This window comes from Candidatus Chlamydia sanziniae (assembly GCF_001653975.1).
Taxonomy (GTDB): Bacteria; Chlamydiota; Chlamydiia; order Chlamydiales; family Chlamydiaceae; genus Chlamydia; species Chlamydia sanziniae.
Map to the genome: position 1 here is coordinate 576,715 of NZ_CP014639.1, position 115,343 is coordinate 692,057.

The following is a 115,343-nucleotide window of genomic DNA, read 5'->3' on the forward strand; positions in this document are numbered from 1 at the left end:
TTAGCTAACAAAATAATTTCATCTATCGGCAGACCATAGGTATCTTTAAGTTTAAAAGCATTCTCTCCAGAAATGCATCCCGAAGTAAGAGAACTTTTTAGCACTTGTTGCAGAAGGTTGTTCCCACGACATAGAGTTTTAAAGAAATTCTCCTCTTCAACAGTGATCACTTCTTGAATTTGGGATAAAGAATTATATAGTTCTGGATAAGCTTCCCCCATGGCATCTGCTAAAGAAGGGACGATTTCTGCTAAGAAAGGTGTATAGAACCCTAAGCGGCGGCCGTAATTTACAGATCGTCTTAAAATTTTTCTTAATACATAGCCACGTTCTGTATTTCCCGGGATTACACCATCAGCAATGGCAAAAGATAAAGAACGAATATGATCAGCAATAACTCGGAATGGAGCTCCTGTAGAGTCATTAGGAAAATAAGCTTTTTTAGAAAGTTTTTCGATACGTGCAATAAGTGCACGTAAGACATCTGCTTCAAAGACAGTATTTACTCCGGTAATCAGAGATACCAGGCGCTCTAAACCTGCTCCTGTATCCACATGTTTATTCGGAAGAGCGAGAAGCGATCCTTCTGCTGTGCGATTAAACTCCATGAAAACTAAATTCCAATATTCTAAAAAGCGCTCACCCGTAATATCTTCAAGGGGAGAAGTTGCCATACCAAAAGCAGGACCCCGATCAAAAAGTAACTCAGAACAGTAGCCGCAAGGGCCTATTTCTGCCATACTCCAAAAGTTATCCTCGCTTGTTAAACGAAAAATACGATCAGAAGGTAGATATCTCTCCCAAAGCGCAAAAGCTTCGTCATCTTTTTCATGTACAGTTGCGTAAATAAATTCAGGATCAAAGTTAAAAACTGACAGAGAAGCTTCCCATGCAAAAGCTATAGCTTCACTTTTAAAATAGTCTCCAAAAGAAAAGTTTCCTAACATTTCAAAGAAAGTTAGATGACGAGAAGTATGGCCAACATTTTCTAAATCATTGTGTTTGCCCCCAGCGCGAATACATTTTTGTGATGTCGTAGCTCGAGAGTGGCGAATCGGTTCTTTATTAAGAAAAATATTTTTGAACTGATTCATACCCGCATTAGTAAAAAGAATCGAAGGGTCATTGCGAGGAAATACCGGAGAAGAAGAGACAATAGTGTGATGCCGGTTAGCATAAAAATTTAAAAAATTTGAGCGAATAATATTGCTTAGCATGAACTGAGACTCTCAATAACAATAATTGTGGATGATAAATCACACACATTATAGGGGAGTTCATTATTTTAGTCTCTATTCCTTAGCTCTACGCGTATTATGAAACTGAAATGTTAGAGTACAATGGATTCAGAAAACAGAGGAGGAAATCTTAAGAATCATAAGATTGTTGATCTCATCGTGCTTCAAGTAGCTAAGATAAGAGTTACTTGCTTTTTGGCTAGGGATACCCTATAGTCAGCATTTCTGTACTCGGGATTTTTAAGGCCAAAACATGATCAGTAAAGAGTTAGATATTGGTATTTTAAAGAAAATAGCCGGAGCAATTAAACAACTTAGCATTGAATCAATACAAAAAGCTGGCTCAGGCCATCCGGGTCTTCCTTTGGGATGTGCTGAATTAGCAGCTTATTTGTATGGCTTAGTTCTTAGACACAATCCAAAAGATCCTTTATGGATCAATAGAGACCGCTTTGTTCTTTCCGCAGGACATGGCTCTGCTATGTTATATTCTTGTTTGCACCTTGCAGGCTTTGATGTTTCTTTAGAAGACCTTCAGCAGTTCCGTCAGCGTAATTCTCGAACCCCAGGTCACCCAGAATATCATGAAACTGTAGGTGTTGAAGCGACCACAGGCCCTTTAGGGCAAGGGCTTGGCAATGCCGTAGGCATAGCATTGTCAATGAAAATGCTGGAAGCAAGATTTAATCGACCTGAACATGAAATTTTTAATGGTAAAGTCTATTGCCTAGCAGGCGATGGCTGCATGATGGAAGGAGTTAGCCATGAAGCTTGCAGTTTCGCAGGTTCCTTAGGATTGGATAATCTTATAGTCATTTACGATTATAACAATGTACTGTTAGACGGATATCTAAGTGAAACTAGTGTTGACGATGTTAAAAAACGATTTGAAGCCTACGGTTGGGATGTCTATTCAATCGATGGATACGACTTTATCCAAATACATGAAACCTTTTCAAAAATAAAACATTCTCAGAAACGCCCTGGATTGATTATTGCTCATACTATAATTGGTCACGGCTCTCCAAGGGAAGGTACTAACAAAGCTCATGGATCTCCTTTAGGAGTCGAAGGAGTAGAACAAACAAAACAATACTGGCACCTATCCGAAGAGAAGTTTTTTGTCCCTCCTGCAGTGAAAGCTTTTTTTGCTCATAAGATACAAGAAGATCGTAAAGCACAAGAAGAATGGCAAGATAATGTACGTGTCTGGTCTAAACAGTTTCCTGAACTCCATGAAGCTTTACTTGCTTTAACCACTCATCAACTTCCTAGTAACCTTGAAACACTTTTACAAAACATCCCCATGCCAGAGTCCATCTCTGGGCGCGCCGCCTCACACAAGGTGATTCAAGTTTTGACCAAACATTTACCCTATTTAATTGGGGGATCTGCCGATCTTGCTAGCTCTGATTGTACATGGATAGAAAACGAACAAGTAATTCATAGGCACGATTTTTCTGGAAGAAATATCAAATATGGTGTTCGTGAATTTGGCATGGCTACAGTCATGAATGGATTCGCTTATAGCCAAATGTTTCAACCTTTCGGAGGAACTTTCTTCGTATTTTCTGATTACATGCGTAATGCCATTCGTATAGCTGCTCTTTCTAAGTTGCCAGTAATTTATCATTTCACTCACGATTCAATATTCGTTGGAGAAGATGGGCCTACACACCAACCTGTTGAACAGCTCATGTCTTTACGTGCCATTCCTGGACTTCATGTCATCCGCCCTGCAGATGCCCACGAAGTGAAAGGAGCATGGCAAGCCGCCTTAACATATTCAGGTCCTACAGCCCTCGTTTTCTCACGTCAAACTTTACCGACTCTTTTACATACAGATAAACCTTTTAAAGAGGGAGTAGGACGGGGAGCCTATACGATTTTAAAAGAATCAGGAACTCAACCGGATTATACTCTTTTCGCCACAGGTTCTGAAGTTTCTTTAGCACTTGCTGTAGCAAAAGAATTAGAACACCTAGATAAACATATCCGCGTCATTTCTTGTCCCTGTTGGGAACTTTTTGATATACAAGATGTAGATTATAAACAGAGTGTGATCGGTGGCAATCTAGGAATTCGTGTATCGATAGAAGCAGGATCTGCTTTGGGATGGTATAAATACATTGGATCTCAAGGCTTAGCTATTGCTATGGATAGATTTGGTTATTCCGCTGCTGCTGAAGATGTCGCTGAAGAATGTGGATTTACTGTTGAACAAATAGTACAACGTATCCTTTCTCAGTAGTCCTTATCAGATGCTCCGGAATCTTGGGCTATGGTATCGTCAGTTTCTCCAAGTTCCATATGAGGCATGCCTTTTTTATTCGAAGTAGGTTGATGGTCAATGACTTCTTGTAGTTTTGCTGTTACTTGAAGACCTGTTAAAATGTGATCTGTAGTATAAGTAGAAAAGATTAGATCACCACTTGTTTTTGTTTTGATGCCCTCCTTTCTTAGAGGAAGATCAGAAATCAAAAGCAGAGCACCGATGGGAAGATTTCTTCGGTATCCTGCAGCGAATAGTGTAGCACATTCCATTTCTGCAGATTGTGCTTTAGTTTCATAAAGTTTTTTTCTAAATTCCTTGTTAAACTCCCAAAAACGGATATTTGTTGTATGGGTAATGCCAATATGGTAAGTGACCTTTTTTTGCTCTAAGACTTCTGTTATAGTTTTCTGTACAATGAAATTCGCCAATGCGGGAACCTCAGGAGAAAAATATGCATCCGAAGTTCCATCCCCACGTATGCTAGCTATAGGAACAAAATAATCCCCCACTTGATAATGAGAACGCAATCCTCCACACATGCCTAACATTAAAGTAGCTTTCACATTGGGTAGAAAGGAACATAAATCAATTGTTAATGCTGCTCCCGGAGAACCGAGTTTGAAATCTAGAATAGACGTGTTTATTTGCGGTGCATGAGCTGCTGTAAACATCGAACCTTGAAAAATAGGCACTTGGTATATTTCAGCAAAAGTATGTATGTAATAAGAAAAATTGGTTAGCAGAAGATAAGGACAAAATTGGTGCACTTCTGAGCCAGAATAACGCTCAAGCATATCTTGAGCAATTTTCGATTCACTAATAGTATTAGTATCTGGCACAACATTTCCCTTGGTATTATTTCTTATGATATTCCTAACATTTTATGAATTTTAATTTACTATTTTTCATACTACATAAAAACATGGAAAAACAAAATTACCTTTTATCTAGAGATATTCTACTGGACAAAGAGGGAGCAACCTCGATAACATAAGTGAAAGCATTTTAAGGAATAAGTCTTTTCATGGTCCGCATAAATACTAGTGAATTCCGAGTAGGATTAAAGATAGAAATCGATAATCAGCCCTACATTATTTTGCAAAATGATTTTGTGAAACCGGGCAAAGGTCAAGCTTTTAATAGAATTAAAATAAAAAATTTCTTCACAGGAAGAGTTATCGAGAAGACTTTCAAATCTGGGGAATCTGTACAAAGTGCCGACATTCAAGAACGTAATCTACGCCTCCTTTATTCTGATCAAGAGAGCGCTACCTTCATGGATGATGAAACTTTTGAACAGGAGATCGTTTTCTGGCAAAAATTAGAAAATATAAAAAATTGGTTGTTAGAAGATACAATTTATACTTTAATTTTATATAATAATGAAGTAGTCGCTGTAGAACCCCCAATTTTTATAGAGTTGATTATAACTGAAACGTCACCAGGAGTCCGTGGAGATACAGCGTCGGGACGTGTATTGAAGCCTGCAGTCACTAATACTGGAGCAAAAATCATGGTTCCTATCTTTATTCATGAGGGAGAAGTTGTAAAAGTAGACACGCGAACAGGAAGTTACGAATCCCGAGTTTCGAAATAAACATAACTCTGCGTAAAGTTTTATTGTAGAAAAAAGTCTTTCTTTCTAAAGTCCACAATATGAAAGCAAAGAAAATAAAAGAACAGTCTGCTGAAGTCGCTTTACTTAAAAAACTACGTGATAAAGCTTTAGTAGTTGAGGAGCGAAAAAAACGTCAAACTTGGGTTGAAAAGCTTGTAGCTATGTCTGAACCTATTCGGGATGTCCATCCACAAGAGTTGCCCGAGACTCCCTACCTATTTCAAGCAATAGCAGAAAAAATTGTAGAAGAGGGTGTATAATTCTCTCTCTTTTTTGCGTGGCACGTTACCAAGTTTTAAAGTCTAAATCTAAAGCGATTTCCAAAGGAATATCTTGCTGTAGAAGATTTGTTAGCACCATAGTATAGATCCGAAAGTTATCAGGATAAAGGTCAATTATGTGAAAACGTGCATTGCTAGGCAGAGAGATAGATCCGCTGTTAAGAATATAAGCAGGGGAATTGTCTTTACAGCTGTAAACAGCTGCCCGATGTTCATGTCCATGTAGGTAAAGTTGCACTTGAGGATATTTTTGTAACATCTGTTGTAGTAAGTCATGGTTAATGAGATTATGCTGAGATTTGCTTGAGGATAGTAGGGGATAGTGGTTAGCAATAATAACATTTTCTTCTGGCATTAAATTCAAAAAAAAAGTTTCAAGAGCTGTTATTTGGGAAAGTTGAACCTTACCATTTGCTGAAAACCAGCCGTTGCGACAGGAACAATCGAGTAAGATGAGCCACCAATGGGGTGTCAATTTTTGAAAAAAAATTTTGTTTTCTTGCAACTCATGATTCGGAAAATATTGATAGAAAGGTTGATCTACAAAAGCTTGTGCCGTATAGACATCATGATTTCCTGGCAATACATGAACAGCAGTTATTTTAGTCAAACGATCTACAAAATGACGTGCTAACAAAAATTCTGCATCCATAGCAGTGAGAGAAAAATCCCCAGTAATACATACGCTATTCGCATCAAGATTTTTTACAACCTCAGGGAAACGCTCAGAAATTGTTGTGGCTTGGAAATTTGTACCCCTTAAAGCTTGACGTATTAATCCTTTGAGTCTTTTGTTAAAGCATAGTAGAAGATTTCGAGGAAAAACACAGAAATGTATATCTGAAATATGAATCAGACGGTAAGCATCAGAAGGTTTCGGAAGCATCATATAAGATTTCTATTCTAATATTTTAGTATAAATTGAATTTAAGTAAATATTTCTTCATCCCCCTACTCAATGCATCAAGAAACTTTGGGTACAATATAAAGTAGGTCCTTTATAAAGGATCAACTATGTTATTGGATACATTTTCTCCTTGCAATTTCTTATTTATAAATTTGAGGAAAGAAAACTGTAGCTTGCAAGTACCTCGAAGAAGAATTATGGGAGTTGGTTTTTGGTTTAACGATTATGATATTCCTTTCTTTCCTTCATGGATCGGGATTACATTTCACAAATAACCATTTTTGAAGAAAGGACGAGCAAAGCTGTATCGAGAGCATAGGATACAGCTGAGGATATCGTTGATAGAGAATCTAAGATACCCCGAGCAATTAGATCTTCGATTTCTCGGGAAAGCACGCTCACCCCTAAACTTGTTGTGGCCAAAGAAGAGAGTTTAGCTATAACAGTATTGCTATCTAGATCGGCATTGTTGGCTAATTGTTCCAAAGGAGCGCAACATGCTTTTTGTAAAATTCGCATAGCTTCATATTCTTCCTCTCCAAAAAGATTTTCTTCCTTGCCTAAATCTAAGGAAGCATAGAATAACGCAGCGCCTCCACCAGGGATATAACCCTGAGTCATTGCGGAACTCATGATCGTAAAGGCTAAGTTATACAAGGCTTTGTTGCTTTCTTTGGTAGAAAGGATAGTAACAGGACTTTGAAGACGATTTTTTCTTTGCGTGAGAGAGAGTTTTTCTCTAGGACATAAGGTAGAACGGATTTCTTCTTCTAATTGACGGATTTTTAAAGCGAGTACTTCAGGTACATGATGACCACGAATTAATGTTGTTTGTGTTTCCGAAATCTCAATCGATGCACAAGAACCTAAGATCGTATAATGTGGAGGTAAAGAGTGAGGATCGAAATCCTGCGAAAAAATATGTGTTCCGGTAAATAAGGCAATATCTTCTGCTACAGCTTGTTCTGTGGTAGAGAGATTAGGAATAGAAATCACAGTCACTTGTAATAATCCCTGTAATTTATTTGCAATTAGTGTGGCAAGCACATCTTCATGGATATCTTCACAGAAAATAAGCAAATGTTTGTCCTCTATAGCAGCCTCCTGCAGCAAAGGAAGGAGCGGATGAATAGTAGAGATTTTTTTATCAGTAATAAAAATCTTAGGGCAAGAAATCGTGATGACGCGGTTTGTAGAATGGGAAGTAAAGTATGCCGAAGCGTAACCAGCGTTGATTCTCAGACCTTGAGTGATTTGCATGTCAGTTTGATAGCTACATGTTAGAGAGATTAAGCCTTCAGGACCTGTTACTGAAAAAGCCGCGGCAAATTCATCAGCAATGATAGGGATATGTAGAGCTGAAAAAATAATGGCCCGTAATTTTTTAGCATCTTTGATAGGCCAAGAATGTTGTTGTAAGGAATCAAGGAGCTTTTTCTCCATATGTTTTAGCGACACAGAAAGTTTATGGATGGAAATCCCACGTTCTAAAGCAAGATAACTTTCTTGTAAAATTGCATGCAAAAGAATTAATCCTACGGTTGCTCCATCGAAATGCTTCGCATAAATTTTATCTGCCATGATTTTGGCAAAACCTACACCAATATTTTCATGAGGATCAGAAAATGTTATTTTTGAGAGGACGGTATAACCACGTTCCTCAAAAAAAGCAGCCTGGGAGTGTAGGGTTTTAGGTCCATAAAACTTTTTAACTAGTTGAAGGGCTTTATCTATACCCAGGAAAAGCTTTTTATCCGCATGATAACTAGACAATTTTTCCCATTCAGACATGTGAACCTCATACAAGAACTCAAAGCTTCACACTACCAAGTCGTTTTTTAGTTCACAATACCTTACAATAGGAAAGGTGGCACCCGGAATCGAACCGGGGATAGGGGCTTTGCAGGCCTCGGCCTTACCGCTTGGCTATGCCACCAGAACCTGAAGCGAAAATCCTTAGTCTAAGGGAAACGTGATTTTATAGTAAGCGAGAATTCATTCACCTTGATTTAGACCTCTTGCATTCTTGTATTCTATTTATTTATAGTACCCGCGAGTGCAGGTTCTGCTTTAGCCAGGTATTCCCAGGGGGCTAAACAGACACTCGCATTGGATTGATACTAGTTAAAAGACTATAAAAACAAAGGCAAAGTATGCAGCCGATATTCCTTAAAGAATGGATATCTCTGATGTTGTCTGAGGCCATGTGTCCAAAGTCTGGGAAAAAAATATCAGGCATTGCTATAGATAGCCGGCAAGTGCATCCCGGAGATTTATTTTTCGCACTTCCAGGTGCAATAACAGACGGACACCAGTTCTTGGCAGAAGCAGCAAAAGCCGGGGCAATAGCCGCTGTAGTGTCTAAAGAATATCAAGGGAAGGACTTTGGTCTCGAATTAGTTGTTGTTGAAGATCCAAAGAAAGCTCTCCAAGAAGCTGGCCGTAATCAATATAACCTATTTCAAGGGAGTATTATTGGAATCACTGGTTCTTTAGGAAAAACTACAACGAAAGAATTCTCTAAAACTCTCTTGGCTTCTTCATTTAAAGTCCATGCGAGTCCTAAGAGTTATAATTCTCAGTTAACCGTTCCTCTGAGTTTACTCATGGCTGATGGCGATGAGGATCTTATCATTTTGGAAATGGGAGTGTCGGAACCTGGCAATATGGAGAACCTTTTATCAATAGTACAACCAGATATTAGCGTAATTACTCAGGTAAATAGTCAGCACGCTCTCCATTTCCCAACAGGCATTGAAGGGATTCTACAAGAAAAAAGCCAGATCTTAGAAAAAAGTCAAATACAATTTCTACCCAAAGATTCCCCATGGTATCCTGATTTGCTTAAACGTTCTGTATCAGCAGAAAAATTCTCTTTTTCATTCCATGATACGTCAGCAGATTTCTATTATAAAACTATCCGAGCAAACACGATTGTTATTCAGACTCCAGAAGGAGATTACGATCTTCCTATTTCTTTCCCTTATAAACCCGCATATATTAACCTCCTAATTGCTGTTGCCTTTGCTTGGCTTTTTGATGTTTCGTTGGATAGCCTAATACACTCTTTACCTAATTTACAGCTCCCCCCCATGCGCTTTGAACAAAACATGAAAAATGGAGTGCAAGTTATCAATGATGTGTATAATGCTTGTCCAGAAGCTATGTTAGCAGCTCTTGATGCTCTTCCTACTCCTTATGAAGGGGGCAAAATTATTCTCGTTCTTGGCCACATGTCTGAATTAGGAATGTATTCAAAAGAAGGTCATTGTATTGTTGCTAAAAAAGCTCTAGCAAAAGCTCAAAAAATATTTTTTATTGGTGAGTACTGGGCACCAATCCAACCTATTGTACAGGATTATACTTGTGACGTAGACTTCTATCCATCAGCTCAAGATGTTAAAGATGTCTTAAAAAGTGTTATACAGCAAGGCGATGTCATTTTACTCAAAGGTGCCCGTGCCTTGGCCCTTGAGTCTTTATTGAGTTGTTTTTAGTTCCTAAGGCCAGAAATTATATGACCTGCATAATAGATCTTTTCCCCGAGGTTTCCCCAGTGTTCTTTTTAAGTATGGTAGCAATGACGGGATTGTTACTTACTTTAGTTCTTGGAGTCCCTGTGATTCGGTGGTTAAAAAAAAAAGATTACCGTGATCAAATATACAAAGAATATTGTGAAAAACTTGAATTACTCCATAAAAATAAAGCTCAGGTACCTACGGGAGGGGGCATTTTACTATTCACAGTTCTCATTATCTCCATACTTGTTTGGTTCCCATGGACACGACCTCTTACCTGGTTGTTTATTCTGTTAATAACCGGCTATGCAAGTCTTGGTTGGTGTGATGATAGAATCAAAAAGAAAAGACAAAAAGGTCACGGATTGAAAGCAAAACACAAATTTATTATACAATTATGTCTTGCTACTGTAACCCTTTTGGTGTTGCCTTATGTCTATGGAAGTACAAAACCTTTATTTATGCTTAAGGTCCCTTTCGTAGAAGGAATGGTTTCTGTGCATTCCTCCCTAGGGAAACTATGTTGTTTGGGATTGGCGTTTCTTGCTATTGTTGGAACAAGTAATGCTGTAAATCTCACTGATGGTCTCGATGGGTTGGCTGCAGGAACCTTATTTATAACTACCCTTGGTTTTGTCATTGTTGCTTTGAATAGCCCCGCCATTCCCATAGCTCGCGAAATTGCTTATATGTTCGCAGCCTTAGCAGGTGTATGTATGGGATTTTTATGGTACAACGGTCCTCCAGCACAGGTGTTTATGGGGGATACAGGTTCTTTACTCTTAGGTGGCATGCTGGGAAGTTGTGCTGTTATGCTACGTGCTGAACTGATTTTAATTATTATAGGAAGCATATTTGTCGCAGAAGCAGGATCTGTAATTCTTCAGGTAGTAAGCCATAAGTGTTGGAAAAAACGAATTTTTCTATGTTCTCCATTACATCATCATTATGAATATCAAGGCATGTCTGAATTCAAAATTGTCATGCGTTTCTGGATTGTAAGCTTGATGTGTACAGGTATAGGCATAGCTGCTGCTTTGGGGAGAGTCCTGTGAGTCAACGTGTTCTTGTTCTAGGAATGGGAATTACAGGACAATCTGCAGCTAAGTTCTTACATGAACAAGGACATTATATTCTGGGTGTAGACCGTTCCTTAGATGCCTTGAAAGCAAAAGAGTTTTTTCATGAAAGGTTCCTCGAAGAAGAACAAGATTTTCCAGAAGATATTGACTTAGTTGTCCGTTCGCCTGGCGTACAGCCTTCGCATCCTTGGGTGATAGAAGCTTTGCAGCGTCAGATTCCTACAGATACAGATATACAGATAGCCTTTAGAACTGCAGAATTTCAACGCTACCCCTCATTAGGAATCACGGGATCTAATGGCAAAACAACAACAGCGCTATTTCTTACTCATCTATTTCATGTATTAGGAATCCCCGCAATTGTCATGGGCAATATAGGCCTGTCTGTACTCAACCAAATGCTACAGCCAGGGATACGTGTTGTAGAAATCAGCTCTTTTCAACTTGCTACACAAAATCAATTGCTTCCCGTATTGTCTGGAGCGACATTGTTGAATTTTTCCCAAAATCACTTAGATTATCATAAAACACTAGATATGTATTTTGAAGCCAAAAGCCGTATACAAAAATGTTTAAATGATAAAGGATCTTTATGGATTGGAGAAGGACTCTCCATAGGAAAACCTTATCAAATGTATATGGAAGAGATCCAAGCAATTTTTGATAAAGGGAGTGCATTAAAACCACTATATTTGCATGATAGAAATAATTATTGTGCAGCCTATGCTTTGGCTAATGAAGTGTGCCATGTCTCTTTAGACAACTTTTTAAAAGCAATTCTGACATTTGAAAAACCACCGCATAGAATCGAATATCTTGGAGAGAAGGATGGTGTACACTATATCAATGATAGCAAAGCTACAACCGTAAGTTCGGTGGGAAAAGCACTCGTAGCTTTAGGGCAAAAGATTATCGTGATTTTAGGTGGCAAGAATAAAGGTGGGGATTTCAGTTCTTTAATTTCTGTGCTCACACACACAGCAAAGCATATCATAGTTATGGGAGAGTCTCAGGAAGAAATTGCTACAGCATTATGCAACACAGTTCCCTTAACTCGGACTAAAAATTTACAGGAAGCTGTGCATGTTGCTCAAATTATAGCCCAACCAGGAGATAATATTTTGTTATCCCCCGGATGTGCAAGCTTTGATCAATTTCAAAGTTTTGAAGAACGAGGAGCTCTCTTTAAACAGTTGATCAGAGGAAATGGAGGCAAACTATTATGAATCGCAGAAATATGGTGATAACAGCAGTTTTGGTGAATACTATACTGCTCGCAGCCTTATTTGTGACATCGAAGCGTGCTAGAGTCAAGGATTATGCTCAAGACTATCGAGAGTTTACTGCAAGTAAAGTGACTAAAATCATCTCCCCGGAAGAAAAAAATACAGACAAACTTAACCCTGTAGTCTCTCCATCTACCACTATTGTAAAGGAAGAACTCGCTGCTCAGTTTATAGAAAATAAACCAACAATTCTTACGCCCACGGCTATCCCCTCGAAGTGTGAAATTTCAGAAGCGGCGTCTCCACAGCAAATCAAAGAAACTTCTAAAGAAACTTACGCTACAGTTATTGTAAAAAAAGGGGATTTTCTAGAACGCATTGCGCGTGCAAACCATACTACAGTAGCAATATTGATGCAAATCAATGACTTAACATCTACTCAACTAAAGATTGGCCAGGTGATTAAAGTTCCGATACTAGATGCTTCAGAAATTGCTAAGAATCCCCAAACAAAGATTCTAAGCTCTGATGATTACTATATCGTTCAAGAAGGAGATAGCCCTTGGACGATAGCATTACGTAATCATATCCGTTTAGAAGAATTACTACAGTTGAATGACCTTGATGAGCAGAAAGCACGACGTCTTAAACCTGGAGATAAATTACGCATGCGTTAGTATACACTTCTTAGGTCTTTGGTATGAAATGGTTTGTTGTTTCTTGCTTATTGGGAATTTTTTCTTTGGGCTTGATCATGGTTTTCGACACCTCTTCTGCAGAGGTTTTAGATCGATCCTTAACATGTAGTACACATAAAGCCTTCGTTCGTCAGGTTACTTATCTTATCCTTGGTTTGGGAATTTCTTCACTAATCTATGTAATGGGATGGAAAGATTTTTTAAAAATAAGTCCCATATTGCTTCTAGGTGCAAGTGTTGCTTTGGTTTATGTCCTAATCCCAGGATTGGGAATCTGTCGTAACGGCGCTAGAAGATGGTTGGGGTTTGGACAACTTACACTGCAACCTTCGGAGTTTGTGAAATATCTTGTTCCCCTTGTCGCTATAGAATATCTTACTCTCTATCCTCAATATCGACAGCAGCTTCAATTATTTCTCAAATTCACCGCCATACTATTCGTCCCGATTATTCTCATTGCTTTAGAGCCTGACAACGGCTCAGCAGCTGTCATTGCCTCTTCCTTAGTTCCCGTATTTATCATGACTTCAGTACGTCTACGCTACTGGTTTTTACCTCTGATTTGTATCGCGATTTTGGGAGGATCTCTAGCCTATAGAATGCCTTACGTACGGCATCGTCTCAATGTCTATCTCCACCCTGAGTTAGACATCAAGGGGCGTGGGCATCAGGCATATCAAGCAAAGATTGCTGCGGGATCAGGAAAATTATTCGGAAAAGGACCCGGGGCAAGCCTGCAAAAACTTACTTATTTGCCCGAAGCACAAAATGATTATATTGCAGCCATTTATGCCGAAGAATTTGGATTTCTCGGCGTACTTCTCCTCATATTTTTGTATATGTGTTTTGTCTACGGAGGTTACGCAATTGCAATGAAAGCCTCTTCTATAGAAGGCGCGTCCTTGGCAATAGTCATTACTTTAATTATTAGTATGCAAGCATTCATGAATTTAGGAGTGGTTTCTGGACTCTTGCCAAGTAAAGGAGTCAACCTTCCCTTTTTTAGCCAGGGAGGATCCTCGCTTATTGCGAATATGTGCGGAGTCACGTTGTTATTAAAAGTACAATAAAGAAAATGCGCAAAATAGTCTTAGCAGTAGGAGGGTCAGGAGGACATATCGTCCCTGCTTTGGCAACTAGAGAAACCTTTTCTAATCAAGGTATCGAAACTCTCCTTCTTGGAAAAGGTCTAGAACAACATCCTTCATTGTATCAGCAGGAAATAAATTATAAAGAAATCCCCTCGGATTCTCCTTTGGTGATCAATCCTCTAAAGTTAATGCGCAGAACTCTTTCTATTTATTCTGGGTATCGAAAAGCACATAGAGAACTAAAATTATTCGAACCAGATTTTGTTATAGGCTTTGGGAGTTACCACTCGCTACCTGTATTGCTGGCAGCTTTGAAACAAAGAATTCCTCTGTTTTTACACGAGCAAAATTTAATCCCTGGGAAAGTTAACAAGTTATTTGCTCCTTTTGCTCGGGGAGTAGGAGTCAATTTTGCTCCTGTTACAGAATACTTTTATTGTCCTTCTCAAGAAGTCTTCCTGCCTAAACGCGGATTTTCTTTAACCAATCCTATGAGGGGGCATTGTCAAAAGCATTGTCCCAAAATATGCGTCGTAGGAGGATCTCAAGGAGCCCATACGTTAAATACCATTGTTCCCAAAGCTTTAGTACAGCTTATTCCCCAATATCCGCATATGTATGTTCATCACATTGTTGGCCCTAAAAGTAATGTAAATGCAGTGCAGGATATGTATAATCATGGAGGTGTGGTGTGTTGTGTGAAAAACTTCGAAAATCAAATGCTTGATGTACTGTTAACAGTAGATCTTGTGATAAGCAGAGCTGGAGCAACTATCCTCGATGAAATTCTATGGGCAAAAGTTCCTGCAATTTTAATTCCTTATCCTGGAGCTTATGGTCATCAAGAAATTAATGCTAAGTTTTTTGTAGATACCATAGGAGGGGGAACTATGATTTTAGAAAAAAAACTCACAGAGAAGCTGTTAGTAGAAAATATCATTTTTAATCTAAACTCTCGAACTAAAGAAAAACAACGAAAATCATTGAATAATTATTATGCCCAAAGATCAAGTAAATCTTTTTACGAATTTATCAGCGAGTGCTTATAAAAAAAATATGAATATGACCCTCCGTTATCACTTTATTGGTATAGGTGGCATAGGAATGAGTGCTTTAGCACATATTCTTCTTGATCGTGGATGTCATGTGTCAGGAAGCGATCTTCATTCTGGAAATGTTCTAGATACTCTTAAAAGTAAAGGGGCCCTATGCTTCGTAGGCCACCATGAAAGTCATGTACCTGATTATGGTGTGGTGATCTATAGTTCTAGCATCTCTATGGATAATATTGAATATCGCACAGCTGTAAGGAAAGAACTTCAAATTATGCACAGAGCACAGTTTCTGGCTCAGCTTATGGAAGGACATACGCAAATTTGTATATCTGGGAGTCATGGAAAAACATTAACCACATCCTTAATCACGGCAATTTTTGAAGAAGCAAAACAAGATCCATCGTATGCTATAGGGGGAATAAGAGAAGCTTCACAAAACGGCTATTCTGGATCTTCGAAGATCTTTATAGCAGAAGCTGATGAAAGTGATGGATCTTTAAAATATTACGTTCCTCATGCTGCGGTTATTACTAATATAGATAATGAGCATCTCAGCAATTACGGCGGAGATATAAACAACCTTGTAAACATGGTTCAGGATTTCGCTCACAAAGTGACTGACCATCAAAAAGTTTTCTATAATGGTGATTGTCCATGGTTAAAAGATAAAATTGTAGGAGTCTCTTATGGGTTTTCTCAGGAATGTCAGTTACGAATAGTTTCTTATAGTCAAAAGACATGGCAGTCGTGTTTTTCTTTTACTTTTTCAGGACAGACGTACGAAGATGTCGAACTTAATCTAGCAGGGAAGCATAATGTTGCCAATGCAGCAGCAGCATGTGGAATTGCCCTAGCTTTTGATATAGACATACGTATTGTTCGTAGAGCTTTAGCTAATTTTGTAGGTGTAAAGCGTCGTTTAGAAAGAAAAAATATTTCCGAGCGTTTCCTTTTTCTTGAAGATTATGCTCATCATCCTTCAGAAATCTCAAGTACCTTATGCGCAGTGCGAGATGCCGTAGGATTGCGTAGAATAGTTGCTATTTGTCAGCCTCACAGATTTTCTCGTTTGCAAGATTGTTTACACATGTTCCCTAAAGCTTTTCAAGATGCTGACGAGGTAATTCTTACCGATGTTTATAGTGCTGGTGAGACTTCTAACAGTACCTTATTCTTACCTGCTTTTGCTGATCAGATTGCTAAATGCTCCTATGTACGTTGTTGTTATGTGCCTTATAGTGATTTGGTGCAATATCTACAGGATTACATTCGTGTTCATGATGTCTGTATTTCTTTAGGAGCTGGAAATATCGATACCTTAGGGGATACCTTAATGTACTTCATACCTAAAAAACTTTGTGTTGCAGTAATTTGTGGAGGACAATCTTGCGAATACGATATTTCTATACTCTCTGCGCAACATGCTTCTAAATATATTTCTTCTGAGTACTATGATGTCTGCTATTTTATTATAGATCCCCAAGGACAATGGAGAACAGGAAAAGATTTATTAAAGCTTGCTAAAGAAAGACAAGGGTATTCGGTTTTGTCCCCGGAAATTTCTCAAGCTCTCGCACAAGTGGATTTTATTGTACCTATTCTACATGGGCCTTTTGGAGAAGACGGTAAGATCCAAGGATTTTTCGAAATTTTAGGTAAGCCTTATAGTGGCCCTTCTTTGCCCCCAGCAGCGATTTCTATGGATAAATTATTAACAAAGCGTATAGCCTCCGCTGTTGGTGTTCCTGTCGTCCCCTGCCAACCTCTCAATCTATCTACGTGGAAACAGAGTCCCGAAGCCTTTATAAAAAATGTTATAGAAACTTTTACTTTCCCTATGGTTGTAAAAACTGCCCATCTTGGATCTAGCCTTGGGATTTTTTTAGTTCATAATGAGCAAGAACTTCAAAAACAACTCTCTGAAGCTTTCCTCTATGATACGGATGTATTTGTTGAAGAAAGTCGCTTAGGATCTCGTGAAATTGAAGTTTCTTGTATTGGAGACTCTACCATTCAATATTACATTGCAGAACCTCATGAACGGTGTGGGGCTCATGGATTTATTGATTATCAAGAAAAATATGGCTGGAACGGTAGTGTTTGTCCTACAATTTCTTTTAATGTAGAACTTCCTGAAGAGTCTCTTAGCCTGGTGAAAGAACTCACAGAACGCGTTTATCGAGCTATCCAAGGAAAAGGCTCAGCACGAATAGATTTCTTTTTAGATGAAGAGGGGAAGTTTTGGCTTTCCGAAATTAATCCAATTCCAGGAATGACAGCGTGCAGTCCATTTTTAGAAGCTTTTGTGCAAATGGGATGGACTCAAGAACAACTGATGCATTATTTTATAATAGAGGGATTGTATAGATTTAATAAACAACAAGCTTTACAAACCCTCTTCTACCAACACAAAGAATTAATAGAAAAAAGCTAAAAATTATACAGATAATTTTTAGCTTACCATAAAAAAATTACTCTTTAGAACTACAGTGATGATGACATCCACACCGATGATGAACTGTAACAGGAGGTTCTTCAGCTTCGGAATTGTACGTGTCCTGACAGCATTGCCTAGGCATATCAAGATCATCTAGACAAGAATCCGCACACGGTATAGCATGACCATCTTCAGGCTGAATCAAATCAATCTGCACTTTCTTTTTTAATCTAGAACATACACGCCGAAGGATGGTTCTTAACGCGTGTATTGTATTGCCCCTTCTTCCTATAATTTTTCCGATATCTTCAGGAGCTACGCGAATTTCTAATTTGACAGATTCATTAGCTTTATCTTCGATAGAACGAATTTCAACAGCTTCAGGATTGGCAACTAAATTCTTAACAATATATGCTACAAACTCTTCCATAAAATCCAAATTAACTTGAGATGCAGAAAGAAAAGAACATATTGATATGTTCTTTGAAATTTCTTGCAACAGTGTATCTAGTTAAAGGAAAAAGTCAATGATTATTCTCCAGCATTACTTTGTTTGCATAGCCAATGCAAATAGTCTTTATCGCCATCTTCAAGGAAGAAAAGAAGAATTTCAGGGACCTCATATTCACAATGGAGCTTAATCGCAGAAGAGACCCCAGGAAAAGACCGTTGCGTGGTTTTAATTTGCACATGATATTCTTCAGAAATCTGTAACTCTCCTTCCCATAAGTATACCGATTGTCCTTTAGGGAAAATATGAACACAAGCTGCTAGGTGAGATGTGATTAATGTAGTTGCTAGGGCTAGGGCTTGCTCTTGCGAAGGTAATTGTGTAAGAATAAGTACAGGTTTCATAATTTTTTTAGTAATAAGAAATTAGAAAAACGTAAATCATAAATATATTGTTCTTGAGTATCTATCGGCAAACTTTTTTTTGTATCCTTATAGAAATCTAAGGCAGGTTTTAAAGCATGCCGAGGCAAACGTAAAAGACTGCCCGAGGCAAGTGTGACTATAATTTCTCCAGGATAGTCATCGGCTGTGGATAGATCAATAATTGCAAGGCTATCTCTTGCAAGTTCTTGAAGAAGAGACGCAACAAGAGATATCTTTGCTGCTGGGAGTAAGGGAACAAGAAGATCTTCTATGGGGAAAAAGACTCGAGGTAGAGTAAGCATTTGGAAAAAAGGCTGACAAGGAAAGCGATTGCCTTCAAGATTAAATAATGTATTTGATTGATTGGCAACATAAGCTATCGGAGTATTCAACGTATAGGAAATGATAAGACCTTTATTGTCAGGAAATTTTTTTACAGTAACGGAAGAAAAAATACCTAGGTTGTGTAAAGTAGCCTCGGCTTGCTTAGTGGAAAATTCATGAAGAAAGGTTGGAACATCCGCAGAAAGCCCTAAAAGCTCTGAAATGATGATGCCAGAAATTTTCGTGGGATTAGATGACACGATGAACAAGTTTTTAATTGGAATGGGGTGGGGTTTGGATAACAAAGAAATTTCAGGAAAGAATAACCAACAAAACGTCGGAATGCAAAGTAATACACTAATAAGGATAAACATAGTGACATAAAAAAAAGAATGCCGGGGACCAGGAGAGACAAGCATTTTTAGAAAGCTTCTTACCATGAGAGCGCATTGTTTTTTATTTTAATCGTAAATAATATGCCTAATATTTACGATTACTATTGAGGATGTTTTTTATGGATTTTTCAACAAAGAAATACGGAGATATCCTTGTCATTTACTTACGAGGTTCTCTAGATGCTGTTTCTGTCCCAAATGCTGAGAGATTTTTAGAGCAATTTATGCATCAAGAACATTCTAAATTAGTTTTTAATTTGAAAGAGGTCTCTTATATAAGTAGTGCGGGCATTCGGCTATTTTTATCTATGTTTAAAGTAGTGCAAAACTTACAAGGGAAGCTCTGCCTCTGTTGTGTTCAGGAATCCGTAGGCGAAGTTATGCGAATCGCAGGATTGGACCAGATGTTATTATTATGTCAAACGGAACAGGAATGTTTTAGTAAATTTTAGTTTTTTGCTTATGTTTCCTTTTGAATTTCAAACGGACACCACCTCTATTACTAAATATGATGTTTGCCTTGATCTTCAAAAACTTTTTGCGAAATTGTTTAAGCGTACGGTCATTTTGCTGGCTGGACCTACAGGATCGGGGAAAACAGAAATTTCCCTCTTGCTTGCTCCAATGGTTGATGGGGAAATAATTTCAGTAGATTCTACTCAAGTCTATCGAGGGATGGACATTGGTACTGCTAAAGTTTCCTGGGAAGCAAGACAAGCTGTGCCTCATTACCTAATTGATATTTGTCATGTCCAAGAGCCATTTAATGTTGTCGATTTCTATTATGAAGCGACTCAAGCGTGTCAAAATATTTTATCACGAAATAAAGTGCCAATTTTAGTCGGAGGCTCTGGTTTTTACTTCCATACCTTCCTTTCAGGACCTCCGGAAGGCCCTGCAGCAGATCACCAGATACGCAGTCAGTTAGAAGCACAAGTAGAAAAACATGGGCTTACTTTTCTCTATGATGAGTTAACCCTCAGAGATCCAGATTATGCCCAGACTATTACGAGAAATGATAAAAATAAAATTATTCGTGGCTTAGAAATCATCCAGTTGTCAGGAAAGAAAGTAAGCGAACATTCATGGAGCGTAGCTCCTAAAGTATCCACAGAGTATTGCTACCGCGCTTGGTTTCTTTCTCCTTCAAAAGAACTTTTGCAACACAATATCCAATCTCGTTGTGAGACCATGTTAAAAACAGGGTTATTAGATGAAGTAAAAAATTTATTATTTCAAGGGATTCGAGAAAATTCTTCAGCTGCAAAAGCAATCGGCTATCGCGAATGGATAGAATTTATAGATAAAGGAGAACCTGAAGAATTTTATTCCCTAGTCAAACAACGGTTCATGTCTAATAGTTGGCAGTATACTAAAAAACAAAGAACTTGGTTTAAACGTTATCCTATATTTCGGGAGTTGCCCCTTACGAATCTTTCTGCCGAAGCTATAGCTGAAAAAATAGCAGAAGATTATTTACTTCATAGCTGACAAACCGTATTAGAAACATGTTGATAAAAGGTATTTCTTTCAATGGGAACAAAACCCTGAGAACGAATGAGGGAACACACTTCTTCTTTAGAACTTTGTATAGACCATCCTGCACACTTATGCACACTTTCATCTAAAATTATGCCCCCAAAATCATCAGCACCATAGTGTAAGGCTTGCGCACCTGTACTTTTCCCTTCACTAAACCAAGAAGCCGCAATATGATCAAAGTTATCTAAAAAGATTCTAGCTATGGCTAAAATGCGATAGTACATTTCATCCGTACGTTGTACTTGAATTCTAGAACCTAAGGCAGTATGTGCGGGTTTGTAACTCCAAGGAATGAAACTATAGAATCCTGGATGCATATCTTGTGCATCACGAAGTGTATTGAGATGTATGAGAATGTCCTCAGGAGTCTCCACATGACCAAACATCATTGTTGCTGTGCTACTAAATCCCAGAGAGTGAGCAAGCTTATGAAAGTTTATCCATCCATCAGGCCCCATTTTTTTTGGAGAAAGAATCTTTCGAACTCTTTCAGATAAACATTCCGCTCCTCCTCCAGGAATTGTACGCTGCCCTGCATCCCAAAGTCGTTGTAAGGCTTGTTCATTGCTCATCCCCGACACCTGAGCTGCATGATTTATTTCTACTGCAGAAAAAAAATGAGGATGAATTGTAGGAAATTCTTGAATCGTAATGCGAGTAAGCTCCTCAAAATAATCCATCCCTAAAGAGGGGTGAACTCCTCCCTGTAAAAGTACTGTCTTAATCCCCAATTTTATATAGCGCTGTAATAAAATACGAAAATCATCAAAAGAAAGTAAATATGCATCCGGATATTTCGGTTTTCTATAAAACGCACAAAAAATACAATCTACTTTGCAAATATTTGTATAATTGGGATTGGCATCAAGAACATAGGAGACTTCATTTAAAGGATAGCGTTGTTGGCGAATAGTATTCGCAATACATTGAAGTTTGTCCAATGGCCAAGAAATAAACATTTCTAGTCCTTCTTTAAAAGAAATTCTTTTATAAGGACTCATAAAACCATTGACGATAAAGTGTAAGCGAAGCAGACTTTAGCTTCTGTTGATTTTCTTTGTCAAGCCCCACATTTCAAGTTGTTATTATGGATACTTCAGACAACAGCTTTCATACTTTAGAAACGGAAAAAGACTCCACTGCGGTATTCAGTAGTGAATCTAAAATGGCCGGCGAAGGAGTACAATCTCTCGAAACGTCAGATGAATTATTATCTGCATTTATTACAGAATTGGCTGAACATTCTTCTCTAGAAGATCAGGTTTCTTTTACCTTAAAGAAGATGGAGGAAGCTCTAAAGTGTAATTTGGAGCCGAATTTGAAATTGTTTTGGGCAGTAAGAAAGCATTGCTTACCTTTATTTCACCAAATTGAAAATACCGTAAAACGCGCAGATGCATGGCGTTGGTATATCGAATTAACGAAAGAAGGACGACATCTTAAAGCTCTACAGGATCAAGAGGGATCTTTTATTATTGGTCAGATCGAATTAGCAATATCTTGTTTAGAACAAGATATTGCTGCATTTTTGCAACATCAAAATGCAGATATAGCGGCTTTTCAAGAAGAAGATCATGGCTTTTTAGAAACACAGGCTTTAGAAACACATCGAGAATTTTATAAAGAGTATCACATAGCACTTTTATGGCTAAGTAGCTTTGCCGCAAAGATTATAGATCTTCGTAAAGAACTTATGAGTGTTGGTATGCGGATGCGATTGAAAAGCAAGTTTTTTCAACGCCTCTCTATTTTAGGAAATCATGTATTTCCTCAGCGTAAAGATTTTATTGACAAAGTAAGCAAAACTTTTACAGACGATGTAGATGCTTTTGTTGCAAAACATTTTGAAAAAGCATGTAAGGAAACATTGAAGCGTTCTGTTTTTTTTTTAAGAAAAGAAATCAAAAACCTCCAACATGCTGCTAAAAGACTTTTTGTTTCGTCTTCTGTTTTTGCTGATACACGCTTGAAACTTAGCAGGTGCTGGGATCAATTGAAGGGCATGGAAAAACAGATTCGTCAAGAACAGGGACGCCTTCGTACAGCATCCGGAGAGAACGCAAAAGAAATACGTCAATTATTAGCTAATGCAGCGACTCTTCTCACCGAAGAACACGATCTTGCTACAGTTCGCAAAACCCTTGACGGAATCGTAAAACGTATTCGCAATCTTGATCTAATTCACGGGGATGTTATCGCTTTAAAAAATGAACTTCAACTTCTATTTGATCAATTACGCGAAAAGCAAGAAATAGCAGAGCAGAATTACCAAGAAAACTTAGCAAAAGACAAAAAGACAAAACAAGAGGCGATTCGCACTCTCTCTGCACGTATAGGGGCTTTCTCTCAAGCTTGTACTGAAGGGAAAATTGGGAAAGAATCTCGAGCCGAGTGGCAAGAACTAAAAGAAGCATTAACAAAGATGTCTTTTTTACCTCTATCGGAAAAAATTACGCTAGATAATCAGTTAAGTCTGACTTTTCAAACTATTATAGACTTTTTTGAAGCACAGCTTCTATCTTCTCCAGATTCTCGAGAAAGACTTGCTAATATGCGTCAAGTGCTTACTCAAAGACAAGAAAGGCGTAGGGAGCTAAAAAATAAATTGGCGCATGATAAAAAATTATTAGGCTCCTCAGGATTAGATTTTGACCGCGCCATGCAATACAGCGCTCTTGTTGAAGAGGATAAACGTGCTCTTGAAGAACTTGATGAAAGTATTCTAAATTTGAAACGACAGATTCAGCAGTTCACATGAGGCAACGTTGCATATACGCTTTTGATTTGGATGGCACATTGCTAAAAGGGAATAGTAGTTGGAAGTTTTATCGTTATGCACTTATGCAAGGTCTCTTTCCTTATAAAAGTGTCCCTACTTGTCTATATCGTTTTCTTAAATTTAAACTATTTCCCGACCTCCCTTCTTTATACAATTGTATTGTGAGCAATCTGTTAGTTACTGTTCCTTGTGATGACCTTTACGGTGTGGCTGTAGATTTGGTTGCGCATCTGAACATGGCAGATTTTTATATTCCTGTTTTAGAAAAACTTGACGAAGCTTTTGGAGAAGCTAATAGTCAAGTTTTTCTTTTCTCTTCCTCCCCCGACTTTATTGTTGGGCCTATAGCAGAATATTTGGGGATTAAAATTTGGTATGCTTCATGTTATCAGAAACAATCTGCTGAGATAGTAAATATTAAAAAGTGTTTAACAGGAGAAAAGAAAGCACAAATTCTTAGTTTTTTAAAAAAAATAAATCAAGCGAGGAGCCACACATTTTCAGATCATATTTTAGACCTTCCTTTTCTTATGTTGGGAGAAGAAAAAACTGTCGTACGTCCTCAAGGGAGATTAAAAAAAATGGCTAAAAAATATTACTGGAATATCATTTAAGAGCTTTTAAAAAAAAGCTCGACCTTATCTTAGACAATCAGGTATTCTCGAACCAGTTTTTATGGAGTTGTTTTGTTTTAATTTATTGAAAGTAATTATTAAGGCTATTGATAAAAAGAAAGGGAAAAACGCGATAGTCTTAGACGTACGTGCCATTTCAGGGCTTACCGATTATTTCGTATTTGCTGAAGGGAATGTAGCCGCTCATGTTAAAGCTTTAGCTGAAACAATAATTCAAGAATTAAAGGAACAAAGTCTCAGTCCTCTCCATGTGGAAGGACTCATCCATAGCGATTGGGTAGTTATAGATTATGGATTCATCATTATTCATATATTTATCTCCACAGTTCGAGAAAAGTATCGTTTGGAAGAGTTATGGAAAGACGGTTCTACTATCATATCCAAACTTCTAGCTTCTTGATGGAGTATAATGCCGCATGAACAAAAAGCGTGTCGTAGTTACAGGACTTGGTGTTGTATCTTGTTTTGGCAATGAAATAGATGCATTTTATGAGAATTTACTCGCTGGTATAAGTGGTGTACGTGCAATTACGACTTTTCCTTGTGACGAGCAAGCCACACGCTTTGCTGCATGGGTCCCTGAATTTAATTCTGAGCCTTACTTAGACAAAAAGCAAGCCCGACGTGTAGATCCTTTCATTACCTTTGCTGTGGTTGCTGCCAAAAAAGCAATAGCTATGTCTCAATGGGACAAGGAGCATCTTCCTGCAGATCCTTTGCGTTGTGGAGTAGTGATCGGCTCTGGAATGGGTGGGTTATCTACTTTAGATGAAGGCATGGAAAAGCTCCTTATTTCTCACAGGAAAATCTCCCCCTTTTTCATACCTTATATCATCACAAACATGGCCCCAGCTCTAATTGCCATAGACTATGGTTTAATGGGACCGAACTATTCCATCTCTACAGCATGTGCAACATCAAATTTTTGTATAGAAGCTGCTTATCAGCATTTAATCTCGGGTCGAGCTGATGTCATCATCTGTGGGGGAACTGAGGCTGCTGTAAATCGTATAGGATTAGAAGGATTTATTGCTAATCGAGCCTTATCAGTAAGAAATGATGCACCTGAGCGGGCTTCGCGTCCTTGGGATAGAGATAGAGATGGATTTGTCCTCGGAGAAGGAGCAGGAGTTTTAGTTTTAGAAACACTGGAGAATGCTTTACGTCGCGATGCACCTATTTTTGCTGAAGTGCTCGGTAGCTATGTCACATGTGATGCTTTTCATATTACCGCCCCTAGAGATGATGGAGAAGGGATTACCGCATGTGTGCTTGGAGCACTAGAGAGCTCTGGCATTCCTAAAGAACGAGTAAATTATATTAATGCTCATGGGACATCTACTCCCTTAGGGGATATTTCAGAGGCCTTAGCTATGAAAAAAGTTTTCGGTAACCATGTAAAAAATTTACGTATGAATTCTACCAAATCTTTAATTGGCCATTGTTTGGGAGGTGCAGGAGGTGTTGAGGCAATTGTCACAATTCAAGCAATACTCTCTGGTAAGCTCCATCCTACAATTAATTTAGAACACCCGATCGCAGAAATTGATGACTTTGATGTAGTTGCAAATAAAGCGCAAGATTGGGATATTGATGTTGCCATGTCCAATTCTTTTGGTTTTGGTGGACATAATTCAACTGTATTGTTCTCGAGGTACACACCCTAATATGATTAAGACAAAGTATGAATATTCTTTTGGTATTATTCCGATAAAATTTTTCGGTACTCCCGATAAAAGTACACTGCGAGCTTGTTTCATTTGCCATACTCGAGGTAAACATTGGGGGTTTCCCAAAGGACATCCTGAAGATAGGGAAGGACCTCAAGAAGCAGCAGAACGTGAATTAGTTGAAGAAACAGGATTGAGCATTGTCAACTTCTTCCCCAAAGTTCTTGTAGATCAGTATTCATTTGATAATGAAAACCAAGATTTTATTCGTAAGGAAGTCACATATTTCCTTGCCGAAGTTCGCGGTGACGTCCATACAGATCCTCAAGAAATTTGTGATAGTCAGTGGCTATCTTTACAAGAAGGCGCTCGATTACTAAACTTCCCTGAATTACGACAACTCACTTTGGAAGCAGATAAATTTATAAATAACTATCTGCTTTCCTTTTAAAATTTAAGGAGAGAAAACGCTCTCCTTAAAGATCAGCTCATTACCGTAGCTTCTCCAATATAAGATAAGTAATCTTCCTGAGCTAATTGAATGACTTTTTGTGCTTCTTTCTTACCATAAATCCCTACAATTTCTATTTTTGCAGGACTCCCTTTAATTAACTGCTCGGGAGTAGCTTTATAAGTTAAAAAGTAGTGTTGGATCATGTCTAATACTGTTCCTGGACAATCTGAAATATCTTCAATTTCTGCAAAAACTAAATCATCTTCAAGAATAGCGATAATCTTGTCATCAGCTTCTCCAGAATCAATAATACGGAGTCCTCCTATAGGGCGAGCTTGTAATAAAATATTCCCGTGAGAAATATTTTTTTCTGTAAGAACACAAACATCTAGAGGATCCTTGTCCCCTTGAATGTTGCTTCGGCGGATTTGTTCTCCACTGTATCTTCCAGAGATATCTCCAGAGTATGTCTGAGGGAGCAATCCATAAAGACAAGGGCAAAAATTAGAAAATTTTTGTGGTCTATCTACTTTTAATAGTCCTGTCGTTTTATCTAATTCAAATTTTACAGCATCTTGAGGAGTGATTTCTATGTAACAACACAAGGATTCATAATTGTCCTGACTCAATACAGGAGTATGCCAAGGATGAGTAACACAAGAGAGTTTTTTAGACATAAGTTGTTCTCACTATAAACATTTTTTATAATCTAATTTTCAACAAGTTTAAACTAGCACGCAAGTTCTTTTAAGAGAAGGTACATCTTAATTGACTTCTAATTAAAATTCTAGAATACTTTATCTTCTCTAATTAGGTGAAGTTATGAAATATCATATAGATTTTAAAGAATTAAAAGTAGCAGATTACGAACGTGTTATTGAAGTCTCTTGTTTAGAAGCACGTTTACATGCAATTATTGCTATTCACCAAACTGCTGTAGGCCCTGCGTTAGGCGGGGTACGTGCTTTTCTTTACAATTCTTTTGATGATGCTTGCAGCGATGTTTTGCGACTGGCAAAAGGAATGACGTATAAAGCAGTCATTAGCAATACAGGAACAGGCGGAGGAAAGAGTGTAATTATTCTTTCTAAAGATGCCCCTTACCTTACGGATGAGATGTTACAGGCATTTGGCCAGGCAGTTAATGCTCTTGAGGGTAAGTATATCTGTGCTTTAGACTTAGGCGTATCTATAGAAGCCGTTGCCACCATAGCAAAAGAAACTTCCTATATTTGCGGCCTTCCTGAGATTAGTGGAAACCCATCTATATACACTACGCATGGGCTTTTCCTCTGTATGCAAGAGACAGCACAAAAACTCTGGGGTTGTCCGTCACTTAGGGGAAGGAAGATTGCTATTGAAGGAATTGGCTCTGTGGGAAAGCGGTTGCTACAAACACTATTTTTTAGCGGAGCGGAGCTCTATATTTCAGATATTGCAGAATCTACTCTTAAGACCGCAGCGCATCTCTATGGAGCTACAGTTGTCCCTGTAGAAGAGTTGCCTACTATGGAATGTGATATTTTTTCTCCCTGTGCTCGAGGAAATACAGTTCGTTTAGATAATGTTTTTGATTTCCATTGTCAGGCTATTGTCGGTGCAGCTAATAATCAGCTTGAAGATAGTTCCCTAGGTGCTATTCTTCATGAAAGGGGGATCTTCTATGCTCCAGATTATTTAGTGAATGCAGGAGGATTAATAAACGTTGTCTCAGCTGTTGGCCAACCCTATGCACCAAAAGCCACACGTGCTAAAATAGAACAACTTCCACATATTCTTCGCAACCTTTATGCTAAAAGTGAAGTCACTGGGAAAGATCTTGTAACTTTATCCGATCTTTTTGTTGAAGAAACTCTTGCTGCCTATGTTTCATGAGCTGCTAAATTCTTAGAAGACGTTAAATAGCATTGCAGTGCTTCAAGTGTTACTTCATGAATTTTTTTACTTCCTGAAGCAAGAATTATCGGATGATTTTCTAAGCTAAGTTTCTCTTTATTATAATTTAAGGAGGCTCCAAACACATCTGTAACTTGTCCTCCAGATTCTTCCACAAGAAATGCTCCGGGAATGTGATCCCAAATACGGGCTTGCCCATGGGTAAAGGGATAACGAATAAAAAAATCTACAGCCCCTTCAGCAACTAAAGCATATTTATATTGGCTTTCTACACGATGAGGACGTGGTTGATCAGGTAACCCAAGGCTAAAAAGACGCGTTGCATGATGTTGTTGGTTGCGTGCTGCTAACGATGCCTCACAGAATTTTCCTGTACGCACTTTCTCTGTATAAACAACACGATGCCTGCGTTGTGTAGCATCTGAAATAAACATGCCAAGATCTTTACCTGCCGAATAAATCTTAAACGTTTGATGATAAGACGGACAAGCCATCACAGTTAAGACAGGCTGATATTGGTATATTAAGGATAAAGCAATGGCAAAATAACGATTTTTAATAAACCCTGCCGTACCATCAATAGGATCTGCAAGCCAAAACAATGACGTGGAATCTGGCCTAAATTCTAGAGTACGTATTATATCATTAGTCGAAGCACTTGGATCCAATCGGTGAACAAATTTTAAAATCTCGGGAACTTTCTCCCAATCTTCATCAAGAATTATCTCCTCACCAATAAAAGGAATATTTGGAAAAGCAGCACAGAGTTGCTTTTGAAGATAATACTGAATGCCGTAATCTGGAGGAGTTACAAAGGAGCCATCAGGTTTTGTCCAAGTAGGTACTAGGGAGTGTTGATTTCGGTAATTGATAAGTTCATTGATAATTTTCAGAACAATAGATTCGGCGACGTTTTGGTAGTTAGGAAGGTGCGCCCGTATCATGATTTTTCCAGAAATATATAGATAAGGATATTATCAAAAATTAAGATTATATTAAACTCACGCGAAGTAGCTCTATTGAGGTTTAGGTAGTAGTGTTATGCTGTTAACCGAAATGCAAGGAAACTTATGATAAAAGGGTTATGGCAGACTACTTATAAGCGTATTTGTGCATTTTTAATAAGCACGTTGCTTAAATTACGCTATCGCCTCCGAGTTGAAGGTATGCAAGCACTCCATCTTAATCCTAAACAAGGTTGCTTATTTCTGTCCAATCATATGGCAAAAATTGACCCTGTCATTTTGGAAGTGCTCTTTTGGAACAATTTTCATCTGCGTCCTCTCGCTGGTGATTACCTATTTGACGACCCTATAATTCGTTGGTTTCTCCATATTGTGCAGGCTATTCCTGTACCTCAAATTATCCCGGGGAAAAACACAGATGAAACTCTAGAGCGTGTAGATCGCTATTATAAAAACGTGGTCTCTGTTTTGAATACAGGAGGAAGCGTTCTTTTGTATCCCTCAGGGAGGCTATCAAAAACTGGTAAGGAAAATATTCTTAATCAGAATTCTGCTTATACGCTATTACATAAAGCCAAACAGTGTAATGTAGTTTTAGTGAGAATCTCAGGCTTGTGGGGAAGCGCTTTTTCTTGCTATAAGAAAAAAACATCACCAGCATTAGTGCGTGTATACAAAGAAAGTCTGTTTGCTTTATTACGTTGTGGGTTGTTTTTTATGCCCAAGCGATTTGTCAAAATTACTGTATGTCAAGTTGATCATAGTTTTTTGCAGCAGTTTCCTGCTAAGCAAGACCTAAATGCTTTCTTGTCTTCTTGGTTTAATCAAGACCAAGAGGATTTCCCTATAGAAGTTCCTTATACAATAAACAAGAGCTAGATATGCACAATCGATGGAATAAACCAATCAAGGAAGCACGTAAATTAAAGTTGCAGTCAGGATCTACAATTATAGAAAATTTTTTAATTGTATGTTCTGAATATAACTCAGAGATCGCTTGTTTTGATGAGTATCTAGGTGCACTATCTTATAGCGATATGCTTAAAGCTATCATCGCGATCGCAATCAAAAGTTCGGACTTCCCAGAATCTCAAATCGGGGTGATGATGCCAGCTTCTGCAGGAGCTTATATTGCATATTTTGGACTATTACTGGCAGGTAAAATTCCTGTAATGATTAATTGGACTCAAGGTGTCAGAGAGCTGCGCTTGTGCGTAGAGAACGCTAAGGTGAACAGAGTCTTGTCTTCATCACAGTTTGTTGAGCATCTTAGTCGTACTCATGGACCCGTAGATTATCCTTTTAATTTTATCTACATGGAAGAAGTCCGTCCTCATCTTTCTTGGTGGGATAAATGTCGTATAGGCTTATATTCGAAGCTCCCACCTTCCTGGTTATTAAGAATTTTTGGGATTAAACATCTACAGGGTAACGATATCGCGGTCATCCTATTTACTTCAGGAACAGAAAAATCTCCTAAGGGAGTTCCTCTTACTCACAAGAACCTGATAGCAAACCAAGAAGCCTATATGGAATTTTTTAATCCAACGCAAGAAGATGTTATGCTTGGGTTCTTGCCCCCTTTTCATGCTTATGGTTTTAATTGCTGTGGCCTCTTTCCTCTTCTTGTCGGTCTTCCTATTGTTTTTGTTGCCAATCCTCTAAATCCTAAAAAATCCGTGGAATTTATAGAAACTAAAGAAGTCACTTTTTTAGGAAGCACTCCTGTTTTTTTTGATTATATTTTGAAGACTGCGAAAAAAGAAGGCGCTTCTCTAAATTCATTGCGTCTTGTTGTCATAGGGGGTGATGCGTTCAAAGACAGTCTCTATAAAGAGATAAAACACCTCTACCCTCACATCAGCTTGTGGCAGGGTTATGGGGCCACAGAATGTTCTCCAGTTATTACAATCACCGCACCAGATAGCTCTAGAGACCAAAAGTGCGTAGGAATGCCCATCAGCGGCATCGAAATATTGATTCTCTCCGAAGAAACCCGCACACCGCTTCCCTTAGGACAACAGGGGTTAATCGTGGTCCGAGGGAGTTCAGTATTCTCAGGCTATCTCAATGATACTACACAACAGGGGTTTATCTCCCTTGGAAGAGAACAATGGTATGTTACAGGAGATATAGGATACATTGATCCACACGGAGATTTATTCTTGGAAGGGAGGTTAAGCCGATTCGTAAAGATAGGAGGTGAAATGATAAGTTTAGAGGCTGTGGAGGACATATTACGGCAAGGGTTTGGTGAATCCCCAGGCCAAGAACAGACTTCTTTTATTGTCTGTCCAGTTCCTAAAAATAAGGTACAGCTTTGTTTGTTCACGACATTTTCTACAACACTTCATGAAGTAAATGATATCTTAAAAAATGCTGAAACCAGTAAAATAGTAAAAGTATCTTACATACACCAAGTTAAAAGTATTCCTCTTCTCGGTGTTGGGAAGCCTAATTATGCTTCTTTAAATGCTTTAGCCGCTTCGCTATTCGCATAATAATAAAGGAGTTCTCTTAAAGAACTAACGTATTGTGAGTGTGTGGGGAGAGAAGTTTTTGATTACTTGCGATCCTATAGATTTTGTAACGAATGATTTTCTAGGTTTTGCCCGTTCTTCAACGCTTTGTTATGAAGTAAGTAGGCGTTATCATGTCTATTGTCAGGAGTTTCCGAATGAAAAACTAGGCATGTGTGGTTCACGTCTTATGGTTGGGACTTCTCAGATTCTAGAAGACTTAGAACATAAAATAGCTGAATTTCATGGAGCTGCTAGCGCTTTTTTTGCGGGCAGTGGATATATAGCAAATCTTGGGCTGTGTTACCATCTCTCTCTGAGTAGCGATATTCTGCTCTGGGATGAAGAAATCCATATGTCGGTGCAGAAAAGCTTATGCGTAATTTCAGGACAGCATGAATCTTTTCGTCATAATGACTTAAACCATTTAGAGCAGCTTCTTCAGACCTATAGAGCGTCCTCTTCGGGAAGAATCTTTATCTTTATCTGTTCAGTATACTCTTTTACAGGGTCCTTAGCTCCTTTAAGTGAAATTATGGGATTAGCTTCAAAATATAACGCTCATTTGGTTGTAGATGAAGCTCATGCTATAGGCATTTTTGGCAATCAAGGAAGAGGGTTATGTCACCAGTGGGGTTACGAACACTTTTACGCTGTATTGGTAACTTATGGGAAAGCTATGGGAGCTATGGGAGCTGCATTGATGACGTCACCAGAAGTTAAAAAAGACCTCATGCATAATTCTCCCCCCCTCCGCTACTCCACATTGGTGTCCCCTCATACATTAATTACTGTCGGTGTAGCTTATGATTTTTTAGAATCTGAAGGAAAGAAAGCTCGACAGCAGGTGTTCAATCTACAAAAATACTTTGCTGCACATTATCCTGCGCAAGCTCTTGGTTGTGTGCAGCCTATATTTATAGGAACTCACCTGAATAACGCTATTGCGACTTTAGAAGCTGCAAACCTTAACGTGGGCGTTGTTGCTTTTTTTACCCCCCCTTTTTTGCGCGTAAACCTTCATGCTTATAACACTATTGATGAAGTGAATTGCTTGATACAAATTCTCAATAGGTATTTAGAAAAAGGTTGTGATCGGGTCTACGTCGATCATGAATTTCACTTTTGGCGAAAGCTTTGCAAGAAGTAATGCTTCGTGAAGCTTTTTATTCACAGGAAGTACTTGTTTGCTTTTAATCAAAAATTGATAACGAAAAACATCTTTAATTTTAAAATGTCCACAAGGGGTAACCTGCATAAGATGGGTAGTATTTTCTAGCAGCGTTCTTAAAAGCATATGAACACGCTTTGCTTCACACCACGTATGCTTTGGGCATTTACCAATGAAAATACAACGCACAAGACGAGTGAAAGGAGGATAGTCACATAACGCTCTCCCAGGAATTTCTTGTTCGTAAAAAATCACATAATTTTGTTGTATAGCACAACGAATCGTCGCGTGGTCAGGAAGAAAGGATTGAATAAGAATCTCTCCAGGCAAATGACTACGCCCTGATCTTCCTGCTACTTGAGTGATTAGCTGAAAGACTTGCTCAGAAGCACGGAAATCAGGAATATATAATCCCGAATCGCCATTGAGAATTGCAGCGAGTGTGACTCCAGGAAAGTGCATGCCTTTGGCAATCATCTGAGTGCCAATGAGAAGATCAGCTTTTCCAGTCGCAAATTGTTTTAATAAAGATTCGTGACTGCCTTTAATTTTTGTTGTGTCCGAATCAATACGTACTATACGCATCTGAGGGAATATTTGATGTAATACTTTCTCTATTTTTTCTGTTCCTGAACCACGGTATTGTAATGTCATGGTCCCCAAACATTGAGGACAAGACTTGGGAAGATTTTTAGGTGACGAATTACAAAGATGACAAAGGAGAACGTTTGCATATTTGTGAAAAGTAAGCACCATATCACAGTGAGAGCACTTTAATGTGTGTTTACACGAAGCACAAGAAACACTAGTGTGATAGCCTCGGCGGTTAAAGAAAATCAAAGTTTGTTCTCCGGCCTCAAGACGCTGTTCTATTTTTTTTAAAACTAATTGAGAAAAGAGAATTTTCTTCTTAGATTTTTCTCTTTCTAAATTCATATTGATTAGGGAAACCTTGGGAAGATGAATAGCCACAGCTCGAGAAGATAAGATCAAGAGTGTATATTTTCCTGATAGCGCGTTAGTATAGCTTTCTAAGCTAGGCGTAGCACTTCCAAGGACAACAGTAGCATCAGAGAGTTTTCCTCGCATCACAGCAACATCACGAGCGTGGTAACACGGAGAACTTTCCGTTTGCTTATAGGCAGAATCATGCTCTTCATCTACAATAATAAGGCCAAGGTTCTTCATAGGGCAAAATAATGCTGAACGTGGTCCTATGAGAATACGAATGGTCCCTTTAGCAGCTTCGCGCCATACACGACTTTTATCGCTATCACTAAGCTTATGGTGAAGAACTCCCACTGCTTTCCCAAAACGTGCTTTAAATAATGTCAAGGTTTGAATAGTCAATGTAATTTCGGGAACTAAAAGAATAGCACTTTTCCCTTGACTATGTGCTTTGCTAATCGTACGTAAATAGACTTCAGTTTTCCCACTTCCTGTGATTCCAAAGAGTAGATGAGTATGAAATTGAGATGCCGCCAAAGATTCAGTAACCTTATCAATAGCACTTTGTTGTTCAGGATGTAATATAGTGTGATCTGAGAGAAAAAAAGAAAGTTTGTCTTCTTGGATTTCTAATTTTGAGGCATCTATGATTTCCAAAACACCAAGTTTGTTTAAAGAGGTAATTGGAGATTGGGAAACTTTGGCGTGCTCCATAAGTACAGAGAGACGAGGAGGAGAAGAACAGTTGAGCAAAGTTGTTAATACCGATGCTTGGCCAGGATGGTCTTTTTTCAACTGTTGCACTAGCTCACGAATTTTGGCTTTGCTCTGCTTTAAAAGAACCCGGTAGTGTTGCTTTGGTTGAATTGTGTTTGAAGAAACATCAGGGAGAAACAGCCGCAAAGTTTTTCCTAAAGGAGCAAAATAATAGCGGCTCATCCAAAACATCAAGTCTAGAAGGTCTTTTGAGAGTGTGACTTCAGAATCAAGGACTCCTAAAATGGGTAGGACATATTTACAAGCTGTAGAGGTCTTTACCTTATGAATAACCCCAATCTTTTTTGTCCCCCGAAGAAATATGATAATGCCAGTGCCTCGAGTAATAAATTCAAAATCTTTAGGAATCCCATAATCGAGGGTCTTGTTAATATTAGAAGCGACTATGACTTCTGCGTATAAGCGAAAGGTAGACGGTTCAGTATGGCCCATAAGTCTCGTTTTAACTGCATATCCTGTTCATACTGTAGGGAAGAATAGAGAGGAAGAAGAGTACTGCCATTGTATATGAGAGATTGATGATAACATGCATTAGGAAATTTATAACGAATCGCGCTTAAAGGAGCTAGACCTAAAAAAAGATGGGTAGAATTGAAAATACATGTTTGAGTGTGCATCAAAATAAGATGTGTAGGAAATAGTTGTTGGGTAAGAATCTTCGCCAATCTATTAAAGAAAAGTATTTCATTATCGCTATCTTCATTTACAAAAATCCCACAAGGAATTTTTGGAAGCTCAGAAAGAATTCTATTGGTTAATGAAGGATATTTTTCCTTTAAAATTTGCTCACGAGAGATGTCAGGATGTAGGGGAATACATTCCCAAAAAGAAGATCGAGGCTTTTCATAGGAAGAAGGAGGTGATACGACGCATTCTACAACGGAAGACTTGGGAATCGTAGATTTCGTAATCGGTAGAACTGTAGGAGAAGTCTTTGAAACAGGCAGAAGTGTTTGTTTGGGTACGTGCAAGGATTGTAAATGTGAAAGAGTCGGATAGATTGGTTCAAAATAACGCTCCATAATTTGACGAAGCATAGTTAAATAAGTCGAAGGATCTGTCATTTTGAATCAATTTGTTCCTATTTCCCCCTAAGGGAATCATGAAAAAGAATTTCTATTCTTATTTTATCGCAAATAAGATAATGGTACTACCATGTTTGTAGAACTCATACCATAAGGATAAAATATGAAACTTTGGTTACAAGGATGTGTTATTTCTGCTTGTTTATTGTTAACATTGCCCTGCTGCGCAGCTCGAAAACGTTCGAATCACATAAGTCCTGAAAAGCAAGTTATTGCATCGACAGCTCTAAATTGGGAAGATTATTCAGAAGCTATGCAACAATCTAACAAAGATGGAAAGCCTATCTGTTTATTCTTCACAGGATCCGATTGGTGTATGTGGTGCATAAAAATGCAGGAGAAACTTTTAAATACTCCACAATTTTCACTTTTTGCTTACAAACATCTTCATATCGTAGAAATCGATTTCCCACAAAAAAAAGGACACCAAAATGAAGAGCAAAAACAAAAGAATCGTGAATTAAAAAATCAATATGGCGTTTCCGGATTTCCTGAATTGGTTTTCATCAATGGCAGCGGTAAAGAGCTTGGGAGGATGCATTATGAAGAATTAGATCCTGCTACGTATGTAAATAAAATTCGGATGACTCTTAATCTATAGGCTATATAAAGATCCTCAAGTTCTTTTTTAGAAGAAATGATTTTTCTTTTTTACTATTTTTGCGAAAATCTTTTTAGTTTCTTAGTCCTTGCGACTCACAGGTACACTTAGGAACAGTTGTCCTATTACCCAGAAACTGGAGGACTTGTGTTATTATGAAAGCGGGAAGTCTTTAAAAGAAACGTAGTCAAGGAGGAAAATGTCCACAAAGGCTGAATATTTAAATCAGGAAGATTTTTTATATAGAAATAGTAAACTTCAAGCTATCTTGGCACTGGGTATCAATCCTTATCCTTATGTATTTCCTGGCGTTACAAGCGTAGAAGAAATAAAAAAAAGATTTTTAATGCAAACTTTAGGGGATAGTGAAAGTGCATTAAATAAAGCCACACCTAAAGTAAAATTAGCGGGTAGACTTGTTCTTTTTCGCTCTATGGGAAAAAATGCCTTTGGACAAATTTTAGACCATAATCAAACAATTCAAGTGATGTTTAATCGTGAGTTTACTTCTGTACAAGGTCTTCTCGCAGATGCTGAAATTCCACCACTCAAATTTATCGAAAAAAAACTTGATTTAGGGGATATCCTTGGGATTGAGGGCTATCTCTTCTTCACCCACTCTGGAGAGCTCACTATTCTTGTAGAAACAGTGACATTACTTTCCAAATCTCTACTTTCCCTGCCAGATAAGCATGCAGGGTTGCATGACAAAGAAATACGTTATCGTAAGCGTTGGTTGGACCTCATCTCTTCTCCAGAAGCAAGCAACACCTTCGTAAAAAGAAGCCGTATCGTTAAACTCATCCGTCAGTACATGGATGATCATGGCTTTTTAGAAGTGGAAACGCCCATACTACAAACTACCTATGGAGGAGCTGAAGCGCGACCTTTTACAACGAAATTGGAAGCGTTACATACCGACATGTTTCTCCGTATCTCATTAGAAATTGCCCTCAAAAAGATTCTTGTTGGCGGAATTCCTCGTATTTATGAAGTCGGCAAAGTGTTCAGAAATGAAGGAATGGATAAAACCCACAATCCTGAATTCACTATGATAGAAAGCTATGCTGCTTATATGGATTATAATGAAATTATGATTTTTGTAGAAAACCTAATAGAATACTTAGTTCGTTCTCTAAACGAAGGGAGTACAGAAATTCGCTATTCTCATTGGAAAGAAGGACCCCAAATAATAGATTTCAAGGCTCCTTGGATTCGTATGACAATGAAGGAAAGCATTCATGTATATAGCAAAATTGATGTAGACTTGCACAGTAATCATGAATTGAAGAAAATTTTAAAAACACAAACGCGCCTTCCTGAACAGGCCTTTGCACAAGCTCCAAGAGGTCTGCTCATTGCCTTACTATTCGATGAGCTTGTCTCTGAAAATTTAGTTGCTCCGCATCATATTACAGATCATCCCATAGAAACTACACCTTTATGCAAAACATTGCGTTCTGGGGATAGAACGTATGTTGAACGTTTTGAAAGTTTTTGTCTTGGTAAAGAATTATGTAATGCTTATTCTGAACTCAATGATCCAATTCAGCAAAGAAAATTACTTGAAGAACAGCTTATGAAGAAGGAGTTGCTTCCTGAGAGCGAATGTCATCCTCTAGATGAAGAATTCTTGGAAGCTCTATGTCAGGGGATGCCTCCAGCTGGGGGATTCGGGATTGGCATAGACCGACTGGTTATGATTTTAACAGACGCAGCCTCTATAAGGGATGTACTCTATTTTCCTGTTATGCGCCGTATAGATGCATCAACTTAAGGGCTTTACCTTAGGACCTGATTTGCTGTCTTCAATAACAAATCCTGCTGTGATTATCGCATCACGTAGAGCATCAGCCATTGCCCAGTTTTTCTCTTTACGTGCTTTTTCTCGTTCTTCAACCAATTGTACAATAGCATGAGGAATCGCTATGGGTGTAGATAAAGGAATAACCCCAAGGATAAGATCTATTTGCTTTAATAGCTTCAAAATATAAAGAGCATCGACTTGAGAAAAACTTCCATGGTCCATGAAGCTATGGACCTGATGAACAAAATCGAAAAGTGAGGCTAGACCAACAGCTATATTTAAATCGTTTGCTAGAGCAGTTGAAAAATTCGTATAAAATTTATCAGCACACATCAAAGTTTTTGGTAAAGGAGCTTCCCCAGAAGGATGAGAATCTTCAAGACGAATAATGAAATCTCTTAGACGACGTAACGCTTGTCGACAGGAAAATAGCTCTTTTTCCGTAAAGTTTAATGGCATGCGGTAATGATTTTTTAGAAGCATATAGCGTACTTCTTGGCCTGAGAAACCTCGATTTAAAAGGTCACGTAAAGTAAAAAAGTTCCCTAAGCTTTTAGACATCTTTTTCCCATCGACTAAAAGATGTTCTGAATGTAACCAATAACGCACAAAAGGTTTTCCTGAAAGCGCTTCTGATTGAGCAATTTCGTTTTCATGATGGGGGAAAATATTGTCCACACCTCCTGCATGGATATCCAAGGATTCTCCCAAAAGCTCCATAGCCATGACAGAACATTCTAAATGCCATCCAGGGCGTCCTTTACCAAAAGGACTTTCCCAATAAATGATACCATCACGTTGTGCGTTGTATGCTTTCCATAAGACAAAATCACTCGGGTTTGCCTTGTCATACTCATCAGTAGATGTTCGTGAATAACATTGTAAACTATTGAAATCTAAGTGTGAAAGTTTGCCATAGTCCGGGAAACGTTGGATAGAAAAATATACCGATCCATCCTGCCCAGTATAGGCAGTACCTTGTTGTAAGAGCTTTTCAATCGCTTGAATCATTTGTGGAATGTAATGCGTAGCATAAGGATAAAAATCCGCATTGACGATACTCAGTATTTGAAGGTCTTCAAAAAATGCCTGCGTATAAGGAGCTGTATAGTCTTGCAGTGAAATGTTATTTCGAGTCGCTCCTGTAAGAGTTTTATCATCAACATCAGTAATGTTCATCACGTGTGTTACAGAATAACCTGAAAACAACAATGTTCGTTTGAGGATATCTTCAAAAATATACGTTCTAAGATTCCCTATATGAGCATAGTCATAAACCGTAGGGCCACATGTATAAAGTCGCACAGGATCGTGAGAGGGGAAGAACATCTCTTTCTGTTGAGATGCTGTATTGTAAAAATAAAGAACTTTTTTTGGAAATAACGCCATGAAATAACTCTATGAACGAACTTGTTCTTTATATTTTATCGAAAAAGGATTACTTAAAGTTTAACTTGTTCGTCATGCTAACAGAACAATTTTTCTAGAGCTACGGTTTTTGCTCTTAAGGACTGTAATGTAGGACTTAAAAAGTTTATTTATACACTAACAAAAAAATAAAACTGCATAAATATTCTTCGAAATTCATATTTATTCAAGCAATATAAGCTATGCTATTTTTAGTTGAGAAGTTCAACATTTTTAAGTAGTGTTTTTTATTTCGTTTTAATAAAAAAAAGACTATACAGCAAGAGTCGCTAGAAAGGTGTTCTCGAGGCACATCGGGCCTAGCCCTAAATAGAACAAGTTACGTCCTAGTGTTAGGAGAAGGAGGAGGTACCCCGTGATCCTATTACAAAATATTAAGAGATGTTCTTTAAAGCAATTAAAAATCTTAACTACTCTTTTATTGGGTATTAGTTCTCCAGTCCTTGAAGCTAGTATCCAAGATACCTCTTGTAAACTTGTCTGGCACCTAAATTATCAAGAAGCTCTGCAAAAGAGTAAGGAATCTGAACTCCCACTCCTTATCTTTTTTTCTGGCTCTGATTGGAATGGTGCTTGTATGAAAATCCGTAAGGAAGTTTTAGATTCACAGGATTTTATTAAAAAAGTTGCAGGAAAATTTATTTGTGTAAAAGTAGATTACCTGAAACATACTCCTCAAGCAGAAAGTATTCGTCAACAAAATGCATGTTTGAAATCTCAATTTAAAATTGATGAACTCCCTTGTATGGTTTTACTTTCACCTGAAGAACAGGAAATTTACAGGCTAGGCTCTTTTGGTAATGAAACAGGAACGAATTTAGGAGATAGTCTTTGTCATATAGTAGATAGCGACTCTTTATTAAGAAGAGCTTTTCCTATTATGACCTCGTTATCCATGGCTGAATTGCAACTACATTATCGACTCGCCGAAGAGCTTTCTCGTAAAGACTTTCTTACCCAGGCTTTAGAATTTGGTGTACGCAGTGACGATTACTTTTTCCTCTCTGAGAAATTTCGTCTTCTCGTGGAAAATGGAAAAATGGATTCCGAAGAATGTCAGAGAATTAAAAAGCGCTTACTAAGTAAAGACTCTAAAAATGAAAAACAAACACATTTTACGGTTGCTCTGATTGAATTTCAGGAATTAGCAAAAAGGTCAAGAGAAGGTGTCCGTCAGGAAGCAAGTCAAGTTATCGCTCCTTTAGAAACTTATCTTTCGCAGTTCGGTCAACAGGATAAAGATAATTTATGGCGTGTTGAAATGATGATCGCTCAGTTTTACCTTGATTCTGACCAGTGGCATCATGCCCTACAACATGCAGAAGTCGCCTTTGATGCTGCCCCTGCAGAAATACGTTCACATATTTCTCGTTCTTTAGAATACATTCGCCATCAATCGTAGACTTATTTCTTTGTTAACTTGCTTAGTCCTTCAGGAACTTGATGTAGAAAATCTTGAAGAAGCTCTGCAAATATAGGCATGTGCTTATGTGTTTTAGGAAGAACAATTATCTGACAACTTGGAAGTTCATGACGTATATGCCGAAAAGCTTCACGGACAATACGCTTAAAATAATTTCTTAAATGAGCTTTCCCAAATTTCTTGGAAACAGTGATTCCTAATTTGCAAATTCCTGAATGGCGCAAAGGCATAACATAAAAAATCACCTGATTTCCCTGACGACACGATCCACAACGTGTAGTATAAAGAAAATGTTTCCTTTTAAGTATACGAGCATGTTTAGGAAGAACTAGACGTTGCACAAAATTAAATTACAAATCGACTAAAGCGTGTCTACCGTGACGACGACGACGATTCAAAAGCTTTCTTCCATTTCTCGTAGCCATGCGGGAGCGGAAACCTACAGAATTACGACGTTTCCTTTTGCTAGGTTGATAAGTTCGTTTCACAATGCCTTTCCTATATTGCTAAGCCTCATAACTCATCCAATAATTTACAACAAAAGGCCCAGTAAAAAGTTTACGGAATTGCATGAATAAAAATCAACAGGACAGAGAGCTTTGAGCGAACTTATCTAAAAAACTCTTCCAAGATAGCAGTCTAGTGTTGTCAAAAAAGGATCGAGAAGATTACATTAGTTCTTTTTGGTAAAAGTCTGTAATTTACAGTGTGTTTTTCTATTAGTAGAAAGAATGCAGCAAGGCTATTTTTATGAAAGTAAGTTCATCTATTAAAGCGGATCCATCTAAGGGAGACAAGCTTGTTCGTCGTAAGGGACGCCTCTATGTAATTAATAAAAAGGACCCTAATCGGAAACAACGTCAAGCAGGACCTGCACGTAAAAAGTAATTTGAAAATAACTTAAGGAAAAATGCATGGCTAAAAAGTCATCTATAGCTAGAGAACTTAAACGTCGACGATTAGTAGAGACAAATTTTAAAAAACGAGCTGCATTACGTGAGACCGTCAAAAGTTTAACAGTCAATGAAGAAGAAAAAGAACGCGCTCGTATAGCTTTAAATAAAATGAAAAGAGATTGTTCTCCTGTGCGTTTGCATAATCGATGTTTGCTAACAGGTCGTCCGAGGGGATATCTAAGAAAATTCGCCATTTCTAGAATTTGCTTTAGACAAATGGCTTCCATGGGAGAAATTCCCGGAGTTATTAAAGCTAGCTGGTAACGTAATAAAAAATTCAAAAGGCGTCTTACTTTATTTCTTCAATTGGTAAAAAGCTTTTTACTCTGAAGTTTCTAGAGCTTCTTTTAGTTCGGGGATGTTTTTTGCTCTTTCCCAATTATGCATTCCTTTTTTCCAAATCCAAATCTCTTGAGGAGAAGTATTTTCTTTAGCATGTAACTCTGTGTTCCGAAGAAATACAAACAAATCTTCCAAAGATATAGGACCTACATTATGGTGCTCCTTGTCTAAGTAAAACCACTTTTCCGTATCTATAGCTACTTGTTGAAGATCCCCAGAAGGAATGACTTCAGTAGCTTTTTTAACTTCTTTGAAGTTATCTAAAAATACCGAATTATCAGGTAACGAAGTTTGAGACGAATTCAAATTATTCTCTGGCAGAGAAGAGAGAAAAAGTAGAATAATAATTCCAATAAATCCAAAAAATACTCCAGCAAAAAACCAACCCACGACATTTCGATTTTTCTTCCTTGCTATGTAAGCAGATAAACAGCCTAAGATAAAATAAAATAAGAAAAATGAAATAGGAAGTATTGAAGGTAGCATATTAACCGCTTGACCATTAGACTATCAATAGCATTTATTATTTCTATGAGCTACATTTCTCGCTAGCGAAATAGGGTCAATAGGAGGAAGAAGTATGGAAAAGCAAAATTTAAAGCTGGATGTAAAAGAAATTGAGTTTCCTGAAACAGTGTTTAGTCGTGATATAGAGACTCGCGTTATTCAAGTAATTATTTTACATTGCCTTGCGAAAATCAACGGAGTTTCTCTCCTTGGAGGGAATTTAATTGATGCTCTATTCGGCAGAGATATTGAGAGAATGAAAGGAATTTATGTAGAACAAGATTCCAAAAATCACCTTGTCAAAGTTCGTGTAGAAGTCAACGTAGATTACGGTGTCTCTATCCCAGAAAAAACTGAAGAAATCCAGGGCTGCATTGTTTCTGAAATTTCCGCATACACAGGTCTTCACGTAGCTGCTGTACATGTGATTATTAAAGGTCTCACACAGCCTAAGGATCGTATTGAGGAAGAACCAGAAGAAGAAGAGGAAACCTCTATTCACGACCTTTCGTCCTCAGAAGATTTCTTAACAGAAATAAAAGACTCAGAAATTTAGTCCTTATGATAGCAGGATAAAGTTTGTTTTTTAAGTAATTGTTGGATATCTTTCCTTGTTAATCCGGGAACTGACTCTAACTCTTCCTGAGAAGCCTGCATTACCTGCTTCCAACTTTTAAATTTCTTTAATAAGTTTCTGCGCTTTACAATGCCAAAACCAGGAATTTTTTCTTCTATAAATAACGCTTTATCCCTTTTCTTTCTGTGTTTATGTATTGCAAAACGATGAGCTTCATCGCGTAGTACTTGAAAAAATTGTAATAATTTTGATGTTGGAGCTAACTGTAGACCTTGTGGATAATGTTCGCAAAAAATTTTTTCTTTTTTTAAAGAGCTACTGTGACTACGAGCTTCTTTAGCTATTGCTATAACGTCAATTCCAATAAGATTGCATGTTTGTAGTATTTTTTTTGCTTTGGAATAATGCGCTTGTCCTCCATCAATCAAAATTATATCGGGGATAGAGGTTGTTAACGAACGGAATCTTCGTACAAGCACTTCCTCTAAACTTGCCAAATCATTTTTGGCAGAGCCTGAAGTAATAGAGAATATTCGATAGTCCTTACGATTAAACGCATCATTTTCAAAAACAATATAAACACCTACTGGATGAGCTCCTTGCATATGAGCATTATCATAACATTCTATCCGATAGGGATTCTGATCTATATGTAGAATGCGCTTTATCTCCTCATAGGGGAGCACTAATGAAGGGCCAGAAGTCGTAGCATAGATCTCAGCATTCTGATGAGCAAGAGTAAGAAGCTTTTTGCCGTAACCCGTTTTAGGGGAACGCAAACGGGGCGGAGAATTCGCATTCAATACAATAGGAAGAGAAGGAAACTCTAAAGGTGTCGGAATAAGGATCTCTCTAGGAAGATGGGGTTGATTTAGATAGAATTGTAAAATAAAGGAAGAAAGAAGATCACGGTCTTCTTGTGCGTTTTCAAGAAAAATAAAATGACGTGCTCCAAGTAGCCGCCCAGAACGGACATTGAGTATAGTGAGCACAGTTTGTCCTTGGCATCTATATAAACCTATAGCATCGATGTTTTGTACGTTGAACTTCTCTACATGTTGCTTTGCCATCGCACCCTTAATTAAAGATAATGTCCGATAATGCATAGCCGCTTGTTCAAATTCTAATTTTTTAGAAGCTTTCTCCACGGCTTTTTCTAAAGCTTGAATCACTTTATCTATTTTACCTTTAAGAAAAAGAAGAGCTTTTTCTAAAGTTTCTTGATATTCTTCATGAGAACAAAGCCCCACACATGGAGCGAGACAGCGTTTCATTTCATAAAGAATGCAAGGGCGTTTTCGTAGAGAAAACTCTTGATTGGAACATGTTCTAAGAGGAAACCACTGACTAATTACTTCAAGAAGGGCTCGACAAGCTTCAGCACTCACGTAAGGACCAAAAATTAATTGCTTTTTAGAGGAACTTAAAGCTTTAGTCCGAACAGCTTCAATTTTTGGCCAAGAATGAGTCAGAGCGACTGCTAGGCAAAAAAACGTTTTGTCGTCTTTTAGTAAAACATTATAGCGCGGACCATGCTGTTTGATTAGATTGTTTTCTAAGAGAAGCGCTTCCGTTTCATTAGAAACCACAATAGTTTCTATAGTTGCTGTTTTTTGCATTAAAAAAGGAATGCGTTCACGAGAATTACTTTGCTTGTGAAAGTATGTAGTCAAACGATTTCTAAGATTTTTTGCTTTCCCAATATAAAGAACACTGCCTTGGGTGTCTTTCATTAAATAAACCCCAGGAGCTGAAGGAACGAGTTTGGGAGAAAAGTCCTCAACATGCATAACTAAAATAACGTAAGCTGCTGCATTTTATTGTGTATAGAGCGTACCGCTAATTCAGGGCCCTCTAATTGTCGTAAAATTTGTTGCGCTCTTGATATTACACAAAGCGGGAACCCTGCAATTCGTGCTACATGAATCCCAAAACTTTTTTGCGAATAACCTTTAAGAATTTCATATAGAAAAATAGGTTGACCAGAATGTTCCTTAACTCCTGCATGAAAGTTGGCTACATGAGAGCAAAGCTTCTCTAAGTCAATCAATTCTCGATAATGTGTAGCAAATAGTGTTTTTGCTTTTTTACCTTCTGTGAAAAGGAGATACTCCACAACAGCTTGCGCAATCGCTAAGCCGTCATAAGTGCTCGTGCCTCGACCTACTTCATCCAAAATGACTAAAGAGCGATCAGTAACATTATGAAGAATGTTCGCTGTTTCACTCATCTCAACCATAAAAGTAGACATCCCTTTAGCAAGGTTATCAGCAGCCCCTATTCTTGTGAAAATTTTATCTACAATCCCAATATGAGCTTGCTTCGCAGGAATAAAAGACCCCATTTGTGCCATAATTACTAAAAGAGCTATCTGGCGGATATACGTAGACTTTCCTGCCATATTCGGCCCTGTCAATAAAATCATTCGTATTTGCGAACCTTGCATTGCAATATCGTTAGGAATAAACTTTCCAGTACCAAGAAGAGTTTGTACTACAGGATGACAACCACAAGAAATCCATAAAATATCAGTATTGTCAACGCGAGGACGGCAGTACCCATGAATGTCAGCAAGTTCTGCAAGAGATAAAATGTAATCCGTGTCTGCAAGAGTTTGAGATAAATTGACAATTGCTGTACGTTGCTGTGAAATATGCGAACAAAGATCTTTAAATAATTGCGTCTCTAGTGCTTGCAATTTCTCAGAAATGTTAAACATGTCATCTTGAAATTCTTGAAGCTCCGCAGTAGTGAAACGTTCAGCATGCAAACGTGACTGACGACGAATAAAACTTTTAGGAAGTTGTGGCGCAAATTCACTATGAACTTCAATGTAATAACCTAAAGCTTGAGCAAAACACACTTTAAGTTTTTTAATCCCTGTTTGTTCACGTATATCCTCTTGATATTTCCATACCCATTCTTGAGAATGCTCCCGGGTATAACGCAAGCGTTGCAACTCTTTATGAAAATCATCCATAAAAATGTTCCCTTCAGAGGGTCGTAAAGGAAGCTCTGCTTGCAGCGCCTGTGACAATAGTGTTATGAGTAAGGAAACTTCTGCAGATAAAATAAATTTGCCTTGGAAAAAGCTAGGGAGAGAGAAATCGGCAAATTGGTTATAAACTTGCACACTAGCAGATAAAGAATCTCGTAGCATACCTACATCTTTAGGCCCGGCTAATCCTGTAGTAATTTTTGTTAACAAACGCTCTACGTCACGTACTTGACAAAGATAAGTTTTAATATTTTTTCTTAGCTTCGTATGGTTTAAAAGAAACTCAACAGCATCTTGACGTATAAGAATGTCATCTTGTTCATAGAAAGGACTCACCAAAGTTTGACGTAATAACCTTCCTCCCATTGGAGTGCACGTATGATCCATAACATGTAATAAAGAACTTTTTCCCTGGAGATCTTGAAGAGGTGCTAATAATTCTAAATTTATCTGCGACGCGGTATCAATCAGTAATCTTTGCTGTTTCGCAGAAGTCTTAGGCACAGCAATATGTTGTGTAGGTAAAAGAAGCTTATCTTGAATATACGAAAGTAATCCCCCTGCCGCATTGATTCCAGGAACTAAGCCTTTAAGACCAAACCCATCCAAAGAGGCTACATGGAAATGAGCTGTGAGCTTTTTTGAAGCAAATTGATGTTCAAATGCCCAATCTGCATAGGTAGACAATGTAAGCTTTAGGTGTTGTTGTAGTTGTTGCACTAAGGTAGTCTGTTTATTATAAAACTTGCTGCTAGCTAAAATTTCTGTAGGCCTTAAACGACAAATCTGATCAGTAAGCTCTTTAATGTTTTCATGTTCTTCAATAAGAAAAGAACCTGTAGAAAGGTCTAAACAGGCAAAACCGAAAAGTGATCCTACGCGATTAATCCCAACAATATAGTTATTAGTTTTTTCGTGAAGCAGAGTAGAAGAAAGTAGTGTTCCTGGAGTGATACATCTTTGTAAATCACGAGTGATGGGACCAGGCTTTTTTATCTCCTTATTCTTGGGATCATCGAACTGCTCTGCAATGGCAACTTTGAACCCCTTACTAACCAAACGGTCAACATAATTATCAATAGCAACTACGGGAACACCACTCATAGGTACCCCTTGTCTTTGCGTTAATGTAAGATCTAGGTATTGGGAAAGAAGTTCTGCATCATCATAAAAGGCTTCATAAAAATCACCCATGCGAAATAAAAGAACAGAATCCCCTGCTTTTTTCTTACATTCATGCCATTGTTCAATCATTGGAGTGAGTTTTTTTATAGTCATGATCTAATTCGGGAAAAATATTTTTATTCTAAAACATGAATTATTTTTTGATGACTCTGATACAAATAAGTTCATGTGCAGTCTATGAATATGCGTCAAATATGGTCCAAAGAATCTAGCAAAAAATAAAATTCCATAAGATTTTGCCAACCTTTTGCTTGGCATCTTACTACATTCATTCTTCTAGATCAAGAAAGGAACTCTCACGGCTTTTTTGTCTAAATGAAGAGAAGGCGGTGCCTTTCTTTTAAACCTACGGGTATGGCATAACTATGACATACACCATGTATCCTCTATGTATACAGAAGAAAGTTTAGATAATTTAAGACATAGCATTGATATTGTCGATGTTCTTTCTGAACATCTTCATTTGAAGCGTAGTGGCGCGACATATAAGGCTTGTTGTCCTTTCCATATTGAAAAAACTCCTTCATTCCTTGTAAATCCTACAGGAGCATACTATCACTGTTTTGGATGCGGAGTTCATGGAGATGCTATTGCATTCTTAATGCAATATTTAGGCTACTCTTTTACAGAAGCTGTTCTAGTCTTATCTAAGAAGTTTCATGTCGATCTAGTCATCAAGCCTACAGAATTTAAGAATAACCTTCCCATAGGAATAAAAGAACAACTACGTAATATCAATAGCGAAACAGAAAAGTTTTTTCGATACTGCCTCTATTGCTTGCCTGAAGGACAGAAGGCTTTGCAATACCTATATCATCGTGGATTCTCTCCAGATACTATAGATCGTTTTCGTTTAGGCTATGGGCCCGAGGAATCTGTATTTCTTCAAGGCATGCAAGATCGGCAGTTGTCACGAAAACAATTGCAAGATGCGGGCTTTTTTGGAAAAAAATGGTTTTTATTTTCTCGGCGAATTATTTTTCCTATTCACGATGCGCTAGGACATACTGTTGGCTTTTCTTCACGAAAATTTTTAGAAAACGCACAGGGCAGTAAATATGTCAATACTCCTGAGACTCCAATTTTTAAAAAATCACGTATTCTTTTTGGGCTAAATTTTTCACGTAGACGGATTGCTAAAGAAAAGAAAGCAATTTTAGTAGAAGGACAAGCAGATTGTCTCCAAATGATCGACTTTGGATTTAATTGTACCCTAGCTGCTCAGGGAACGGCTTTTACGGAAGAACACGTCAAAGAATTGACTAAATTGGGTGTGCTGAAAGTTTTTCTCCTCTTCGATAGTGATGAAGCAGGGAATAAAGCTGTTCTACGCGTCGGTGATCTATGTCAAGTTGCAGGCATCGCCGTATTCGTTTGTCAACTACCCGAAGGTTATGACCCCGATTCCTTTCTTATGCAAAAAGGAAGTACAGCACTAATTGCCTTGCTCGAAAAAAGTAAAGATTATCTCACTTTTCTTGTTAGTAAGAAAGTTCAAGCGTGTCCAACTTTTACTCCTAGAGAAAAAGCTGTAATTGTCGAAGAAGTTATTCGACAAATTAAACAGTGGGGCAATCCTATTTTTGTCTATGAACATCTTAAACAACTGGCCTCGTTGATGACAATCCCTGAAGATATGGTGCTTGCTCTGGCAAAGCCTCAGATACAAAGAGAAAGGCCTGTTACCTCAAAACAGAAAATACCCATAATCCATCCTGATGTTATTATAGAGACGGATGTGATTCGATGTTTGCTTTTTTGTAAAGCTTCAGAACATAAAATTCTTTATACAGCAAAACACTATTTTGTTCCTGAGGATTTCAAATATCAAGAATGCCGGCAGTTGTTTACTTTCCTCATACATTATTACGAAACACATCATAAAAGGGCTGTTCTTGACGAAGCTTTAGCTATGCTCACTGATAAGACCATTATCGAACTGTTAACAAAACGTCGATTCAATCTAGATATCCTAGATTTTGTTGCAGTTCAATCTTTTCAAAAACTTGCTGATAGGCAATGGCGACAGCAATGCCATTCCCGTACACAATTTCCTCAGCAGAGTAATGAGAGAAAACTAGCAATTCTAGAAGACTATGTTCAAATTCAGAAAGATAAAATAACAATCACTCTGATTGATCCTAAGGAAGAGGTTCATTTTTCCTCATAAAGATCTTTATATTGCCCTCTATAAAAAGACATTCTCTACATATCTTGTAAAGATTTTTTGTTTTTCTAATATCTAAAAACTAAAAATCGGAGAACCTTTTTTAATTTCTATTTAATAGTGATATAAAGATTGAAATTTTAACAAAATCAATGTAAAATAATTATCCTAATTTATTTTTATTATAGGTTTTTATGAAACTCTTTAAGTTTTTTTTACCTATTCTAAGTTTAGTTTTTTGCTTTTTGAATATCGCCTCAATTTCCAACTACTCAAAAGGATTGCTTCTGTCAGAAACAATCGGATTGTCGGCATTAAAGACGACCACCTTGTCTCAAGAGGCACAGGAGTTAGCCAAAACTTTAGGATATGGATTTGGAATGTCATCCTTTTTCTATGAGTGGCAAACACAACAATGGATGGAAATCGAACATTTAATAACCCAAAATGAGGTGATCTAAGCTTGCCATATCTTTTTCATCGTACTTTTATTCACTTGTATCAACGACCAGTTTTGTACAATATAACTAAAACAGTTTTCTCTATACTCATATCCAAACTCCACAATTTAACGGGTACCTTGTTCTAGGACCCGATCTAACGCGTCGTACCTCACACGATAGTTTACTAATTTCTTAGTAATTCTACCTACGTTGTCTTGTATTTTAGTTTTCTTATTTTGCGAAAGCTAAAATTATTTATTCCTATGTTTTTTGAAATACAAAATTTTTTAGGAGTAAATTAACGTTAACATAATTAAAATGTTGTTTTTTCTCAAAAAACATGGATTAGAGGAATTGTATAGTGTTTCGTTATTCTTGTATGATGCTTAGTATATTTCTTGGAGTACTTAATGCAGCGCAAGCAGACACTCAGCTTGAGCACTCTGTAAACTGGCCTACACACTTGAAAGCTGCTAAAGATTCACAGCTTTTTTGTAATTTTGAAGCGGCTTATACCGACGCCCTCGCTCATAATAAGCGTAGTATTCTGGTATTTTTCTCTCATCACTCGACAACAAAATTTGATTCTCTTATCGGGGACTCCTTTTCCCTCCCCCCCCTAGTCGGCAATAATCTTAACGTTGTTGTTATGATGCCGGGCTTAATTAGCCCTCTCGATTTTTTTTTAAAACTGGATCCCGTAATCATCTACATGAGTGATTTTGCTTTCATATTTCCTGAGATAGAGAATTATAAAGACCCTTGCCTATGCTATATCTTTATAAATGAAGAAGGTCAACCGGAATGCACCGCTATTCATAGAGTATAACGGGGACAGGAATTGCCTATCTTTTAAACAGGTCCTTTTGCCATACTATTCGACAACATTTTCAATGGAATTGGGAACTTTTTATGCGCGCTATATTATTTTTATTATCATTGTTATTGATATTACCAGCGGTCGGTAATGGGGAGGATGACGTATCTACTTTTGAAAACCAAAATCAAGAAGAGAAACACGAAGATCAACAAAAAGCAGTTTCATCATCTATGTACGACTCTTATTTGGAAGGCCTCACAGCTGCACGGCAGGAAAACAAACCTTTAGTTTTCGTTGTGTTAAATAATCAACTTCAGTCTGATTCAACCGTGGGAACATGTAATATATGTAGTCTTCTAGCTGCTTCTTTACAAGCTTCTTATCTTGGCGATATAGCAAGTATTGTTGTTTTGTGTTTTCCAGAGGCCTCACATCCAGTATATCCTCCAATGCCCAACTCAGTGCATGAACGTATCACAGAGTTTAAAAATTACTTCCCCGACACTCAATTTCCCGAAGGCATGTGTGTAGTTGTCATTGGCTTAGATGAAGATGAATTTGGAAAAAAATACGAAGAGATTTGGGAAATTACTCCCATAGGTTCGGAATTCATGAAAGAATATTGTTTGGTATCTGATTTTGAAAATAAGAACGCTGTTTGTTTGAACTGATTTAGCAGTGATTAACTTTATTAGAGAAAGGGGGAAGGGCTTTCTTATACTGCTTATACCTCTATTTCATTACGACTCCATCGTTATATTACTGCAGGTAATGAGGAAACTCTCCTTGTTTTTGATAAAAGTAAGCAGAATCAAAAATATCAAGAGCAATTCTTAGAAGAGGCAGCTTCTAAATTCTCTATATTCCACTCTTATCCTAAAGGTCGTGGAGGAAAAATTTTAATTGTACTATGTGATTGCTACACTCCTTTTCTAGACAATAACTATACATAGGGACAAAGGGACAGGAGTTCATAGAAGATTTTCTTCGTATACAATCTTGGGATTCTAATTGTTATATTTTTGCAGTAGCTTCTATTGTTCTTTTTCTCTCAAATCCGAAACTGCAGTCAAATTCGGTGGATTCCGTTTATTGAGGAATTCAAACATCCTTTTCCAGGAATCCCCTGTGAATGACAGTGGCTACGTGTATATGATGGACCCTGGAGGTAACTTAGGAGGGCCCTGGAAACATTATAGATATCAGATCCATAGATTTAAAGACTCTATTTAAATTTAAATTAACTAAAACTAATAAAATGATGGGACTTTATAAAATATGGAAGATTTAATTAATTTTCCTGAGGTGTAGCTGATGCCTGATAAAAATTAAAATACCAGGGCTTCCCAATGATAGGCACAAAACTTTTCCATAGCAGTTACTAATAAAGAAGTCCGTAACTTTTTAAGTGCAGCATTATCGCTGTTGATATGAACATTGTCTAAAAATGCCTGGATGTCTAAACAAAGATGACTTAATGTTAAAAAATATTCCACAAGCTTGTCTTGTGAAGTCTTCTCAGGAAACTCTAGGAATTTTTCAAGTGCCTCCTTAAATTTCTTTTCTTTTTCCCCACCATGCTCTGTAATGACAAAACTTGTCGTAGAAAGCTTTAAAGAGGCAATAATCTTTTTCAATCGGTGATGCGTTGTCGTAATTTCTACTAAAATATTGGGATTTGCCTTTTTAAGTTGGTGCAGAGCTGCAACAGCATGAATAATTTTTATAGGATCTTTAATTGTGGAGTTTCCAAGCACAACAGTAATTTCGTCTTTACTAAAGCCTAACGAAGTAAGAAATGTCCTCAATCTACCCCAAAGAAAACTTATAACCTCTTCAACTATAAAAGATTTGTTCCAAGAGATATTTTGAATTTTAGTAGGAAAATGATCAGCAAAACGATCCAGAAGCAAGACAAAATCTATAGAAAGCTCTAGGGCAGATAATAAAGTTAAAATCTCTAAAGACTGGCGACGTAGTGCGTAGGGATCATGCGAAGATGTCGGCTTAAATCCTAAAATAAAACAGGCAAGTAAGTTATCTAGACGATCCAAAAGAGAGAGCAGCGTTCCTGTAGGTGAGATCATTTGTCCCGTTGTAATATGACGCAAATGCTCCCCTACAGCAACCGCTGCAGCTGTCGGTAGTCCCGCATGCTTGAGATAATGCTCTCCCATAATACCTTGAAGTTCTGGAAACTCATTAACAACTGCAGAGACTAAATCTACCTTGCAATATTTAACTGCAATATCGAGATCCTCAAGCCCTCCTAAAGGTAGTAGGGGATACAAAACTTCTTTATGTGCTTTTAAACGTTCCACTTTATCATAAAGTGAACCAAGAGCATCAAAATAAGTGACAGATTTAAGCTTATCTACAAAAGTCATTAAAGCTGTATTCAGATCTTGGTCAAATAAAAAAGCCCCGTCAGTAAGACGAGGAGTTAAAGCTTTTTCATTGCCTCCAATAATAATGTCATTAGGAGAATTATCAGAGACAAGAATAAAATAGTGGGTAATTGCTCCCAATGTGTCTTGAGTAGGGAAATATTTTTGATGATTCACCATTTCTGCGATAAGGAGCTCTTTGGGTAAAGAACAGAATGCTATAGGGAATTGTGCACATGTAACAAAAGGATGTTCTGTTAAAAAAATTATCTCCTCTAACAAACGAGGGAAAGACACAGGAGAAATTGTTGTAGAGCTGTGCATCCTTAATCCTTGTTCAATAACCAAACGTCTTTCCTTTTGAGAAACAACAACACAAGCATTTCTTAAAGTATCTAAATAAAGCTGGGGAGAAGGTATAAAAATTTCCCTTGGATTCAATTGTGCATGACCTTGGGAGTTCTGAGAAGCTAGAATCTTTCCTAAAGTTATGGGTAAGACATGATTTCCATAAAGAGCAACTAACCAACGAATAGGTCGGGGGTATTCTATATTGCTAGTCTCCCAAATCATCTTCTTTGGAAACTGCATTGCTTGAATTAAAAGAGGAAGCTTTTGAACTAAAATCTCTGTAGTTTGCTGACACGTTTCAGGAATGATGCGAAACAAATACTTAGCCTGATTGACTTCGTGAATAGTAAATTGGAGATAATGAGCAAGCTCTCTGTAATGAGTAATAGGGACATTTTGTGCAGCGAAAAATTGTTCACCTTGAGGTGTAACCTTACCAGACTCCGTGAATAGGGAAGATAAAATTGGCCCTTTTTTTTCTTCGGCATTTTGAATGGCTGAAGGACACAATTTTTTCACAAGCAGAGCAAGTCTTCTTGGAGAACCGAAGACCTCTAGATTTTCATATCTTAGGTTGTAATCAGCGAAGAGTTTTTTTGTCAAAAACTCTAATTGCTGAATCCCTATGGGGACAAACGTGGCAGGGAGTTCCTCAGAACCAATTTCTAATAAAAAATCTTCAGCAGTAGAAATAGATGGTAAAGAACATGGAATCGCCTTCTTAAATTGGGGTACAAGGGAATTCGCTATAGGATGATGCAGAGAAGCACGCCATTCTAAATAGCGATCGGCCACCAAACGAGCAAGTTGTCGAATGCGGGTAATGTAGCGCGTACGTTCCGTAACAGAAATCACACCTCGAGCATCAAGGATATTAAAAGCATGCGATGCTTTAATCACAAAATCATATGCAGGAATAGGAAGCCCGTGCTCCAATGTTGCCATAGCCTCATTAGCAAAGTCCTCAAAGTGTTTTAGCCACATGTGTGTATTAGCATAATCAAAATTGTAGTGACTCCATGCTTTTTCAGAGGCTTGTGTAATCTGCCCATAGGTTAAGGTATTGTTCCATAAGACATCATAAATAGAATTTTTCTTTTGCAAATACATGGCGATTCTTTCAATACCATAAGTAATTTCCCCACTAATTGTATCTAGAGGTTTACTTCCAATGGCTTGAAAATAGGTTAACTGGGTAATTTCCATACCATCTAACCATACCTCCCAGCCTAAGCCCCAGGCTCCAATTGTTGGATTTTCCCAATCATCATGGACTAAACGAAGATCGTGATCACGTAACTCTAAGCCAATAGCTCGAAGCGATTGTTTATAAAGAAAAAGAAAATCTTCAGGAACTGGCTTTAAAATTACTTGAAGTTGATGGTAATTTTGTAATCGATTCGGGTGCATACCATAACGCCCATCTTGAGGGCGTCTTGAGGGCTCGACATAGGCAGCTTTATAAGGCTCAGGACCTAATGCACGAAGAAAAGTCGCAGGATTAAAGGTTCCAGCACCAACCTCTAAGTCATAGCCTTGATGAATCACGCATCCTTGCTCGCTCCAAAATTGCAAAATTGTTGCAATCATGGATTGTAAAGTAAGAGCTTGAGCTGACATACAAGTTACTCCTAATAAATTTTTCTTCGAAATAAACTGTGAAAATTATCTCTGATACATGAGAGGCTTTTAAAATTACGAGAAATGAATTACGATATCATATAAAAAGAAATACAACAATACCTAGTGAGAAAACCGATGCACTTGGTGTTTAGTACTTAACTACCGTAGCTTTTTGTGCTTAAAACTTTAGTAAAAAGCATTTTTTTATAGAAAGACATTCCATGCTTGCGATGTAATTCTATTCCATTTAACTTTTCTGTTTAGGTATTTGTATAATGTCAAGATAGAATTTACATGCTAGGACAGTAGGGTGGGACTACCTAATTATATCACTTTTTCCCGGCTATTTATAACACCAATTTTTATGATTCTCTATTTAAAAGGAAATTGGTTTGGAATCAATCCTGTAATTTTACCGTATGTTCTTTTATTCTTATTGGCAATTTCTGAGCTAACAGATGCTATTGATGGCTATATTGCAAGAAAATTATCGCAAGTTACTGATCTCGGGAAACTTCTCGATCCTATGACAGATAGTATCTATAGAATCTCATTATATCTCACCTTTACACAACCTCCTGTTAATCTCCCTCTAATTCTTGTATTTATCTTCTTGGCCAGGGATTCTGTTATCAGCACGCTACGCACTGTTTGTGCATTTCGGGGGTGTGTGGTTGCTGCTAGAACCAGTGGTAAAATCAAAGCAATATTGCAAGCATTCAGCTTTTTCTTAATTATTCTAGCCATGATGCCCCACTCTCTAGGAATCATTTCTGATAACCAACTAGAAGTTTTTGTTTCTATAGTTGTCTCTATTGTCGCTATCTATTCCTTAGGCTCTGGAATAGAATATTTCTGGGTACATAAAAGCGTTTTACTTCACCGACCTAAAGGGAAAAACACTGAGACACAAATTTATGATAATAAAGACCGGTAAAGATTTTCGTAATGTTCTGCTACAATATCTAACTCTAAAGGACGTAGCATTCCTTCTTCTATTAGATTGAACCAGATATCGGGTTCATAACGATAGGTCATCACTGCTCGATTTAGCATTTCCCAAAATTCATTAAAATTTTCAGTGCTAGAAAAGGTAAATCCATTAACATCAGAAATTACCGTGTCCGCAAGACCCCCAGTTTTTCGAACTAGAGGTACTGTACCATAACGCATAGCAATCTGTTGGGTTAGACCACATGGCTCCACATGGGAGGGTATGCAGATCATATCTGCAGCAGCATAGGTGAGACGAGCCAGGGGATCATTATAATCCAAGATTAAACGAATGTTGGATGAATTAGCCAACGATTCCTGTAAATTGGAAAATTGACGTAAAATCTCCTTATCATAACATGTCCCAATGATTACAAGAGCATAGGCATTTTCCATAGCATGTAGAATCGTTGCTTTCATAAATTCAGGCCCTTTTTGCTCAACAATTCGAGAAACAATGCAAATTAAGGGAGAGTATGCAAAACATAAGCCTAATTTTTCATACAAAGCTGCTTTATTCTCTTCTTTTCTAGTAAATAGAACCTCTGGTTGATTTAGCAGGCTACTATCATAGTTTACAGCTAAGGAAGGATCTGTTGCTGGATCCCAAGCATGTTTATCAATTCCATTTAAAATACCAGAAAATACAGAACTTTTTGCTAACAGTGCATCATGAATTTCATAATCGGAGTAGTCGTCTAGAATTTCTTGAGCATACGTAGGTGATACTGTAGTAATATAATCCGAACAATACAACCCCCCTTTCATCATTACTGAGGTCTGAGGATCTCGAAATAACTGATAGTTCCTTAAATGAAAGTCATCTAACCTCGTTGCTGCAAGAAGTTGCGTGCTACAATACCCCCGATAATCAAAATTATGAATGGTAAAAATAATTTTTGCATAGTGAGTACTCTCAGGATGCTTTAGAAGTCCTGCCAGCAACGCTACATGCCAATCATGAAGATGAACAATATCTGCAGGTTCAGCCTCGTGGATATAAGCTGCTACTGCTGTTGCAAATGCTGTAAACCGTAAGATATCATTGTCAGAATAAATTGTTTTAGTTGAAAAAAGTTCAATCTGTGTATCTAGCTTGACTATTGTAAGGACTAAACCCTCATATAAATAAGAAATGGTGGAAGCATGTTGCTTACCTAAAAAATTATAACAAAAAGATCGCTTGGAAAAAACATGGGGAAAAACAGCATTAAAAATTAAAGGATAATAAGGAAGAATAACTTCTACCTCATGATGCTTTCCTAGGGCTTTTGATAAACTTGCAACAGCATCGGCTAAACCGCCAACTTTCAAGATAGGAGCAAATTCTATCGCGATTTGTAAGATTCTCATTGCCTATGACTTTTTAAGGTTCTTATTTTTCTATATCAAGCTGGGAAGTAAAACCTCAAGGTGAAAAAAAACACGGATGTTATGATTTTCTTGTTTTCAAAAACAGAAGATTAGATAAACTGGAGCCTTTTCAATTGGGGTGTGGCCAAGCGGTAAGGCAGCGGTTTTTGGTACCGTGCATCGGAGGTTCGAATCCTTCCACCCCAGAGTCTTGCTTCTCCTTTTCTAAGAAAGAATGTAAGCGATGTTTGTTTTGTAGCTAAAATATTGACTTTTTCCAAGTTAGAAGTATAATTTTGTCTCAAAATATGCGTCTGAGATGCGACAATCGTTGATCCGTAAAGGAAGTCATTCGGATTTTTAAGAGCGAGTGTCAACCACGAAGCTCTTTTATTTAAGATTATGGAGAAAAACACATTATGGAGCTTGTAGTTACAAGTCGAGAGACTGGTAAGAAATCCTTTCTTAAAAAAATTCGTCAACAGGGAGGAATTCCTGCTGTAATTTACTCTACTGGAAAGAGCGTGGCTGTGGCTAATATTGTAGTTGATGCTTTTGTCTTTAAGAAATTTCTTTCCAATCTAGAAAGTGGGGGACTCTCATCAACAGTTTTTTCGTTGTCTTATCTAGGGCAGACCATAAAAGCTTTAGTTAAAGGAATTCAATATCAAATAACCACATATGATGTAATCCATCTCGATTTTGAAGAATTAATGGAGGATCGTCCTATAAAATTAAATATTCCTATTCGTTGCACGAATACTGTAGATTGTATCGGTGTAAAATTGGGAGGATCCTTACGACAAGTCATTCGTTCAATTCGAGTCGTATGTAAACCTAAGGATATTGTTTCTTTTTTAGAACTTGATGTCCAGTCTGTTGGATTATCACAAACACGATATTTGTCCGATATTGCGATTCCTGAAGGTATTCAGCCAATCACCTCCCTTAAAGAAGTCGCTGTAACCGTCTCTAGAAGATAAAAAAATATGGCAAGACTTATTGTTGCTATAGGAAACCCCGGAGCTCAGTACAAAGTTACTCGACATAATATTGGTTTCTTATTAGCAGATAAATTAGTTCAAGAACTCGATGGCTCGGCTTTTAAATCTCTATTAGGATGCGATTCCTCCTTGGCTAAAGTGGAATCTATTTCAGGGACCTTATTATTCATCAAACCCCACACTTTTGTTAACTTAAGTGGTAAAGCAGTTGTGAAAGTAAAAAAATATTTTCATATTGCTCTCGAACATATTCTTGTTCTTGCTGATGACGTAAACCACCCCTTCGGTAAACTGCGTCTTCGCTTTAGAGCAGGAAGTGGGGGACATAAGGGTATCAAAAGTATTACTGAGATGCTGGGATCCAATGATTACTGGCAACTTAGGTTGGGAATAGGAAAACCCTCAGAGACAATAACTGGTTTGTCTGATTTTGTTTTGGGAGAATTCTCAGAAAAAGAACAAATTCAATTAGATTCCATATTCACTGAAGCAAAGACTCTGTTCGCACAATGGTGTGCAGAACCTCGAGTGGCTTAGGGAATTTATGAAATGATTTTAGTAGACTGAGATATCTCAGAGGAATAAACTACTCTATCTGTGTTTAGGAGTTTTTAATGGGAAAAAAAGCAAATCAACTTTACGAAGGTGCCTATGTATTTAGTGTGACTCTGAGTGAAGAAGCTAGACGGAAGGCTTTGGATAAAGTTATTGCAGGTATAACTAACTACGGTGGTGAAATTAATAAAATTCACGATCAAGGACGTAAGAAACTAGCGTATACAATTCGTGGAGCAAGAGAAGGCTACTATTATTTTATTTATTTTACTGTGATTCCCGAAGCTATAGCAGAGCTTTGGAAAGAGTATCACTTAAATGAAGATCTTTTGCGTTTCATGACTCTCCGAGCTGATTCAGTAAAAGAGAGTCTTGAGTTTGCCTCTTTACCCGAATAATTTGTAAGGAGAAGATATGAATAAACCCGTTCATAATCACGAACACAGAAGAAAGCGTTTTAATAAAAAATGCCCTTTCGTTTCTGCAGGTTGGAAAACAATAGATTATAAAGATATTGAAACTTTAAAAAAATTCATCACCGAAAGAGGTAAGGTTTTACCTAGAAGAATTACTGGTGTTTCGTCCCGCTTCCAAGGCATTCTTGCTCAAGCAATCAAAAGAGCCCGTCATTTAGGATTGCTGCCATTTGTTGGAGAAGATTAATTTAAAGAGAAAAAGAGATAGAATAATGAAACAACAGTTACTTTTACTCCAGGATGTAGAGGGACTCGGGCGTAGCGGAGATCTTGTGACAGCACGCTCTGGATATATTCGTAACTACCTGATTCCTCAAAAGAAAGCAATTATCGCAGGAATAGGAACCTTACGTTTGCAAACAAAATTAAAGGAACAGCGTTTACTCCAAGCTGCTGCTGATAAGGCGGAATCTGAAAAACTTGCCGAACTTCTTAAAGATATTGTTTTGGAATTTCAGGTTCGTGTAGATCCAGAAAACAAAATGTACGGCTCTGTAACAATTTCTGATATGATCGAAGCAGCTGCGAACAAAAACATACCTTTACTTAGAAAAAATTTTCCTCACGCTCATTACGCAATTAAAAATTTGGGTAAAAAACGCGTACCTTTAAAACTAAAAGAGGAAGTCACTGCAATATTAATTGTAGATGTAATCTCTGATAATGAATATGTTGTTGTTCTGGAATCAAGCAACAATACTAATGTTGCAAATCAATCAGAAGGAAATCAATCGAGTTAACTCTTTAGAACTCTCCACTTTAAAAGTTCATGCGAAAAAGGTACTGTATGAAGTATTTTTCTCCTGCAAAGCTTAATCTTTTTTTAAAGATTTGGGGAGAACGTCCTGATAATTTTCATGAACTCATAACACTATATCAAGCTATAGATCTTGGAGATTTCCTGTCCCTAGAAAATAGTACAGAAGATTGTCTTTTCTGTAATATCTCAGAGCTAGCTTCTTCGAGAAATCTTATTTGGAAAAGCCTTTCTATTTTTAGAAGAGAGACACAAATTATACAACCAGTAAAGTGGCGGTTGCATAAGCAAATTCCTATAGGTTCTGGATTAGGAGGAGGGAGTAGCAATGCAGCTACGGCTCTTTACGCCCTTAACGAATACTTTGAAACCCATCTTCCGTTAATTACTCTTCAACATTGGGCAGAAGAAATCGGCAGTGATGTTCCCTTTTTTTTCTCTTCAGGATGTGCATTAGGAAAGGGACGAGGAGAAAAATTAGTTTCCTATTGCCAACCTAACCCCAAACATAAGTATGTTATATACCTCAACTCTAAGGGAGTCTCAACTCCAGAGGCTTATAAAAAGTTATTGCCTACTGACTTTAGCAAACGAAAAAATAAACAAACATTTTATGGTGAGAATGATCTAGAAAAATCTGTATTTCGTTTTCGAAAGGATCTTCGTAATAAAAAACTTATGCTAGAAAGGATATGGAGTCCTTATCATAGCTATGTGTTAATGTCAGGATCAGGAGCTACTTTATTTGTTTGCTATCCAGAACAATTGGAAGAAGATGATCAGATTGCTACGGACATTCGCATACGCATTAAACAAACTCAAGGAGTACCCGTCAATTGCTTGTATAGGCAGAATCTCTGGTATATAAAACCATTTCTTACTTGCAAAAATAAGCAGCTAAAGAATTTTGTACAACAGAAATAATTTTATTTGCTTCAACAGAAAGAGCATTTTCTGCCTGACACATTCCAGGAACATAATTCGTATCTAGCGTCTTCTTTAAAGCTGTAAAGATAAAAATTGAGGACATCGCAACTTGCTCAATACTTGCTTGTAATCCATCAATCTTGCTAGTTTCAGGAAGTGTAACTTTATGTAACATATGCAAACCCTCATCTTACTTCCCTACTTATAGAAATATTTTTTTTTTTACAATTCCTTTCCTAAATACTCATACACATTCTTGAAGAAGAATCAGGAGTTTTGTAAAACAATTAGCGAACTCTGTTTGAATAATGCTCTAGCTTTTGAAGGTTTTTCATGATTTTGCCTCCCTACTCAACATCTTTAAAAATAGGAGCTACTGCCCTCTTTTTTTGCTCTATATTCCACACATTTTTAACTCCGTGGTTACATCGGCTCTGCCAATCTTACGAACATAAAAAATTGGTGGTCCCAGAGTTCTGGAAACACTACGCTCCTATTTCAGAGTTCTATCGTCTCGTAAGTAAAGTAGAAATTGTTTTTTGCCTTTGGTCTGTACCACTCTTTTGTTGGTTTCTCTATACAGAAGGATATAGAATTACCTTAGCCTATTTTAATAGCAGAAATTATAGCTTCGCAGTATTCGTCATGGTTATTCTTGTTCTTTTAGAATCTCGACCCATAGTATATCTTGCAGAACGGTTACTTTCTACAATTGCCAAGATAGGACGTACCTCGCCAAAATCATGGTGGTGGACTTTAATGATTGCTACGCCACTCCTCTCAGCATTGCTAAAAGAAACCGGAGCAATGATTATTGGTGCTACCTTGCTTATGCGCCATTTTTATATATTTTCTCCTTCACGTCGTTTTGCTTATGCCACAATGGGATTACTTTTTTCTAATATTTCTATTGGAGGCTTAACAAGTTCAATGTCTTCACGAGCCCTCTTCATCATTTTACCTTCCATAAAATGGAAGTGTTCCTTTCTCTTACAATATTTTTCTTGGAAAGCTATCATTGCTATTCTTGTTGCTACCGCGGTCTATTACCTAATTTTTCGTAAAGAATTCGATAAATTTCCAGAAATCCCAAATATCAAACATCTTATCAAAGATCGGATTCCTTGGTGGATTATCTGTACTCATATCATTTTAGTAAGCGCAATTTTATTATCACGATCCAATCCTTTATTTATGACAACTATTCTACTGTTTTACTTGGGATTTCGAAGATTCACAATTTTTTATCAAGAACCAATCAATATCCCTAAAGTATGCTTTGTTGGTCTTTTTTACGCAGGACTAGTGATTTTTGGGGATCTACAAGAATGGTGGGTCCTCAACCTTATGCAGGGGATGTCTGATTTCGGTTATATGCTCACCTCATATGGGCTTTCTATATTTTTAGATAACGCTTTAGTAAATTACTTAGTACACAACCTACCCGTTGCAACAGATTGCTACCTTTATCTTGTTATCACAGGCTGCATGGCAGCAGGAGGATTAACCTTAGTCTCAAATATCCCAAACATCATAGGCTATCTTATCCTCAAACCTGCCTTTAGAATGTCATCAATCCATTTCGGATCATTATTCTTAGCAGCCTTGGTTCCCTCAATTATCGCTTTGACAATATTTTGGTTGCTAAGAAATATTCCTGAATTCGTCTATTGCTTCTTTAGATAGATGGACAGCCACGTATGCACACAGGAGTCTCCTGGCCTAGTTTCTCCGTTAGAAAAGCACAACAATATTTCACGAAGTCTTCGTAAGTCAAGGTTTCAGCAGCAGCAATTTTTTCATTGGGAGAATTTAGTTGTGTAGAAGGATACTCAAAAGCTAACGAAAATAAGATTGAATTCATCGCGTCTAAAGAGTGTTCCGGTTCACGGATTTTGCTAATATATGCTTTACGCATACCCTCAAAATACTTCTCAGACATTCCAAATTTTTCAGGGGCATTAGCAACGTCTTTAAGAAAGACCTGAGTCTTAGAAAGTAATTCCTCAGGAGAATAGGTATCAGACCGAATATAAAGAAATCCAAAAGGCCTTAAAGCAAGCTCTCGATATCGAGCCCCTACCATATAACCCAATTGCTCTTGAGTTCGTAATTGTTCAAAGGTAATGTGGTGTAGCCAGTTAAAGAGCATCTCTGCAGCAACTCGTCCCTCCAAAGAAGGTGAACATTCATCTTGGAGTAAGAGTAACATACCATTTGCTGTTAAGGGATAGTCATAATCAATAGAAGAAACTTTGCTAGGGTTTAGTTTGTAATAAAAAGGTTGTGTAATATAAGCAGAGCGTGAAATAACAAAATCTTGAAGCGCAGTGATATAATTTTTTTTCTCATCATCGGAAAAATTTCCAAGTGACATTGCTTCGATATGTACATTGTCAAATAACGTAGATGTTAAACTTTGAAATTGAGAGAAAGATAACTCTTCAAGAACAGACAATTTTTGCATATGAGAATACACTCCTTGGACTACGCAGGAGAGTAATTCATCAAGACCAGCACGTACAGGACAAGCCGTAGACATCTGCTTGTAGTGTTCTAAGAGCTGTTTCTTATAAATGTTAAAATGGGATTGTGTTACCGAAAATTGAGGCAGTAAAGATAGTATCGACTTAAGCAAAGTAGGACCAGTTGCTGTATACCCACAAACTTTTAAGTCAATGCCCTCACCTCCTAATGCTAAAGAGAAAGAGAGCCCTGCCATAGTCGCTGGATAATAGTTTTCCAGTAATTTTTCATTTATAGCTAAACAATAAAGCTCTGCAACTACTAAAGAGGAAAGCTCTTCCCTAGAAATCTGAGGAGAGCGTATGCGTACTTGGCTAGAAAATTTCGGCGCTGTATAATAAACATCTTCACAATGATATACTGTTAGCTTGTCATTTTCATAGCTTAGAATAGGCATAAAAGGAAATTTGCTTTTTTCTCCTATAGGAACTTTAGGAAGGACAATATCTTTAGGAATAAAAAGATTAGGCTGAGGAAGAGCCATAGTAGATTCTGGTATTGCTTGTTTACACTGCTCAAAATTCGCTAAAGGCTTATCGTAATACGTCATATCAAAAATAGCATCATAATGTTCTCTTGTTCTTTCCCAATGCAAAGGATTCTTCGTAGATAAAACAAAATGCGCTTGCTCAGGATCTGAAACAATACTAAGAAGATGAGCTTCTTCTTCTATAGAATATTTAGGATATACTAAAGAATAGTAGGGGTAGGTTGCAAGATCTTCATCTGCTAAAATTGAAATTTGTTTTTTAAGTAAATCAAAAAGTTGGCTTTTAGAACTATAGCAATAATCTAAAGCATTCATCTTAGAAAGTTCTTCAAGACAGTAATCGGGAATGCCTTTTGTTTGGATATAATGGAAATATTGGAAAGTACGGAAAATTACTTCAGAATAGTCCTGATCACCCTTTTCTGTAAGTTCATAGTAAATATACAATTCTGCTGTATCGGAAGAACTCTTATGAAACTCTACATCGAGTTTAGTGATGAGTTCTTCTTTTTTTAATAACGAGACTAAGCTGTGTTCCCCCTCGTATTTGAGAATATGAGCAAGAGCTTCATAACACCCTAACGAAATCTTAAGCGGTGTATTATAGAAATGCCAATAGATTTCTAAACTAGAGACAGGTTGGACAGCTTGATTGATATAAATATTCTTTAATGAAGAAGTGTTATGCGGAGAAATCCAGGGATTGTGAGCTTGATAACACTTGGATTTAGGAATTCGAGAGAATACTTTAGATAACTGTCGTATAGCTTGAGGTAAGGGATCAGGAGTATAGGCAATCGCACACATATTTTCTGGAGAGTAGTGAAGATAAAACCATTCAGACATGTTTTTTGTAGTCACAGGAGTCAAAGTCGTAGCATTGCCACAGCCAAAACGTGCTAAAGGATGCTCCTTAGGAGACATAAGTTGCTGAATGCGTTGTACCCGTCTTTCATCAGAAAGAGGGTGTGCGGCAAATTCTTGATCTACAGCATACTTTTCTCTATCTAAATCTTCCTGGCGAAATAAAGGCTGGATAAACAAGTGAACAAATTGATCCACTGCCTCCGAAAATGCTGAACGTTCCACAGAAAATATATAAGTTGTTCTAGATGAAGAGGTAAAGGCATTATAGGTCCCATTATGATTGCTCAAAAACTTAGGAAACCCAGAAACTTTAGGATATTTTTTATTTCCGAGAAAGACACAGTGCTCTGTAAAGTGCGCCATTCCAGGATACTCTGTAGGATCGCTACTGTTCCCTGTTTTTACAAGTATAGAGGCTCCCGCTACAGGTAAGTTAGGATTTGAAATAATGACAAGAGGAAGACCATTATTACAAATGATCTTGGCAATTTTTTGATTTGACGTTGCAGGAGTAAGAACTTGTAAAGGACATTGATCAGAAATAACTTGAGACTGTTGCTTGCATGATGGTACCAGTAGGGAGAATAAAATTACAATCGGAGACCAATTTTTCCATCGCATTCTAAAACTCTTCATACAACTCCTTTACAATAGAAAAAATTTTTTTTGCCCTCAATACTCGTTGCTGGTGCTTGTCATAACTAACATCATCTTTTGAATATAACTGATTTAAATCTAATTCGTTTCCAATATTAAAGAATACAGGAGCAAAAAAAATCACGCGTTCTTCCCCAATTGTTTCCTCAATTTTAGGAGGTGGGGGAAGAATATCATATGTTTTTAAAGCAAAAGGATAAAAATGTGTAACTTGACCTGAAGATTTTGCTAAGAGACGAAACATTTCTATACTTTCGGGATCAAATTCTGCAGGAAAAAGTTCTCCAGCCTGATTCTTTCTATCCCTACCTCCTGAAGGAGCAACATAAATCAATTTTGCGCCCTCATGTAGCAGAGTCTTTAGAATTTTCATGCTTTTTTGATTATGATGTAATTTCCCTTCTCGAAGCTCAGGAGGTGTATTAATATGACGTTTAGAATATATGCGCAATAAGTCACACCCCATGCTAAAAGGCCGAGCTAAAGGATCCGAAGTCACACGATCTCCAGCAATAAAAATAATCTTTTCCATGAGTTCTGGATAGGTTTGCCCAAGAATGCAATACATGAGATGAGGGTCGCACTCCGTTTGATGATTAGCTAACAATATCACATTGTCTCCTCGGGAGAGATACTTCTGAATCTCATTAAACCGATCAATATTTAAAACGCGGGAATGATCGTCATCAATAACCACAGAAAAAAAATCAATGCTGAGAGTAAATAAATCTATAGGTGAACGGATCTTCCTATGATAAGCAGGGAAAATAAAAGGATTTTTTAAATCATCAAGAATTACCTTTAACCACTGTAAACATAAAGCTTCTGCTCGAGGAACAGAACACTTTTTTGTTGCCGCATCAATGTAATTTTGATGAAAAACACAAAATTTTTGATATAAAGGTTCTGGGAGACATTGCCCATTGAGAGCTTGCTGTAGATAGGTTGAAAAATGCATAACACTGCCTACAAGTCTATACTTTCCCCTGTAATTAGTGAAAAGAACTGGTAACGATTTAAATGAAGAGAATCTACGGTGTCGATCTGAAGTTTAGCTTTTAATTGCTTAGCTAAATGAATCAATTCGTCATCATTTCCTTCTAACTTCATGTAGTTAGCAATTTCAGGATGCACTACTAAATAGAGGTGTAAGTGCTCTTTATGATTAATAACTTTCTTTAAATCACGTTCAATTTCAATAATAGTACTTTCCGGAGTCTTAATAATCGCATTCCCACTGCAATACGGACAAGTAGTAAATAAGGTTTGCATTAAAGATTCGCGATTTCTTTGACGAGTCATCTCAACAAGACCAAACTCACTCATACTTAAAACAGTACAACGAGCGGCATCATATTTCATATGTTCTTTTAAACGTTCTAGAACACGTCGCTGACTCTTTCGTGATTTCATATCAATGAAATCAATAATCACCAAACCTCCTACATTACGTAAACGCAATTGCCGAGCAATTTCTTCCGTAGCTTCTAAATTAATTTGTACAAGAGTTTCTTCTACACCACTCTCTATTTGAGTGCTTCTTCCAGAATTGACATCAATAGTATACATCGCTTCTGTTTTATCAAAAAATAAATACCCCCCACTGGAAAGCCAAATTTTTCTTTTAGTTGCCTTATCAATCTCTTTTTCTATGTTAAAACGTTCAAACATAGGAATCGAATCACGGTAATATTCAATTTTTACCGAAGTGTCAGGGGCATATTTTTTTAACATACGCTTGCATTTCTGATAAGTCGCATAGTCATCTATCAACAAACGTTTGTAATTTTTATCAATACAAGTAATTACAGCCTTTTTTAAAATATCAGTCTCCGCATAAAGCAAACAAGGTTGATCCGTGGAATAGAATTTTTCTAAAATACTTTTCCAAGTAAGCAGTAAGTCGTGAGCTTCATTAATTAAAGCATCCGTAGAAGCTAATGTACTCGCTGTGCGACAAATCAACCCCATGTCTTGAGGCATTTCAAAAGAACGAATCAGCTGTTTCAATTGCTCTCGCATGGAGGGATCCTCAATTTTTCGAGAGACACCGCGATGAGGAGAATTAGGCAAAAGAACTAAGTAACGCCCAGGAATAGAAATATTTGATGTTAAACGAGCTCCTTTATTCCCAATCGGTTCTTTAACTACCTGCACTAGAACTGGGCTATCTAGTTTTAGGAGCTCTTCAATAGGCGCTGTTTCTTGATGAATTTCGTCGATCGGTATATCAAAATCCATATCAAACATTTGCTCAAATTTCTTAGAGTTTTCTAAAATATCTGAAATATGAATAAATCCATTTTCTCTTTCATCAATGTTAATAAATGCAGACTGAATATTTCTTAAAATATTTGTAACACGACCACGATAAATATTACCTTTAAGCTGACGAATTTTCTTTCGTTCAATAATGAGATCAAAAAGCTGACCGTTTTTTAAATGGGCGTAACGAATTTCTTTAGATTCTATGTTTAATAAAATGTCATTTTCCATGGTCTTCCTTATGCCAGTACCGTATCCGCAAACTGTTTTGTTTTGATAGGGAAGGCGGGTCTTTAGGAGTTTAAATTTTTACTACTCGCAAGATAAGTTACGTTAATGATTATAAAAAAAATAGGTAAAAAATTCTACAGAAATGGTTTATTGATTTCTTTTAAAAAGAAAAAGGTTATTTTAGTTTGATTTCTCAACTAGATTTAAAAATAGGTCTTTGTTTTCTATAATCCTCATCTTTGCTAAGCTATTTTTCTAATCCAAAATAAGCTTTCACTCTAAGTGAGAAAGTTTTTAAATGAAAATATTTGGATGTAATTTAAAATTAAATATTTGTTGTATCTAAAATGCCTAAGTATGAGCATTTACCATTAGGAACAAAGCCCTATAGGTATGAAATTGTAAATTACGGATTTGACAGCAGTTTCTTTTCAAAAATAAAATTTTGGAATGTACTGAAGCGGCATGTCTAGAAAAAACGAATGACTCATAATTTAACAAAAGAGCGCTCTTTTTGAGCATTTATACAAGGTGAAAACATGGCAGTACCACGCAATCGACATAGTAATGCAAGAAAAAATATTCGCAGAAATCATCATGCAAAAAAAACTCGTAATGGAGCTATATGTAACAATTGCAAACAGATGTTTCTTCCTCACACTGTATGTGCTTCTTGTGGCTTTTATAATGGCAAAGTCGTTATGACTATGGAAAGAAATTAAACATAATTTAAGTAATCTAAATTATTATGAAAGTGCGCATTGGCTTAGATCTAATGGGTGGAGATCATTCTCCTCTTGTTGTTTGGGAGGTGCTAGTTGATGTGCTTAGATCTCAGGCTCCTAATCAGGAGTTAGTTTTTACTGCGTTTGCTTCTCAAGATGTCCAAGAAGAGATAGCAGAGAGATTCCCAATGAATGAGTTCCCAAAAATTGTAGCTGCAAGTAGTTTTGTTTCTATGGAAGACTCTCCTTTGGCAGCAATTCGCAAGAAGTCTTCCTCAATGGCTTTAGGTTTGGATTACCTACAAATGGATGAAATTGATGCCTTTATTTCTACTGGAAATACAGGAGCATTGATTACTTTAGCTCGAGCTAAAATTCCTCTCTTCCCCACAATACTGCGTCCTGCCCTTCTCGTGAGTGTCCCCACAATGGTAGGTGAGGTAGTAATTTTAGATGTGGGAGCAAATATTTCTGTAAAACCCGAAGAAATGATTGATTTTGCTCGTATGGGCATAGCCTATAGGCATTGTCTCGGTAGAACAGGACAGATTACAATTGGATTGCTTAATATTGGTTCAGAAGAGCGTAAAGGTACAGAAGCTCATCGTCAAATCTTCCATATGCTACGTGAAACTTTTGGAGACGCTTTTTTAGGTAATATAGAAAGTAGCTCTGTATTTAGAGGTCATGCAGATGTAATAGTTACGGATGGCTTTACAGGAAATATTTTTCTTAAAACAGTAGAAGGTGTTTTTGATTTTTTGCGTCATATTTTAGGAGACAAAATTGAAACCGACATTCAACATCAATTAGATTATACTTTTTACCCAGGATCTATGGTGTGTGGACTTTCTAAACTCGTAATTAAATGTCATGGTAAAGCCTGTGGACAATCTTTATTTCATGGAATTTTAGGATCTATAGATCTTGCTCAGGCACGTGTATGTAAAGGTATTTTTGCTAACTTAACATAATAAATGTCTCTAATTGTTATGTAGCCTTTTCTTTATTGACTGGATCTTGTTAATGGTGATACATTTTTTGCACAATTAAAATTATAAACACCTTTTGGGTTTAGGTTGACAATGGTTGCGAAAAAAATAGTACGATTTCATAAGTCCTCATTTTCTTATTCTGTAGTTGTGGCGATATTAGCATCAGCAGGTATAGCTGTTCATGGATATCGTGCCTGTGGTTCTGAAACAAGTTTAGACTTACTTGTCGAACATCCTTCGCTTTCGTCTGAAGAGCCATCCTTAGTTACTGAAACTATTTTGGAGCTAGATCTGAAAGAGGAGGAAGACTCTAACTACTCGATAACAGCACTTACTCAGGGTAGTTCAGGTATAAATCTTGATTTAACGACTTCTTCTTCTTTGGCTGAGTTTCAACATTTGACAAATGAACCTACTCTTTACACGCTAAAGGATGAGCTTAGCTGGTCAGACGTAGATACACAAAGTCATAAGGACACTACACCCATTCTTGAAATTCAACCCACAGTCGATTCTCAGCCTTCTTCTGACTCTGAAGCTCCTATCAATTCTGAGAAGGATTCTGAGAAGGATAAGGATAAAGAAGAAACAGAAGGAGAAAAACAAGAGCCTCCCAAAGAGCCTTCTTCTAATAAGGAAGTTTCAGAAGATACAAATAGCAATACGCAGCCTCACCAAGACGCAAAGATAATAAAAGAGACTCCAAAGCCTGTTGATAGCAATGCTGCTGCAAAAAATCTTTTTACAGATGTGTCGCAAGGATTGGCTTTTTGTTACAAAAATAAAGCGGTATCTATTGACCAGCCTCAACAATCTTCTGGCCCTGGCATTATGTTTTCAGGTATTGGTCCTAAGGCAGCTTTAATTTTCAAAAATCTTAAAGCTTCTAAAGCAGGCGCAGCGATTTATTCTGATGCGGATGTTATTTTTAAAAATCTTACTAATGGCTTGTGTTTCAATATGTGCGAATCTTTAGAACATGCTGGAGCAGTCGCTGGGCAGAATATCATGTTGAAGAAATGTGGAAATATAGTTTTCACTGCGTGTAAAAGTGATTCAACTCTTGTTCCTCTAAATACTCTTACAGATTTTATGCAAGGTGGTGGAGCTTTGAATGCTTGTGGGAATGCTGAAGGAACATCTACCATTTCTGATGGCAAGCTTTTAATGATAGGAAATGTGGGTTCTATTTTAATGGAATCCAATAGTGCACGAAATGCAAATGGTGGAGCGATTGCTTGTAGAGAATTTATTTGCGATAGTAATGAAGGTGTAGTTACCTGGGAAGGTAATCGTGCCTTATCTGGAGGAGCTATATCTTCAGAAGGTAATATAAAATTTCTCAGAAACGTTGGTTCTTTGAAATTGTCTGGAAACGAGGCGATAGTTGAGGTAAAAGAAATAGCTACCGATTTTCTTGGAGGAGGAGCTTGTGCAGCAAAACAAGCTGTTCTATTGAAAAATAATGCTGATATTCATTGTGTTAACAATACATCCAAAAGTTATGGCGGTGCTATTCTAGCTAACGAGATTGTATTATCTGAAACTGTCAATGAGGCAGTATTTAAGCATAATACGGCGGCATTGTTTGGCGGTGCCTTCAGTGTGAAAAATAAAGCTCAAATTGGCAGTAATTTTGGCAGTGTTGTGTTTGAGGATAATCAGACACATAAACGAGGAGGGGCTATTTATTGTGGAATTGTACCTCAATCCGAAAAAGCCAAACAAGAATCTATTGCTACAGGTTCAGCGAACATTGAAATCTGTGATAATACAGGTGCGATAACTTTCCTTAATAACCAGGCAGCTTTTTCACTTGAATTAATGACGACTGTAGAAAGTTATGCAGGTGGTGGAGGTCTATGGACAGATAATGTTCTTTTGGCTCGTAATAGTGGGGAAATTACTTTTACTGAAAACATAGGGGGTAGCGATACTTGGGTAGGAGAATTTGTTGGTGGCGGTGCAATTTTTGTCACCAATAAGGTGATAATTTCAAATAATAATGGAGATATTTCTTTTATAAGAAATTGCGGTCAAGCCCTTGCCCGAGAACTTCCTCCAGCACCTAAAATTATTCCAAATCCAGAAGATGTTTCAGTCGCACCAGATAATCATCAACTGAATCCAAAGGATGGCGAGGCTTCTCATGATAATGTATCACCTGAAAATGTGGCTTCTTTATTATTTCTTCGGGATTCTAGAGGCCCTTTTTACATTCATGCTGTTGCTGAAGAAGAGGCTCCCCAAGTGGAGCCTGAAGTTATACAAACAGAACTATCTTCTTTATTAGATATCCGAGGCGGGGGAGCAATCCTCGGTCACCAAATCGATATCACGCACAATGAAGGTACTCTTTTATTTTCTAAAAATATAGGGGGAGGCGCGAAACTCTCTATACCCAATGTAACGGCAGTTGTCGGAGGAGGAGCTCTTCTTGCTGTTGATGGGGTTAAAATACAGAATAATCGGGCTATTATTTTTAAGGATAATGTGACCCCAGGTATTGAAGATTCAGGAGGTGCGATTTTAGCAAAAGATGTGTATATTGAAGGCAATGCTGTGGTGGAATTTGCCTCCAATGGATCAAGTTGTTTGGGTGGTGCAATTTGCGCTATGAACAATGCAGTAAATATTGTAAAAAATCATTTTTCTATTGTCTTCTCAAACAATAAAACCCAATATGGTGGAGGAGCTATAGCGGCTCCCAAAGGTGCTGTTCTTATCTCTGAAAATACAGGGAAAATTGAATTTAAAGACAACATACTTTTTGGCGATGTGTTGCAAGACAGTCAGATTGGTTCTCAAAGAAAACGTTATGGAGGGGGAGCTGTTTTTGCCAAAACTGCTGTAGATATCAAGAATAACATCAATGATTTAATCTTCATAGGCAATCGTAGTAATGCTTTTGGTGGTGCTATTTTTGTAGGATCTTTGGATGATAATAACGAAGAAGCTTCCTTAACCATGACTGGCAATAGAGGGGATGTCTTTTTTGTGGGCAATAGCACGTTATTGTCGAATTTTGAACAAGGAAATCATTGTGGTGGTGGCGCAATCTATACGCAAAATTTAAAGATTGCACAGAATGATGGAATTGTCGTGTTTTACAATAACAAAGCTTCTCGAGGTGCTGCAATTGGTATTGCAGAAAAAGGAGTTGTAATTTTAGAAGCCTTTGGAGGTGATGTTATCTTTGAAGGGAATACTAATTTTGACGGTAATTCTGATGCGATTTATTTGTTTGGAAAAAATTCCAAAATTAGTGAGCTTTCAGCAGCAACTGGTACAAATTTAATTTTCCGTGATGCGATTGATTGCGAGAACCTACATATTCGTGATATAGTTTCTGGTGAAAGTAATCCTTTAGATAACCCATCGTTAATTTTTAATGTTAAACCTATAGGCAAGGATTCCCTGCATCATGAGGGTGCTGTAAAGTTTGCTCGTGCCATATCGAAAATTCCACAGATTGCTGTTATTCAAGAGGGAACATTGGCCCTATCAGAAGGTGCTCAGTTATGGCTCGGGGGAATAAAACAAGAAGCAGGTAGTGTTCTTCTATTATCAGCTGGAACTGTGTTGCGTATTTTCGAAAATGTTGTAGAACCTATACTTACAGAGCCTACAACTGTAAATAATTCAGAAACTTCTTTGGAATCTCCAGAACATGATACTAGGGTTGAAGGTGTTTCCTCGAGATACGCATTGTCTACAAATGCTTCTACAGATGTAACAGATGTAGCTGCTAAACCTCTATCCCTCGTAGATATTTCCAGTGTGATTGTAGATCTTTCTTCGTTCGTTCCAGGCCCTGATGCCAGCCTTCCTTCTGCTCCCGAAATTGTAGTTCCTAAAGGAATAATCGTGGGATCAGGAAATATAGAACTTAAACTTGCGGACTCTACCAATATTGGCTATGAAAATCATGCTCTCCTAAGCACAGAAAAAGAAATTTCTTTATTAACATTTAAAACTGCTGACAGCATAACAGCAACCCCAGTGGTAGATCCTACATTATCAGATATTAAGATAGACGTTGCATTGCCTTCAGTGACGGAATCTACTTATGGTCATACAGGCGTATGGTCGGAGGCACAGGTAAAAGATGGTAAGCTTGTTATTGGCTGGCAACCTACAGGTTATCGGTTGAATCCTGAAAAACACGGTGATTTAGTTTTGAATACACTTTGGAGTCATTTTGTTGATCTTCAGGCTCTCAAGCAAGAACAGTTTTCGCATCATATTATTTCCCAAAGAATGGAATTAGATTTTTCAACAAATATTTGGGGATCAGTATTAGGAGTTTTCTCAAATTGTGCTAGTATTTCAAATATCGATGGGTTTACTCATCGTGCAGGCGGTTATGCTATGGGCTTGGATACTCAACTCGTAGAAGACTTCTTACTTGGTGGGTGTTTTGCTCAATTTTTAGGGAAAACTGAAAGTAAGATCTACACGGCTCATAGTGAACAGAAGAAATGTTATTTGGGTTCTGTTTATGCAGGCATCCTTACTGGTCCTTGGTTATTTAAAGGTACGGTAATCTATGGTAATCTGAATAATGATCTTACAACTACCTACTCTACATTAGGAAGTTCTACGGCTTCTTGGGTAGAGCAAGGATGTGTCGCTGATATAAGAGTAGATTATCGCTATATTGTGAATCCTCGTAGATTTATGTCTGCAATAATCTCTACAGTAGTTCCATTCATAGAGGTAGAGTACATTCGTATAGATCTTCCTAAGATTCACGAAACAGGTAAAGAAGTAAGAACTTTCCAAAAGACGCGCTTGGAAAATGTTGGGATTCCTATAGGTATGGTTCTGGAACATGGCTATTCTCGAGGATTACGTTCCGAGGTGAATGGTTTGAGTATTGCTTATATATTTGATGTATATCGCAAAGATCCTAAATCGATGATAACTTTACCTGAGGCTTCGTATTCTTGGGAAGGTAAGGGAATGGATGTCTCTCGAAAGGCTGTAAAAGCACAATTTAGTAACGATACAGAATGGAACTCCTATTTAAGTACACATTTAGGTTTTAACTATGAATGGCGTGAACATTTAATAACTTACGATGTTAATGGAGGAATTCGCTTAATTTTCTAGTCTCTGAGAAAAGCATTGTTTTAAGAGAACAATTTAAGCTTGGAAGAAGGACCTAAGAATCCTCCTCAGGAGCAATAATGTTTAGGATGTAAAGTAAATAAGCGATACCTACTTGGTTAAGATCACAAGTAACTTCATTTATCAAATAAGAATTGAAAAGTTCTATATGAGCAGTAGTTCCGGGAAGATTAGTCCATTTTTGTAAAGAAGAAAGCGCATAATCACGCACCACGTTTTGTGTGTGTGCTTCAGCTTCTAGAAAAGCTTTGTAAACACTTTGGATAAGATTTAAACTAGAGTGTTGATAGCTATGGTAAAAGTTTAAATAAAGTTCGCGATACTGCGTTCTTCCTTTTTCTGTTTCTAGAGAAGCTTGACGTTGTGTTAAAGCTCGTAGGTTTTTTTGGAGATGGTGAGTAACAAGTCCTAGGGATTCGCCATATTGTGCCTTCATACCGTTAATAGCATGCCATTGCTGATCACGAGTTGCTTCGCTCTTTGGATCAATGCCAAGCTCTATTTCTTCTTTACAAGCTATATTTTCATGTTCTTGAAGCAGTAGGGTTTCTTTAAATTCTTGAACCCAAATAAGAATTTGATTTTCACCTTCGGCGGATGTACTGTAGAGTTTGGTAAGAGCTCTACTCATTGCTTCTCCCCAAGTTGGTTTGCAGGAACCAGCAGCGAGGCTAATATACTTAGTAGCTTCGCGTTTTTTATCGTTGGGAATTTTCGGATCTTTAAGGGCTTCAAGTAGGAAGTGTGCAAGAATAGGAAAGGTCCATTTGTCAGGAAAACTGTTATCCTCTTTTGAGAGAGATTCAAAATAGGGGAGAAAAATCATTGACCAGTCTCTATCGTAGACATTTAAACGACGCAAGATAGTCCTTAACTCGTTATAATCGCATTTGGTTCCCTGAGGAGCTTCTGTTAATCTTTTAAGGAATGCACACGGTTTAGGGGCTTGCTGAAGAATGTCAGGATGCATGTTAATTTTAAAAGTTCGTAATTTTCCATCAGTATTCACAATTTGATTAAATAAGGTTATTTTTAGTTCATCGACTATCTGTGTTTCTTCAGAAGTCAGTTCTATTCTTAAAGGAACCTCCACTGGTTTTTTATGAACTATTATTGTTGGTATAATGTCAGATATTGTTGGTATAATGTCAGAAGTTGTAGGAGCTTCCTTATAATGGCAAGAACAGGTAACTCCAAAAAGAAAGAGCTTAACAGGATAGAAGAGAATAGCAAGTACCAAAGCTATGATGGCAGCAAGGATGATAACTATCGCCATGAGGGGATTTCTGTCCCTGAGTTTAAATACATCTTGTATCTTTCTTTTAGATCCATAAAAAAACTGTTGAATGCTAATTTTTCGCGCAAAATTAATAATTTTTTGATGACAAGATTTTGATTGGTTAACAATGGGAACAGAAACTCTGGAAGAAGCTGTGAAGGAAAGTGTAGTTGGAATAGTAAAACCACTAGCCATAAATGGCGCCTTTTTGAAGAAAAATTTTAAATTATTATAATTTTATATTGCATAAGGAAACAATAAACAATTATAAACAAAGTTGTTCAATTTTAAGAAAATTAAATTGTAGTAATAAAATAAATTTAATAATTTTATGCAGAATGTCCTAAGAAATCAGAATACTTAATTTACGATCAGCGGTATTTTTTCGTCCAACGAAGATGCACTTTCTTGATTTTGATATAAATAGTGGATCCAAGTTTCAAGTGGAACTATTCCTGTGCGCAGAATTGTAAAAAGTTTTTGACATGCAATCCGCTGCTGATCTCTAGCATTGCCTTTCATAAGAAGTTCTAACGCTACAGCTATTTCGTCGGGATGAAAATCCTCCTTTCCTCCCATGAATTCTGGGAAAATAATGGAATTCGTAATAATATTGGGCAGAGAATATGCTGGCAGGAAGATTTTAAACACGTACTTTGTAAGAAAAGTATCTATAGGTCTCAACCGACAAGTAACGATAGTGGGCACGGAATTTAGAGCTGCTTCTAAAACTATAGTTCCACATTTTGCTAAGGCGCAATCACAACTTCTCATGAGTTCGTAACGTAAAGTTGCAGGAACTAGTCCACTATGCTCGCATGCTTCACTTTTAAGAATTGCTCGAATAAGAGGGTCGTATTTAGGATAAGAGGATGAAACCAGAAGTTGGTGGGTTCGAGCAAGTGATGATGAGAGGAAAGCTTGTATTTGAACACGCAAATTCCTTTCAATATCTCCTCGACGGCTGCCAGGAAAGGCAGCAATAATAGGACGATCAATAAGAGAAAGCTCTTCTTTCCAGAGAGGATTCGGTTTATAATTGGTAATCTCCTCAACAAGAGGGTGACCAAGATATACCGTCTTTAAAGGACTGTGTCTGAAGAGTTCTTGTTCAAAGGGTAGAATAACTAGAAGAGTATCAACATATTTTTCTAATATCTGTTTTCTTTTGGGACGCCAAGCCCAAATGCTGGGGCAGACATACTGAATAATTTTCCCCTTATAACCACATTTTCTTAATTTTTTAATTAACAAAAGATGAAAATCTGGAAAGTCAATGCAGATAACAACTCCGGGTTTTTCTTGAAGAATGAATTTTAAGATTTTCCGGTAGCTTTTGAACAACTTGAAGAATGAAGCGAAGACTTCAACAAATCCAGATACTTGGAACTGCTCAGTATAAAGGATAGCTTGAAATCCTTTAGCTCGCATTAAAGGCCCTCCTACTCCTGAACATACTGTGGAAGGATAAAGAGATTTTATTGTATGGATGAGGTTTGCTCCTAAAATATCACCGCTAGCTTCTCCAGCAGAAAGAAAGCAATGGTCTTGAGTGTAAGGACGAGAAGACTGCTCTTTGTAGAGAAGGCGTAAGTTCGCAATGGGAGGAAAGAGTCCACAGCTATAGCTCAGGATATTCACAGGATCTACAATGCGGATGAAATAAATGGAGGCTAAGAAACTACCAACAAAACCCACCTGCCAAAATGCTACGGGAAGACCTTCTTTTTGGCGAAATTCTATATGCCACCATTGCAATAGGAAACGACTTGCGAATAATAACAAACCCAAACAACCGATAAGATGCCAATAAAATTTTACTGTAGAAAATGGAAGTTGGAAGATGCTTGGTAAGGCCATCCATGTTGTCCCAGAAAAAATGTAGGTAGAAAAAAGAAAAGGAAATATCGAAAGAATAATGGTAAAAACCATAACAGCTACGGTTTGTATGAAGGAAATCCTCCGAGTAGAAGTGATGTTTAAATTCCTAAAATAAATAACTAAATTTATAGCATGAAGCAAAACCACAGGAAATTGGCTTTGAATAAAACCATGAGCTATCATCAAAAGAGCCCCTACGAAAGAAAGCTTCCAAAATACTCTGGGAACGTAGACCTGCTTACGTCTTTCGCTTAGCCACCACTGTAAGGAAAATGCCATTCCAAAAAAAAGATTGGCAATGAATCCTAAAGGATAAAGAAAACAAGTTAAGTCAAAGAAAACCATGCTGTGCCTACTTTTTAGGCGGAAAGTTCTTTTTTATGTTTTAATGCTTTGATAATGTCGTATCCACGCACTGCATACTTTATCGAGTTTAGGATAAACTATACTACGAATTTCTAACAGTGACAATGCTTCCAAAAACCGCGCGTGGTAAAGGAGTTTTTTATTGAAAAAATGAATTTTTTTCGGAGGAATTAATGGCGTAAGCCGATACTGCATTTGTAAGATAAGTGCTATAAGGATAAAATTTTTTTTTGAGCAGCTTGTAAAGGAATCCGCAAAAAATTGTTCTAAAAAATTTTTAATATAATCAAAAATTGCAGTCAGAGATAAATTTGGGTGCTTCTGATATTTATAACGAACATTAAAATTTACTAAAGGAAAGAGAAATGTTGCCATGAGTTGATGGCGATCATAGCGAGCTTCTTTTGCTTGAATTTTTTTATCTAAAATCTTGAGGCAGGTGACAGTTTGTTCTTGTAAAGCGTAGTTTAGGCGAAACACCTTGTCCATATAAGGAAAAAGAATTTCCAACAAATGATTCTCAGCAAGTAAATGAAAAAAAGGAGCTGCAGTCCCAGAGTTAAGCATTTTGATGAGTTCTTCAAAGACTCGCACTTGTGAACTTTTAGTTAATTCGTGTCGGCAGGTGATTAAAGCTTCTTGAGTTTGGGACTCTACAATGAAGGGATATCGGGATAGAATTTTCAAAAGCCTAAGCATGCGTACAGGATCTTGTTTAAACCGAATAAAAGGATCGCCAATTGTACGCAAATAAAGGTTTTTTAAGTCACTAACACCACAGGTATAATCTATAATTGTTTGTTCCTTAGGATCGTAAAACAAACCATTAATTGTAAAATCTCTTCTTAAAACATCTTCTTCCGGTGTGCCCCAGAGATTGTCTTTGGTAATTAAAGAGTCTTCTTCAGTATTCCCAGACCGAAATGTAGAAACTTCAATAATTTGGCTAGAAAATCTTATATGTGCAAGACGAAATCGTTTCCCTACTAAAATACAATTTTTAAAAATAGCTTTGATTTCTTCGGGTCTCGCAGAAGTAGAAATATCAAAGTCTTTAGGAGTAGTGTTTAATAACAAATCTCGTATGCAACCACCAACGAGATAAGCTGTATGACCCGCCTTGCGCAACATTTTGACCACAGAAAGTGCTTGAGGGGAAAAATCACTGAGTTGAATATTGTGGTCAACGGCAGAATAGGTAGTAGGGGTTAGAACAGGTTTATTTTTTTTTTTTAACAAGTCTATGCCTCTGCTGGAGAGAATGTTATTTTCGCAGACCATTTATTATAGTTATTAAAAGTTAAAAGTCTTGGAAGAAAAAGGGTTTGTAGGCTCTCTTGCTTATGAAAGATTTAACATAGCAAAAATATACAAGTTTTCAAGGAGAAAAATCAGGGTAAAGAAAATCTTAAGATGTAGGGCAAAGATTTTCTTTTTATTATTTATCTCTTTATATAAACAATGCGAATTCTTTAGGAAGGTTTTTAGGGAAAACATGTCGCAAGATGCAAAACGTCTTTTCGGTACAGATGGTGTGAGAGGCCGAGTAAATCTTGAACCCATGACAGTAGAAACTACTCTATTATTGGGAAAAGCTGTAGCTGGAGTCCTACTTGAAGGTAAATCAGGAAAACATCGTGTTGTTGTTGGTAAAGATACTCGGCTCTCGGGATATATGTTTGAAAATGCCTTAATTGCAGGGTTGACATCTATGGGTGTAGAAACACTCGTTTTAGGCCCAATTCCAACGCCTGGAGTGGCTTTCATTACACGAGCTTATCGAGCAGATGCAGGAATCATGATTTCGGCATCACACAATCCCTATTGGGATAATGGGATTAAAATTTTTTCTTCAGAAGGTTTTAAGATATCGGATGCCGTAGAACAACGTATCGAAGATATGATCAGAGAAGCTTCTTTCGGGCCTTTACCTGAAGACCGAGCGGTTGGAAAAAGTAAACGTGTTATGGATGCCCTTGGACGCTATATAGAATTTGCTAAAGCAACCTTTCCCAAAGGAAAAACCTTAAAAGGATTAAAAATAGTTTTAGATTGTGCTCATGGATCTGCTTATAAAGTCGCTCCTTCAGTATTTGAAGAACTTGATGCTGAAGTCTTTTGTTACGGCTGTGAACCCACAGGGATCAATATAAATGAAAATTGCGGAACACTCTTTCCCACCCTCATTCAAAAGGCTGTAATAGAACATCAAGCTCATCTCGGAATTACTCTAGATGGTGATGGAGATAGGATCATTATGGTTGATGAGAAAGGACATGTTGTCGATGGTGATATGATACTAGCAATATGTGCGAGTGATCTTAAAAAAAAAGAAGAACTTTGTCATAACCGTGTTGTCGCTACAGTTATGACAAATTTTGGCGTTTTAAGATATCTTGAGGAATTAGGAATAGAAGTCCTTGTTTCTCCAGTAGGAGATCGTCATGTATTGCAAGCTATGTTAGAACATGGAGCTACCCTAGGAGGGGAACAAAGCGGACACATGATCTTTTTGGGCTACAATACTACGGGAGACGGTATTGTTTCGGCTTTGCAAGTACTGCGGATCATGATAGAAAGTGAGTCTACATTATCCGATTTGACAGCTCCAATTGTAAAGAGTCCTCAAGCATTGATTAACATTTCTGTAAGAGAAAAAATCCCTCTGAACAGTCTTCCAATCGTTGAGAAAACTTTGAGGGATATACAAGAAGTTCTTGGTTCTTCAGGACGTATATTGTTAAGATATTCAGGAACAGAAAATATATGCCGAGTTATGGTCGAAGGCCTTAAAAAACATCAAGTAGATTGTCTTGCTCAAACACTCGCGGATATTATTAAAACAGAACTGGGCATTGGTAACATAGAATAGGTTAAATTATGTGCGGAATATTTGGGTATCTGGGCTCTAGAGAAGCAATCCCTCTTGTTTTGGAGGGCTTGGCTAAATTAGAATATCGGGGTTATGATTCCGCAGGCCTCGCTGTTGCAGTTCCACCACAACTTGTGATAAAAAGAACAGTGGGTCATGTAAAGACATTAGCTAATTTTTTGCAAAACGAAGAAATTCACTCTTCATTAACCATTGGTCATACACGCTGGGCTACTCATGGCGTGCCTACAGAGGAAAATGCCCACCCCCAGTCTGACCAAGACGTATCTTGTGCTGTTGTTCATAATGGAATTATTGAAAATTTTAAAGAATTAAAACAATCTCTCCTAGCCGAAGGCATTCAATTTTCTTCAGAAACTGACTCTGAAGTTATTGCACAACTTTTTGCACAACGCTATAATCTTTCTAAAGATCTTCTACATAGTTTTTCCTGGACTTTATCTCAATTAAAAGGAAGTGTTGCCTGTGCTCTAATTCATAAGGATTTCCCAGATACCCTACTTTGTGCATCACAAGAAAGTCCTCTACTTCTTGGTTTGAGCACGCAAGAGACTTTCATTGCTTCGGATGCACGGGCGTTTCTTAAACATACAAAAAATGTTCAGGCCTTAGGTTCTGGAGAACTTGCCATGATCGTTAAAGGCAAAGATGTTCAAATTTATAATTTTGAATTGAAAAAAATTTATAAAGAAATACGCCAAATCACTTCCACTGATGATGCTATAGATAAGCAAGGTTATAGTTATTACATGCTTAAAGAAATTTATGAGCAGCCCGAAGTTCTTGAAAACTTAATTCATAAGTACTTAGATACGCAAAACTTCCTTAGCCCTGATTTTTTATCACAATTTCCTTTAGATAAGTTTGAAGCAATTTCTATTGTAGCTTGCGGTTCTTCATATCACGCAGGATATTTAGCGAAATATATTATAGAATCTCTAGTTCCTATTTCCGTACATGTAGAGGTGGCTTCAGAATTTCGTTATCGCTGTGCTTACATTGGAAAAAATACTTTAGGCATTTTAATTAGTCAATCTGGAGAAACCGCGGACACATTAGCAGCTCTTAAAGAGTTGCGTCGTAGAAATATTACTTATCTTCTAGGAATCTGTAATGTTCCTGAATCTGCTATTGCTCTAGGTGTGGATCACTGTTTATTCCTAGAAGCTGGTATTGAAATTGGTGTTGCATCAACAAAGGCATTTACATCACAGGTGCTTTTACTCACGCTGTTCGCTTTAAAATTGGCGACTACACATAGAAGGTTATCTTTTGAAGAACAACTTTCCTATAGTCGAGGTCTAATAAGCTTGCCAGAGTTGTGTAGACAGCTTCTTACCAATGAGACTCTCCACTCGTGGGCTCCTTTTTATTACAGGGAAGAGAGGTTTTTGTTTTTAGGCCGACGGTTTATGTACCCTGTTGTTATGGAAGCTGCTCTAAAGCTTAAAGAAATCGCTTATGTTGAGGCAAATGCTTATCCCGGGGGGGAGATGAAGCATGGCCCTATAGCTTTGATTAGTAAAAATACTCCTGTTATTGCTTTTTGTGGAGACGACGTCGTTTACGACAAGATAGTTAGCAATATTATGGAGGCTAAAGCACGTCATGCCCATGTCATTGCCATTGCCCCAGAGTCTCGTCAGGATATTGCTGCAGTTTCTGATAAACAGATTTATGTTCCCGATAGTCACATCCTTGTTGCTCCTGTGCTTTACACCATAGTTGGACAAGTCATGGCTTATGCCATAGCCTTAGGTAAAGGAACGGAGATAGATTGCCCTAGAAATCTCGCTAAGTCCGTCACTGTGGAATAACTCATAATTAATATGGACAACTTCTCTCTCTAAATAAACATTTCTCTAGATTAAAGGAAGTTTGTAAGCAAAATCTTAGTTGGTGAAATTATGTCAAATAAAATTGTAGGCGGTTCTTTAATTATTGCAGGTACTGCAATTGGCGCAGGTGTTCTCGCGGTTCCTGTATTAACAGCAGAAGGGGGATTTTTACCCGCATTTGTCCTGTATTGTATTTCTTGGCTTTTTTCTTTGGCATCTGGACTTTATCTTCTTGAGGTTATGACCTGGTTAAAAGATAAAAAACAAATTAATATGTTTTCTATGGCGGAATATACTTTAGGAAATGTGGGAAAAATTGCGGTGTGTCTTACCTATCTTTTCCTATTTTATTCCTTACTGATTGCGTATTTTTGTGAAGGAGGAAATATTCTGTTTCGCATTTTTGGTGGCAAACATCTAAATGTTTCTTGGGTACGCCATGTAGGTCCCCTCGGTTTTGCGTTGCTTATAGGCCCTATACTTATGTCAAAAACCATTGTCGTAGATTATTGTAATCGTATTTTTATACTTGGATTAGTAGTGACATTTGGAATTTTTTGTTTTATAGGATTCGGAAAAATTCAACTTTCATTGTTGTCACATTTTCATTGGACAACCTCGATCAATGGCTTGCCGATTTTATTCCTTGCTTTCGGATACCAGAGTATCATTCCTACACTCTATTACTATATGGATAAAAAAGTTCGTGATGTTAAAACAGCAATTTTCATAGGAACAGCTATACCTTTAATTTTGTATATTGTATGGGAAGCGATAGTCTTAGGAGGTGTACCCCTAGACTTTCTTGTTGAAGCCCAGGCACAAGGGTACACTGCTGTAGAAGCATTAAAACAAGCCTTAAGTTCTTCAGGAATTTATATTGCTGGGGAGTTTTTTGGATTCTTTGCTTTAGTTTCCTCTTTTGTAGGAGTCGCTTTAGGTGTTATGGATTTCCTTGCTGATAGCTTGCGATGGAATAAACGAACACATCGTTTTTCTATTTTTTTTTTCACATTCATCATTCCTCTTGCTTGGGCGATATGTTATCCAGGAATCGTTCTCAAATGTCTTAACTATGCTGGAGGGCTCGGCGCTACTTTGATTATTGGATTCTTCCCTATGTTAATGGTCTGGAGAGGGCGTTATGGTAAGCATCCTCATTCTACAAAACATCTAGTTCCTGGAGGGAAGCTAACTTTATTGTTGATGCTTTTGATTATAGTAATTAATGTGACGAGTCTTTATTATAAGTTTTGAATTTATTTAGATTAGTTTATTTTATTAAATTTTTGAATTACAATGGACAGTGGGTATAGGAGGTTATATTATGGGACTATACGATCGTGACTATATACAAGATTCTCGCTTGCAAGGGACTTTTGCTTCTAGAGTCTATGGATGGATGACAGCTGGATTAGCAGTTACTACATTTTTTGCTTTAGGTCTATACTTTACTGGGCTCTATAAAAGCTTGTTTTCTTTCTGGTGGATCTGGTGTTTTGCTACCCTAGGGGTTTCTTTTTTTATTAATGCTAAAATTCAGAAACTTTCTCTGCCAGCTGTCATGGGGCTTTTTATTGCATACTCAGCACTGGAAGGAATGTTTTTCGGAACCCTATTACCAGTTTATGCTATACAATATGGGGGCGGAGTCATCTGGGCTGCCTTTGGATCCGCAGCCTTAGTCTTTGGCTTGGCAGCACTCTACGGCGCATTTACTAAAAATGATCTAACTAAAATAAGCAAAATTATGATGTTTGCTCTTATAGGCCTTATGTTAGTCACTGTAGTCTTTGCTATCATTTCTATTTTCATTTCTATGCCTCTTGTTTATCTACTTATCTGTTACCTCGGATTGGTAATTTTTGTAGGATTAACAGCTGCTGATGCTCAAGCAATACGACGAATTTCCACTAGTGTAGATAACAATAGTGTTTTAAGTTATAAACTTTCATTGATCATGGCATTAAAGATGTATTGCAATGTGATTATGGTGTTTTGGTACTTATTGCAAATCTTCTCCTCGTCAGGAAATCGCAAATAATTTTCTTAAAAAGAAGTCTAAGTGAAATTCTTGAAGATCTTGCAGAGATTCCCCACAACCAATAAACTTCGTGGGGATCTGCAGTTCTTTTGCTATTCGGAAAAGCGTTCCTCCTTTTGCCGAGCCATCCACCTTAGTGAGAATGATCCCAGAAAGTCGCGTCGTCTCATGAAATACGCGGACCTGTTCGATAACATTGCTTCCTAAAGTTGTGTCTACAGTCATTAGTATCTCGTGCGGAGCACTTACGAGTGCTTTGTCACAAGCTGAAACTATTTTAGTAAGTTCTTTCATCAAATTTCCATGGACATGAAGACGTCCTGAAGTATCAATAAGTACTCTGGAATACCCTCGTGATAAAGCTGCCTGAATGCCATCAAATGCTATTGCCGCAGCATCTCCACCAGTTTTCCCAGAGACAAAACCACAACCCAGCTTTTCTGCCCAAACACGAATTTGGTCTATTCCTGCAGCACGAAATGTATCCGCAGCAACAATCAGAACTCGTTGTGAGCGTTGCTGATAATAATGAGATAGTTTCGCTACTGTCGTCGTTTTTCCAGAACCATTAGTCCCAAGAATTAAAGAAACACAAGGTTGAGAAGGAAAAAATTGCAGCGTCTGTACAGGAGGTAAACTTTCAATAGTCTGTTGAAGTAAAGTAGAGATCAGTTTTTTTACAGTAAGTTCATCTGGTTTTTTTACCTGATGTAACCGCGCACATAGCTCTTTAGTAAGTTCGGTTCCAAAATCTGCCTCATAAAACAAACTTTCAGCATACTCTAAAAGATCTAAAGAAACATTTTTTTTAAATAAAGATTGAAGCTTGTTACTAAAGTATTTAAACACTGCTTAAAGCAAAGCTAGTTGAAGTAAAAGAAATGATACAAGATAAGAAAGAAAATGCAAAGAGTTATTTATGTATCTTCACGAGTATCAAGCTAAAGATCTTTTAGCTTTTTATCCTATTCCTATTTCCCCCTATGCTGTTGTGTCCTCATTAGAAGAAGGAGAGAAGGCTATAGGAAAACTTGGAATTACAGCAGGTGTTGTCAAAGTTCAAGTACATGCTGGGGGACGAGGTAAACATGGTGGAGTTGTTATAGCAAAATCTGTGGCAGAAATCTTACAGGCAATTACTCAACTCTTAGGTAGGGAATTTGCGAGTAATCAAACTTTAGGAGAAACTCTTCCTGTTCAGAAAGTTCTCATCTCCCCATTAGTAGATATTGCTGTCGAATATTATATTGCTGTCATTATAGATAGAACACAGCGTTGCCCAACATTAATGCTTTCTAAAGCAGGGGGAATGGGTATCGAAGAGGTGGCTCAAAAGTTTCCAGAACAATTGCTTACTCTTTCTCTCAATTCTCATTGCCTTATGTATAACTATCAATTGCGTCAGGCAACAAAATTTATGCAATGGTATGGAGACATCGCAAAACAAGGCATACAAATAATTCGAAGCCTTGCGCAGTGTTTTTATGATAACGATGCATCTTTATTGGAAATTAATCCTTTAGTTCTTACCCAATCCGCGGAACTTATAGTTTTAGATGCTAAAATGACTATAGATGATAACGCTCTCTATCGTCACCCTGATCTTGAAATACTCTATGATCCTTCTCAAGAAAATGTTCGTGATGTTCTCGCTAAGCAAATAGATCTTTCTTACATCGCCCTTACGGGAAATATTGGCTGCCTTGTTAACGGAGCAGGACTAGCAATGAGTACTCTGGATATCCTAAAACTTCACGGAGGTAGTGCAGCAAATTTTTTAGATGTAGGAGGTAGTGCTTCTCAGAAGCAAATACAAGAGGCCATAGCTTTAGTCTTGTCAGATGAACGTGTCCAAGTGCTCTTTATCAACATTTTTGGAGGCATCATGGATTGCACTGTGATTGCATCCGGACTTGTTTCCGTCATGCAAGCAAATACTCTTCCTACAGTCATACGTCTTGAAGGAACAAATGTAGAATTAGGAAAAGAGATTATTCAGCAATCGGGAATCTCCTGTCAATTCGTCTCGTCAATGGAAGAAGGTGCTCGACTCGCTGTGGAATTGACCTTATAGGAATCTCACATGTTTTGTTCATTAAATAAAAATACACCAATCATTACTCAGGGAATTACAGGGAAATCCGGTTCATTTCATACTGAGCAGTGCCTAGCTTATGGTTCTAATTTTGTGGGAGGAGTAACCCCAGGGAAAGGAGGGCTTTTCCATCTCAACCTTCCTGTTTATGATTCTGTTCTTGAAGCAAAACAGGCTACAGGTTGTCAAGCAACGATGATTTTTGTTCCGCCTCCTTATGCTGCAGAAGCAATTATTGAAGCTGAAGACGCAGGAATAGAACTTATTGTCTGCATTACTGAAGGCATTCCAATACGAGACATGCTTGAAGTAGCAAAAATTATGGCAAACAGTTCATCCCGTCTTATTGGTCCCAATTGTCCAGGAATTATCAAACCAGGCGCATGTAAGATCGGCATTATGCCAGGATATATCCACCTTCCTGGCAATATAGGTGTAGTTTCAAGGTCAGGTACACTCACATATGAGGCAGTATGGCAGCTTACACAACGTAACATTGGTCAAAGCACATGTATAGGCATAGGGGGGGATCCTTTAAACGGAACTTCATTTATTGATGCTTTAGAAGCATTTGAAAAAGATCCTCAAACAAAACTTATTTTAATGATTGGAGAAATTGGAGGAAGTGCTGAAGAAGAAGCAGCAACGTGGATTCGAGCACATTGTAATAAACCTGTAGTCGCTTTTATTGCAGGTTTGACAGCTCCTAAAGGGAAGCGCATGGGGCATGCTGGAGCCATTGTTTCAGGAACCTCTGGAGATGCAAAAAGTAAGATAGATGCTCTACGCCAGGTCGGAGTCGTTATCGTTGAATCTCCCGCAGCTATTGGAAAAACGGTGGAGTCTGTTTTGTGAACAACGAAAGCTTAAAGCTATGTTACTCGTAGTAAAGTTCTTTAGAATATACACTGCATAGCAGTTGACGGCAAAACATAGTCTATATTCTGTGGTCATTTCTCTCGATTTATTAATTTTGCATATGACCAGTAACATTAGGTAATTGCTTAAAACACTAAACTTAAACTAAGAAAAGCAACTTGCGTGTAGTTAAGGATACATTTTCAAAATTGCTTTATAGCTTCCCAGAATACATATTGCTTGGCTGATTCAGTGAATTCCCTGTTTGTCTAAAAAACTATCTTTATGCGCTTAGAAAAAGCGAAAATCATCTTTATATAAGAAAGACAAGATCCAGAATCTTGTCCATAATTTGTTCAGATAAATCAGGAATAATACTTATCTGACCATAACTTGTAAAATAGAACTATTTTAAAGCAATTTATAGAGCATTTTCTATCAATTTATAAAATGCTAAACATTTTCTCTAGAAGTATCTCCTAATTTTTAGTGTCGTCTGATAAGCCCATTAGGTTTCTAGTTTTTCTTTGACAGAAAACAAATTAAAATTGTTGTGTTTGATATCTTGCATGATTTAAATTAAAAGGAGACGGCTTTGACTTTATTAAAGATTTTATCTTTTCTACTTATTCTGGATGTTTTAACTTATGTTATTCTTACACAAACAATTCAAATGTGTTTTTTACACTTTGGAATGCTATGCTTCTATAGACACTTTTTGTTTGCAATGCGTTTAAACTCGAATGCGAAAGTGATGGAAAATTTTCACGAAAATTACCTTTATAGGAAATTACTAGAAAAGATAAAATTCCTTTTTAGGAATATCTGCTCAGCATATGACTTACTTGTTGTAAGCATAGTTTTAAAGGTTTTATACTATAAGAACAAGCCAATTTCTCAAAGGAAATCGTTATGGTAATTAAACGGTCGCATTTATGGTTAGCTATAGTTGCTTGTTCAAGCTTAACAAGCATGCCTTTTCTTGGAGAGGCTGCTAAAAAGGAAACTCGTGTTTCTGAGCTTCCGCAAGAAGTTCTTCTTAAAGAAATTTCTGGAGGATTTTCTAAGGTTGCGACTCAGGCAACGCCTGCTGTAGTTTACATAGAAAGTTTCCCAAAAAGTACTGCCACTATTGCGCACTCTTCTCCAGGGCGTCGAGGGCCCTGTGAAAACCCTTTTGATTATTTTAATGACGAATTCTTCAATCGTTTCTTTGGTTTTCCAACCCAAAAGGAAAAACCACAGCCGAAAGAAGCAATTCGTGGCACTGGTTTTATTGTATCTTCAGATGGTTATATTGTTACAAATAATCACGTTGTTGAAGACACAGGAAAGATTCATGTTACTCTCCATGATGGCCAAAAATATCCGGCTACTGTAATTGGGCTAGATCCTAAAACAGACCTGGCTGTGATTAAGATCAAAACAGAAGGCTTGCCCCACCTTTCTTTTGGAAATTCTGACAATTTGAAAGTAGGGGATTGGGCAATTGCAATTGGAAATCCCTTTGGCCTTCAGGCAACCGTTACAGTAGGAGTAATTAGCGCGAAAGGTAGAAATCAACTGCACATAGCAGACTTCGAAGATTTTATTCAAACCGATGCTGCAATTAATCCAGGGAATTCTGGCGGTCCACTTTTAAATATCGATGGACAGGTAATAGGAGTAAACACAGCAATTGTAAGCGGAAGTGGAGGCTATATTGGGATAGGATTTGCTATTCCTAGTCTTATGGCAAATAGAATTATAGATCAGCTTATCCGCGATGGTCAGGTAACTCGAGGATTTCTTGGTGTCACCCTCCAACCTATAGATGCAGAACTCGCTGCTTGCTACAAACTTGAAAAAGTTTACGGTGCCCTAATTACTGATGTTGTAAAGGGATCCCCAGCAGATAAAGCAGGCCTAAAACAGGAAGATGTCATTATCGCCTATAACGGTAAAGAAGTAGACTCCCTGAGCACTTTCCGTAACGCTATCTCCTTAATGAGTCCTGATACCCGTATTGTTCTTAGAGTTGTCCGTGAAGGAAAAACAATAGAAATTCCTGTAATCGTATCTCAAGCTCCTAAAGAAGATGGTATATCAGCTTTGCAAAGAGTAGGAATTCATGTGCAAAACCTCAATTCGGAAAGCGCTAAAAAATTGGGAATTGCTCCAGATACTAAAGGTGTCCTGATTGTTAGTGTGGAACAAGGTTCCGTAGCGGCATCTTCAGGAATTGCTCCTGGACAATTAATCTTAGCTGTCAATAGACAAAAAGTCTTTTCAGTTGAAGATCTTAATAACATTCTAAAAGATTCTGGTAACGAAAATATCCTTTTAATGGTCTCACAAGGTGATGTTGTTCGCTTTGTCGCACTAAAACCTGAAGATTAACAGGGGTTTCTAAGAAGGCAATTTATCAAGAAGTTGACAAATGGAAAGAAATCCTTTTCTGAGCTGATCAATAGAAAAACGCTCTTCAGCAGCATGGACGTTGTCACTAAGATAAGATATACCGCAAATAATAGGCTGAGTGTGCGCTGCTTGTGCTAATAAAGGACTAATAGGAATTGTAGCGGGCATAACAATTCTTCGACATTCCGTTTGATAAAGATTACTATAGATCTCTTGTAATATGGATACGATAGGTAAATGAGGAGAGCTGTTCCATCCCCGTGATCCTCTTAGCAAAATCTCATAGGAGAATTTTAAGGCCGTGGGAACACGCTTTTTAAGATGATCTATAATGTACTCAGCAATTTTTATAGGATCTTGATTGGGAACGAGACGGCATGATAAGTAAGCCATTGCTTTATAGGGGATTACAGTCTTAAAACCCGGGCCTGTGTAACCTCCGGAAATGCCATTAATTTCTAAGGTAGGGCGAAATGCTCTCGATGCTTCTAGGGTATATTGAGGTTCGTTGCCGGTAGGATGAAACCCTAAATTTTTTTCACACACTTCCATTATATTAGATTGCGGAAGGTCAGGCGTATCAATACCTGTAATTGTAATATCGTCATAGAAGTGTTCAACAGTTACAGAGTTGTCCGGATTGCGTAAACTACTCAGCATTTCTATTAAAGCGCGATTGGCATTGTAAGCTACACCTCCAAAATTACCCGAATGCATGTCTTGAGTTCCTTCTTCAACATACAGTTTCATTGAAACAATACCTCTTGCACCAATGTTTACACAAGGATGCTCTGGGGAGATAAAACCTCCATCAACAATGAGGAGATAGTCGGCTTGGAATTGCTTTTTCTCCAGCCATGTAGATAAGGCAGGGCTACCGCTCTCTTCTTCACCTTCAATAATCCAAATAACGTTTAGAGGAAACTTATTCCGAGATTTGTAATAGTATTGCAAAGCTTTTAAAGTATAATAACATTGCCCCTTATTGTCAGAAGCACCTCGTGCATAAAGAAAACCTTCTTTTTCTCTAAGGATAAAAGGATCTTGTTGCCAACCATCAGATATGTACGCAGGTTGTACGTCATAGTGATTATAAAGAAGAAGAGTCGGAGCTTTGGAGTCGTTATGTCGATAAGAAGCACAAATGATCGAGGGATGTCCTGGTGTTTCCCAAAGTTCTACAGTAAAAATATCGGAAAGATTTGTGACTAAAAAGTTGGCACATTCCATGCAAGCAGAAAGATAACTTGGATCTGCAGATATCGAAGGAAAAGAAAGGAATTGTGCAAATTCTTTTAGGAAATAAGGCATATGTGTATTGAAATAATCTAAATCCACACTCATAAGTTTCCTGAGCAGTTATTGAAAATAATACCAGAGTAACTTAACTTATTTTTATCGAAAAGAAAAGAACGTTGCTCTGTTTAGTAGGTTAATGAGCTTGTTTAAATAGAATAAAGAATATTAGATGTAAAATCTGATGCCATAAGAATCAGGGAAATCAGGCAAAATATGAAGACTGGAGATACGTATAGAAACTTTATTATCAAATCATGTGAAGGTCTCCCTGAAATAGAGAGTAAACTGTTAGAAGCGGAACATAAGCCTTCAGGAGCATCTATCATGATGATTATAAATGATGATGATGAGAATGTATTCAATATCTGCTTCAGAACATGTCCTCAAAGTTCCAACGGTGTTGCTCATGTGCTAGAGCATATGGTACTCTGCGGTTCCGAAAATTATCCTGTTCGGGATCCTTTTTTTTCTATGACTCGTCGCAGTTTGAATACATTTATGAATGCCTTTACAGGCGCAGATTTCACTTGTTATCCTGCAGCATCGCAAATTTCCGAAGATTTCTATAATTTACTCAGCGTTTACATTGATGCAGTATTTCATCCACTACTTACTAAAAACAGCTTTTTTCAAGAAGGGTGGAGGTATGAATTCTCCCCAGAAAATAAGCTCTTTTATACAGGAGTAGTTTTTAATGAAATGAAAGGTGCTATGATGTCAGGAGAAACACGGCTCTCCGAAGCATTAAATGCCGCACTCTTTCCTTCCGTGACCTACGGTGTGAATTCTGGAGGAGAACCAAAAGAGATTGTTACTCTTTCTCGTAAAGATATATGGAATTTCCATCAAAGTCAATATACACTAAATCGTTGCCTATTCTACTTTTATGGAAATATAAAACCATCTCGACATTTGGACTTTTTGGAAGAAAAACTTCTCCGCCACGCCTCTAAAATTGAAAAACAGACAATTACTGTGCCTTTGCAAAAGAGGTTTAAAACTCCTATACGCCATATCTTTCCCTATCCTTCAAGTAGCCAAGACGAAAATAAAGTTTTATTTGGCATTTCTTGGCTTACATGTTCCATTTTAGACCAGCAAGAACTTCTTGCTCTTCATGTACTAGAAATTGTTCTGATGGGCACGGATGCAGCTCCTTTAAAATCTCGGTTATTGAAGTCTGACTTTTGTAAACAGGCGGAAATGAGTATCGATAGCGAACTTCGTGAAATTCCTATTACTTTAGTATGTAAAGGCTGTTCCCCACACGGAGCACAAAAATTAGAAGCTTGGATTTTTGCTTGTCTTGAAGAAATTATCAATGAAGGAATTGCAGAAAATATTATAGAAGGCGCTGTTCACCAACTCGAATTGGCAAGAAAAGAAATCTCTGGATACTCCTTGCCTTATGGTCTATCGTTATTTTTCCGTTCAGGCTTATTAAAACAGCATGGAGGATACCCTCAAGACGCATTAAAAATACATAGCCTTTTCTCAGACCTCCGATTGCGACTGACAAATTCCGATTACTTGCCAAAACTTATTCGAAAGTATTTTTTAGATAACACACATTTTGTCAGAATAGTTCTCATCCCAGATTCCGAACTTCTTGCTAAAGAAAATACAGAAGAACAAACGCGTTTGAAGCAAATACAAGATAAACTTTCTCCTGAAGAGATAGAAACTATTCAGCAAAATACAAAAATTTTAGAAAAAAGTCAAAATCAAGAGCAAAAATTAGATCATATTTTACCAAACTTTTCTTTAGATAAAGTGCCTACCTCTAGCAAAGAGTTTACCTTAATCAAAGAGTTTCGCAATGAAGGAGAAGTTTTCTATCACGAGTGTTTTACTAATGACATTATCTTTGTTGATGTAGTTCTGGATATCCCCCCACTATCTGTTGAAGAACTTCCATGGTTACGTTTGCTTGTTTTTTTAATACTACAACTTGGCTCTGGGGGTAGATCCTACAAAGAACAACTTGAGTTTTTCTTGGAACATACTGGTGGACTGGACGTATCCTATGACTTTTCCCCCCATGTAAATAAAAATACTCTACTTTCACCTTCTGTAAGCATACGAGGTAAAGTCTTGGCGGGAAAAGCTGAAAAGTTATTTCAAGTGATGCGTGATATATTAACACATGTTAATTTCGCAGACGTACTTCGAATTAAAGAACTGCTAATGCAACATAGCGAAGCTCTTACTAATAGCGTAAGAAATAGTCCCATGAGTTATGCTGTAAGCATGGCTTGTGCTGATAAATCCATAACAGGAATGATGTCTTATTTAGCTTCAGGATTGCCCTATGTTAAGAAAATTTGTGACCTTACAAAAAATTTCGACAAACAAAAAAACAAAATCATAACTACTCTACAGGCGTTATTTGTTAAATGCTTTTCTGGAAAACGACAGTTAGTAATCAGTGGGAGCCAGCATAACTACGAGCAGCTAAAAGAAAATAATTTTTATGGTTTATTAGATTACCTAACTATCATTCCTGAACCTTGGGTAAACCCAAATATAGAATTAACTTTGTCTTCTCAGGGGTTATATATCCCTGCTCCCACCGCATTTAATGCCTTAGCCTTTCCCATAGGAAATTTATCCTACGATCATCCGGATGCGGTGGCATTGACTGTAGCTGCTGAGATTTTGGATAACGTAGTATTGCATACCAAAATCCGAGAACATGGAGGAGCGTATGGTTCAGGAGCCGCTCTTAATCTAGCTAAAGGTTCGTTCTATTGTTATAGTTATCGTGATCCAGAAATTGCTACAACTTATCAGGCATGCCTCGAAGGAATTGCTATTATTGCTAATGGGAAATTCACAAAAGAAGACATCCATGAAGGGGTATTAGGGGTAATACAAAGTTTAGATTCTCCAGTATCTCCGGGAAGTCGTGGTTCAACAGCATTTTACAGACTTAAATCTGGAAGAGTTCCTGCTTTACGTCAAGGATTTCGTCGCGGTGTACTTTTAGTGACTAAAGAACATATTTGTGAAGTTATGTACAAATATTTACAGCAGAATAAACAAACAACATTTATATCGTTTGCTGGAGAAAAAATGCTCGAGAATAATGCTTCGATGTTAGAAAAACATTTCCCTATTCAACCTGCTTTATAGAGGCAATTCTTCTTCTTGATCTAGGGAGGATTTGAGGGTTGTTAAGTCCTCATCGGCATGAGGAGATAGGAAAGAAGAGGCTAAGCCTTGTATAAATATGGGATCTTCTATTTGATGCATAGATGAAGAGGTCTCTAAACCCTCAAATTTTCTTAAGGTTGGAAACACACGATGTTGAAAACTCGTCGCCATATCATTGTAACTGTGCACTGCATGGTTAAGATGTTTGCCTATTTTATGAAAATGCCCAAAAACAATATATAAGCGATGATGTAGCTCTTTCCCCAAAAGACCAATTTCTTGAATTTGTTTTTGGAGATTTTCTTGCTTCCACATGTAAGCAATAGTTTTCAGTAATGCGAGTAAAGTCAAAGGTCCTGAAAGAATAACATTCGAAGCCGCACCAATCTCAATAAGTTCAGGTGCCAGGCGAATGGCGTCATTAAACATACTTTCCCCAGGTAAGAAAAGGATTACATATTCTGGAGAATGATGAAATTTGTCCCAGTAACTCTTGGATTTTAAGGTTTTAATATGTTCTTTAATCTTATTTACTAAATCATTTTTATCCGTGTTTTCCAAAGAGAAGTAAGCATCAGACAACGGCGCTTTAGCATCAATAATCAAACAACGATCTTGTGGTAAACGAATGATCATATCTGCACGTGCCGTGCCTTGAGTACTTGTTGTCTGCGTATCATAGTCACAGTACTTTAACATACCCGAAAGCTCTAAAATTCTTTCCAGTTGAATTTCCCCCCATCGTCCTCGAGAACCAGGGTGTTTTAAAACATCTGTGAGAGCTTGTGTTTCGCGTTGTAATTTTGTTTCTATCTCAAGCAGGCGAGTCATCTGTTCTTTTAACGTCCCACGATCTTCAGCATGCTTCGTCTCAAAGGTTTGTAAGTTTTCCTTAAAAGTAGTAAGCGTAGTTTGAACAGGAGAAAGTATCGATTCAAAAGACTTAGATTGCTCACTAAAATAACTCTGAGCTTCTTCTTGCATGTTTTTAATGAGATTATGAGAAGAAACTGCGAGGCGATTACTAAAATCCTCTATTAGCTGTTCTTGATGTCGACTCAAGTCTAATGAGGTTTGAAGAAGCTGGTTTTTATGTTCTAGTTGTTGAATGTTTTGAAGGTAATAGCGTTTTTTTTTTGCATAATGACAAAAAGTTAAAACACCTCCCATAGCAAATGCGATCAAAGAAAAAATGCCATAGGCAAAATGAAAGTATAGATCCATAATTAATGCTTGCTCTTTTGTCGATAGATAATCGCAAAAATGGGAAACACTACCAAGGTATATAGCCACGAAACAAGAAAAAATACCTCAACAAAATGATCTACAAGTCCTAAAAAAAACAAACAAGCTGCAAGTCCTGTAATGGCTACAAGAAGAAAAGAAGAAATATTAAATCGAAAATTTTTCACTCCAGGACATTTCCAAGGGGAAATCATCAACCCGCCAATACACAACAAAGCACAAGAAAGTAAACTTATACGTAATCGAGGAGAAGTCGTAAAGTCAGAAGCAAGAAAGAGAGCTAAGGAAACCACACTAGCAGCAGCAGCCGGAATAGGAAGGCCAATAAAACAATAGGGACGTGAATTATCTATAGCTTTTTTGGAAAAGAGGTTATAACGCACTAAGCGTAATACTCCACATAGCGAATAGATAATTGAAGTCACCAGCAATAAGGAGGAAAAAAAGCTTCCAGCGTAAATACCATCTAGGCTTTTTATCGCAATAAGAGGTGGGGCAATACCAAAAGTCACAGCATCAGAAAGTGAATCAAATTGTGCTCCAAAAGCACTTTCTGCTTTCATAATACGTGCAATTGCACCATCGGAAAGATCTGCAATCATTGCACTAATGAGCAGGAGAGATAGTCCTTGTAAACGATGAAATAATTCGACAGAAGAAGAAGTTTTTAAAACACTTTTGAAAATAATAAAAAGTCCACAACAAAGCCCAAAAGCAGTAATAGCGTTGGGAGTGACTACGCGGCGCCTACCCCTCCCCTCAATGTCTAATTCTATCATCTTAATTTGTCGGAGTTCTTTATTGGCTTTAGCATAATATATTTCTCTAAAATCAACAAGTTTTTGCAACCTTCTTATTTCATAGGCGCCTATCTTCAAAAAAGCTGAGAAAGCTACATTTTTTCCCGAGAACATGACCACTTTTCAATTGCAAGAAACAACCCTAATTCCTATATATGGTAGATAAGTACATGTTGTTCCACTACATATTGGGTTTTCTAAGGGAAATGTCCTTAGATAGCGTGGTGTTTTTTTTGCATTTTTCTATTGCACGAACAACACAAAAATCAAATATTAAAACGCCTTTTAGGGAGAATTATGGTTGAAGTTAAAGAAAAGCATTATACCATTGTCAAACGTAACGGCATGTTTGTCCCATTTAATCAAGATAGAATTTCTCAGGCTTTGGAAGCTGCTTTTCGGGGTACACGTAGCTTGGAGAACAACTCTCCGTTGCCCAAAGATTTAGAAAAATCCATTTCCGAGATTACTCATAAAGTAGTTAAGGAAGTTTTAGCAAAAATTACAGAAGGTCAAGTAGTTACTGTAGAGAGAATACAAGATATCGTTGAAAGCCAACTTTATGTCTGTGGCTTGCAAGATATAGCTCGTGATTATATCATTTATAGAGACCAGCATAAAGAACAACGTGGGGATTTGCGATGCAGTATCTCCATCATTCGCAGAGATAAGACTTGCGTGAAATTTAATCCTATGAAAATTTCCGCAGCCCTAGAAAAGGCTTTTAGAGCGACTCTCCAAGTCGAAGGAATAACTCCAACATCAATACTCTCCGAAATTAATGAACTCACTCTGAAGATCGTACAAGATATTCTCTCCTTGGATACAGAAAAAGGAATGAATATTGAGTTAATCCAAGATATCGTGGAAAAACAACTTATGGTTGCTGGATATTATGATGTTGCTAAAAACTATATTTTATATAGAGAAGCACGTGCGCGTGTGCGTGAACAAAAACACCAAGATCAAGATATAAAAGAAGACTCTTCTTCTGAAGAGGAATCTTACTATGTGCAGAAAGCAGATGGTGGCGCGTATTCTCTTACCAAAACAGATTTACACAAACATTTTGTCCGGGCATGTAAACGGTTCCCAAAAACAACAAATGCCCAAGTCCTTACGGATATGGCATTCGTGAATTTTTATTCAGGAATCAAAGAGTCTGAAGTTTCCATAGCTTGCATTATGGCTGCGCGTGCCAATATTGAAAAAGAACCTGACTACGCATTTGTTGCTGCAGATTTACTTATGGACATTGTTTATCAAGAAACTTTGGGTTATAACGCACTAACACCGAATTTAGAAGAAAAGCATAAACAATATTTTAAAGAATACATTTTGAATGGTGATCATTATCGCTTAAGTCCCTTGTTAAAAGAGTACGACCTTGATGTTTTGGCAGAGGCTTTAGATCTATCCAGAGATTTAAAGTTTGCTTACATGGGTATTCAAAATCTCTATGATCGTTATTTTAATCAGCACAAAAATCGTCGTCTAGAAACAGCACAGATTTTTTGGATGCGTGTTGCTATGGGATTGGCTTTGAACGAAGGAGAAGACAAAAATCAATGGGCCATTACTTTCTATCATTTGTTTTCTACTTTCCGTTATACGCCAGCTACGCCTACATTGTTTAACTCTGGTATGCATCATTCGCAGTTAAGTTCATGCTATCTTTCCACTGTCAAAGATGATCTTACTCATATTTATAAAGTCATTTCTGACAATGCCTTGCTTTCTAAATGGGCAGGAGGAATTGGTAATGATTGGACGAATGTACGCGCTACAGGAGCTTTAATTAAAGGTACTAATGGAAAAAGTCAGGGAGTTATTCCTTTTATTAAAGTGGCAAACGATACTGCCATTGCTGTAAATCAAGGAGGTAAACGTAAAGGAGCCATGTGCGTCTATTTAGAGAATTGGCACCTAGATTATGAAGACTTCTTAGAGTTACGTAAAAATACAGGAGATGAACGTCGACGTGCTCATGACATTAACACTGCAAGTTGGATTCCTGATTTATTTTTCAAAAGATTAGAGCAAAAAGGAATGTGGACTCTTTTTAGCCCAGATGAAGTTCCAGGATTACACGAAGCTTACGGTATAGCATTTGAAAAGCTTTATGAAAAATATGAACATAAAGCTGAAATAGGAGAAATTCGCTTATATAAGAAAGTAGAAGCCGAAGTGTTATGGCGTAAAATGCTAAGCATGCTCTATGAAACAGGTCATCCTTGGATTACGTTTAAAGATCCTTCTAACATCCGCTCACAACAAGATCACGTAGGCGTTGTACGTTGCTCCAATCTCTGTACCGAAATTCTGTTAAATTGTTCTGAATCTGAAACAGCAGTCTGCAATTTAGGAGCAGTCAATTTAGTAGAACATATTCAAGATGGAAAACTCAATGAAGAGAAACTCAGGGAAACAATTTCTCTAGGTGTCCGTGTTTTAGATAATGTTATCGATCTAAACTACTATCCTACCCCTGAAGCCTCACAAGCAAATCTCTCTCATAGAGCGGTAGGCCTGAGCATAATGGGCTTTCAAGATGCACTTTACAAGTTAAATATTAGTTATGCATCCCAAAAAGCTGTGGAATTTTCTGATGAATGTGCAGAGTTAGTAGCTTATTATGCTATTCTATCTTCGAGTTTGCTTGCAAAAGAACGAGGTACGTATTCTTCATACAAAGGCTCAAAATGGGATCGTGGTTATCTGCCTATAGATACTCTAGAGCTTCTTAAACAAGCTCGAGGCGAGGAAAATGTTCTGGTAGACACTTCATCTAGAAAAGATTGGACTCCCATACGCGAGTCTATACGTACTTATGGTATGAGAAATAGTCATGTCATGACTATTGCTCCCACAGCAACAATTTCAAATATTATTGGAGTTACCCAATCCATAGAGCCTACCTATAAACATCTATTTGTAAAATCTAATCTTTCTGGTGAATTTACCATTCCCAATGTCTACCTAATTAAAAAACTAAAAGAATTAGGGTTATGGGATGAAGATATGTTGGATGATCTTAAATATTTTGATGGATCCTTGTTGGAAATCGAAAGAATTCCTGACGCTTTAAAAAAGCTTTTTCCTACAGCATTCGAGATAGAACCTGAATGGATCATAGAATGTGCATCTCGAAGGCAGAAATGGATAGATATGGGAATTGCTTTAAACTTATATCTGGCTGAACCTAATGGGAAAAAACTCTCCAATATGTATTTAACTGCTTGGAAAAAAGGATTGAAAACAACATATTATCTAAGATCTTCAGCAGCAACATCTGTCGAAAAATCTTTTACGGATATTAATAAGCGGGGGATCCAACCTCGTTGGATGAAAAGTAAATCTGCCTCTACAGGTATTGTAGTGGAAAGAACAGCAAAACCTTCTGTTTGTTCGATAGAAACTGGTTGCGAATCTTGTCAATAAAAAAGAGAAGGATACACAATGGAAGCAGATCTTTTAGATGGAAGACTTAAACGTGTACAATTAAATAGCAAAGGTCTTGTAAACTGCAATCAGGTAGACGTAAATCAACTTGTCCCAATTAAATATCAATGGGCTTGGGAGCATTATCTTAATGGTTGTGCGAATAATTGGATGCCTACAGAAGTCCCTATGGCTAAGGATATCGAATTATGGAAATCCGACCAGTTATCAGAAGATGAACGTAGAGTCATTTTGTTAAATCTAGGGTTTTTTAGCACAGCAGAAAGTCTCGTAGGCAATAATATTGTTCTAGCTATTTTTAAACATATTACCAACCCTGAGGCCAGGCAGTATCTTCTTCGTCAAGCTTTCGAAGAGGCCGTTCACACCCATACGTTTCTTTATATTTGTGAATCCCTAGGATTAGATGAAGGAGAAATCTTTAATGCTTATAATGAACGGGCTTCTATCAAAGCTAAAGATGATTTTCAAATGACTTTGACTGTAGATGTACTGGAACCTAACTTTTCCACAGAATCTTTGGAAGGTCTTAGACAATTTATTAAGAATCTCGTTGGGTATTATATCATTATGGAAGGAATCTTCTTCTATAGCGGTTTTGTCATGATCCTTTCGTTTCATCGTCAGAATAAAATGACCGGAATAGGGGAGCAATACCAATACATCCTGAGAGACGAAACCATTCATTTAAATTTTGGGATAGATCTTATCAATGGTATCAAAGAAGAAAACCCCGATCTATGGACTAAAGAATTGCAGGAAGAAATTGTCGCTCTTATTAAAGAGTCCGTAGAACTCGAAATTGAATACGCTAAGGACTGTCTCCCTCGTGGTATTTTGGGGTTAAAATCCTCAATGTTTATAGATTATGTCCGTCACATTGCAGACCGTCGTTTGGAAAGAATTGGTCTAAAACCTATATATCATGCGAAAAACCCTTTTCCATGGATGAGTGAGACTATAGATCTGAATAAAGAAAAGAATTTTTTTGAAACACGAGTTATTGAGTATCAGACATCAGGAAACCTAAGCTGGTAACGGCTTTATATGGGTAGAATCTACTTGATGGAGGATTTTTCTTCAATTTTCTCATAAGAAAGTCTTTAGAGAAAACAGCCAGAGTTTTTATCATTTCTCAATAGTATTGAAAATGTTGTTTTCCTCTTATGAAACCGAGACATTTAAAAGCGCCTTTTTTGTGGCAAGAACGTCGTCCTTGTATACAAGACGGCATTCTCTATGTTCCTAATTATTATTTTGAACATGAACTGTTCTCTGCAAACTGTTGGCGAAAATTTTTGGGGAACAATGTTTCTATAGCATGTGAACTGTGCTCAGGAAATGGTGATTGGGTCGTGGCTCAAGCAAAACAAAATCCTGAAACACATTGGATAGCAGTGGAGCAGCGTTTTGATAGAGTAAGAAAAATTTGGTCAAAGATGACCAATTATCATATCCATAACTTAAGAATTGTTTGTGGAACAGCACAAACTTTTTTTCGTTATTACGTTCCTTCTACAGCCTTAGAACATATTGTTGTAAATTTTCCAGACCCTTGGCCAAAGTCTCGTCATCACAAACACCGCCTTTTTCAACCCGCATTTGTACAGGAAATTTTTAGGGTTTTACAAGACTCCGCAGTACTCGCGTTGGCCACAGATCATAGAGGTTACTTAGAAGAAGCCATAGAAGTTATAAAAATTAATCTAATGCCAGTAATAAAAACACCACATTATCAAAAGATAATAGGGAATTATGGAGAGTCGTGGTTTGAAAAACTCTGGAGAGAAAAAGGAGAAGAAATTTTTTACACAGAATTTGTAAAGAAACTGGGATATAGCTGACTTGAACAGCTGACCTTCACGATGTCAACGTGACGCTCTAACCAACTGAGCTAATACCCCAAATCTGGCACTATGGTATCTAGAAGATAGTATCTTGGCAATAGGCTTGTTCATGTTTAAACGACCAACTTTATTCACTGGGAATATGGTACATCTATCTCATCAGATTTTTCGTGAAATTATAGTTCCTGGAGATATCGTTATTGATGCTACCTGCGGCAATGGTAAAGATAGTGTGGTTTTAGCACAGCTACTCCAAGGGGCAGGTAAACTCGTTGCCTATGACCTCCAAAAGAAAGCCTTAGAAAATGCTTCGGCGCTTTTTCAAAAATGTCTTTCGCATAAAGAGAGGGCAATTATCGAATTAAAAAAAACCTCTCATGAAAAGATTTCAGAACAGGGAGCAAAGCTCATACATTACAATCTCGGTTATCTTCCTAAAGGAAATAAAGCAATCACAACCTTAGAAACAACAACAAAAGCAAGTTTAGAACGTGCCTTCAACTTAGTTGCACTCCAAGGTTTGATTACTGTTGTGAGTTATCCTGGACATGAAGAAGGAGAAAAAGAAACTGTAACTCTTAAATTCTTAGCAGAACGCCTAGACCCAGCATTTTGGCAAGTGAGCTTATTTTATGTTATGAACCGAAATAAAGCACCGCATTTATTTGTATTTCAATCTCTTAAAAAGATGGTGGGTTAGGAAGGCAAACGATAAGGAATAATACGAATTTCTTTTTTGAGATCTATGCCACGAGTTTTTAAAGTAGATTGAATGACCTGTATCAACTCTATAACTTCTTGTGCAGTCGCTCTTCCGGTATTTACAATAAAATTGCCGTGCAGTTGAGATACCTGTGCACCTCCTACACTCAATCCCTTCAACCCCGCTTCGTCAATAAGTTTTCCTGCAGAAATTCCTTGGGGATTACGAAAAATACAGCCTGCTGAAAACTGTGTATAAGGCTGAGTTGATAAGCGATGTTGAAGAGAACATTTGGATTGATAGAAAGCAGAGGGGTCTTTAGAAAGCTCAAAAGTTGCTGATAAAATAAACTCTCGATTGCTATGAAAACGTGACGATCGATAGCTAAATTCTAGCTTATCCGACGTGTAAGATTGAATTTCTCCTTGAGCATTAATCGTTTCTACATGCTTAACCACAGAAGCTACCTCGTGTTTTAGAGTGCCAGCATTCATAAATATAGCGCCTCCAACAGAACCAGGAATTCCTATGGCAAACTCTAATCCAGAATACCCATGGCAAATGGTAGATTTACCTAAAGCAGAAAAAGAAAGTCCGGAATAAGCTTTAACATAATTATCAGACAGGAATTCTTTACCGTGGATTGCATTATAAAGAACAAAACCATCGAATCCCCGATCATCAAATAGACAATTTGATCCTTTGCCTAGGATGATAAATGGGTAGTCTATAAGATTTAAAAAACGAATCACCTCACATGCTTCATCAACAGAATACACCGCTTTAAAATAATTTGCCGGCCCTCCGATGCGAAATGTAGAGTACTTATTTAGCCAAACACTGCGGCGGACAGAAAAAGGAAAATGTAGGGTAGAAAGTTCTTTCACTTTTGAGAATCTCTCAAATATTAATTAGCTGGGCAGCAAATTAAGGAGCTGTCAATATACAGGGTAGGTTTGGGTAGATTAAAGATATCATTTAAAACTGCGTGAATAAACGGACAAGCTTCTAAATAACTAAATTTTTTAATCAGACGAATAGCTTCTGCAATTAGAATCGCAGCTTGGATAGGTTGACCGTAAAAATATTCAAATAGAGTAAGTTGTAAAATATTTTTTTCCATCAAGTTAAGTTTTTCAAAAGACTTGCTTTTAATAACACTACGAATAAGTAGATCCAATTGAGGCGCTTTTTCTAAAATTTGTTTTGCATAATTTAAAGCAGCAAGAACATGTTTTTGAGCTACAGCAGCCTCTGTCATTAACAGATGCACTAAATTGTCTTCTGTTGAAGGAGCCATATCTAAGGCATAGAGCATCTGCAGTATAATTTCTCGCATTTTTTGTTGCGGCAATGCTCGTGAAAGCGAAACATAGGACCCTAAAGATTTTTCAGGAGTCGGTGTAACCATGATGAACACCTAAAAAGTAATTAAAGATACCAATTCAGCTGCTAAGGAGGTCCTTAACTAGATAGTTATGAAGAGAAAATAAGAGTATCTATTAGAAAGTTTTAATTGCAACAAAAAATTCTTAATTCAAAAAAACATATTTTTTTGAGACTGACGGCTTATTTCTTGCTAAAAAAAAGGAAAAAGTTTTGTTATTCTGAGATTTTTTTTAATTTACCGCAGAATCTAGAGTTGTCTTCAAAGAGGGGGATTTCCGTTGCTTTTCTTTTTACAATACCCTAAGATAACGTTCCTCTTGTCTAGATAGGTAGAAGATGGTTAATGTTCCTTCTCTGGGAGAAATAGTGGCCTGTGATTACGGTGATCGTGTTAAAGAGAAATCGGGATAGAGTGTGGCATTAAATTTCAAAATCAATAGGCAAATACGAGCTTCTAAAGTCCGTTTGATTGGTTCCGATGGTGAGCAATTAGGGATACTCAGTATTAAAGATGCTTTTGAATTGGCAAAAGAAGCCGGTCTGGATTTAGTGGAAGTCGCTTCAAATAGCGAGCCTCCTGTGTGTAAGGTCATGGATTATGGTAAATACCGCTATGATTTAACAAAAAAGGAAAAGGATAGTAAAAAAGCACAACACCAGGTGCGTGTTAAAGAGGTAAAACTTAAGCCAAACATTGATGACAATGACTTTTTAACTAAACTAAAGCAAGCGCGTTCTTTTATTGAAAAGGGAAATAAAGTAAAAATCACATGTATATTCCGAGGTCGAGAATTAGCTTATCCAGAACATGGTTTTAAAATTGTTCAAAAAATGAGTCAAAGTTTGGAAGATATCGGTTTTATCGAAGCAGAGCCTAAATTAGCCGGCCGTTCTTTAATTTGTGTAGTTGCTCCAGGAACAGTAAAAACAAAGAAAAAACAGGAAAAGTCTTATGCCCAAGATGAAAAGCAATAAATCTGTGGCCGCACGTTTTAAATTGACGGGTTCAGGCCAGTTAAAAAGAAATCGTCCAGGGAAGAGACATAAATTGTCGAAAAAGTCTTCACAGCAAAAACGTAACTTATCGAAGCAACCTTTAGTAGATCAAGGTCAGGTAGGTATGTATAAGCGCATGATGTTTGTCTAACAATAAGGAATTTTAATCGTGGTGAGAACAACAGGTTCAGTAGCTTCTAGACGCCGTCGTAAGCGTATATTAAAACAAGCTAAAGGTTTTTGGGGGGATAGAAAAGGACATATTCGGCAAAGTCACTCTTGCGTGATGAGAGCTATGGCATTTAATTATATGCATAGAAAAGATCGTAAAGGAGATTTTCGAAGCCTATGGATAATGCGTCTTAATGTGGCTTCAAGAATTCATGGTTTATCTTATAGTCGTTTAGTCAATGGCTTAAAACTTCTCGGGATTTCTCTAAACAGAAAAATGCTTTCAGAGATGGCTATTCATAACCCAGAATCTTTTGGAGAAATTGCAGCTCAAGCTAAAATGGCCTTGCAAGCCGCAGTATAGGGACAAGGTTTCCTATGAATATTAAAGAGGAACTTGAAATTACAAAACAGCACTTTTGTAATGAGCTGAATCAAGTACACTCTTCTAAAGAACTCGCCGATCTTAAAGTGCGGTATTTAGGGAAAAAAGGTGTTTTTCGTAGCTTTACAGAACAGTTAAAAGACTGTTCGAATCAGGAAGACAAACCTGAATTGGGCGCTTGTATAAATACTTGTAAAACTTACATAACAAATCTTATTGAAAAAAAAAATCAGGAGATTCTCTCTTCAGAAGAAGCTATAGACTTTTTTCAAGAAAGAATAGATGTCACCCTCCCTGGAGAGCCCCAATGGGTCGGGGGTAGGCATATTATAAAAAAACTTCTAGACGATATTGTAGACATATTCGTCCATTTGGGGTTTTCTGTTCGAGAAGCACCTAATATTGAATGCGAAGAGAACAATTTCACTTTCCTTAATTTTACTGAAGATCACCCTGCTAGGCAAATGCATGATACATTTTACCTAGATCCAAATACAGTATTAAGGACTCATACTTCTAATGTGCAAGTTCACGAGATTAAAAAACAAAAACCACCAATAAAAATTGTTGCCCCAGGTGTATGTTTTCGAAATGAAGACATATCTGCACGTTCACACGTGATCTTTCATCAGGTTGAGGCTTTTTATATTGATCGTCATGTAACTTTGTCTGATTTGACAGCAACCTTGACAGCTTTTTACCATACCTTCTTTAAAAGAAAAGTAGAACTACGCTTAAGACACAGTTATTTTCCCTTTGTTGAGCCTGGTATCGAAGTTGATGTTTCTTGTGAATGTCATGGAACGGGTTGTTCTCTTTGTAAACATACGGGATGGTTAGAAGTCGCTGGAGCAGGTATGGTCCATCCTCAAGTTTTGCGTAACGGAAATATTGATTCTGAAGTTTATTCAGGGTATGCTATGGGCATGGGAATTGAAAGATTAGCCATGCTAAAACATAGAATTCCCGATATCCGTCTTTTTAGTGAAAATGATATAAAATTTTTGCAACAATTCTCTTAAGGAAGAATGGCAGAGCGGTTTAATGCACCTGTCTTGAAAACAGGAGACCTGAAAGGGTCCGGGGGTTCGAATCCCTCTTCTTCCGTCTTTTTTTATAATTAACTAGCTAGTTGTTGTTAATTATTGTTTTTATGTAGTTTGCATATTTATTTTTTTTGTTAAGTGTTGTTTAAGTTTTATTTGTTATTAGAAAATAATTGATAACTAATTAGTTTTTTTAATAAATTAGAAAAACAATCTAATAAAATGTTCTATTTTTTTGATTCCTTCTAGGAAAGGGGGAGAAATGACAAGGCCTCGCCATAATTTTGAGCAGGCATTAGAAAATTTAGAGAAATTGAAAAAAATTTCTTTTGGTTCTTCTAATGACGTCTATCTTGATCTTGATAATCCTGCGTATCTAAAGATACATAGGGATGCTAGGCCTATTTTAGAGATGAAAGAAGCTTTAAAGAATGTCGAGGAATATTTATATACAATGAGTTTTTCTTCTAAAAATCAAGCAGATAAGGTTCTACGAGAATCAGATTTTCTTATTGCTGGAGTACAGAATGTCTTCTCTTTTTTAGAAAATCATGAAAGTAATCTTTATTATTCGCTAGCTGAGGAATATTCCCAAGTCAATAAAGCTTATAGTAAGGTTCTAACCAATTTACATCAAAAGACTTTTGTTTATTCCAAAGAGGAGGAACAAAAAGAATTTGATGGTCTTGAAGAACCAGAGCACTTTTTAAATAACCTCGTTGAAGTAAAGAAAGATCGTTCTTATGAACTTTTTTACATGTTGGATGAGGAAAACAAACGATTTTATAGCGATACGCTAGCGCAGATTATTTGTAAGCAAAATAAGTTACACGAAACTGTCCATGAAGGGGATCCTCTAACAAAAACTCTGCTTTGGAATAGTAATGAAATTAAAAATACAGCCTCTTTTCTTATTTTTAACAACGACATGTCTCTGAGGCTTTTCTATCAGCATGCTTTAAGCCAATTGGATATAGAAGCAGTATTAAAGGTCCACAATGCTGTGATGGCATTGTTCTTTTCAAGGTACGAAGCAAATGTTGTTTATACTAACCCTAAAAAGAATAATCTTCTCTACTTTAATGATTTTCTGTTGTTTTTAAGAGAGACCTGGCAAGTCTTAAATAATCGAGCTTACACAACTTCGCAAGAACAAAAACAGGCAGAACTTCTTGCCTTAGCTTTAAGTGTAGGGATTTTTGAAAATAGACTCGTTTTTGAAGAAGTTGCACATTATCTTTACTTTCATATCCACACAAAGCTATGTCTAGACGAGGAAAAGAAACCTCTTTCTTCCGGACAATACATTACAGATACTTACGATGAGCTTCACCGTTTGTTTGCTCAATATCCCAATGGTCCTGTTTTCAAAGCTATTGATAGAATCTTAGAATCTGAATCTAGAGTATTCGATCCTATGATTTTAGGAATACTCCCCAGCTTAGAAGGTACATTAAAGCGTGGAGAACAGACCATAGATATTATACGTTCTCCAAGCCCCGTTTCTCAGAGTTCTATACTTTATGCAAATTGTAATGAAGAGTTTTTGGGTTTTCTTCATGGTAAAGCAGGGCGTGGTGAAATTTCTTTAATTTTGAATATACAAAATCGTATATCAAGAAAAGAAAAAGCACGGAGTCGTCTTTTGGAGGAAGTCATAGAACAAAAGGAGGATACTTCTTTTGCTTATATTGTTTCTTTTCCTGAACCTGAAGAGCTTCTTAACAATATCGAAACTATCCATGGGGATATTGAAACTTTTGCTACATTTTTCTCCGTCTTAAAAGAAGAATTTCATAAACCTTTGACAACCTCTTCATTTTTTCTTTCGAAAGGACTAAAAGAAGCCATATATTCGTTTTTGGAAGACAGCTTACACGTACTTAAAGATGTGTTTTTTGCTAAGAAGAAGATTTTATTTAAAAATGATAAATTTTTACTTCTTCATCTTATTTCCTATCTGCTTGTTTTTAAATGCATAGAAATCATCAATCCTAGCACTCTCATGGTAATTTCTAAAGATGGTTTGGACTATGCTTCAGTATTCGTAGCAGGTTTTGCCTTTTTTTCGAGAGACAATCCTTGGGATGAGCATAGTTTGAAATTACTTCTTACAAAGATTCTTGCTCCTACTTTAGTCGCTAGGGATCGATTAATTTTTGCTTCGCATATAGAGATTTTTAGCAAATTTTTAAATTGCCTAAAAAAAAACCGCCACAACCTCTCTACAATCAAAGCTTTTTTTAATCACGACATTGAAAGTTGGAAGTTCGTAGGCTATCTTAATGAGTTTATTGAAGCTTCGTATAAGCATAACTTGTAAATGTAATCAGAATGATTAAAGGAAAAATCATCACAGGTAGAGTAGGAAGAACACTACTATTTGACAAAACAATACCGGCTTTTAAGAAAACAAAGAAAATATTTATGGTACCTAAAGGAATCAAATAGGCTAGTGTGATTGTTGGGGTTCTCGTGAATCTTAAAGAAAGGTAAGCAGCAAGAATAATCGCAGCCATACAGGCAAATGGCGAAATTAATAAGTAATAGAATTGTGAAAGAAGAGGTAAAATACGCTGCGGTACTTTTGTATTTAATCCTATACCTGTAGCATTCCAAGGAATAGCTCGGCAGAATTCTGAAAGACGGTTTTTGTTTCCCGCAGAGAAAAATTTAGAAAAAGGGTTATCATAAAAACTAAATTCAATATCGGGGAATTCTTTCATATCGAAAAATTCCTTAAGCTCGACTTGCCCTAAATCATTCGTGGAAAATTCTACTACATTCAAACCAATAGGTAAGGAGGGAGTAGTGAAAGCTAGTTTTTCTATAGTATAGATGGTGGTCGGATCTCTAATCCAAAATACACTATTCAGTGTAAAAGTCTTCTGTTCAATCGAAGAATACAGTAAGACAGTTTGATCTTTGAGATATAGAGCAGGCACTTTGGCTTCTTGTTTACGTACACCTCGGTCCATTTGCTCTTTAGTAATAGAGATTCTCTCACACATTGGGTATAACCATTGAAAATTCGCATAGAGTACGAGAGTAATAAAGAATCCTGAAGTAATCAGAGGTCGTGTTAAAGATTTTAAAGAAAGACCAGAGGCCTGTAATAGAAGTATTTCTCTCTTATTTTGCATGGAAAAGAGAGTTAACGTTGTTGCTACAGCAATAAGCTGAGGAATTAAGAATTCCGCTTTCAATATAATTTGTGCTGAATAATACAGTATGGAAAACTTCAGCGAAACTATAGAAATAAAAGACGTTGTATTTCCTTTTATTGCATGTAGAGAATAATGTATAGAGGCATAGAATAGAAAGGCTAATAAGATAAGAGAAGTGAGGGCAACCCAAAACTTAGTGAGTAAATGGCGTTTCCAAATCATCATAATTTATACGTACCCTCGATTTTCTCGATAGGCTCGATAGGTAAAAACCACCCAAGAAACTAACTGAGGGATAACAAATAGCATAAGAGCTAAGGGTAAGGTTTTTATATTCTTCCCCACGATCAGTAAAACAAGATCTAAAACCGGAAAAATACAGTATAAAGCTATGGATTTACGGAATCTTGGTTTGTGAATTCCTAGAACTATACCTACGTAGGTCAGGGTGATGCATAGAAGTCCTATAGCTATCCTACGTAAGGTTTCAGGTAGGTGGGCATGGTTTAGCGATTGTTTAATCAATTGTTTCCAGGGAAGGTAATCTGTTCGTGTTTTCATATAAGATTTACCTGCGAATAGTGTTGAGGTTACCTTAGGAATAAGCAATTCATCAAGAGTTTCAATATAAAACTCATTTGTAGAAGAAGAATGTTCAGCTAGGTTAGGAGGAAGTTTTGAAATAAACACAATGTTCTTAGCTTGTACAGTATCTTTAGCTATATTGGGAACGATGGTTTTAATAATTCCTATGTCGGAGATTTCTTGATTTCTTTTTAGTGCAATAATGACATTATCAAATTTGCTTTTACCACAATAATCTACCGCAATGAAGATGCGATTATTCTCCTTCTTTTGAAGCGTTTGAAGAAGAAGAGCCGGAGAAGTCATAGCCATATTGGCAATTTCTTTGCAGGTTTGGTAGCGGCAGATAGAGGCAAGCTCTGAACATGTATAGAAATTTAAACAACAGATCGCTCCGGAAATGATTAGGACAGGAAATATAATGATTCTTTGAGAAGCTCCAGAAGCACGGAGGAAAGTCATTTGGTTATTGTCTGAGAGTCCTCTAAATAAAGTAAAAGCAGAGACAAAGCAGGCAATAGGAAGAATAAAAGGAAGAAGGTAAGGAATCTGATAAGCTGTTAAACGTAGAATCGTAGGCGGTGGGACATCTTTGGCAATATAGGCAACAATTTCTTGTAAGGAGCTGATAATGGAAATACAGATCAAACCTAGGGCACAAAAAGCTATTGTTTTTAAATAACGGAAAATTAGAACTTTCCATAAAATAGGCATAGCTTACCTGGGATTAAAGTTTCTTGGAGATTACAAAAAGAATGGTGACAACAACGGCTTGGCCTACAAAATCTCTAACAATCTTATTTTTTGTAATATGGATATCTGTTAAATTATGTTAGCTTCTTGTTTACTTTATGATGATAAGCGATTGAAGCTTTTTTTTTCTTCTTTGGATATAAAAAAAAATTACTTACTTGCTTTATCAGGCGGGAGTGATTCTCTTTTTCTTCTTTATTTACTTAAGGAGCGTGGGATTACGTTTACCGCTGTTCATGTAGATCACAGTTGGCGGTCAACATCTGCTATTGAAGCTAAAAATTTAGAGGCACTATGCTTGCGAGAGGAGGTCCCTTTTGTTTTGAGTAGTTTAACTCCTACAGAAAAAGATATCCATAGGGAGAATTCCGCACGTAAACAGCGGTATGCCTTTCTTTGTAAGCTTGCTCGCCAAGAACGCTTTGGGGGAATTTTTCTCGGTCATCATGCTAATGATCAAGCAGAAACCGTGTTAAAGCGTCTATTAGAAGGCGCGCATTTGAGTAATCTTAAAGGTATGACAGAGACTTCATCCTTTCAGGAGGTTTTGTTGTTTCGGCCTCTATTGCACCTACCAAAGAGTGTGTTAGTTCACGCTTTGCATATTGCTGGGATTTCTTATATACAAGATACTACAAATGAAGATGAACGTTATTTGCGAGCACGCATGCGGAAAAAACTTTTTCCTTGGATTGAAGAGGTCTTTGGCAAGAATATTACTGCTCCATTACATACTTTGGCAGAAGAGTCTAAAGAATTAGCGGATTATATGGAGAAACAGGCAGAACCTTTTTGGTCTGCAATAGTTTATGAAAGTGGTCAATGGGTTTTTCAATTTCCTGAAGATTTGATATCACAAATTTTTTTAGCAAAATGGATGCTGAAAAATTTTTTTTATAAGGCCGGAGTGATTGTTTCAAGGCATTTTTTGCAAATGATTTATGATCATCTTTCTTGTGGTTCTTCGGCATCTTTGCGTATGCGAAATAAAGCAGTTATCGTAAAACCTAGAGTGGTAATGATAGAGTAGAAAGTATATACTCATTATGTTCTCGATGGAATGAAAGAGTTTGAGGAACCTTAGGTCATTGTGTTAGTGGCTTTTCATGTTTTTTTATTTTGATGTATGTTTAATTTTCTTTTTTTAAAAACAAAATAATAAAAATATGTTATATTTTAATAATTACCTGTCTGATTGATTAGCGTAGATGTGAAGTTTATGTCGAAAGATAAAAAAATGAAACCGGAATCAAAAAAAAATTTTCCCACAGTCTTTTTTTTTCTTCTATTTGGTGTGATTTTTGGTGTCATTGCCGTTCAAAATTTCTTAATGGGTAAAAAGGCTAAGGTAGGTTTTAGTCATCAAGTAGAACATCTAGTTAATTTACGCCTAATCGTCCCTGAAGAGAGTCGAAAGACAGCATTAAATGACAATTTAGTTTCATTTGGTGGACGTTTTCGTGAATCACAAACAGCAGAAGGTCAGCTACGCTATCGTTATTTAGAACTGATAGATCATGGACATCAACTGGATTTTGATATTCAGGAAGCAGAAAAAATCTTAGCTAATTTAGGTAAAGAGGTTACGAGCTCTGTTCTGTGGTTTGCAGCAATTTCAGGTTCTCCAATTCCCGAACAGGGATATACAATTGCGTATCGTACTGAGGGCGCCGGGTCTACATTGGAGCCTTTAATTATTACGGGACCAACAAACACGCAGTTGATCAATTTACATTCTTTAGAAGAACGTTATCAGATGTTATCACGATCTAAAGAAGGAATTCGCACATATGGTTCGGATTTATATGAGTTAATAGGGAAATATCTTTCTCCAGCTTTAGGCATTGGTTCTGAAACTCTGAAACGAGAACTTAAAGATTTATATCAACAGGTAGAGGTTTCTTTAACTCAAGACATCGCTTCTGAAGAAGCCTATACCCTCTATGGACAAATACTCTCTAGGTTACAAGAGATTTCCTCTTCATTAGTTTTATCTGATAATAGCGAGCGCTTTGCTCAGTTACGCTCCGTACGCCTTTATCGAGAAGAGCGTACTAAGTATACTAAGTTAGTGGAAGACCTCATTCTTAACCAAGCACAGTTAGAAAAGCTCCGTGGGGAATTGAATCAAGCTGTATGGTATTTTAATAATCAAGAACTCTCTTCACGGGCACTAGAGAAACAAGACTTTGAAATCTTTGGCCATTGGTTTGCAGGTGCTAAAGAAGAATGGGCTGCTTTCAATTCTAACCGGTCTTTAATTTTTAAGGCTCCTGACCAACCGCGTAATTTGGTTTTAGAGAAAACCTTTAAAAGTCAGGAACCTTCCCCTCATTATCTTGGGTATTTATTTACCTTTCTTCCCATTATTTTAGTCCTTATTTTTGTTTATCTTGTCTTTTCTCGTCAGGTACGAGGAATGAATGGTTCAGCAATGGCTTTTGGTAAGTCTCCAGCTCGGCTATTGATGAAAGGTCAAAATAAAGTTACTTTTGCCAATGTTGCTGGCATTGAAGAGGCTAAGGAAGAACTTATTGAAATCGTAGAATTTTTGAAGAATCCAAATAAGTTTACAAGCTTAGGGGGAAGAATTCCCAAGGGTGTATTGCTAATCGGGCCTCCAGGTACAGGGAAAACCCTAATTGCAAAGGCAGTTTCTGGAGAAGCCGACCGACCCTTTTTCTCTATAGCAGGTTCGGATTTTGTTGAGATGTTTGTTGGTGTAGGAGCAAGCCGTATTCGTGATATGTTTGAACAGGCAAAGAGAAATGCTCCCTGCATTATCTTTATTGATGAAATTGACGCTGTAGGACGTCATCGTGGCGCAGGTATTGGTGGTGGTCACGATGAACGAGAACAAACTCTTAATCAGCTGCTTGTTGAGATGGATGGATTTGGGACAAACGAAGGTGTTATTCTTATGGCTGCTACAAATCGTCCCGATGTTTTAGATAAAGCGTTATTACGTCCCGGACGTTTTGATCGTCGTGTTGTTATGAATCTTCCTGATATTAAAGGTCGCTTTGAGATTCTTATGGTGCATGCTGAGAGGATTAAGCTCGATCCAACTGTTGATCTTATGGCAGTGGCTCGTAGTACTCCAGGTGCTTCAGGAGCTGATTTAGAAAACTTATTGAATGAGGCAGCATTATTGTCAGCACGTAGGGATCGTACTGCGGTTACTGCTGTAGATGTCGCCGAAGCACGTGATAAGGTTCTTTATGGTAAAGAACGTAGAAGTTTAGAAATGGATGCTGAGGAGCGTAAAACTACAGCGTATCATGAATCTGGCCACGCTGTAGTGGGTTTGTGTGTCCAACATAGCGATCCTGTAGATAAGGTTACAATCATCCCTAGAGGACTATCTTTAGGAGCTACACATTTTCTTCCAGAAAAAAACAAACTCAGTTATTGGAAGAAAGAACTTTATGATCAGCTTGCTGTTCTTATGGGAGGTCGTGCTGCAGAGGAGATCTTTCTCGGAGACATTTCTAGTGGGGCTCAGCAAGATATTGCTCAAGCTACCAAATTAGTACGTAGCATGATATGCGAATGGGGAATGAGTGAGCAGTTAGGTAAGGTTACCTATAACGAACGTTCTGATGGATCCACAGGCTATGGCATTTATCATGAAAAAAATTATTCAGAAGAAAC

Annotated in this window: 95 protein-coding genes, 4 tRNA genes and 1 pseudogene (2 of these 100 only partly in view); 63 read left to right on the forward strand and 37 right to left on the reverse strand. The window is 37.3% G+C overall.

Features of this window, described 5'->3' with window-relative positions:
* On the reverse strand, window positions 1-1,217 hold the start of the coding sequence (gene alaS / locus Cs308_RS02500; protein ID WP_066482203.1) for an alanine--tRNA ligase. 1,411 nt of this gene lie to the left of the window's left edge; only the first 1,217 of its 2,628 coding nucleotides appear in the window; its start codon is at window positions 1,215-1,217; its stop codon lies off the left edge, out of view.
* Between the two features lie 274 nt (window positions 1,218-1,491).
* Between alaS and tkt the strand changes: the two genes are divergently transcribed.
* Window positions 1,492-3,489 carry a transketolase gene (tkt, locus tag Cs308_RS02505; RefSeq protein WP_066482204.1) on the forward strand — a complete coding sequence of 666 codons (1,998 nt, stop codon included), beginning with the start codon at window positions 1,492-1,494 and terminating at the stop codon, window positions 3,487-3,489.
* Here tkt and Cs308_RS02510 read toward each other — a convergent pair.
* Window positions 3,483-4,307 (reverse strand): AMP nucleosidase, encoded by an 825-nt coding sequence (locus Cs308_RS02510; RefSeq protein WP_066483377.1) that lies wholly within the window; start codon window positions 4,305-4,307, stop codon window positions 3,483-3,485. The two genes, tkt and Cs308_RS02510, sit on opposite strands and share 7 nt — an antisense overlap.
* A 230-nt stretch (window positions 4,308-4,537) precedes the next feature.
* On the opposite strand from Cs308_RS02510, the gene efp reads away from it, so the two are divergent.
* On the forward strand, window positions 4,538-5,110 hold the full coding sequence (gene efp, locus Cs308_RS02515) for an elongation factor P (RefSeq protein ID WP_066482205.1): 573 nt from the start codon (window positions 4,538-4,540) through the stop codon (window positions 5,108-5,110).
* A 59-nt stretch (window positions 5,111-5,169) separates the two neighbouring features.
* Window positions 5,170-5,391, forward strand: a complete 222-nt coding sequence (locus Cs308_RS02520) for a hypothetical protein (protein WP_066482212.1) — start codon at window positions 5,170-5,172, stop codon at window positions 5,389-5,391.
* Window positions 5,392-5,416: 25 nt separating this feature from the next.
* Here Cs308_RS02520 and Cs308_RS02525 read toward each other — a convergent pair whose 3' ends face one another.
* The 3 genes from Cs308_RS02525 to Cs308_RS02535 all read right to left on the reverse strand — a co-directional run bounded on the left by Cs308_RS02525 (window position 5,417) and on the right by Cs308_RS02535 (window position 8,255).
* A complete protein-coding gene (locus tag Cs308_RS02525; protein ID WP_066483379.1) occupies window positions 5,417-6,298 on the reverse strand; it encodes a metallophosphoesterase family protein in 882 nt (293 codons plus the stop codon).
* Window positions 6,299-6,577: 279 nt separating this feature from the next.
* Window positions 6,578-8,110, reverse strand: coding sequence for a variant chaperonin GroEL3 (gene groEL3 / locus Cs308_RS02530; RefSeq protein ID WP_066482213.1), 1,533 nt, complete (start codon window positions 8,108-8,110; stop codon window positions 6,578-6,580).
* Window positions 8,111-8,184: 74 nt separating this feature from the next.
* Window positions 8,185-8,255 (reverse strand) — tRNA-Cys (locus Cs308_RS02535).
* Window positions 8,256-8,472: 217 nt separating this feature from the next.
* On the opposite strand from Cs308_RS02535, the gene murF reads away from it, so the two are divergent.
* The 7 genes and pseudogenes from murF (at window position 8,473) to Cs308_RS02570 (ending at window position 17,423) form a co-directional block, all read left to right on the forward strand.
* A complete protein-coding gene (murF, locus tag Cs308_RS02540; RefSeq protein WP_066482215.1) occupies window positions 8,473-9,816 on the forward strand; it encodes a UDP-N-acetylmuramoyl-tripeptide--D-alanyl-D-alanine ligase in 1,344 nt (447 codons plus the stop codon).
* Between the two features lie 20 nt (window positions 9,817-9,836).
* Window positions 9,837-10,892: a phospho-N-acetylmuramoyl-pentapeptide-transferase gene (gene mraY / locus Cs308_RS02545; RefSeq protein ID WP_066483387.1), complete on the forward strand. Its 1,056-nt coding sequence runs from the start codon at window positions 9,837-9,839 to the stop codon at window positions 10,890-10,892.
* Entirely contained in the window at window positions 10,889-12,145 is a 1,257-nt protein-coding gene (gene murD, locus Cs308_RS02550; RefSeq protein WP_082905005.1) for a UDP-N-acetylmuramoyl-L-alanine--D-glutamate ligase, read from the forward strand. The genes mraY and murD overlap by 4 nt, the downstream gene beginning before the upstream one ends.
* On the forward strand, window positions 12,142-12,822 hold the full coding sequence (locus tag Cs308_RS02555; RefSeq protein WP_066482218.1) for a lytic transglycosylase: 681 nt from the start codon (window positions 12,142-12,144) through the stop codon (window positions 12,820-12,822). The genes murD and Cs308_RS02555 overlap by 4 nt, the downstream gene beginning before the upstream one ends.
* Window positions 12,823-12,845: 23 nt before the next feature.
* A pseudogene (gene ftsW / locus Cs308_RS02560) lies at window positions 12,846-13,983 on the forward strand (putative lipid II flippase FtsW).
* On the forward strand, window positions 13,919-14,983 hold the full coding sequence (gene murG / locus Cs308_RS02565; RefSeq protein WP_082905006.1) for an undecaprenyldiphospho-muramoylpentapeptide beta-N-acetylglucosaminyltransferase: 1,065 nt from the start codon (window positions 13,919-13,921) through the stop codon (window positions 14,981-14,983). Before ftsW ends, murG begins: the two are co-directional and overlap by 65 nt.
* A gap of 7 nt (window positions 14,984-14,990) precedes the next feature.
* Window positions 14,991-17,423, forward strand: coding sequence for a bifunctional UDP-N-acetylmuramate--L-alanine ligase/D-alanine--D-alanine ligase (locus tag Cs308_RS02570; RefSeq protein WP_066483394.1), 2,433 nt, complete (start codon window positions 14,991-14,993; stop codon window positions 17,421-17,423).
* A gap of 37 nt (window positions 17,424-17,460) precedes the next feature.
* On the opposite strand, the gene Cs308_RS05110 is transcribed toward Cs308_RS02570, so the two are convergent.
* The 3 genes from Cs308_RS05110 to Cs308_RS02585 form a co-directional block, all read right to left on the reverse strand.
* Window positions 17,461-17,856 (reverse strand): KH domain-containing protein, encoded by a 396-nt coding sequence (locus Cs308_RS05110; protein ID WP_066483398.1) that lies wholly within the window; start codon window positions 17,854-17,856, stop codon window positions 17,461-17,463.
* Window positions 17,857-17,957: 101 nt separating this feature from the next.
* On the reverse strand, window positions 17,958-18,281 hold the full coding sequence (gene cutA / locus Cs308_RS02580) for a divalent-cation tolerance protein CutA (protein WP_066482220.1): 324 nt from the start codon (window positions 18,279-18,281) through the stop codon (window positions 17,958-17,960).
* The gene (locus Cs308_RS02585; protein WP_066482223.1) at window positions 18,278-19,066 is read right to left on the reverse strand and encodes a cell division protein FtsQ; all 789 of its coding nucleotides are present in this window, start codon (window positions 19,064-19,066) and stop codon (window positions 18,278-18,280) included. Before Cs308_RS02585 ends, cutA begins: the two co-directional genes overlap by 4 nt.
* 74 nt (window positions 19,067-19,140) lie before the next feature.
* Here Cs308_RS02585 and Cs308_RS02590 point away from each other — a divergent pair, with 74 nt between their 5' ends.
* Together Cs308_RS02590 and miaA are read left to right on the forward strand one after the other, a co-directional pair.
* On the forward strand, window positions 19,141-19,473 hold the full coding sequence (locus tag Cs308_RS02590) for an STAS domain-containing protein (protein ID WP_066482225.1): 333 nt from the start codon (window positions 19,141-19,143) through the stop codon (window positions 19,471-19,473).
* A gap of 10 nt (window positions 19,474-19,483) precedes the next feature.
* Window positions 19,484-20,512: a tRNA (adenosine(37)-N6)-dimethylallyltransferase MiaA gene (miaA, locus tag Cs308_RS02595; protein WP_066482227.1), complete on the forward strand. Its 1,029-nt coding sequence runs from the start codon at window positions 19,484-19,486 to the stop codon at window positions 20,510-20,512.
* On the opposite strand, the gene mqnC is transcribed toward miaA, so the two are convergent.
* A complete protein-coding gene (gene mqnC / locus Cs308_RS02600) occupies window positions 20,503-21,564 on the reverse strand; it encodes a cyclic dehypoxanthinyl futalosine synthase (RefSeq protein ID WP_066482230.1) in 1,062 nt (353 codons plus the stop codon). The genes miaA and mqnC overlap by 10 nt on opposite strands.
* An 86-nt stretch (window positions 21,565-21,650) precedes the next feature.
* Here mqnC and Cs308_RS02605 point away from each other — a divergent pair, with 86 nt between their 5' ends.
* From Cs308_RS02605 to Cs308_RS02625, 5 genes are all read left to right on the forward strand, one after another.
* Window positions 21,651-23,321, forward strand: a complete 1,671-nt coding sequence (locus Cs308_RS02605) for a coiled-coil domain-containing protein (protein ID WP_066482232.1) — start codon at window positions 21,651-21,653, stop codon at window positions 23,319-23,321.
* Window positions 23,318-23,956, forward strand: a complete 639-nt coding sequence (locus Cs308_RS02610; RefSeq protein ID WP_066482234.1) for a haloacid dehalogenase-like hydrolase — start codon at window positions 23,318-23,320, stop codon at window positions 23,954-23,956. Before Cs308_RS02605 ends, Cs308_RS02610 begins: the two co-directional genes overlap by 4 nt.
* Before the next feature lie 61 nt (window positions 23,957-24,017).
* On the forward strand, window positions 24,018-24,377 hold the full coding sequence (gene rsfS, locus Cs308_RS02615; protein ID WP_066482236.1) for a ribosome silencing factor: 360 nt from the start codon (window positions 24,018-24,020) through the stop codon (window positions 24,375-24,377).
* Between the two features lie 16 nt (window positions 24,378-24,393).
* Window positions 24,394-25,644: a beta-ketoacyl-ACP synthase II gene (fabF, locus tag Cs308_RS02620; protein WP_066482238.1), complete on the forward strand. Its 1,251-nt coding sequence runs from the start codon at window positions 24,394-24,396 to the stop codon at window positions 25,642-25,644.
* A gap of 1 nt (window position 25,645) precedes the next feature.
* Window positions 25,646-26,098: a bis(5'-nucleosyl)-tetraphosphatase gene (locus Cs308_RS02625; protein WP_066482239.1), complete on the forward strand. Its 453-nt coding sequence runs from the start codon at window positions 25,646-25,648 to the stop codon at window positions 26,096-26,098.
* A gap of 32 nt (window positions 26,099-26,130) precedes the next feature.
* On the opposite strand, the gene Cs308_RS02630 is transcribed toward Cs308_RS02625, so the two are convergent.
* Entirely contained in the window at window positions 26,131-26,778 is a 648-nt protein-coding gene (locus tag Cs308_RS02630; protein WP_066482242.1) for an inorganic pyrophosphatase, read from the reverse strand.
* Between the two features lie 145 nt (window positions 26,779-26,923).
* Between Cs308_RS02630 and Cs308_RS02635 the strand changes: the two genes are divergently transcribed.
* Window positions 26,924-27,976, forward strand: coding sequence for a Glu/Leu/Phe/Val dehydrogenase family protein (locus tag Cs308_RS02635; RefSeq protein ID WP_066482244.1), 1,053 nt, complete (start codon window positions 26,924-26,926; stop codon window positions 27,974-27,976).
* Here Cs308_RS02635 and Cs308_RS02640 read toward each other — a convergent pair.
* Window positions 27,964-28,938, reverse strand: coding sequence for an inositol monophosphatase family protein (locus tag Cs308_RS02640; RefSeq protein ID WP_066483400.1), 975 nt, complete (start codon window positions 28,936-28,938; stop codon window positions 27,964-27,966). The genes Cs308_RS02635 and Cs308_RS02640 overlap by 13 nt on opposite strands.
* A gap of 129 nt (window positions 28,939-29,067) precedes the next feature.
* Between Cs308_RS02640 and Cs308_RS02645 the strand changes: the two genes are divergently transcribed.
* The 3 genes from Cs308_RS02645 to Cs308_RS02655 are packed head-to-tail and all read left to right on the forward strand — an operon-like array spanning window position 29,068 to window position 32,631.
* On the forward strand, window positions 29,068-29,841 hold the full coding sequence (locus tag Cs308_RS02645; protein ID WP_066482246.1) for a lysophospholipid acyltransferase family protein: 774 nt from the start codon (window positions 29,068-29,070) through the stop codon (window positions 29,839-29,841).
* A 2-nt stretch (window positions 29,842-29,843) separates the two neighbouring features.
* Window positions 29,844-31,463: an AMP-binding protein gene (locus Cs308_RS02650; protein ID WP_066482248.1), complete on the forward strand. Its 1,620-nt coding sequence runs from the start codon at window positions 29,844-29,846 to the stop codon at window positions 31,461-31,463.
* Between the two features lie 34 nt (window positions 31,464-31,497).
* Entirely contained in the window at window positions 31,498-32,631 is a 1,134-nt protein-coding gene (locus Cs308_RS02655) for an aminotransferase class I/II-fold pyridoxal phosphate-dependent enzyme (protein ID WP_420834793.1), read from the forward strand.
* On the opposite strand, the gene priA is transcribed toward Cs308_RS02655, so the two are convergent.
* Together priA and Cs308_RS02665 are read right to left on the reverse strand one after the other, a co-directional pair.
* Window positions 32,560-34,809, reverse strand: coding sequence for a primosomal protein N' (priA, locus tag Cs308_RS02660; RefSeq protein WP_066482249.1), 2,250 nt, complete (start codon window positions 34,807-34,809; stop codon window positions 32,560-32,562). The genes Cs308_RS02655 and priA overlap by 72 nt on opposite strands.
* Complete coding sequence (locus Cs308_RS02665) at window positions 34,761-35,441, reverse strand: hypothetical protein (protein WP_066482251.1); 681 nt, start codon at window positions 35,439-35,441, stop codon at window positions 34,761-34,763. Before Cs308_RS02665 ends, priA begins: the two co-directional genes overlap by 49 nt.
* Before the next feature lie 124 nt (window positions 35,442-35,565).
* On the opposite strand from Cs308_RS02665, the gene dsbH reads away from it, so the two are divergent.
* Both dsbH and lysS read left to right on the forward strand, forming a co-directional pair.
* On the forward strand, window positions 35,566-36,063 hold the full coding sequence (gene dsbH / locus Cs308_RS02670) for a disulfide reductase DsbH (RefSeq protein ID WP_066482254.1): 498 nt from the start codon (window positions 35,566-35,568) through the stop codon (window positions 36,061-36,063).
* 199 nt (window positions 36,064-36,262) lie between these two features.
* Window positions 36,263-37,840 carry a lysine--tRNA ligase gene (gene lysS, locus Cs308_RS02675; RefSeq protein WP_066482256.1) on the forward strand — a complete coding sequence of 526 codons (1,578 nt, stop codon included), beginning with the start codon at window positions 36,263-36,265 and terminating at the stop codon, window positions 37,838-37,840.
* Here lysS and cysS read toward each other — a convergent pair.
* Window positions 37,832-39,259 carry a cysteine--tRNA ligase gene (gene cysS, locus Cs308_RS02680; RefSeq protein ID WP_066482259.1) on the reverse strand — a complete coding sequence of 476 codons (1,428 nt, stop codon included), beginning with the start codon at window positions 39,257-39,259 and terminating at the stop codon, window positions 37,832-37,834. The genes lysS and cysS overlap by 9 nt on opposite strands.
* 394 nt (window positions 39,260-39,653) lie before the next feature.
* Here cysS and Cs308_RS05055 point away from each other — a divergent pair, with 394 nt between their 5' ends.
* On the forward strand, window positions 39,654-40,700 hold the full coding sequence (locus Cs308_RS05055) for a thioredoxin family protein (RefSeq protein WP_066482262.1): 1,047 nt from the start codon (window positions 39,654-39,656) through the stop codon (window positions 40,698-40,700).
* A 2-nt stretch (window positions 40,701-40,702) separates the two neighbouring features.
* On the opposite strand, the gene rnpA is transcribed toward Cs308_RS05055, so the two are convergent.
* Entirely contained in the window at window positions 40,703-41,062 is a 360-nt protein-coding gene (rnpA, locus tag Cs308_RS05060; protein WP_066482265.1) for a ribonuclease P protein component, read from the reverse strand.
* Window positions 41,063-41,071: 9 nt separating this feature from the next.
* The gene (gene rpmH / locus Cs308_RS04980; RefSeq protein WP_082905007.1) at window positions 41,072-41,209 is read right to left on the reverse strand and encodes a 50S ribosomal protein L34; all 138 of its coding nucleotides are present in this window, start codon (window positions 41,207-41,209) and stop codon (window positions 41,072-41,074) included.
* Window positions 41,210-41,471: 262 nt separating this feature from the next.
* On the opposite strand from rpmH, the gene rpmJ reads away from it, so the two are divergent.
* Both rpmJ and rpsN read left to right on the forward strand, forming a co-directional pair.
* On the forward strand, window positions 41,472-41,609 hold the full coding sequence (rpmJ, locus tag Cs308_RS02695; RefSeq protein ID WP_011006789.1) for a 50S ribosomal protein L36: 138 nt from the start codon (window positions 41,472-41,474) through the stop codon (window positions 41,607-41,609).
* 26 nt (window positions 41,610-41,635) lie between these two features.
* Window positions 41,636-41,941: a 30S ribosomal protein S14 gene (gene rpsN / locus Cs308_RS02700; RefSeq protein WP_066482270.1), complete on the forward strand. Its 306-nt coding sequence runs from the start codon at window positions 41,636-41,638 to the stop codon at window positions 41,939-41,941.
* Between the two features lie 57 nt (window positions 41,942-41,998).
* On the opposite strand, the gene Cs308_RS02705 is transcribed toward rpsN, so the two are convergent.
* Window positions 41,999-42,505, reverse strand: coding sequence for a DUF4339 domain-containing protein (locus Cs308_RS02705; protein ID WP_066482272.1), 507 nt, complete (start codon window positions 42,503-42,505; stop codon window positions 41,999-42,001).
* A 94-nt stretch (window positions 42,506-42,599) separates the two neighbouring features.
* Between Cs308_RS02705 and Cs308_RS02710 the strand changes: the two genes are divergently transcribed.
* Window positions 42,600-43,082 carry an Asp23/Gls24 family envelope stress response protein gene (locus Cs308_RS02710; RefSeq protein ID WP_066482274.1) on the forward strand — a complete coding sequence of 161 codons (483 nt, stop codon included), beginning with the start codon at window positions 42,600-42,602 and terminating at the stop codon, window positions 43,080-43,082.
* Here the strand turns inward: Cs308_RS02710 and uvrC are convergent.
* Complete coding sequence (gene uvrC / locus Cs308_RS02715; protein ID WP_066482276.1) at window positions 43,079-44,893, reverse strand: excinuclease ABC subunit UvrC; 1,815 nt, start codon at window positions 44,891-44,893, stop codon at window positions 43,079-43,081. The genes Cs308_RS02710 and uvrC overlap by 4 nt on opposite strands.
* Before the next feature lie 2 nt (window positions 44,894-44,895).
* On the reverse strand, window positions 44,896-47,379 hold the full coding sequence (gene mutS / locus Cs308_RS02720; RefSeq protein WP_066482278.1) for a DNA mismatch repair protein MutS: 2,484 nt from the start codon (window positions 47,377-47,379) through the stop codon (window positions 44,896-44,898).
* 295 nt (window positions 47,380-47,674) lie between these two features.
* On the opposite strand from mutS, the gene dnaG reads away from it, so the two are divergent.
* From dnaG to Cs308_RS02740, 4 genes are all read left to right on the forward strand, one after another.
* Window positions 47,675-49,456, forward strand: a complete 1,782-nt coding sequence (dnaG, locus tag Cs308_RS02725; RefSeq protein WP_066482279.1) for a DNA primase — start codon at window positions 47,675-47,677, stop codon at window positions 49,454-49,456.
* A 191-nt stretch (window positions 49,457-49,647) separates the two neighbouring features.
* On the forward strand, window positions 49,648-49,914 hold the full coding sequence (locus tag Cs308_RS02730; RefSeq protein WP_066482281.1) for a hypothetical protein: 267 nt from the start codon (window positions 49,648-49,650) through the stop codon (window positions 49,912-49,914).
* Between the two features lie 343 nt (window positions 49,915-50,257).
* Complete coding sequence (locus Cs308_RS02735) at window positions 50,258-50,725, forward strand: CT795 family Sec-dependent secreted effector (RefSeq protein ID WP_156506729.1); 468 nt, start codon at window positions 50,258-50,260, stop codon at window positions 50,723-50,725.
* 83 nt (window positions 50,726-50,808) lie between these two features.
* The gene (locus Cs308_RS02740) at window positions 50,809-51,387 is read left to right on the forward strand and encodes a CT795 family Sec-dependent secreted effector (RefSeq protein WP_066482284.1); all 579 of its coding nucleotides are present in this window, start codon (window positions 50,809-50,811) and stop codon (window positions 51,385-51,387) included.
* Window positions 51,388-52,044: 657 nt separating this feature from the next.
* Here Cs308_RS02740 and Cs308_RS02745 read toward each other — a convergent pair.
* Window positions 52,045-55,074 (reverse strand): glycine--tRNA ligase, encoded by a 3,030-nt coding sequence (locus Cs308_RS02745; RefSeq protein WP_066482291.1) that lies wholly within the window; start codon window positions 55,072-55,074, stop codon window positions 52,045-52,047.
* A gap of 313 nt (window positions 55,075-55,387) precedes the next feature.
* Between Cs308_RS02745 and Cs308_RS02750 the strand changes: the two genes are divergently transcribed.
* On the forward strand, window positions 55,388-56,014 hold the full coding sequence (locus Cs308_RS02750; protein ID WP_066482294.1) for a CDP-alcohol phosphatidyltransferase family protein: 627 nt from the start codon (window positions 55,388-55,390) through the stop codon (window positions 56,012-56,014).
* On the opposite strand, the gene glgA is transcribed toward Cs308_RS02750, so the two are convergent.
* Window positions 55,993-57,423: a glycogen synthase GlgA gene (glgA, locus tag Cs308_RS02755; protein WP_066482297.1), complete on the reverse strand. Its 1,431-nt coding sequence runs from the start codon at window positions 57,421-57,423 to the stop codon at window positions 55,993-55,995. The two genes, Cs308_RS02750 and glgA, sit on opposite strands and share 22 nt — an antisense overlap.
* A gap of 135 nt (window positions 57,424-57,558) precedes the next feature.
* On the opposite strand from glgA, the gene Cs308_RS02760 reads away from it, so the two are divergent.
* The 7 genes from Cs308_RS02760 (at window position 57,559) to ispE (ending at window position 61,139) form a co-directional block, all read left to right on the forward strand.
* A tRNA-Gln gene (locus Cs308_RS02760) sits at window positions 57,559-57,630 on the forward strand.
* Window positions 57,631-57,842: 212 nt separating this feature from the next.
* On the forward strand, window positions 57,843-58,406 hold the full coding sequence (locus tag Cs308_RS02765) for a 50S ribosomal protein L25/general stress protein Ctc (protein WP_066482299.1): 564 nt from the start codon (window positions 57,843-57,845) through the stop codon (window positions 58,404-58,406).
* A gap of 6 nt (window positions 58,407-58,412) precedes the next feature.
* Window positions 58,413-58,964 (forward strand): aminoacyl-tRNA hydrolase, encoded by a 552-nt coding sequence (pth, locus tag Cs308_RS02770; RefSeq protein WP_066482302.1) that lies wholly within the window; start codon window positions 58,413-58,415, stop codon window positions 58,962-58,964.
* A gap of 77 nt (window positions 58,965-59,041) precedes the next feature.
* The gene (gene rpsF, locus Cs308_RS02775) at window positions 59,042-59,380 is read left to right on the forward strand and encodes a 30S ribosomal protein S6 (protein WP_066482304.1); all 339 of its coding nucleotides are present in this window, start codon (window positions 59,042-59,044) and stop codon (window positions 59,378-59,380) included.
* A 16-nt stretch (window positions 59,381-59,396) separates the two neighbouring features.
* Window positions 59,397-59,645: a 30S ribosomal protein S18 gene (gene rpsR / locus Cs308_RS02780; RefSeq protein ID WP_066482306.1), complete on the forward strand. Its 249-nt coding sequence runs from the start codon at window positions 59,397-59,399 to the stop codon at window positions 59,643-59,645.
* Between the two features lie 25 nt (window positions 59,646-59,670).
* Entirely contained in the window at window positions 59,671-60,198 is a 528-nt protein-coding gene (rplI, locus tag Cs308_RS02785) for a 50S ribosomal protein L9 (protein ID WP_066482308.1), read from the forward strand.
* 47 nt (window positions 60,199-60,245) lie between these two features.
* Window positions 60,246-61,139: a 4-(cytidine 5'-diphospho)-2-C-methyl-D-erythritol kinase gene (ispE, locus tag Cs308_RS02790; RefSeq protein ID WP_066482311.1), complete on the forward strand. Its 894-nt coding sequence runs from the start codon at window positions 60,246-60,248 to the stop codon at window positions 61,137-61,139.
* Here ispE and Cs308_RS02795 read toward each other — a convergent pair.
* Window positions 61,093-61,317, reverse strand: coding sequence for a hypothetical protein (locus Cs308_RS02795; protein ID WP_066482314.1), 225 nt, complete (start codon window positions 61,315-61,317; stop codon window positions 61,093-61,095). The two genes, ispE and Cs308_RS02795, sit on opposite strands and share 47 nt — an antisense overlap.
* Before the next feature lie 158 nt (window positions 61,318-61,475).
* Here Cs308_RS02795 and Cs308_RS02800 point away from each other — a divergent pair, with 158 nt between their 5' ends.
* Window positions 61,476-62,828 carry a putative Na+/H+ antiporter gene (locus tag Cs308_RS02800; protein ID WP_066482317.1) on the forward strand — a complete coding sequence of 451 codons (1,353 nt, stop codon included), beginning with the start codon at window positions 61,476-61,478 and terminating at the stop codon, window positions 62,826-62,828.
* On the opposite strand, the gene Cs308_RS02805 is transcribed toward Cs308_RS02800, so the two are convergent.
* Genes Cs308_RS02805 through Cs308_RS02815 form a run of 3 tightly spaced genes read right to left on the reverse strand, consistent with a single transcriptional unit; the run spans window position 62,821 to window position 68,178 of the window.
* The gene (locus tag Cs308_RS02805) at window positions 62,821-65,646 is read right to left on the reverse strand and encodes an insulinase family protein (protein ID WP_066483405.1); all 2,826 of its coding nucleotides are present in this window, start codon (window positions 65,644-65,646) and stop codon (window positions 62,821-62,823) included. The two genes, Cs308_RS02800 and Cs308_RS02805, sit on opposite strands and share 8 nt — an antisense overlap.
* A 1-nt stretch (window position 65,647) precedes the next feature.
* Window positions 65,648-66,640 carry a 1-acyl-sn-glycerol-3-phosphate acyltransferase gene (locus Cs308_RS02810; RefSeq protein WP_066482319.1) on the reverse strand — a complete coding sequence of 331 codons (993 nt, stop codon included), beginning with the start codon at window positions 66,638-66,640 and terminating at the stop codon, window positions 65,648-65,650.
* An 8-nt stretch (window positions 66,641-66,648) separates the two neighbouring features.
* Window positions 66,649-68,178, reverse strand: a complete 1,530-nt coding sequence (locus tag Cs308_RS02815; RefSeq protein ID WP_066482321.1) for an Rne/Rng family ribonuclease — start codon at window positions 68,176-68,178, stop codon at window positions 66,649-66,651.
* 539 nt (window positions 68,179-68,717) lie between these two features.
* Here Cs308_RS02815 and rpmF point away from each other — a divergent pair.
* The 3 genes from rpmF to Cs308_RS02825 all read left to right on the forward strand — a co-directional run bounded on the left by rpmF (window position 68,718) and on the right by Cs308_RS02825 (window position 75,013).
* Entirely contained in the window at window positions 68,718-68,900 is a 183-nt protein-coding gene (rpmF, locus tag Cs308_RS04985) for a 50S ribosomal protein L32 (protein ID WP_082905009.1), read from the forward strand.
* Between the two features lie 26 nt (window positions 68,901-68,926).
* Window positions 68,927-69,877 (forward strand): phosphate acyltransferase PlsX, encoded by a 951-nt coding sequence (gene plsX, locus Cs308_RS02820; RefSeq protein ID WP_066482324.1) that lies wholly within the window; start codon window positions 68,927-68,929, stop codon window positions 69,875-69,877.
* A gap of 111 nt (window positions 69,878-69,988) precedes the next feature.
* On the forward strand, window positions 69,989-75,013 hold the full coding sequence (locus Cs308_RS02825) for an autotransporter domain-containing protein (RefSeq protein ID WP_066482326.1): 5,025 nt from the start codon (window positions 69,989-69,991) through the stop codon (window positions 75,011-75,013).
* Between the two features lie 52 nt (window positions 75,014-75,065).
* On the opposite strand, the gene Cs308_RS02830 is transcribed toward Cs308_RS02825, so the two are convergent.
* The 3 genes from Cs308_RS02830 to pcnB form a co-directional block, all read right to left on the reverse strand.
* Window positions 75,066-76,505, reverse strand: coding sequence for a DUF1548 domain-containing protein (locus tag Cs308_RS02830; protein WP_066482329.1), 1,440 nt, complete (start codon window positions 76,503-76,505; stop codon window positions 75,066-75,068).
* Window positions 76,506-76,670: 165 nt separating this feature from the next.
* Entirely contained in the window at window positions 76,671-78,536 is a 1,866-nt protein-coding gene (gene lpxB, locus Cs308_RS02835; RefSeq protein ID WP_066482332.1) for a lipid-A-disaccharide synthase, read from the reverse strand.
* Between the two features lie 33 nt (window positions 78,537-78,569).
* Window positions 78,570-79,838 (reverse strand): polynucleotide adenylyltransferase PcnB, encoded by a 1,269-nt coding sequence (gene pcnB, locus Cs308_RS02840; protein ID WP_066482334.1) that lies wholly within the window; start codon window positions 79,836-79,838, stop codon window positions 78,570-78,572.
* Window positions 79,839-80,052: 214 nt separating this feature from the next.
* On the opposite strand from pcnB, the gene glmM reads away from it, so the two are divergent.
* The 4 genes from glmM (at window position 80,053) to Cs308_RS02860 (ending at window position 85,332) form a co-directional block, all read left to right on the forward strand.
* Window positions 80,053-81,429, forward strand: coding sequence for a phosphoglucosamine mutase (gene glmM / locus Cs308_RS02845; RefSeq protein ID WP_066482337.1), 1,377 nt, complete (start codon window positions 80,053-80,055; stop codon window positions 81,427-81,429).
* 8 nt (window positions 81,430-81,437) lie between these two features.
* Window positions 81,438-83,267 (forward strand): glutamine--fructose-6-phosphate transaminase (isomerizing), encoded by a 1,830-nt coding sequence (gene glmS, locus Cs308_RS02850; protein ID WP_066482339.1) that lies wholly within the window; start codon window positions 81,438-81,440, stop codon window positions 83,265-83,267.
* A 90-nt stretch (window positions 83,268-83,357) separates the two neighbouring features.
* Window positions 83,358-84,545, forward strand: a complete 1,188-nt coding sequence (locus tag Cs308_RS02855) for an aromatic amino acid transport family protein (RefSeq protein ID WP_066482341.1) — start codon at window positions 83,358-83,360, stop codon at window positions 84,543-84,545.
* Window positions 84,546-84,615: 70 nt separating this feature from the next.
* Entirely contained in the window at window positions 84,616-85,332 is a 717-nt protein-coding gene (locus Cs308_RS02860) for a Bax inhibitor-1/YccA family protein (RefSeq protein WP_066482345.1), read from the forward strand.
* On the opposite strand, the gene ftsY is transcribed toward Cs308_RS02860, so the two are convergent.
* The gene (gene ftsY, locus Cs308_RS02865; protein ID WP_066482346.1) at window positions 85,315-86,181 is read right to left on the reverse strand and encodes a signal recognition particle-docking protein FtsY; all 867 of its coding nucleotides are present in this window, start codon (window positions 86,179-86,181) and stop codon (window positions 85,315-85,317) included. The genes Cs308_RS02860 and ftsY overlap by 18 nt on opposite strands.
* Before the next feature lie 70 nt (window positions 86,182-86,251).
* Here ftsY and sucC point away from each other — a divergent pair, with 70 nt between their 5' ends.
* The 3 genes from sucC to htrA all read left to right on the forward strand — a co-directional run bounded on the left by sucC (window position 86,252) and on the right by htrA (window position 90,664).
* Complete coding sequence (gene sucC / locus Cs308_RS02870; protein ID WP_066482349.1) at window positions 86,252-87,406, forward strand: ADP-forming succinate--CoA ligase subunit beta; 1,155 nt, start codon at window positions 86,252-86,254, stop codon at window positions 87,404-87,406.
* Window positions 87,407-87,415: 9 nt separating this feature from the next.
* Window positions 87,416-88,282 carry a succinate--CoA ligase subunit alpha gene (gene sucD, locus Cs308_RS02875; protein ID WP_066482352.1) on the forward strand — a complete coding sequence of 289 codons (867 nt, stop codon included), beginning with the start codon at window positions 87,416-87,418 and terminating at the stop codon, window positions 88,280-88,282.
* A 915-nt stretch (window positions 88,283-89,197) separates the two neighbouring features.
* On the forward strand, window positions 89,198-90,664 hold the full coding sequence (gene htrA / locus Cs308_RS02885; protein ID WP_066482357.1) for a serine protease HtrA: 1,467 nt from the start codon (window positions 89,198-89,200) through the stop codon (window positions 90,662-90,664).
* A 9-nt stretch (window positions 90,665-90,673) separates the two neighbouring features.
* Here the strand turns inward: htrA and Cs308_RS02890 are convergent, their stop codons facing one another.
* Entirely contained in the window at window positions 90,674-92,029 is a 1,356-nt protein-coding gene (locus Cs308_RS02890; protein WP_066482359.1) for a M20/M25/M40 family metallo-hydrolase, read from the reverse strand.
* Window positions 92,030-92,197: 168 nt separating this feature from the next.
* Between Cs308_RS02890 and Cs308_RS02895 the strand changes: the two genes are divergently transcribed.
* Window positions 92,198-95,119, forward strand: coding sequence for an insulinase family protein (locus Cs308_RS02895; RefSeq protein ID WP_066482360.1), 2,922 nt, complete (start codon window positions 92,198-92,200; stop codon window positions 95,117-95,119).
* On the opposite strand, the gene Cs308_RS02900 is transcribed toward Cs308_RS02895, so the two are convergent.
* Window positions 95,114-96,310: a DNA recombination protein RmuC gene (locus Cs308_RS02900; RefSeq protein WP_231881972.1), complete on the reverse strand. Its 1,197-nt coding sequence runs from the start codon at window positions 96,308-96,310 to the stop codon at window positions 95,114-95,116. The genes Cs308_RS02895 and Cs308_RS02900 overlap by 6 nt on opposite strands.
* A gap of 56 nt (window positions 96,311-96,366) precedes the next feature.
* Window positions 96,367-97,164 (reverse strand): CDP-alcohol phosphatidyltransferase family protein, encoded by a 798-nt coding sequence (locus tag Cs308_RS02905; protein WP_066483408.1) that lies wholly within the window; start codon window positions 97,162-97,164, stop codon window positions 96,367-96,369.
* 318 nt (window positions 97,165-97,482) lie between these two features.
* On the opposite strand from Cs308_RS02905, the gene Cs308_RS02910 reads away from it, so the two are divergent.
* The 3 genes from Cs308_RS02910 (at window position 97,483) to Cs308_RS02920 (ending at window position 102,491) form a co-directional block, all read left to right on the forward strand.
* A complete protein-coding gene (locus tag Cs308_RS02910; RefSeq protein ID WP_066482365.1) occupies window positions 97,483-100,626 on the forward strand; it encodes a ribonucleoside-diphosphate reductase subunit alpha in 3,144 nt (1,047 codons plus the stop codon).
* A gap of 18 nt (window positions 100,627-100,644) precedes the next feature.
* Window positions 100,645-101,685 carry a ribonucleotide-diphosphate reductase subunit beta gene (locus Cs308_RS02915; protein WP_066482368.1) on the forward strand — a complete coding sequence of 347 codons (1,041 nt, stop codon included), beginning with the start codon at window positions 100,645-100,647 and terminating at the stop codon, window positions 101,683-101,685.
* A gap of 128 nt (window positions 101,686-101,813) precedes the next feature.
* Window positions 101,814-102,491, forward strand: a complete 678-nt coding sequence (locus tag Cs308_RS02920; protein WP_066482370.1) for a tRNA (guanine(46)-N(7))-methyltransferase TrmB — start codon at window positions 101,814-101,816, stop codon at window positions 102,489-102,491.
* Here the strand turns inward: Cs308_RS02920 and Cs308_RS02925 are convergent.
* Window positions 102,478-102,551: transfer RNA gene (locus Cs308_RS02925), tRNA-Val, on the reverse strand. The genes Cs308_RS02920 and Cs308_RS02925 overlap by 14 nt on opposite strands.
* A gap of 52 nt (window positions 102,552-102,603) precedes the next feature.
* Between Cs308_RS02925 and mnmM the strand changes: the two genes are divergently transcribed.
* The gene (gene mnmM / locus Cs308_RS02930) at window positions 102,604-103,194 is read left to right on the forward strand and encodes a tRNA 5-(aminomethyl)-2-thiouridylate-methyltransferase MnmM (protein WP_066482372.1); all 591 of its coding nucleotides are present in this window, start codon (window positions 102,604-102,606) and stop codon (window positions 103,192-103,194) included.
* Here mnmM and murB read toward each other — a convergent pair.
* Window positions 103,191-104,084 carry a UDP-N-acetylmuramate dehydrogenase gene (murB, locus tag Cs308_RS02935; protein WP_066482373.1) on the reverse strand — a complete coding sequence of 298 codons (894 nt, stop codon included), beginning with the start codon at window positions 104,082-104,084 and terminating at the stop codon, window positions 103,191-103,193. The genes mnmM and murB overlap by 4 nt on opposite strands.
* Window positions 104,085-104,104: 20 nt before the next feature.
* Window positions 104,105-104,608: a transcription antitermination factor NusB gene (gene nusB, locus Cs308_RS02940; RefSeq protein WP_066482378.1), complete on the reverse strand. Its 504-nt coding sequence runs from the start codon at window positions 104,606-104,608 to the stop codon at window positions 104,105-104,107.
* A gap of 392 nt (window positions 104,609-105,000) precedes the next feature.
* Between nusB and infC the strand changes: the two genes are divergently transcribed.
* The 6 genes from infC (at window position 105,001) to Cs308_RS02970 (ending at window position 109,507) form a co-directional block, all read left to right on the forward strand.
* On the forward strand, window positions 105,001-105,561 hold the full coding sequence (infC, locus tag Cs308_RS02945) for a translation initiation factor IF-3 (protein ID WP_066482380.1): 561 nt from the start codon (window positions 105,001-105,003) through the stop codon (window positions 105,559-105,561).
* Window positions 105,539-105,733 carry a 50S ribosomal protein L35 gene (gene rpmI, locus Cs308_RS02950; protein WP_066482383.1) on the forward strand — a complete coding sequence of 65 codons (195 nt, stop codon included), beginning with the start codon at window positions 105,539-105,541 and terminating at the stop codon, window positions 105,731-105,733. The genes infC and rpmI overlap by 23 nt, the downstream gene beginning before the upstream one ends.
* An 18-nt stretch (window positions 105,734-105,751) precedes the next feature.
* Window positions 105,752-106,117, forward strand: a complete 366-nt coding sequence (gene rplT / locus Cs308_RS02955) for a 50S ribosomal protein L20 (RefSeq protein ID WP_066482386.1) — start codon at window positions 105,752-105,754, stop codon at window positions 106,115-106,117.
* Window positions 106,118-106,131: 14 nt separating this feature from the next.
* A complete protein-coding gene (gene pheS / locus Cs308_RS02960; protein WP_066482389.1) occupies window positions 106,132-107,160 on the forward strand; it encodes a phenylalanine--tRNA ligase subunit alpha in 1,029 nt (342 codons plus the stop codon).
* Window positions 107,161-107,245, forward strand: a tRNA-Ser gene (locus Cs308_RS02965).
* 201 nt (window positions 107,246-107,446) lie between these two features.
* On the forward strand, window positions 107,447-109,507 hold the full coding sequence (locus Cs308_RS02970) for a calcium-binding protein (RefSeq protein WP_066482391.1): 2,061 nt from the start codon (window positions 107,447-107,449) through the stop codon (window positions 109,505-109,507).
* Here Cs308_RS02970 and Cs308_RS02975 read toward each other — a convergent pair.
* Together Cs308_RS02975 and Cs308_RS02980 are read right to left on the reverse strand one after the other, a co-directional pair.
* Window positions 109,476-110,576 (reverse strand): LptF/LptG family permease, encoded by a 1,101-nt coding sequence (locus Cs308_RS02975; RefSeq protein ID WP_066482393.1) that lies wholly within the window; start codon window positions 110,574-110,576, stop codon window positions 109,476-109,478. The two genes, Cs308_RS02970 and Cs308_RS02975, sit on opposite strands and share 32 nt — an antisense overlap.
* 3 nt (window positions 110,577-110,579) lie before the next feature.
* Window positions 110,580-111,650: an LptF/LptG family permease gene (locus Cs308_RS02980; protein ID WP_066482395.1), complete on the reverse strand. Its 1,071-nt coding sequence runs from the start codon at window positions 111,648-111,650 to the stop codon at window positions 110,580-110,582.
* A gap of 112 nt (window positions 111,651-111,762) precedes the next feature.
* On the opposite strand from Cs308_RS02980, the gene tilS reads away from it, so the two are divergent.
* Together tilS and ftsH are read left to right on the forward strand one after the other, a co-directional pair.
* Window positions 111,763-112,719 carry a tRNA lysidine(34) synthetase TilS gene (gene tilS, locus Cs308_RS02985; RefSeq protein ID WP_156506730.1) on the forward strand — a complete coding sequence of 319 codons (957 nt, stop codon included), beginning with the start codon at window positions 111,763-111,765 and terminating at the stop codon, window positions 112,717-112,719.
* Between the two features lie 189 nt (window positions 112,720-112,908).
* Window positions 112,909-115,343, forward strand: partial view of an ATP-dependent zinc metalloprotease FtsH gene (gene ftsH / locus Cs308_RS02990; protein WP_066482400.1) — the 5' portion only. 319 nt of this gene lie beyond the right edge of the window; 2,435 of the gene's 2,754 nt are visible here — the first part of the coding sequence; the start codon lies at window positions 112,909-112,911; the stop codon falls past the right edge of the window.

Bases quoted from the DNA above. Each gene is read 5' to 3' on its own strand.
- Cs308_RS02510 (WP_066483377.1), bottom strand. From the start codon at position 4,307: ATGCTTGAGCGTTATTCTGGCTCAGAAGTGCACCAATTTTGTCCTTAT.
- Cs308_RS02625 (WP_066482239.1), top strand. From the start codon at position 25,646: ATGATTAAGACAAAGTATGAATATTCTTTTGGTATTATTCCGATAAAA.
- efp (WP_066482205.1), top strand. From the start codon at position 4,538: ATGGTCCGCATAAATACTAGTGAATTCCGAGTAGGATTAAAGATAGAA.
- Cs308_RS05110 (WP_066483398.1), bottom strand. From the start codon at position 17,856: ATGGAAGAGTTTGTAGCATATATTGTTAAGAATTTAGTTGCCAATCCT.
- mraY (WP_066483387.1), top strand. From the start codon at position 9,837: ATGACCTGCATAATAGATCTTTTCCCCGAGGTTTCCCCAGTGTTCTTT.
- Cs308_RS02585 (WP_066482223.1), bottom strand. From the start codon at position 19,066: ATGGTAAGAAGCTTTCTAAAAATGCTTGTCTCTCCTGGTCCCCGGCAT.
- Cs308_RS02730 (WP_066482281.1), top strand. From the start codon at position 49,648: ATGAAACTCTTTAAGTTTTTTTTACCTATTCTAAGTTTAGTTTTTTGC.
- Cs308_RS02910 (WP_066482365.1), top strand. From the start codon at position 97,483: ATGGTTGAAGTTAAAGAAAAGCATTATACCATTGTCAAACGTAACGGC.
- rplI (WP_066482308.1), top strand. From the start codon at position 59,671: ATGAAACAACAGTTACTTTTACTCCAGGATGTAGAGGGACTCGGGCGT.
- Cs308_RS02635 (WP_066482244.1), top strand. From the start codon at position 26,924: ATGAAATATCATATAGATTTTAAAGAATTAAAAGTAGCAGATTACGAA.
- lpxB (WP_066482332.1), bottom strand. From the start codon at position 78,536: ATGGTTTTCTTTGACTTAACTTGTTTTCTTTATCCTTTAGGATTCATT.
- Cs308_RS02815 (WP_066482321.1), bottom strand. From the start codon at position 68,178: ATGGAAAATGACATTTTATTAAACATAGAATCTAAAGAAATTCGTTAC.
- htrA (WP_066482357.1), top strand. From the start codon at position 89,198: ATGGTAATTAAACGGTCGCATTTATGGTTAGCTATAGTTGCTTGTTCA.
- rpsF (WP_066482304.1), top strand. From the start codon at position 59,042: ATGGGAAAAAAAGCAAATCAACTTTACGAAGGTGCCTATGTATTTAGT.
- dnaG (WP_066482279.1), top strand. From the start codon at position 47,675: ATGTATACAGAAGAAAGTTTAGATAATTTAAGACATAGCATTGATATT.
- Cs308_RS02740 (WP_066482284.1), top strand. From the start codon at position 50,809: ATGCGCGCTATATTATTTTTATTATCATTGTTATTGATATTACCAGCG.
- uvrC (WP_066482276.1), bottom strand. From the start codon at position 44,893: ATGCATGTTGAGGACTTTTCTCCCAAACTCGTTCCTTCAGCTCCTGGG.
- glmS (WP_066482339.1), top strand. From the start codon at position 81,438: ATGTGCGGAATATTTGGGTATCTGGGCTCTAGAGAAGCAATCCCTCTT.
- Cs308_RS02900 (WP_231881972.1), bottom strand. From the start codon at position 96,310: ATGGGAGGTGTTTTAACTTTTTGTCATTATGCAAAAAAAAAACGCTAT.
- mutS (WP_066482278.1), bottom strand. From the start codon at position 47,379: ATGACTATAAAAAAACTCACTCCAATGATTGAACAATGGCATGAATGT.
- rpsR (WP_066482306.1), top strand. From the start codon at position 59,397: ATGAATAAACCCGTTCATAATCACGAACACAGAAGAAAGCGTTTTAAT.
- Cs308_RS02890 (WP_066482359.1), bottom strand. From the start codon at position 92,029: ATGAGTGTGGATTTAGATTATTTCAATACACATATGCCTTATTTCCTA.
- Cs308_RS02645 (WP_066482246.1), top strand. From the start codon at position 29,068: ATGATAAAAGGGTTATGGCAGACTACTTATAAGCGTATTTGTGCATTT.
- dsbH (WP_066482254.1), top strand. From the start codon at position 35,566: ATGAAACTTTGGTTACAAGGATGTGTTATTTCTGCTTGTTTATTGTTA.
- mnmM (WP_066482372.1), top strand. From the start codon at position 102,604: ATGTTTAAACGACCAACTTTATTCACTGGGAATATGGTACATCTATCT.
- pcnB (WP_066482334.1), bottom strand. From the start codon at position 79,838: ATGGTCTGCGAAAATAACATTCTCTCCAGCAGAGGCATAGACTTGTTA.
- Cs308_RS02805 (WP_066483405.1), bottom strand. From the start codon at position 65,646: ATGCGATGGAAAAATTGGTCTCCGATTGTAATTTTATTCTCCCTACTG.
- Cs308_RS02905 (WP_066483408.1), bottom strand. From the start codon at position 97,164: ATGATAGAATTAGACATTGAGGGGAGGGGTAGGCGCCGCGTAGTCACT.
- Cs308_RS02570 (WP_066483394.1), top strand. From the start codon at position 14,991: ATGAATATGACCCTCCGTTATCACTTTATTGGTATAGGTGGCATAGGA.
- groEL3 (WP_066482213.1), bottom strand. From the start codon at position 8,110: ATGTCTGAATGGGAAAAATTGTCTAGTTATCATGCGGATAAAAAGCTT.
- murG (WP_082905006.1), top strand. From the start codon at position 13,919: ATGCGCAAAATAGTCTTAGCAGTAGGAGGGTCAGGAGGACATATCGTC.
- Cs308_RS02795 (WP_066482314.1), bottom strand. From the start codon at position 61,317: ATGTTACATAAAGTTACACTTCCTGAAACTAGCAAGATTGATGGATTA.
- Cs308_RS02895 (WP_066482360.1), top strand. From the start codon at position 92,198: ATGAAGACTGGAGATACGTATAGAAACTTTATTATCAAATCATGTGAA.
- tkt (WP_066482204.1), top strand. From the start codon at position 1,492: ATGATCAGTAAAGAGTTAGATATTGGTATTTTAAAGAAAATAGCCGGA.
- sucC (WP_066482349.1), top strand. From the start codon at position 86,252: ATGTATCTTCACGAGTATCAAGCTAAAGATCTTTTAGCTTTTTATCCT.
- sucD (WP_066482352.1), top strand. From the start codon at position 87,416: ATGTTTTGTTCATTAAATAAAAATACACCAATCATTACTCAGGGAATT.
- Cs308_RS02525 (WP_066483379.1), bottom strand. From the start codon at position 6,298: ATGCTTCCGAAACCTTCTGATGCTTACCGTCTGATTCATATTTCAGAT.
- glgA (WP_066482297.1), bottom strand. From the start codon at position 57,423: ATGAGAATCTTACAAATCGCGATAGAATTTGCTCCTATCTTGAAAGTT.
- Cs308_RS02765 (WP_066482299.1), top strand. From the start codon at position 57,843: ATGGAGCTTGTAGTTACAAGTCGAGAGACTGGTAAGAAATCCTTTCTT.
- Cs308_RS02920 (WP_066482370.1), top strand. From the start codon at position 101,814: ATGAAACCGAGACATTTAAAAGCGCCTTTTTTGTGGCAAGAACGTCGT.
- murF (WP_066482215.1), top strand. From the start codon at position 8,473: ATGCAGCCGATATTCCTTAAAGAATGGATATCTCTGATGTTGTCTGAG.
- plsX (WP_066482324.1), top strand. From the start codon at position 68,927: ATGAAAGTGCGCATTGGCTTAGATCTAATGGGTGGAGATCATTCTCCT.
- cutA (WP_066482220.1), bottom strand. From the start codon at position 18,281: ATGAAACCTGTACTTATTCTTACACAATTACCTTCGCAAGAGCAAGCC.
- Cs308_RS02610 (WP_066482234.1), top strand. From the start codon at position 23,318: ATGAGGCAACGTTGCATATACGCTTTTGATTTGGATGGCACATTGCTA.
- Cs308_RS02970 (WP_066482391.1), top strand. From the start codon at position 107,447: ATGACAAGGCCTCGCCATAATTTTGAGCAGGCATTAGAAAATTTAGAG.
- Cs308_RS02650 (WP_066482248.1), top strand. From the start codon at position 29,844: ATGCACAATCGATGGAATAAACCAATCAAGGAAGCACGTAAATTAAAG.
- rsfS (WP_066482236.1), top strand. From the start codon at position 24,018: ATGGAGTTGTTTTGTTTTAATTTATTGAAAGTAATTATTAAGGCTATT.
- pheS (WP_066482389.1), top strand. From the start codon at position 106,132: ATGAATATTAAAGAGGAACTTGAAATTACAAAACAGCACTTTTGTAAT.
- Cs308_RS02860 (WP_066482345.1), top strand. From the start codon at position 84,616: ATGGGACTATACGATCGTGACTATATACAAGATTCTCGCTTGCAAGGG.
- rpmF (WP_082905009.1), top strand. From the start codon at position 68,718: ATGGCAGTACCACGCAATCGACATAGTAATGCAAGAAAAAATATTCGC.
- Cs308_RS02810 (WP_066482319.1), bottom strand. From the start codon at position 66,640: ATGCATTTTTCAACCTATCTACAGCAAGCTCTCAATGGGCAATGTCTC.
- miaA (WP_066482227.1), top strand. From the start codon at position 19,484: ATGTTTCCTTTTGAATTTCAAACGGACACCACCTCTATTACTAAATAT.
- Cs308_RS02825 (WP_066482326.1), top strand. From the start codon at position 69,989: ATGGTTGCGAAAAAAATAGTACGATTTCATAAGTCCTCATTTTCTTAT.
- Cs308_RS02830 (WP_066482329.1), bottom strand. From the start codon at position 76,505: ATGGCTAGTGGTTTTACTATTCCAACTACACTTTCCTTCACAGCTTCT.
- ispE (WP_066482311.1), top strand. From the start codon at position 60,246: ATGAAGTATTTTTCTCCTGCAAAGCTTAATCTTTTTTTAAAGATTTGG.
- mqnC (WP_066482230.1), bottom strand. From the start codon at position 21,564: ATGAGTCCTTATAAAAGAATTTCTTTTAAAGAAGGACTAGAAATGTTT.
- Cs308_RS02665 (WP_066482251.1), bottom strand. From the start codon at position 35,441: ATGACAGATCCTTCGACTTATTTAACTATGCTTCGTCAAATTATGGAG.
- pth (WP_066482302.1), top strand. From the start codon at position 58,413: ATGGCAAGACTTATTGTTGCTATAGGAAACCCCGGAGCTCAGTACAAA.
- Cs308_RS02855 (WP_066482341.1), top strand. From the start codon at position 83,358: ATGTCAAATAAAATTGTAGGCGGTTCTTTAATTATTGCAGGTACTGCA.
- Cs308_RS02800 (WP_066482317.1), top strand. From the start codon at position 61,476: ATGATTTTGCCTCCCTACTCAACATCTTTAAAAATAGGAGCTACTGCC.
- Cs308_RS02745 (WP_066482291.1), bottom strand. From the start codon at position 55,074: ATGTCAGCTCAAGCTCTTACTTTACAATCCATGATTGCAACAATTTTG.
- Cs308_RS02705 (WP_066482272.1), bottom strand. From the start codon at position 42,505: ATGCTACCTTCAATACTTCCTATTTCATTTTTCTTATTTTATTTTATC.
- nusB (WP_066482378.1), bottom strand. From the start codon at position 104,608: ATGGTTACACCGACTCCTGAAAAATCTTTAGGGTCCTATGTTTCGCTT.
- priA (WP_066482249.1), bottom strand. From the start codon at position 34,809: ATGGGCCATACTGAACCGTCTACCTTTCGCTTATACGCAGAAGTCATA.
- Cs308_RS02590 (WP_066482225.1), top strand. From the start codon at position 19,141: ATGGATTTTTCAACAAAGAAATACGGAGATATCCTTGTCATTTACTTA.
- rpmJ (WP_011006789.1), top strand. From the start codon at position 41,472: ATGAAAGTAAGTTCATCTATTAAAGCGGATCCATCTAAGGGAGACAAG.
- Cs308_RS02520 (WP_066482212.1), top strand. From the start codon at position 5,170: ATGAAAGCAAAGAAAATAAAAGAACAGTCTGCTGAAGTCGCTTTACTT.
- cysS (WP_066482259.1), bottom strand. From the start codon at position 39,259: ATGGCGTTATTTCCAAAAAAAGTTCTTTATTTTTACAATACAGCATCT.
- Cs308_RS02915 (WP_066482368.1), top strand. From the start codon at position 100,645: ATGGAAGCAGATCTTTTAGATGGAAGACTTAAACGTGTACAATTAAAT.
- Cs308_RS02975 (WP_066482393.1), bottom strand. From the start codon at position 110,576: ATGATGATTTGGAAACGCCATTTACTCACTAAGTTTTGGGTTGCCCTC.
- Cs308_RS02555 (WP_066482218.1), top strand. From the start codon at position 12,142: ATGAATCGCAGAAATATGGTGATAACAGCAGTTTTGGTGAATACTATA.
- lysS (WP_066482256.1), top strand. From the start codon at position 36,263: ATGTCCACAAAGGCTGAATATTTAAATCAGGAAGATTTTTTATATAGA.
- Cs308_RS02710 (WP_066482274.1), top strand. From the start codon at position 42,600: ATGGAAAAGCAAAATTTAAAGCTGGATGTAAAAGAAATTGAGTTTCCT.
- fabF (WP_066482238.1), top strand. From the start codon at position 24,394: ATGAACAAAAAGCGTGTCGTAGTTACAGGACTTGGTGTTGTATCTTGT.
- rpmI (WP_066482383.1), top strand. From the start codon at position 105,539: ATGCCCAAGATGAAAAGCAATAAATCTGTGGCCGCACGTTTTAAATTG.
- Cs308_RS02630 (WP_066482242.1), bottom strand. From the start codon at position 26,778: ATGTCTAAAAAACTCTCTTGTGTTACTCATCCTTGGCATACTCCTGTA.
- glmM (WP_066482337.1), top strand. From the start codon at position 80,053: ATGTCGCAAGATGCAAAACGTCTTTTCGGTACAGATGGTGTGAGAGGC.
- rpsN (WP_066482270.1), top strand. From the start codon at position 41,636: ATGGCTAAAAAGTCATCTATAGCTAGAGAACTTAAACGTCGACGATTA.
- Cs308_RS02605 (WP_066482232.1), top strand. From the start codon at position 21,651: ATGGATACTTCAGACAACAGCTTTCATACTTTAGAAACGGAAAAAGAC.
- Cs308_RS02980 (WP_066482395.1), bottom strand. From the start codon at position 111,650: ATGCCTATTTTATGGAAAGTTCTAATTTTCCGTTATTTAAAAACAATA.